103 protein-coding genes (2 of these 103 running past the window's edge) are annotated in these 115,343 nt (G+C 48.4%); 46 read left to right on the top strand and 57 right to left on the bottom strand.

Annotated features, from left to right (window positions below):
• Positions 1 to 820, bottom strand: partial view of an aromatic ring-hydroxylating oxygenase subunit alpha gene (locus AELLOGFF_RS03510; protein WP_159267370.1) — the 5' portion only. It extends 344 nt beyond the left edge of the window; 820 of the gene's 1,164 nt are visible here — the first part of the coding sequence; the start codon lies at positions 818 to 820; its stop codon lies off the left edge, out of view.
• Positions 821 to 1,208: 388 nt separating this feature from the next.
• Between AELLOGFF_RS03510 and AELLOGFF_RS03505 the strand changes: the two genes are divergently transcribed.
• The 3 genes from AELLOGFF_RS03505 to AELLOGFF_RS03495 are packed head-to-tail and all read left to right on the top strand — an operon-like array spanning position 1,209 to position 3,982.
• Entirely contained in the window at positions 1,209 to 2,012 is an 804-nt protein-coding gene (locus AELLOGFF_RS03505) for a red chlorophyll catabolite reductase (RefSeq protein ID WP_159267369.1), read from the top strand.
• A 2-nt stretch (positions 2,013 to 2,014) separates the two neighbouring features.
• Entirely contained in the window at positions 2,015 to 2,995 is a 981-nt protein-coding gene (locus AELLOGFF_RS03500; RefSeq protein WP_159267368.1) for a dienelactone hydrolase, read from the top strand.
• 18 nt (positions 2,996 to 3,013) lie between these two features.
• A complete protein-coding gene (locus tag AELLOGFF_RS03495) occupies positions 3,014 to 3,982 on the top strand; it encodes a hypothetical protein (protein WP_159267367.1) in 969 nt (322 codons plus the stop codon).
• 83 nt (positions 3,983 to 4,065) lie between these two features.
• Here AELLOGFF_RS03495 and AELLOGFF_RS03490 read toward each other — a convergent pair whose 3' ends face one another.
• From AELLOGFF_RS03490 to AELLOGFF_RS03480, 3 genes are read right to left on the bottom strand one after another with little or no spacing between them, the layout of a single operon-like run.
• Positions 4,066 to 4,656, bottom strand: coding sequence for a YajG family lipoprotein (locus AELLOGFF_RS03490; protein WP_159267366.1), 591 nt, complete (start codon positions 4,654 to 4,656; stop codon positions 4,066 to 4,068).
• Between the two features lie 3 nt (positions 4,657 to 4,659).
• Entirely contained in the window at positions 4,660 to 5,697 is a 1,038-nt protein-coding gene (locus AELLOGFF_RS03485; protein ID WP_200842594.1) for a DUF2333 family protein, read from the bottom strand.
• On the bottom strand, positions 5,690 to 6,130 hold the full coding sequence (locus AELLOGFF_RS03480) for a copper chaperone PCu(A)C (protein ID WP_235036453.1): 441 nt from the start codon (positions 6,128 to 6,130) through the stop codon (positions 5,690 to 5,692). The genes AELLOGFF_RS03485 and AELLOGFF_RS03480 overlap by 8 nt, the downstream gene beginning before the upstream one ends.
• A gap of 200 nt (positions 6,131 to 6,330) precedes the next feature.
• Here AELLOGFF_RS03480 and AELLOGFF_RS03475 point away from each other — a divergent pair, with 200 nt between their 5' ends.
• From AELLOGFF_RS03475 to coq7, 12 genes are all read left to right on the top strand, one after another.
• The gene (locus tag AELLOGFF_RS03475) at positions 6,331 to 8,025 is read left to right on the top strand and encodes a protein-disulfide reductase DsbD family protein (protein WP_159267363.1); all 1,695 of its coding nucleotides are present in this window, start codon (positions 6,331 to 6,333) and stop codon (positions 8,023 to 8,025) included.
• Between the two features lie 179 nt (positions 8,026 to 8,204).
• Positions 8,205 to 8,645 (top strand): type II 3-dehydroquinate dehydratase, encoded by a 441-nt coding sequence (aroQ, locus tag AELLOGFF_RS03470; protein WP_159267362.1) that lies wholly within the window; start codon positions 8,205 to 8,207, stop codon positions 8,643 to 8,645.
• 33 nt (positions 8,646 to 8,678) lie between these two features.
• Positions 8,679 to 9,140, top strand: coding sequence for an acetyl-CoA carboxylase biotin carboxyl carrier protein (gene accB / locus AELLOGFF_RS03465; protein ID WP_159267361.1), 462 nt, complete (start codon positions 8,679 to 8,681; stop codon positions 9,138 to 9,140).
• Between the two features lie 61 nt (positions 9,141 to 9,201).
• On the top strand, positions 9,202 to 10,542 hold the full coding sequence (gene accC, locus AELLOGFF_RS03460) for an acetyl-CoA carboxylase biotin carboxylase subunit (protein WP_159267360.1): 1,341 nt from the start codon (positions 9,202 to 9,204) through the stop codon (positions 10,540 to 10,542).
• A 116-nt stretch (positions 10,543 to 10,658) separates the two neighbouring features.
• Positions 10,659 to 11,546, top strand: coding sequence for a 50S ribosomal protein L11 methyltransferase (gene prmA / locus AELLOGFF_RS03455; protein WP_159267359.1), 888 nt, complete (start codon positions 10,659 to 10,661; stop codon positions 11,544 to 11,546).
• A 17-nt stretch (positions 11,547 to 11,563) separates the two neighbouring features.
• A complete protein-coding gene (locus tag AELLOGFF_RS03450; RefSeq protein ID WP_159267358.1) occupies positions 11,564 to 12,415 on the top strand; it encodes a DUF3426 domain-containing protein in 852 nt (283 codons plus the stop codon).
• Positions 12,416 to 12,531: 116 nt separating this feature from the next.
• On the top strand, positions 12,532 to 13,527 hold the full coding sequence (dusB, locus tag AELLOGFF_RS03445) for a tRNA dihydrouridine synthase DusB (protein WP_159267357.1): 996 nt from the start codon (positions 12,532 to 12,534) through the stop codon (positions 13,525 to 13,527).
• Positions 13,524 to 13,835, top strand: coding sequence for a DNA-binding transcriptional regulator Fis (fis, locus tag AELLOGFF_RS03440; protein WP_159267356.1), 312 nt, complete (start codon positions 13,524 to 13,526; stop codon positions 13,833 to 13,835). The genes dusB and fis overlap by 4 nt, the downstream gene beginning before the upstream one ends.
• 56 nt (positions 13,836 to 13,891) lie before the next feature.
• Positions 13,892 to 15,472 (top strand): bifunctional phosphoribosylaminoimidazolecarboxamide formyltransferase/IMP cyclohydrolase, encoded by a 1,581-nt coding sequence (gene purH / locus AELLOGFF_RS03435; RefSeq protein ID WP_159267355.1) that lies wholly within the window; start codon positions 13,892 to 13,894, stop codon positions 15,470 to 15,472.
• Between the two features lie 140 nt (positions 15,473 to 15,612).
• Positions 15,613 to 16,890: a phosphoribosylamine--glycine ligase gene (purD, locus tag AELLOGFF_RS03430; protein ID WP_159269265.1), complete on the top strand. Its 1,278-nt coding sequence runs from the start codon at positions 15,613 to 15,615 to the stop codon at positions 16,888 to 16,890.
• Entirely contained in the window at positions 16,841 to 19,639 is a 2,799-nt protein-coding gene (locus tag AELLOGFF_RS03425; RefSeq protein ID WP_159267354.1) for a hybrid sensor histidine kinase/response regulator, read from the top strand. Before purD ends, AELLOGFF_RS03425 begins: the two co-directional genes overlap by 50 nt.
• A gap of 40 nt (positions 19,640 to 19,679) precedes the next feature.
• A complete protein-coding gene (gene coq7, locus AELLOGFF_RS03420; RefSeq protein WP_159267353.1) occupies positions 19,680 to 20,321 on the top strand; it encodes a 2-polyprenyl-3-methyl-6-methoxy-1,4-benzoquinone monooxygenase in 642 nt (213 codons plus the stop codon).
• 24 nt (positions 20,322 to 20,345) lie between these two features.
• On the opposite strand, the gene AELLOGFF_RS03415 is transcribed toward coq7, so the two are convergent.
• Positions 20,346 to 20,762 carry a VOC family protein gene (locus AELLOGFF_RS03415; RefSeq protein WP_159267352.1) on the bottom strand — a complete coding sequence of 139 codons (417 nt, stop codon included), beginning with the start codon at positions 20,760 to 20,762 and terminating at the stop codon, positions 20,346 to 20,348.
• Positions 20,752 to 21,174 (bottom strand): OsmC family protein, encoded by a 423-nt coding sequence (locus AELLOGFF_RS03410; protein WP_159269264.1) that lies wholly within the window; start codon positions 21,172 to 21,174, stop codon positions 20,752 to 20,754. The genes AELLOGFF_RS03415 and AELLOGFF_RS03410 overlap by 11 nt, the downstream gene beginning before the upstream one ends.
• Positions 21,175 to 21,349: 175 nt before the next feature.
• Here AELLOGFF_RS03410 and crp point away from each other — a divergent pair, with 175 nt between their 5' ends.
• On the top strand, positions 21,350 to 21,988 hold the full coding sequence (gene crp, locus AELLOGFF_RS03405; RefSeq protein WP_159267351.1) for a cAMP-activated global transcriptional regulator CRP: 639 nt from the start codon (positions 21,350 to 21,352) through the stop codon (positions 21,986 to 21,988).
• A gap of 304 nt (positions 21,989 to 22,292) precedes the next feature.
• Here crp and AELLOGFF_RS03400 read toward each other — a convergent pair whose 3' ends face one another.
• The 9 genes from AELLOGFF_RS03400 to AELLOGFF_RS03360 are packed head-to-tail and all read right to left on the bottom strand — an operon-like array spanning position 22,293 to position 30,465.
• A complete protein-coding gene (locus AELLOGFF_RS03400; protein ID WP_159267350.1) occupies positions 22,293 to 22,997 on the bottom strand; it encodes a hypothetical protein in 705 nt (234 codons plus the stop codon).
• The gene (locus tag AELLOGFF_RS03395; protein WP_159267349.1) at positions 22,994 to 23,788 is read right to left on the bottom strand and encodes an FTR1 family protein; all 795 of its coding nucleotides are present in this window, start codon (positions 23,786 to 23,788) and stop codon (positions 22,994 to 22,996) included. Before AELLOGFF_RS03395 ends, AELLOGFF_RS03400 begins: the two co-directional genes overlap by 4 nt.
• A gap of 3 nt (positions 23,789 to 23,791) precedes the next feature.
• Positions 23,792 to 24,115 (bottom strand): cupredoxin domain-containing protein, encoded by a 324-nt coding sequence (locus AELLOGFF_RS03390; RefSeq protein ID WP_159267348.1) that lies wholly within the window; start codon positions 24,113 to 24,115, stop codon positions 23,792 to 23,794.
• Complete coding sequence (locus AELLOGFF_RS03385) at positions 24,112 to 25,452, bottom strand: ATP-binding protein (protein ID WP_159267347.1); 1,341 nt, start codon at positions 25,450 to 25,452, stop codon at positions 24,112 to 24,114. Before AELLOGFF_RS03385 ends, AELLOGFF_RS03390 begins: the two co-directional genes overlap by 4 nt.
• Positions 25,449 to 26,111, bottom strand: coding sequence for a response regulator transcription factor (locus tag AELLOGFF_RS03380; RefSeq protein ID WP_159267346.1), 663 nt, complete (start codon positions 26,109 to 26,111; stop codon positions 25,449 to 25,451). Before AELLOGFF_RS03380 ends, AELLOGFF_RS03385 begins: the two co-directional genes overlap by 4 nt.
• 3 nt (positions 26,112 to 26,114) lie before the next feature.
• Complete coding sequence (locus AELLOGFF_RS03375; RefSeq protein WP_159267345.1) at positions 26,115 to 26,756, bottom strand: tetratricopeptide repeat protein; 642 nt, start codon at positions 26,754 to 26,756, stop codon at positions 26,115 to 26,117.
• A gap of 13 nt (positions 26,757 to 26,769) precedes the next feature.
• On the bottom strand, positions 26,770 to 27,567 hold the full coding sequence (locus AELLOGFF_RS03370; RefSeq protein WP_159267344.1) for an SDR family oxidoreductase: 798 nt from the start codon (positions 27,565 to 27,567) through the stop codon (positions 26,770 to 26,772).
• Positions 27,568 to 27,577: 10 nt separating this feature from the next.
• Positions 27,578 to 29,773, bottom strand: coding sequence for an AMP-binding protein (locus AELLOGFF_RS03365; RefSeq protein WP_159267343.1), 2,196 nt, complete (start codon positions 29,771 to 29,773; stop codon positions 27,578 to 27,580).
• Positions 29,770 to 30,465, bottom strand: a complete 696-nt coding sequence (locus tag AELLOGFF_RS03360; RefSeq protein WP_159267342.1) for a thermostable hemolysin — start codon at positions 30,463 to 30,465, stop codon at positions 29,770 to 29,772. The genes AELLOGFF_RS03365 and AELLOGFF_RS03360 overlap by 4 nt, the downstream gene beginning before the upstream one ends.
• Before the next feature lie 196 nt (positions 30,466 to 30,661).
• Between AELLOGFF_RS03360 and AELLOGFF_RS03355 the strand changes: the two genes are divergently transcribed.
• The 5 genes from AELLOGFF_RS03355 (at position 30,662) to AELLOGFF_RS03335 (ending at position 35,619) form a co-directional block, all read left to right on the top strand.
• Complete coding sequence (locus AELLOGFF_RS03355) at positions 30,662 to 31,138, top strand: TlpA family protein disulfide reductase (RefSeq protein WP_159267341.1); 477 nt, start codon at positions 30,662 to 30,664, stop codon at positions 31,136 to 31,138.
• 95 nt (positions 31,139 to 31,233) lie between these two features.
• Entirely contained in the window at positions 31,234 to 31,449 is a 216-nt protein-coding gene (locus AELLOGFF_RS03350; RefSeq protein WP_159267340.1) for a DUF4266 domain-containing protein, read from the top strand.
• A 25-nt stretch (positions 31,450 to 31,474) separates the two neighbouring features.
• A complete protein-coding gene (locus AELLOGFF_RS03345; protein ID WP_159267339.1) occupies positions 31,475 to 32,782 on the top strand; it encodes a DUF3570 domain-containing protein in 1,308 nt (435 codons plus the stop codon).
• Between the two features lie 105 nt (positions 32,783 to 32,887).
• Positions 32,888 to 34,687 (top strand): protein-disulfide reductase DsbD family protein, encoded by a 1,800-nt coding sequence (locus tag AELLOGFF_RS03340; protein WP_159267338.1) that lies wholly within the window; start codon positions 32,888 to 32,890, stop codon positions 34,685 to 34,687.
• Positions 34,688 to 34,734: 47 nt separating this feature from the next.
• Entirely contained in the window at positions 34,735 to 35,619 is an 885-nt protein-coding gene (locus AELLOGFF_RS03335) for an FAD:protein FMN transferase (protein WP_159267337.1), read from the top strand.
• 252 nt (positions 35,620 to 35,871) lie between these two features.
• Here the strand turns inward: AELLOGFF_RS03335 and trpC are convergent, their stop codons facing one another.
• From trpC to plsB, 5 genes are all read right to left on the bottom strand, one after another.
• On the bottom strand, positions 35,872 to 36,678 hold the full coding sequence (gene trpC / locus AELLOGFF_RS03330; RefSeq protein WP_159267336.1) for an indole-3-glycerol phosphate synthase TrpC: 807 nt from the start codon (positions 36,676 to 36,678) through the stop codon (positions 35,872 to 35,874).
• The gene (trpD, locus tag AELLOGFF_RS03325) at positions 36,678 to 37,730 is read right to left on the bottom strand and encodes an anthranilate phosphoribosyltransferase (protein ID WP_159269263.1); all 1,053 of its coding nucleotides are present in this window, start codon (positions 37,728 to 37,730) and stop codon (positions 36,678 to 36,680) included. Before trpD ends, trpC begins: the two co-directional genes overlap by 1 nt.
• 5 nt (positions 37,731 to 37,735) lie before the next feature.
• Positions 37,736 to 38,320: an aminodeoxychorismate/anthranilate synthase component II gene (locus AELLOGFF_RS03320; RefSeq protein ID WP_159267335.1), complete on the bottom strand. Its 585-nt coding sequence runs from the start codon at positions 38,318 to 38,320 to the stop codon at positions 37,736 to 37,738.
• On the bottom strand, positions 38,320 to 39,840 hold the full coding sequence (gene trpE / locus AELLOGFF_RS03315; protein WP_159267334.1) for an anthranilate synthase component I: 1,521 nt from the start codon (positions 39,838 to 39,840) through the stop codon (positions 38,320 to 38,322). The genes AELLOGFF_RS03320 and trpE overlap by 1 nt, the downstream gene beginning before the upstream one ends.
• A 215-nt stretch (positions 39,841 to 40,055) precedes the next feature.
• Complete coding sequence (gene plsB / locus AELLOGFF_RS03310; RefSeq protein WP_159267333.1) at positions 40,056 to 42,527, bottom strand: glycerol-3-phosphate 1-O-acyltransferase PlsB; 2,472 nt, start codon at positions 42,525 to 42,527, stop codon at positions 40,056 to 40,058.
• Positions 42,528 to 42,800: 273 nt separating this feature from the next.
• Here plsB and AELLOGFF_RS03305 point away from each other — a divergent pair, with 273 nt between their 5' ends.
• From AELLOGFF_RS03305 to AELLOGFF_RS03295, 3 genes are read left to right on the top strand one after another with little or no spacing between them, the layout of a single operon-like run.
• On the top strand, positions 42,801 to 44,300 hold the full coding sequence (locus AELLOGFF_RS03305; RefSeq protein ID WP_159267332.1) for a protein adenylyltransferase SelO: 1,500 nt from the start codon (positions 42,801 to 42,803) through the stop codon (positions 44,298 to 44,300).
• Between the two features lie 52 nt (positions 44,301 to 44,352).
• A complete protein-coding gene (locus tag AELLOGFF_RS03300; RefSeq protein WP_159267331.1) occupies positions 44,353 to 44,781 on the top strand; it encodes a DUF3010 family protein in 429 nt (142 codons plus the stop codon).
• Between the two features lie 18 nt (positions 44,782 to 44,799).
• Positions 44,800 to 45,276 (top strand): NADAR family protein, encoded by a 477-nt coding sequence (locus tag AELLOGFF_RS03295; RefSeq protein WP_159267330.1) that lies wholly within the window; start codon positions 44,800 to 44,802, stop codon positions 45,274 to 45,276.
• Positions 45,277 to 45,368: 92 nt separating this feature from the next.
• Here the strand turns inward: AELLOGFF_RS03295 and AELLOGFF_RS03290 are convergent, their stop codons facing one another.
• Positions 45,369 to 46,640 (bottom strand): O-acetylhomoserine aminocarboxypropyltransferase/cysteine synthase family protein, encoded by a 1,272-nt coding sequence (locus tag AELLOGFF_RS03290; RefSeq protein ID WP_159267329.1) that lies wholly within the window; start codon positions 46,638 to 46,640, stop codon positions 45,369 to 45,371.
• A gap of 263 nt (positions 46,641 to 46,903) precedes the next feature.
• On the opposite strand from AELLOGFF_RS03290, the gene AELLOGFF_RS03285 reads away from it, so the two are divergent.
• Positions 46,904 to 47,335 (top strand): PACE efflux transporter, encoded by a 432-nt coding sequence (locus AELLOGFF_RS03285; RefSeq protein WP_159267328.1) that lies wholly within the window; start codon positions 46,904 to 46,906, stop codon positions 47,333 to 47,335.
• Between the two features lie 5 nt (positions 47,336 to 47,340).
• Positions 47,341 to 47,835: a M48 family metallopeptidase gene (locus AELLOGFF_RS03280; protein WP_159267327.1), complete on the top strand. Its 495-nt coding sequence runs from the start codon at positions 47,341 to 47,343 to the stop codon at positions 47,833 to 47,835.
• 15 nt (positions 47,836 to 47,850) lie between these two features.
• Here the strand turns inward: AELLOGFF_RS03280 and AELLOGFF_RS03275 are convergent, their stop codons facing one another.
• The 13 genes from AELLOGFF_RS03275 to AELLOGFF_RS03215 all read right to left on the bottom strand — a co-directional run bounded on the left by AELLOGFF_RS03275 (position 47,851) and on the right by AELLOGFF_RS03215 (position 61,455).
• Entirely contained in the window at positions 47,851 to 49,053 is a 1,203-nt protein-coding gene (locus AELLOGFF_RS03275) for an acetyl-CoA C-acyltransferase (RefSeq protein WP_159267326.1), read from the bottom strand.
• A 40-nt stretch (positions 49,054 to 49,093) separates the two neighbouring features.
• The gene (locus tag AELLOGFF_RS03270) at positions 49,094 to 49,882 is read right to left on the bottom strand and encodes an SDR family oxidoreductase (protein WP_200842593.1); all 789 of its coding nucleotides are present in this window, start codon (positions 49,880 to 49,882) and stop codon (positions 49,094 to 49,096) included.
• A 57-nt stretch (positions 49,883 to 49,939) separates the two neighbouring features.
• Positions 49,940 to 51,127, bottom strand: a complete 1,188-nt coding sequence (locus AELLOGFF_RS03265; protein ID WP_159267325.1) for an acyl-CoA dehydrogenase family protein — start codon at positions 51,125 to 51,127, stop codon at positions 49,940 to 49,942.
• 19 nt (positions 51,128 to 51,146) lie between these two features.
• Positions 51,147 to 52,310 (bottom strand): acyl-CoA dehydrogenase family protein, encoded by a 1,164-nt coding sequence (locus AELLOGFF_RS03260; RefSeq protein ID WP_159267324.1) that lies wholly within the window; start codon positions 52,308 to 52,310, stop codon positions 51,147 to 51,149.
• 80 nt (positions 52,311 to 52,390) lie between these two features.
• The gene (locus AELLOGFF_RS03255; RefSeq protein WP_159267323.1) at positions 52,391 to 52,930 is read right to left on the bottom strand and encodes a YfaZ family outer membrane protein; all 540 of its coding nucleotides are present in this window, start codon (positions 52,928 to 52,930) and stop codon (positions 52,391 to 52,393) included.
• Positions 52,931 to 52,968: 38 nt separating this feature from the next.
• Positions 52,969 to 53,853, bottom strand: a complete 885-nt coding sequence (locus tag AELLOGFF_RS03250) for an SDR family oxidoreductase (protein ID WP_159267322.1) — start codon at positions 53,851 to 53,853, stop codon at positions 52,969 to 52,971.
• A 35-nt stretch (positions 53,854 to 53,888) separates the two neighbouring features.
• Positions 53,889 to 55,037 (bottom strand): acetyl-CoA C-acetyltransferase, encoded by a 1,149-nt coding sequence (locus AELLOGFF_RS03245; protein ID WP_159267321.1) that lies wholly within the window; start codon positions 55,035 to 55,037, stop codon positions 53,889 to 53,891.
• A 41-nt stretch (positions 55,038 to 55,078) separates the two neighbouring features.
• Positions 55,079 to 56,134 carry an acyl-CoA dehydrogenase family protein gene (locus tag AELLOGFF_RS03240; protein WP_159267320.1) on the bottom strand — a complete coding sequence of 352 codons (1,056 nt, stop codon included), beginning with the start codon at positions 56,132 to 56,134 and terminating at the stop codon, positions 55,079 to 55,081.
• Positions 56,135 to 56,715: 581 nt separating this feature from the next.
• The gene (locus tag AELLOGFF_RS03235) at positions 56,716 to 57,888 is read right to left on the bottom strand and encodes an acyl-CoA dehydrogenase (protein ID WP_159267319.1); all 1,173 of its coding nucleotides are present in this window, start codon (positions 57,886 to 57,888) and stop codon (positions 56,716 to 56,718) included.
• A gap of 23 nt (positions 57,889 to 57,911) precedes the next feature.
• Positions 57,912 to 58,664: an enoyl-CoA hydratase family protein gene (locus tag AELLOGFF_RS03230; protein WP_159267318.1), complete on the bottom strand. Its 753-nt coding sequence runs from the start codon at positions 58,662 to 58,664 to the stop codon at positions 57,912 to 57,914.
• Positions 58,661 to 59,740, bottom strand: a complete 1,080-nt coding sequence (locus AELLOGFF_RS03225; protein ID WP_159267317.1) for an NAD(P)H-dependent flavin oxidoreductase — start codon at positions 59,738 to 59,740, stop codon at positions 58,661 to 58,663. Before AELLOGFF_RS03225 ends, AELLOGFF_RS03230 begins: the two co-directional genes overlap by 4 nt.
• A gap of 12 nt (positions 59,741 to 59,752) precedes the next feature.
• Positions 59,753 to 60,556 carry a CoA-transferase subunit beta gene (locus tag AELLOGFF_RS03220; RefSeq protein ID WP_159267316.1) on the bottom strand — a complete coding sequence of 268 codons (804 nt, stop codon included), beginning with the start codon at positions 60,554 to 60,556 and terminating at the stop codon, positions 59,753 to 59,755.
• A gap of 23 nt (positions 60,557 to 60,579) precedes the next feature.
• Positions 60,580 to 61,455 carry a CoA transferase subunit A gene (locus AELLOGFF_RS03215; RefSeq protein WP_159267315.1) on the bottom strand — a complete coding sequence of 292 codons (876 nt, stop codon included), beginning with the start codon at positions 61,453 to 61,455 and terminating at the stop codon, positions 60,580 to 60,582.
• 356 nt (positions 61,456 to 61,811) lie between these two features.
• Between AELLOGFF_RS03215 and AELLOGFF_RS03210 the strand changes: the two genes are divergently transcribed.
• A complete protein-coding gene (locus AELLOGFF_RS03210) occupies positions 61,812 to 62,156 on the top strand; it encodes a hypothetical protein (protein ID WP_159267314.1) in 345 nt (114 codons plus the stop codon).
• On the opposite strand, the gene AELLOGFF_RS03205 is transcribed toward AELLOGFF_RS03210, so the two are convergent.
• The 3 genes from AELLOGFF_RS03205 to AELLOGFF_RS03195 all read right to left on the bottom strand — a co-directional run bounded on the left by AELLOGFF_RS03205 (position 62,157) and on the right by AELLOGFF_RS03195 (position 63,797).
• On the bottom strand, positions 62,157 to 62,330 hold the full coding sequence (locus AELLOGFF_RS03205; RefSeq protein ID WP_159267313.1) for a hypothetical protein: 174 nt from the start codon (positions 62,328 to 62,330) through the stop codon (positions 62,157 to 62,159).
• 61 nt (positions 62,331 to 62,391) lie between these two features.
• Positions 62,392 to 62,982 (bottom strand): hypothetical protein, encoded by a 591-nt coding sequence (locus AELLOGFF_RS03200; protein WP_159267312.1) that lies wholly within the window; start codon positions 62,980 to 62,982, stop codon positions 62,392 to 62,394.
• 299 nt (positions 62,983 to 63,281) lie between these two features.
• The gene (locus AELLOGFF_RS03195) at positions 63,282 to 63,797 is read right to left on the bottom strand and encodes an RDD family protein (RefSeq protein WP_159267311.1); all 516 of its coding nucleotides are present in this window, start codon (positions 63,795 to 63,797) and stop codon (positions 63,282 to 63,284) included.
• Between the two features lie 159 nt (positions 63,798 to 63,956).
• Between AELLOGFF_RS03195 and AELLOGFF_RS03190 the strand changes: the two genes are divergently transcribed.
• Positions 63,957 to 65,171, top strand: a complete 1,215-nt coding sequence (locus AELLOGFF_RS03190) for a hypothetical protein (protein ID WP_159267310.1) — start codon at positions 63,957 to 63,959, stop codon at positions 65,169 to 65,171.
• 23 nt (positions 65,172 to 65,194) lie between these two features.
• Here AELLOGFF_RS03190 and AELLOGFF_RS03185 read toward each other — a convergent pair whose 3' ends face one another.
• The 4 genes from AELLOGFF_RS03185 to AELLOGFF_RS03170 all read right to left on the bottom strand — a co-directional run bounded on the left by AELLOGFF_RS03185 (position 65,195) and on the right by AELLOGFF_RS03170 (position 68,823).
• Positions 65,195 to 65,665, bottom strand: a complete 471-nt coding sequence (locus tag AELLOGFF_RS03185; RefSeq protein ID WP_159267309.1) for an Lrp/AsnC family transcriptional regulator — start codon at positions 65,663 to 65,665, stop codon at positions 65,195 to 65,197.
• A 39-nt stretch (positions 65,666 to 65,704) separates the two neighbouring features.
• Positions 65,705 to 66,208 (bottom strand): Lrp/AsnC family transcriptional regulator, encoded by a 504-nt coding sequence (locus tag AELLOGFF_RS03180; RefSeq protein ID WP_159267308.1) that lies wholly within the window; start codon positions 66,206 to 66,208, stop codon positions 65,705 to 65,707.
• A 31-nt stretch (positions 66,209 to 66,239) separates the two neighbouring features.
• Entirely contained in the window at positions 66,240 to 67,850 is a 1,611-nt protein-coding gene (locus AELLOGFF_RS03175) for a FadD3 family acyl-CoA ligase (protein ID WP_159267307.1), read from the bottom strand.
• Between the two features lie 115 nt (positions 67,851 to 67,965).
• Complete coding sequence (locus tag AELLOGFF_RS03170; protein ID WP_235035511.1) at positions 67,966 to 68,823, bottom strand: methylated-DNA--[protein]-cysteine S-methyltransferase; 858 nt, start codon at positions 68,821 to 68,823, stop codon at positions 67,966 to 67,968.
• Between the two features lie 214 nt (positions 68,824 to 69,037).
• Between AELLOGFF_RS03170 and AELLOGFF_RS03165 the strand changes: the two genes are divergently transcribed.
• Positions 69,038 to 71,419 carry an AsmA family protein gene (locus AELLOGFF_RS03165; RefSeq protein ID WP_159267306.1) on the top strand — a complete coding sequence of 794 codons (2,382 nt, stop codon included), beginning with the start codon at positions 69,038 to 69,040 and terminating at the stop codon, positions 71,417 to 71,419.
• Positions 71,420 to 71,489: 70 nt separating this feature from the next.
• Here AELLOGFF_RS03165 and AELLOGFF_RS03160 read toward each other — a convergent pair whose 3' ends face one another.
• Entirely contained in the window at positions 71,490 to 72,326 is an 837-nt protein-coding gene (locus tag AELLOGFF_RS03160; protein WP_235035514.1) for an MBL fold metallo-hydrolase, read from the bottom strand.
• 207 nt (positions 72,327 to 72,533) lie between these two features.
• Here AELLOGFF_RS03160 and AELLOGFF_RS03155 point away from each other — a divergent pair, with 207 nt between their 5' ends.
• Positions 72,534 to 73,880 carry a sterol desaturase family protein gene (locus AELLOGFF_RS03155; protein WP_159267305.1) on the top strand — a complete coding sequence of 449 codons (1,347 nt, stop codon included), beginning with the start codon at positions 72,534 to 72,536 and terminating at the stop codon, positions 73,878 to 73,880.
• Here the strand turns inward: AELLOGFF_RS03155 and AELLOGFF_RS03150 are convergent.
• Both AELLOGFF_RS03150 and fabV read right to left on the bottom strand, forming a co-directional pair.
• Positions 73,816 to 75,165 (bottom strand): MATE family efflux transporter, encoded by a 1,350-nt coding sequence (locus tag AELLOGFF_RS03150; protein WP_159267304.1) that lies wholly within the window; start codon positions 75,163 to 75,165, stop codon positions 73,816 to 73,818. The two genes, AELLOGFF_RS03155 and AELLOGFF_RS03150, sit on opposite strands and share 65 nt — an antisense overlap.
• A 228-nt stretch (positions 75,166 to 75,393) precedes the next feature.
• On the bottom strand, positions 75,394 to 76,584 hold the full coding sequence (gene fabV, locus AELLOGFF_RS03145) for an enoyl-ACP reductase FabV (protein ID WP_159267303.1): 1,191 nt from the start codon (positions 76,582 to 76,584) through the stop codon (positions 75,394 to 75,396).
• Positions 76,585 to 76,942: 358 nt separating this feature from the next.
• Here fabV and AELLOGFF_RS03140 point away from each other — a divergent pair, with 358 nt between their 5' ends.
• Both AELLOGFF_RS03140 and AELLOGFF_RS03135 read left to right on the top strand, forming a co-directional pair.
• A complete protein-coding gene (locus AELLOGFF_RS03140; RefSeq protein ID WP_200842592.1) occupies positions 76,943 to 78,427 on the top strand; it encodes an FAD-dependent oxidoreductase in 1,485 nt (494 codons plus the stop codon).
• Between the two features lie 240 nt (positions 78,428 to 78,667).
• The gene (locus AELLOGFF_RS03135) at positions 78,668 to 80,503 is read left to right on the top strand and encodes a CHASE domain-containing protein (protein WP_159267302.1); all 1,836 of its coding nucleotides are present in this window, start codon (positions 78,668 to 78,670) and stop codon (positions 80,501 to 80,503) included.
• Positions 80,504 to 80,536: 33 nt separating this feature from the next.
• Here the strand turns inward: AELLOGFF_RS03135 and AELLOGFF_RS03130 are convergent, their stop codons facing one another.
• Positions 80,537 to 81,310 (bottom strand): 3-hydroxybutyrate dehydrogenase, encoded by a 774-nt coding sequence (locus tag AELLOGFF_RS03130; RefSeq protein WP_159267301.1) that lies wholly within the window; start codon positions 81,308 to 81,310, stop codon positions 80,537 to 80,539.
• Positions 81,311 to 81,332: 22 nt separating this feature from the next.
• The gene (locus AELLOGFF_RS03125) at positions 81,333 to 81,977 is read right to left on the bottom strand and encodes a TetR/AcrR family transcriptional regulator (RefSeq protein ID WP_159267300.1); all 645 of its coding nucleotides are present in this window, start codon (positions 81,975 to 81,977) and stop codon (positions 81,333 to 81,335) included.
• Positions 81,978 to 82,136: 159 nt separating this feature from the next.
• On the opposite strand from AELLOGFF_RS03125, the gene AELLOGFF_RS03120 reads away from it, so the two are divergent.
• From AELLOGFF_RS03120 to AELLOGFF_RS03110, 3 genes are all read left to right on the top strand, one after another.
• Positions 82,137 to 83,570, top strand: coding sequence for a sodium:solute symporter family transporter (locus tag AELLOGFF_RS03120; RefSeq protein WP_159267299.1), 1,434 nt, complete (start codon positions 82,137 to 82,139; stop codon positions 83,568 to 83,570).
• 151 nt (positions 83,571 to 83,721) lie between these two features.
• A complete protein-coding gene (locus AELLOGFF_RS03115) occupies positions 83,722 to 86,028 on the top strand; it encodes a TonB-dependent receptor (protein WP_159267298.1) in 2,307 nt (768 codons plus the stop codon).
• A gap of 121 nt (positions 86,029 to 86,149) precedes the next feature.
• A complete protein-coding gene (locus tag AELLOGFF_RS03110; RefSeq protein WP_159267297.1) occupies positions 86,150 to 87,016 on the top strand; it encodes an alpha/beta fold hydrolase in 867 nt (288 codons plus the stop codon).
• Positions 87,017 to 87,045: 29 nt separating this feature from the next.
• Here AELLOGFF_RS03110 and AELLOGFF_RS03105 read toward each other — a convergent pair whose 3' ends face one another.
• The gene (locus tag AELLOGFF_RS03105) at positions 87,046 to 87,972 is read right to left on the bottom strand and encodes a LysR family transcriptional regulator (RefSeq protein WP_159267296.1); all 927 of its coding nucleotides are present in this window, start codon (positions 87,970 to 87,972) and stop codon (positions 87,046 to 87,048) included.
• A gap of 155 nt (positions 87,973 to 88,127) precedes the next feature.
• Here AELLOGFF_RS03105 and AELLOGFF_RS03100 point away from each other — a divergent pair, with 155 nt between their 5' ends.
• Positions 88,128 to 89,285, top strand: a complete 1,158-nt coding sequence (locus tag AELLOGFF_RS03100) for an iron-containing alcohol dehydrogenase (protein ID WP_159267295.1) — start codon at positions 88,128 to 88,130, stop codon at positions 89,283 to 89,285.
• Between the two features lie 123 nt (positions 89,286 to 89,408).
• Here AELLOGFF_RS03100 and AELLOGFF_RS03095 read toward each other — a convergent pair whose 3' ends face one another.
• Positions 89,409 to 91,901 (bottom strand): esterase-like activity of phytase family protein, encoded by a 2,493-nt coding sequence (locus AELLOGFF_RS03095; RefSeq protein ID WP_159267294.1) that lies wholly within the window; start codon positions 91,899 to 91,901, stop codon positions 89,409 to 89,411.
• A gap of 180 nt (positions 91,902 to 92,081) precedes the next feature.
• Entirely contained in the window at positions 92,082 to 93,794 is a 1,713-nt protein-coding gene (locus tag AELLOGFF_RS03090; protein ID WP_159267293.1) for an FAD-binding protein, read from the bottom strand.
• A gap of 207 nt (positions 93,795 to 94,001) precedes the next feature.
• On the opposite strand from AELLOGFF_RS03090, the gene AELLOGFF_RS03085 reads away from it, so the two are divergent.
• A complete protein-coding gene (locus tag AELLOGFF_RS03085) occupies positions 94,002 to 94,712 on the top strand; it encodes a DNA-3-methyladenine glycosylase I (RefSeq protein ID WP_159267292.1) in 711 nt (236 codons plus the stop codon).
• Between the two features lie 33 nt (positions 94,713 to 94,745).
• On the opposite strand, the gene AELLOGFF_RS03080 is transcribed toward AELLOGFF_RS03085, so the two are convergent.
• The 6 genes from AELLOGFF_RS03080 to AELLOGFF_RS03055 form a co-directional block, all read right to left on the bottom strand.
• Entirely contained in the window at positions 94,746 to 96,599 is a 1,854-nt protein-coding gene (locus AELLOGFF_RS03080; RefSeq protein ID WP_159267291.1) for a DmsC/YnfH family molybdoenzyme membrane anchor subunit, read from the bottom strand.
• Positions 96,600 to 96,701: 102 nt separating this feature from the next.
• Complete coding sequence (locus tag AELLOGFF_RS03075; protein ID WP_159267290.1) at positions 96,702 to 98,885, bottom strand: molybdopterin oxidoreductase family protein; 2,184 nt, start codon at positions 98,883 to 98,885, stop codon at positions 96,702 to 96,704.
• Between the two features lie 286 nt (positions 98,886 to 99,171).
• Positions 99,172 to 100,287, bottom strand: coding sequence for an OmpA family protein (locus AELLOGFF_RS03070; RefSeq protein ID WP_159267289.1), 1,116 nt, complete (start codon positions 100,285 to 100,287; stop codon positions 99,172 to 99,174).
• 259 nt (positions 100,288 to 100,546) lie between these two features.
• Complete coding sequence (gene hda / locus AELLOGFF_RS03065; RefSeq protein ID WP_159267288.1) at positions 100,547 to 101,242, bottom strand: DnaA regulatory inactivator Hda; 696 nt, start codon at positions 101,240 to 101,242, stop codon at positions 100,547 to 100,549.
• The gene (locus tag AELLOGFF_RS03060) at positions 101,242 to 102,330 is read right to left on the bottom strand and encodes an AI-2E family transporter (RefSeq protein ID WP_159267287.1); all 1,089 of its coding nucleotides are present in this window, start codon (positions 102,328 to 102,330) and stop codon (positions 101,242 to 101,244) included. Before AELLOGFF_RS03060 ends, hda begins: the two co-directional genes overlap by 1 nt.
• On the bottom strand, positions 102,327 to 103,400 hold the full coding sequence (locus AELLOGFF_RS03055) for a DUF2066 domain-containing protein (protein WP_159267286.1): 1,074 nt from the start codon (positions 103,398 to 103,400) through the stop codon (positions 102,327 to 102,329). The genes AELLOGFF_RS03060 and AELLOGFF_RS03055 overlap by 4 nt, the downstream gene beginning before the upstream one ends.
• Positions 103,401 to 103,552: 152 nt before the next feature.
• On the opposite strand from AELLOGFF_RS03055, the gene purM reads away from it, so the two are divergent.
• The 3 genes from purM to AELLOGFF_RS03040 are packed head-to-tail and all read left to right on the top strand — an operon-like array spanning position 103,553 to position 106,020.
• Positions 103,553 to 104,602 carry a phosphoribosylformylglycinamidine cyclo-ligase gene (gene purM, locus AELLOGFF_RS03050; protein WP_159267285.1) on the top strand — a complete coding sequence of 350 codons (1,050 nt, stop codon included), beginning with the start codon at positions 103,553 to 103,555 and terminating at the stop codon, positions 104,600 to 104,602.
• Positions 104,603 to 104,606: 4 nt separating this feature from the next.
• Positions 104,607 to 105,257, top strand: coding sequence for a phosphoribosylglycinamide formyltransferase (purN, locus tag AELLOGFF_RS03045; protein ID WP_159267284.1), 651 nt, complete (start codon positions 104,607 to 104,609; stop codon positions 105,255 to 105,257).
• Entirely contained in the window at positions 105,211 to 106,020 is an 810-nt protein-coding gene (locus AELLOGFF_RS03040) for a DUF3108 domain-containing protein (protein ID WP_159267283.1), read from the top strand. The genes purN and AELLOGFF_RS03040 overlap by 47 nt, the downstream gene beginning before the upstream one ends.
• Positions 106,021 to 106,034: 14 nt before the next feature.
• Here AELLOGFF_RS03040 and dcd read toward each other — a convergent pair whose 3' ends face one another.
• Both dcd and apbC read right to left on the bottom strand, forming a co-directional pair.
• Complete coding sequence (gene dcd / locus AELLOGFF_RS03035) at positions 106,035 to 106,601, bottom strand: dCTP deaminase (protein ID WP_159267282.1); 567 nt, start codon at positions 106,599 to 106,601, stop codon at positions 106,035 to 106,037.
• 54 nt (positions 106,602 to 106,655) lie between these two features.
• Positions 106,656 to 107,753 carry an iron-sulfur cluster carrier protein ApbC gene (gene apbC / locus AELLOGFF_RS03030; protein WP_159267281.1) on the bottom strand — a complete coding sequence of 366 codons (1,098 nt, stop codon included), beginning with the start codon at positions 107,751 to 107,753 and terminating at the stop codon, positions 106,656 to 106,658.
• 182 nt (positions 107,754 to 107,935) lie between these two features.
• Here apbC and metG point away from each other — a divergent pair, with 182 nt between their 5' ends.
• The 6 genes from metG to rsxG form a co-directional block, all read left to right on the top strand.
• Positions 107,936 to 109,960, top strand: coding sequence for a methionine--tRNA ligase (gene metG, locus AELLOGFF_RS03025; RefSeq protein ID WP_159267280.1), 2,025 nt, complete (start codon positions 107,936 to 107,938; stop codon positions 109,958 to 109,960).
• A gap of 171 nt (positions 109,961 to 110,131) precedes the next feature.
• Positions 110,132 to 110,710, top strand: a complete 579-nt coding sequence (gene rsxA, locus AELLOGFF_RS03020; RefSeq protein WP_159267279.1) for an electron transport complex subunit RsxA — start codon at positions 110,132 to 110,134, stop codon at positions 110,708 to 110,710.
• 9 nt (positions 110,711 to 110,719) lie between these two features.
• Positions 110,720 to 111,328, top strand: a complete 609-nt coding sequence (gene rsxB / locus AELLOGFF_RS03015; RefSeq protein WP_159267278.1) for an electron transport complex subunit RsxB — start codon at positions 110,720 to 110,722, stop codon at positions 111,326 to 111,328.
• On the top strand, positions 111,325 to 113,709 hold the full coding sequence (gene rsxC / locus AELLOGFF_RS03010; protein ID WP_159267277.1) for an electron transport complex subunit RsxC: 2,385 nt from the start codon (positions 111,325 to 111,327) through the stop codon (positions 113,707 to 113,709). The genes rsxB and rsxC overlap by 4 nt, the downstream gene beginning before the upstream one ends.
• A 28-nt stretch (positions 113,710 to 113,737) precedes the next feature.
• Positions 113,738 to 114,787, top strand: a complete 1,050-nt coding sequence (rsxD, locus tag AELLOGFF_RS03005; protein WP_159267276.1) for an electron transport complex subunit RsxD — start codon at positions 113,738 to 113,740, stop codon at positions 114,785 to 114,787.
• Positions 114,784 to 115,343, top strand: the 5' portion of a protein-coding gene (gene rsxG, locus AELLOGFF_RS03000) for an electron transport complex subunit RsxG (RefSeq protein ID WP_159267275.1). The gene runs 91 nt beyond the window's last position; the window shows 560 of its 651 coding nt (coding positions 1-560); the start codon lies at positions 114,784 to 114,786; the stop codon falls past the right edge of the window. Before rsxD ends, rsxG begins: the two co-directional genes overlap by 4 nt.

Genomic DNA, 115,343 nt, shown 5'->3' with positions numbered 1-115,343 from the left:
CAAATAAGGGGTGTTTAACAAAGCTTCGTAGCTGTACCGCAAAGGTGCGAGTGGTGTGGTCGTCAATCGGCGTGTTGGCATCAAACATGATTAACGACATTTTTGCATTTAAGTTAATTTGAATCCGCACTACCATCCCCGCCAAATACCAACTGGGAATAGTTTCGGTTGGCTGGCGATCACTACGAATTAATTTGCGCCAGTTTAAAAATCCGCCTTTTAGCTCTGGGGGATATTGCTCATTCCACGATCTAGCCCAGTGGTCGTGATATTCCACATTTTTAATATGATTTTCTTGCGCAGTTTCTTCGTAGCCAAACATGGGGTGCACAAAGGAGGCATGGGCTATGTCAATGCCATTCTCTACCACCCGTGCCGCTTCTGCTTTCCAGTCCCAGTTGTCATGGAGTGCTCGCCAGTTGGCGGTGTCGTCATACTCTGGAAACTCAGGAATGGGGATTCGCTCTTCTTCTGGTGCGTCACCCAAAAACACCCAAATCATGCCGTAGCGTTCTTCGGTGGGGTAGGCATCTACCCGCGCCCGGTCTGGGATTTTAAAATCTCGGCCTTCAGAGGGAATAAATTCAACTTTGCCATCGCCATTAAACTGCCAGCCATGATATGGACAGGCCACGCAGTCGCGAATAGTTCGCCCCCCCGACAAAGAGCCACCACGATGCAAACAGACATCACTCAGGCAGCTCACCTTACCCGCTTGGTCACGAAACAAGACAAAATTTTGGCCCAGCAACTTCACTTTAACCGGCTTGTCTTTAACGGTTTCTGACCACTCGGCAACATACCAAAGATTAATAAGCACCGTGCATCCCCCTGTTGGAGCGTAAATTAAACATTAAACCCATATAGCATCTGGCGATTATCTGCGAACGACTAGCTGCAATAACCAACGCTAAGCAAAAGCAATTAAACATAATAGTATATCAATATATCTTATATGCCAAGATCAACAAGGCAACATGCACAATAAATATATCGCGATCCCAAGGTTTTTATCATAACTTGATGCAGTGTATGGCTATTCATATTTCAGCCAGAATGACGACATCAATACAAAGGCGCTTGCCAGTGCCCTCAACATTTTGTAAACTCAATTGTACTAAACATATATCTTTATAGCTTTTGTGGCATTTGATCTGCGCGCGCCTAGCCTGCCGCAATCAAGTACACGGTAATTAAGGAACAGGCAAATGTCCCAAATCACCAAATCTATTGATGAGCTCGTCGCCGAAAATGCCGGCGTAGACAGACAGGAAACCTTTGAAAAACTGTGGGCCATTAATACCGAGCTTTTCGAAAAAGTTCGTTCACGCTTAGAACTCACGCTAGACCCATGTTCAGAAGGTTTGATGCCTTACACCGGTAAAGATGGCGCTGAAGGCTATTTAAGCGCGTGGTCTGGCCCAAAAGTAGATTGGCTTATTTTTTCGTGGACGGGCAACCCCAAAGCCAGTTTTACCAATATGCACTTAACCATTAACTTGGCTGGCAATATTGATGTACCTCACTTTGGTTACGCGCTGGGCACCACACCGGATTTATTCTTTTATCAAGATTATATGCCCCGTAAAGATTTATGGACTCACCCCGAATACGCCGATAAATACTGGGACGGCGCCAGCAACGACGCCTATGTTGCTATGGAGCGCGACGAGAACTTCCGTCACTTCATTAGCCGTGACATGTATACCCGCGTTGCCCAATCGCCTTGCAGCCTTGTTTATGGCGCCGACGTTTCTGACGACAATATTGAAGCGCTACGCAAAGTATCCCATGAGCAACTGGATCGCTGGTTAGATTGGGTAGACCAAGCCAGCCCAACAACCCCAGACGAAGCCAAAACCCTCGCCGCCCGGGATTTACAGATTCGCAAAACCATTACCCAGCGTGACCCCGCCAATATTGTGGTTGAAAACCTCTTTGGCAAAGAACTGGCCGATAGACTGGTAGGCAGCCTATGGGGTGAAAACCGTCAGCTACCGAGACCGGAGTAAGCATGTCGGTCCGCGCGCTCTACGAAGCTGCTAAAGTCGACAGCGCCACCGCGCCCTACGACACCATCCATATGAAAGTCTATTATCCCGCGAATTTAGACGGGTCAATGGATCAGATTAATATGGGGCTTGTACCACCACGGGACGACGACAAACCGTGGCCGGTGGTCATTTTTATGCCCGGCACCAATGTTCCTGTTGAAAGCTACGCATGGCTAGCCAAAGCATTAGCCGAGCAAGGTATTGTGACGGTGCTGTACAGCTGGATAAAAGAGGATATGCCGGGGTTTATCTGTCTGAGCCCAGGCATTGAGTTGGCCAATTTGCGCCCCGACACCTACGGCACGGCACCAACGGCCAGTGCGCTTCCTGCTATTTATCAAGCCTTAACCCGTATAAATACCAGCGGTGTGTTGGCGCAGCGCTTGGACTTAACCAGCTTGGTTATTGGCGGTCATTCAGCTGGGGGCAGTGTTGCCTTATTAAACAACAACCCAAATTGGTTTCCGTGGTTAAAAGGTTGTTTCACCTACGCCGCCCACGCCGCCGCATCCACACAACTGGGTTTTGCTGATGACAGCATGCTGACTCTTAACCCCAATCTGCCTTATTTATTAATGGCTGGCAGCCGCGACGGTGTTATTGCCGCCAGTAGCTTTCGCTATGGTGACGCCGAAACTAGCAGCAGTACAGGCCGCATAGCGCGTACCTTTACCGACTCCATTGACCGCCACCAAGGCGATACCCACTTTATAACACTTGCCGGTGCCAACCATTTTTCTGTGGTACACCCAAGTGATAGCGCGACCGGCAGGCAGTTTCTTGACTGGGACAGCGAGGGCTCCGACGACGACATTCGCCACTGCATTGCCAGCCTCACCACCCAGTTTATTTTAGGCGAATTATTGGGCGACCCCGCCGCCCGCCGCGCTTTTTCTAACACCATGACTAATCCACTCATTGCAGCACACGACTGCAAATAAAAGTATCGAGGACATCCAATGAGCGAGAAACAACCCAGCGAATGGCAACAAAGTATTACCGGCGAATGGCATGGTTTTCCCGCCGTGTTTGCGCCAGACGGCACCCATGTTGGGGTCAATAAGGTAAAGCGCGCCAGCGTCTTTGAAGACGGCAGAACCACCTATTGGATGAAAACCGATTTTGATGCCGTTGGTCAGCTCGCCAATCGCTTTGAATGTGGTGAGTTTGAATTTGGCGTTATTGATTCTGACCAAGACCGAATTTACACCGGCCCCGATTTTGTGGGCTCAGGTCGCCCTTTTGGTCCTTTGGTAGACTCTAAATACTTTTCACCCGGCTGGAATACTGACCTGCGTACCATCAACCACGTTATTGCTGATCGCGGTATTCAGGTGTATTCGTCGCAATTATTTGAAGCCGACACCCTCGTTGCGGTCTTTAATGGCCTTTACGTACAAACGCTTGACCATGACACCAATCCAGACACCCAAAAATCAGTGGCTGAATTTTTAGAGAAAGAAAAAGTCATTGGCAAAAAGCCCTTTGTTCTGCCGCAAAAACACAGCGGAACATGGACCGGCGCGATGGACGTATACAATGCGGAGCAAGAAAAGGTCGGCGTCAATCAAGTCACCATCAAGTACACGCCACTCACCTTATTGCGGGCGCGCATGGATGTAACCATTGAAGGCGTGATCAACCGTCAATTTTCTTATGAGCGCAGCCGCTACGAAAATCACCACCAGTATCACGGCCCCGATGTATTCGGCAATGGTATTGCCTATGGTCGCTATTTATACAGCACCCAACACTTTTACGGCGAGGCTGCAAAATTTTGGAGCCGCGATGTGCTAATTGATGACGCCTTCAATCTATGTTCTATGTGGCAGTTTTATACCTCACAAAAAGAACAGTACACCACCTTTGGTGTGCTCGATTGGACGCCCAGCGATATGGTCTTACAAGCGCAGTACGTAGAACGCTAAGCAAGGCAGGGCTTTTACCAAGCCATAAAAAAGCCGAGCGCCAATAAATGGGCTCGGCTTTTTTGATTAAGCAGAAATACCGCTTATTTATTTTGTAAAAATGCCACCAGCTTTGAATCAGCAAAAATACTGTTTAGCACTTCTGCCACCAGCTCGTTTACTAAATCGCTGTTTTCTGCATCGCTTGGCGCGTTAAAAAACTTTTGATTGCGCTTTACTCGGTAACGACCATTGTAATGTTCATTGCCACGCACCGCTTCTACCTCAACGGTGGCCTGCATATCCATGTCGTGGCCAACACCGCCCTCTTTGGGATGATTGTATACCAGCGAGGTAAAGATAACGTGTAAATCAGTGGTGCTGGGATTTAAGCTATCAACATCAAAGCCCATCGCCGCCATGTGAGCAGACAGTGCTTTTTCCAAGGGCTGGGACAAACCTTCATTGGCCAAGGTAATAACGGCAGTGTCACGGTAAGCGCCACCACGGCTGCCCAGCACTTTGTTTGTCCGCTGATCACTCACCCTCACATGCACAGGGCTTTTGTTGTCGCTCATTTTGAGCGGCTCAGGAAAGATCGGCGCGACCCTAATGGCCTGCGGGCTCTGAGCACACGCCGCCAAACACATCACCGCCAACAGAACACAGGTTTTCATCACGCTTGAGTAACTCATCATTTATCCTTGGGACAACAAATCTCGTAAATCAGTAATCGCCGCATTGGCGCGGGTTATATATGACGCCATCACCAATGAATGATTTGCCAATAAACCAAAGCCGCTGCCGTTCAACACCATTGGGCTATACATTGTTTGCTGGGTTCCTTCTAACTCGCGAATTATTTGCCGCAAGCTGACCGCCGCATTTTTATTGGCGAGCACATCGGCAAAATCAACTTCTATTGCCCGTAAAAAGCACACCAAGGCCCACGCTGTGCCGCGTGATTCATAAAACACATTATCAATTTGTAGCCACGGTGTTTTTACTTTTTGCTCACTCACCGTTGGCGTTGACTGGCGCGCCGAAGGATCATTGGCCAAATCGGTGTTTAAGCGCGGACGACCCACACTGGCACTCAAGCGCTGAGATAAACTCCCTAAGCGAGATTCCACCCCAGCCAGCCAATAACGCAAATTATCTGCTCGCGCATAGAATTGCGCCTGCGGGTCATCGACATTACTCAGCCTTTGACGATAGGCCTTTAGGTATTTAATTCCCTGACGGTACTCCGACTCACTGGCTGGCACCGCCCAGCTATTGTTAGAAAAATTAAACCGTGGTTCCGATTTCGCTAAATCAGCATCTTCTTGCGACTGAGATTGCGAGCGACTAAAACTTTCCCGCATAGCGCGGCTTAAATCTCTGACCTGGATTAATACCCCGTATTCCCACGACGGCATATCATCCATAAAAATACCTGGCGGCGTAATATCATTACTCAAAAACCCACCTGGTTTGTCCAGTAGCAGCTCACTAACATCAATTAATGCCGACGTTGTTGCCGTGCCGACCACCGCGACCTTGGCATCTTTTTGTAAGAAGCGTGTTTCTGGCATCTCTGGGGTGAAGCTCCAATACACGCCCAACACCATGACTAGCAAGAGGTAGAGCGGCACCACGATGGCGGCCACTCGCCACACCACACCACTGCCCATCCAGTCCTGAACCGCTTCTTTAGCTGTAATAAATATGTCTGTTATTTTTTGTTTAATCATGGTGCATACCTTTATGTGCATTTGGCGCGGCGGTTTCGTTTAAGACACTGATGACAGGTGCGTTCACTACGACTTCTTTGCCATCGCTGGTTTTAAGACTAAATCGCACTTGCTCACCCTCGCGAATGGGACGGGTCAAATTGATTAACATTAAATGATAGCCACCCGGCGCAAAGACCAAACTTGCGCCAGCTTCAAGGCGAACGGAGTCCTGTTCTTGCATGGATACCATACCGTTGCCATGCACATGTTTATGAATTTCTACCACCTCGGCTGCATCGCTGCTGCCCGCGGTTACCTGCACGGTTTTATCACTGGTATTCAGCAAAGTAAAAAACGCGGCGGTGTTACGCTGAGTAGGCGGCAGCCCACGGACACGCGCATCGCTTATCTCTAGCGCATGAGCAAGTAGCGGCGTCAACGCAAGAAACATCAGCGCCAACTTCCTAACTGTGACCAAAATATCCCCCAAAGGCATCTTGTGCCCAAAAAATCTCTCTGCACCAACAACTCTAATTTTGTTGCCATCTGCACCGAACGTATTAGTGAGGTTATACTCCAACATCCAGCTTTAATGGATATCAGACTCCCTAATTAACGTATCATACCGCCACAGCACTAGTGATTGTATTTATGAAGCAGTTTTTATTATTGGTTTTATTTGTTCTTGGCGGCACCGCTCACGCGGCAAGTGACTTTTTTGCGCCACCGGCCACCAGCAGCTTTGGCAATGACACCCCCCAGTTTTTACCTGTTGAAGAAGCCTACCAGTCTATTCTGCAATGGCATGATGACAGAATGACACTGACGTGGAACGCCGCTGAGGCGTATTATTTATATAAAGAGCGCTTTGCGCTTAAAGCCAGTGTTAACGGTAAGCCACAACCCATCAGCACCCAATTTGAAACCGGCAAATTAAAACAAGATCCCTTCTTTGGGGAAACCGAGGTGTATTACCACGGCACCACAATCACCCTGAGCGACCTACCTGACATCCCGTTCACCTTGAGCGTCACCTCGCAAGGTTGCGCTGACGCCGGCCTTTGCTATCCACCGCAAACCCAGCACTACCGAATTGATCCCTTGCAGCACACTGTTAATGAAATCAGTGCAACTGACTTTCTCAGTAGTAATAAGCCGGTCATCAACGCGAACGATGACCATCAGGCATTATGGTTGGTACTTATTTTTGCCGCCCTAGGCGGGGCCATCCTCAACTTAATGCCCTGTGTATTCCCCGTGCTTGGTTTAAAGGTTTTAAGCTTTACCAATGCCCACAACGGCAGCCCGCTTAAGCACGGACTTGTTTACAGCGTGGGTGTGGTCGCCAGCTTTATTGCCGTGGCCGGCTTACTCATTAGCCTGCAGCAAGCTGGGCAGGCCATTGGCTGGGGCTTCCAGTTGCAAACCCCGTGGTTTGTAACGCTGCTAGCTTGTCTATTTTTTGTACTGTCTCTTAACCTATTGGGCTTATTTGAAATTGGCGGCAGCTGGACGGATATCGGCGGTGGCCTCAGCCGCAAGAAAGGTTATACCGGCAGTTTTTTTACCGGCGTACTCGCCACTGTTGTCGCCAGTCCATGTACAGCGCCATTTATGGGCACAGCGGTTGGCTTTGCCGCCAGCCAGTCTCCACCGGTCGCGCTGCTGGTGTTCGGATTTATTGGTCTTGGCATGGCATTGCCGGTGTTGCTTCTTACCTTGTTTCCAGCAGGCTTACAGCGCCTACCAAAATCTGGCAGCTGGATGATCAGTCTCCGTCAATTTCTGGCCTTCCCTTTATTGGCAACGGCAATTTGGTTGGCGTGGGTGATTGGTCGTCAAACCGGCGCAAATGGCATGGCGCTGACTTTACTAGCGTGGTTATTTATCGGCTTTGGTCTCTGGCTACATAGCAAGGGAAATAAAGTAAGCGCTTGGCTGATTGTCGCTCTGACCTTTGTCTTGGCCATCGTTAAAATTAACCAGCTGCCCCTGGGCGGTGAAACCCCAAGCGGTCATTTTGATAGAAGTGAAATACAGACTCTGCGAGCTAGCGGTAAAAATGTGTTCTTGGATGTTACTGCTGACTGGTGTATTACCTGTGCCGCCAATGAGGCCTTGGTACTCAACACTAGCGCTATTCGCGATGCCTTCACGCAACATAATGTGCAGTATGTCATTGCCGATTGGACCAATTATGATCCCGCTATTACTCAGCTACTGACAGATTATAAGCGCAATGGGATCCCACTCTACATTTACTACCCCGCCGACTTAAATGCACCGGAGATCATGCTGCCACAAATTCTTAGCAAGGATGTGGTGATCGAAATACTAAACAGATGAATTCAGCCGCTAGCAGTGTTAGCACCGAAAACAATGGCCGCAGCAAAACGCCAGCGATCTTCTGCAAACTTGCAGACAACAGACGCTATCTTAAAAAATTCACACGATGCGTTGGACTCTAAAATGCAAATAAGGCACAATCTCATTATTCTCTGAATCGCACATTAAAGCAGTTAAATATGGCATCCATACTCGTACTTCACGGCCCAAATCTGAATTTATTAGGCACCCGTGAGCCCGGCGTTTACGGGAGTACGACGCTGGCAGATATTGACGCCCAATTACACGCCACTGCTAATAAACACGGCCATCACCTGCAGTCATTACAGAGCAATGCCGAGTACGAATTAATTGAGCGCATTCATCTTGCTCGACCAGAGCAAATTGATTTTATTATTTTCAATCCTGCGGCATTCACCCATACCAGCGTTGCCCTGCGCGATGCGCTATTAGCTGTCGATATTCCTTTTATCGAAGTGCACCTTTCCAATGTGCATGCTCGGGAGTCTTTTCGTCACCATTCTTATTTTTCGGACATTGCTCGCGGTGTTATTTGCGGTTTGGGCGCTCTTGGCTACCAATTTGCATTACAAGCGGCCATGGACCAACTGAATCAATAACATTTTTACATCAACCTATTTGAGAGAGCACATATGGATATTAGAAAAGTAAAAAAATTAATCGAACTGCTCGAAGAGTCAAACATCGACGAACTAGAAATTAAAGAAGGCGAAGAGTCTGTACGCATCAGCCGCAATAGTGCGGCTAAAGGCATGGCCGTACCACAGTATGTTGGCCAGCCCATGATGCAAGCACCGGCAGCTGCACCCGCAGCCCCAGCCCCTGCGGCGGCTGAAGCACCTAAAGCAGCTGAGCCAAATGGCCATGTTATTAAATCGCCCATGGTTGGCACCTTCTATCGCTCACCATCACCGTCATCACCCGCCTTTGTTGAAGTGGGTCAGCACGTTAAAGTTGGTGACGTTATTTGCATCGTTGAGGCGATGAAAATGATGAACCAGATTGAAGCCGACAAGGCCGGTGTCATCGAGGCCATTCTTGTAGATGACGCGGAGCCGGTAGAATTTGATCAATCCTTGATCACTATTGTGTAAGGCTGGCTAAGCCGGAACGAACAATTGTCCGATCAACGAATCCAAAAGGGATTGATTCCAAATGCTTAAAAAAGTTGTCATTGCCAACCGCGGCGAGATTGCATTACGTATTCTACGTGCCTGCAAAGAACTTGGCATAAAGACCGTTGCAGTCCACTCCATTGCGGATCGCGAACTCATGCACGTTCGCCTAGCCGATGAGTCTGTCTGCATTGGTGCCGCACCGTCTCCTGCGAGCTATCTAAATATTCCAGCAATTATCAGTGCTGCTGAAGTCACTGATGCCGTTGCCATTCACCCCGGCTACGGTTTCTTGGCTGAAAATGCTGACTTTGCTGAACAAGTTGAGAAAAGTGGCTTTGTTTTCATTGGCCCTACTCCCGACCTAATTCGCATGATGGGTGACAAAGTGTCGGCCATCAAAGCAATGAAAAAAGCAGGTGTGCCCACTGTTCCCGGCTCTGATGGTCCCATCACCGAGGACAACGACCACACCCTGGCAGTCGCCAAGCGTATTGGCTACCCCGTTATTATCAAAGCTGCCGCCGGTGGTGGTGGTCGCGGCATGCGTGTTGTTCACAGTGAAGCCGCTCTGCTCAATGCAGTCTACGTCACCCAGTCTGAGGCCAAGGCCGCATTCGGCGACGATACGGTTTATATTGAAAAGTTTCTTGAAAACCCGCGCCATGTTGAAATTCAGGTATTGGCAGATGGCCAAGGTAGCGCGATCCATCTTGGCGATCGCGATTGCTCACTGCAACGCCGCCACCAAAAAGTGCTAGAAGAGGCGCCAGCCCCCGGCATTCCTGATGACATTCGCAATCAAGTCGCTAAATCTTGTGTCGATGCCTGCATAGCCATTAATTACCGTGGTGCGGGCACTTTCGAGTTTCTCTACGAAAACGGTCAGTTCTTCTTTATTGAAATGAACACCCGCATTCAGGTAGAGCACCCCGTCAGCGAGATGGTCACTGGCGTTGACCTGATCAAACAGCAGTTACTTATTGCCGGCGGCGAGAAACTGTCCATCACCCAAGACGATATCGTCATTAAAGGCCACGCCTTTGAGTGCCGGATCAATGCTGAAGACCCTAAAACCTTTATGCCCTGCCCTGGGCTTATCAAGCATTACCACCCACCCGGTGGTTTAGGTATTCGAGTTGATTCACATTTATACAGTGGCTATTCGGTTCCGCCGCACTACGATTCAATGATTGCCAAAATCATTACCTGGGGTGACAGCCGCGAAATCGCCTTGAGCCGTATGCGCAATGCACTCGATGAGTTAGTGGTAGAAGGTATTCGCACCAATACTGACTTGCACCGCGACCTAGTTCGCGATGCAGCCTTTAAAGAAGGTGGTGTCAGCATTCATTATTTAGAGAAAAAACTTAAGCTCTAAGCAACTTAAGTCTGTAATATAAAAAGGGGCCTATTTACGGATAGGCCCCTTTTTATTTCAATATGATATCGACACCGCTTTGCTTCAATATTCAATCTTAACGACAAGAGCATGCCATGACTTGGTTACAACTTCGACTCGACGCTGACCCCGCCACCGCCTCCGACCTAGAAGATGCACTGCTAGAGATTGGCGCCGCAGCAGTCACCATGGAAGACAATGCCGACCAACCCGTATATGAACCCGGCGTGGGCGAAACACCGGTTTGGCAGCACACTCGAGTTACTGGATTATTTACCGCCGACACCGACATGACCGCCACACTGGCGGAATTACAAGCACATTACCAGCAAGACCTTCCGCCCCTACGCATAGAGATTTTAGAAGATCGCGACTGGGTAAGAGAGTGGATGGACAGCTACCACCCCATTCAATGTGGCGACCGCCTATGGATATGCCCAAGCTGGCGTGAGCCCATAGACCCCGACGCGGTTAATTTACTGCTCGATCCCGGTCTCGCCTTTGGCACCGGCACCCACCCGACCACCTGGCTTTGCATGCAGTGGTTAGATCAACAGGATTTAAGTGGCCTCACTGTTATAGATTACGGCTGTGGCTCGGGCATTTTGGGCATTGCCGCCTTGCTTCTTGGCGCAGAAAAAGTAATCGCCGTAGACAACGACCCTCAAGCCCTACTCGCCACCCGCGATAATGCCCGCCGCAATAATATCAGCGACAATCGCATTGACTGCCTGCTACCCGAGCAGATTCCCGATGGCTTACACGGTGATATGGTGGTGGCGAACATCTTAGCCGGCCCCTTAATCTCATTAGCATCGACGCTTGCCGCAACATTGAACGACGATGCTCCCATCTGCTTATCGGGTATATTACATTCTCAGGCAGAAGAGCTCATGAGCTGCTACGAACAGTGGTTCTCATCGCTAGACCTGACCAAAAAAGAGGAATGGGTTAGGATATCTGGCCATAAGCGCAACCGTTAACTCAGTAAGATCAGGTCATGCACATAGACACCCCCGAACCAAAAAGCATCCAATGCCCGCACTGCAACACGCGGTTTAGAGTTAAAGCAGAGCAGCTACTCATCGCCGACGGCTTGGTGAGGTGCAGTGTGTGCATGAATATTTTTAGCGGCGTAGATAAAGACGACGACATTTCTCCCGCTTTGCTGACCGATATCGTCGATGATTCCCCTGACAAAGCCACTCAAGAGAGCGACGCAGAAGCACTGCCCCCGGCGGAGCTAGACTTGGATGCTGACAGTAGCGATGAGGATAGCCCCTTGAGCGGCCAGCCCCCTGAAATTGATTTGCTTGCCGGCTTGAGTACCGTTAATCACGATTTTGAACACCACATTCCCTCTCGACGTCGCATTGAGTGGATCTGGTTAGCGGCAAACACGGTGGTCTTATGCTTGCTCATCGCCCAAATTGGCCTTTGGCAAAAGTCAGCACTTTACGCTAGCTCCATGGGAGAGCAACTTAAAGCACTCTGCCATCTTCACCCACTATTCTGTGAAGACACACCGAGCAAGCGAGGTTCATCGGTAACGGATGTTATCAGCACCAAATTAGTGGTTCGCAAACACCCCTCAAGTACTAACGCCCTGATGGTAGATACCATTTTGTTAAACCGAGGTCCAAGCAGCACCACCTTCCCCAGACTTCAGCTGCGCTTTAGCGACATCAATAATCAAACCGTCGCCAGCCGCTCCTTTAAGCCGGAAGAATATCTTGCCGGCGAACTTGCAAGCGATGCCCTCCTCGCCAGCCAGCAACCCGTACACATTGCCCTAGAAATCGTCGACCCCGGCCCAGCGGCAACCAGCTACCAGTTAACACTAACGCCGTAAAGACCATTTTTTTACACTCAAAACTGGTTATTTTCTGAGCGCAAGACTTCCGATGAAGTCCTTGAACGAGTATCATAGCTGCCCTGTTTTCCCACGGTGAACTCCCTTCACAGGGCATGGCGATGATCCAAATTGGTCCTCACAAGCTTCCTGCCCGTGCTGTATTGGCGCCAATGGCAGGTATTACCGACCTACCTTTTCGCCGCTTATGCCGCGAGTTTGGTGCAGGCTTAGCCGTGTCAGAAATGCTCGCCAGTGACGCGAGCTTATGGGATACCCGCAAGAGTCATTTGCGTTTAGCACATGACGACAGCACGCCTCGCGCCATCCAGATAGCCGGGGCTGATCCAGCAATGATGGCCGATGCCGCGCGGCGCTGTGCAGATATGGGTACCGACATAATCGACATCAATATGGGTTGCCCAGCAAAGAAAGTATGTAAAAAAGCGGCCGGTTCGGCGCTATTAAAAGAACCAAATTTAGTGAAAGACATAGTGAGTTCAGTTGTCGCCGCAGTCGATATACCGGTGACACTAAAAATTCGCACCGGCTGGTCTCGGGACCAACGCAACGGTATAGACATTGCCAAGCTCGCCCAAGATTGCGGCATTAGCTCTTTAGCAGTGCATGGCCGAACCCGCGAATGCCGTTACTTAGGCAACGCTGAATACGACACGATTGCGGCTATAAAGCAGGCGATAACTATTCCGGTATTTGCCAATGGCGATATTTGCACGGCGCAACAGGCAAAGCAGGTATTGGATTACACCGGTGCCGACGGTGTCATGATTGGCCGAGGAGCACAGGGCAAGCCATGGCTGTTCCGTGACATCAACACGTTTTTAGCCACTGGCAAGTTAGCGGCACCCGTAACAACAACAGAAATTAAGCACGTACTGCTGAGTCATCTCAGCGCTCTTTACCAGTTTTATGGTGAGGTACATGGACTGCGTATCGCACGCAAACACTGCGCATGGTATTTGCAGGAGCTCGACCCCACCACTGGTTTTCGCGGGATATTTAACCGCCTTGAGTCAGCCAGTGCACAACAAGATGCTGTACATCGCTACTTTGAGCAGCACGACCAAAACCAACAGGACGCAGCAGCATGAATTTAACCAATATAGAAACCAACGCAGTCGCCGAAGCCACCTCCACCGCTACGACGGCAGCCAACGATGACATCAGTAAAGCCAAAACCTTACGTGACAGCGTTGCCATTGCCATCAATAATTACCTCGCCACTCTTGACGGTCAAGACGTGTGTGATGTCTACAATATGGTGCTATCAGAAGTAGAAGCGCCATTGCTTGAAGAGGTCATGCGCTACACTCGCAACAATCAAACTCGCGCATCGCAGATGCTGGGCTTAAACCGCGGTACATTGCGGAAAAAACTGAAACAATACGATTTATTATAATTGCCCATTACAGCCAATTTCCGTTCGACATTTCAACTCAAGGTAACCCACTAGGCATGACTACAGATAACCAGGCCCGCCCCGTTAAACGCGCCCTCATTAGTGTTTCTGACAAATCCGGCATTGTCGATTTTGCTCGAGAACTTTCCAAAATGGGTATCGAACTGCTCTCAACTGGCGGAACCTATGCCCTGCTAAACCAAAATGATATTGCGGTTACAGAGGTGTCGGATTACACCGGTTTCCCTGAGATGATGGACGGCCGCGTCAAAACTCTCCACCCTAAAGTCCACGGTGGTATCTTAGGGCGCCGCGGTATCGATAACGACGTAATGAGTGAACACGGCATTGACGCCATCGACATGGTTATCGTTAATTTATACCCCTTTGAAGCCACCGTTTCCAAACCGGGCTGCACCCTAGAAGATGCCATAGAGAACATTGATATTGGCGGCCCAACAATGGTCAGAGCGGCGGCAAAGAACCACCGCGATGTGGCCATTGTGGTGAATGCTGTCGACTACCAAACCGTGCTTGATGAGCTTATTGCCAATGATGGTCAGACCTTACACGCCACCCGATTTGATCTGGCCATTAAAGCCTATGAGCACACTGCAGCTTATGACGGCATGATCGCAAACTACTTTGGTCGCCTTGTACCCGGTGGCACTGAGAAATTTCCACGCACCTTTAATAGTCAGTTTAAAAAAGCGCAAGATATGCGCTACGGTGAAAACCCGCATCAAGACTCAGCCTTTTACGTTGAAGCTCACCCAAGTGAAGCCTCGGTGGCAACAGCTAGCCAGATACAAGGTAAGGCGCTGTCGTATAACAATATCGCCGATACCGATGCCGCCCTAGAGTGCGTAAAATCCTTTGAAAAACCCGCCTGCGTTATTGTTAAACACGCCAACCCCTGCGGCGTTGCCGTGTCATTAAACGGGATTGGTGAAGCTTATGACCTAGCCTTTGCCACCGACCCTGAATCTGCCTTCGGCGGTATTATTGCCTTCAACCGTGAGTTAGACGCAGACACCGCAAAAGCTATTTGTGAGCGTCAATTTGTTGAAGTCATCATTGCCCCTAGCGTCAGTGAAGAAGCGGCTGCTATCGTGGCAGAAAAGAAAAACTTGCGCCTCTTAGCCTGCGGTCAGTGGGGAGCGAGCAATGCCGCATTTGACTACAAACGCGTCAATGGTGGCCTACTAGTACAAGATCGTGACCTAGGTATGATCAGCGCAAGTGACCTTAAGATAGTCACCAAGCGCCAACCTGAAGAAAGCGAGATTCACGATATGATCTTTGCTTGGAAGGTTGCCAAATTCGTGAAATCGAATGCCATCGTCTACGCCAAAAACCGTCAGACCATTGGTGTCGGCGCAGGCCAAATGAGCCGGGTCAATTCAGCACGTATCGCTGCGATCAAAGCAGAACATGCCGGTTTAACTGTGAAAGGTGCGGTAATGGCATCAGACGCTTTCTTCCCCTTCCGTGACGGCTTAGACAATGCTGCGGCCAATGGTATCAGCTGTGTCATCCAGCCTGGCGGTTCAATTCGCGACGACGAAGTGATTGCCGCAGCCGACGAGCATGGCATTGCCATGGCCTTCACGGGTATGCGTCACTTCCGCCACTAAGCGCGAAAAATACTGGATGGGGAACCGGAGAGCTTCCCCCCGCCATTAGACTAAATGACAAATAAAGGAGTATGGACGCTGGTATCAGCGGTAAGCCCCAGACTGGTGTCTTACGCTTCACGCCAAATGTTCACCCAAGCATGAATGTACTGATTATTGGAAACGGTGGCCGCGAACATGCACTGGCATGGAAGGCTGCACAATCACCTCAAGTCGAAACCGTTTTTGTCGCACCAGGCAATGCCGGCACCGCGTTAGATCAAGGTATTGAAAACATTGCCATTGCCATTAATGATTTCGCGGGCTTAGCTGACTTTGCTGCGAGCAATAACGTTGGCCTGACTATTGTTGGCCCTGAAGCCCCCCTCGTCGATGGCGTGGTAGATTACTTTAACGAGCGCGACCTACCCTGTTTTGGCCCCACTAAAGGCGCGGCGCAATTAGAAGGCTCCAAGGCCTTCACTAAGGATTTTCTCGCTCGCCATAATATCCCAACAGGCAGCTACCAAAACTTTACCGAGCTTGAGCCTGCTCTGGCCTACCTGCGTGAGCAAGGTGCTCCCATTGTAGTAAAAGCCGACGGGCTAGCTGCCGGCAAAGGCGTTATTGTTGCAGAAACCTTGGAACAGGCAGAAGACGCTGTACGTGATATGTTATCTGGCAACGCCTTTGGCGATGCGGGATGCCGTGTCGTCATCGAAGAGTTTCTCGATGGTGAAGAAGCTAGCTTTATTGTGATGGTGGATGGCGACAATATTCTTCCGATGGCTACCAGCCAAGATCATAAACGCGTAGGTGACGGCGACAGCGGCCCCAATACCGGCGGTATGGGCGCATATTCTCCCGCGCCAGTTGTGACCCCTGCCATTCACCAACGAATTATGAACGACGTCATTATCCCCACGGTTAAGGGCATGGCCAGTGAAGGCAATCGTTACACTGGTTTTCTCTATGCAGGCTTAATGATCAACAAACAAGGTGAGCCAAAAGTTATTGAATATAACTGTCGTTTCGGTGATCCTGAAACCCAGCCCATCATGCTACGCCTACAGTCTGACCTGGTAGCGCTTTGCTTGGCCGCCCTTGAAGAAAAACTCGACAGCACAACGGCCAACTGGGACCCGCGTCCAGCGGTTGGTGTTGTACTGGCAGCTGGCGGTTACCCTGCTGCGTACAATAAAGGGGATGAGATCAGCGGCATTCCTAGCGAAAATGACAATAGCAAAGTTTTTCATGCTGGCACTCAGCTTGAAAATGCTACTCTAGTCACCAACGGCGGCCGCGTGCTCTGCGCTACCGCAATGGGCGACACGGTTGGGGCTGCACAACAACTTGCCTATTCAATTGCCAAGCAGATAAAGTGGAAAGATGCCTTCTACCGAACCGACATTGCTTACCGCGCCATTGCACGAGAGTAATCGCTTGCTAAAACAGCTGCTGTGTACGGTATTACTCCTATTTTCGGTTGCCGTACACTCAGCACCGGCCTTAACGGTTAATCCAAGTCAAACCAAAATCTCCCTCGATAATTTTAGCGACATTATCGAAGACGCTGATAAGCTCTATCGTATCGACGATATACTCAGCCCTGAACTAAAAAGGCAATTCAGACCTACCGAAAACGGCGATTTCAAACTTAACAAAAACATTGGTAGATACTGGTTTCGTTTTACGCTCAACAATCCCCGTAATAAGGAATGCCACCAATTACTCGAAATCATTCCGGCCGACCTAAAAAAAGCGCAGCTTTACAAGGAATCTGGCGAAGCCATTCCCATCATGCGCACCGAGTCATTAATTCGTAACGAAACACTTTTTTCTATCCCCATTAAAGCCAATAGTGCCAACACCTACTATCTCGCCATTGAGTACCCTTATGAACGCCAGTTAGAACTCACACTACACAACTACACCAGCTTTTTAGGCGAAATCAGCAAGCGTGAATTTATTAATGCCGTGGTTTTTGGTGTGCTCAGCCTACTCATCCTATTTAATTTAATCAGCGCATATCTGCATAAAGAAGCTTTATTTCTCACCACTGCCGCTTTTTCACTACTCGTCATTTTCGGTCAACTTTTTGCTTGGGGCTACATCGGCCCCCCGCAAGGCTTGTTACCACCTTGGCAAGGTTATAATTTACATCTCACTGTTTTAGCAATTGGTATAGTTGACCTACTCTACGCACTCCAACTGCCAATCTACCCTATCAACAAGCCTGGCCGTGCAGCTAAGTTGCTTCGCGCTTTCATTACCATTGATATTCTGGGCGTGATGATAAGCACCCTCACTAGCGATGATGTTGCCGTCATCATCATGAATATACTGACTCCCCTCAATTCTCTTGTATTGTTATTCACTGCCTTAAACTGCTTTTTTCAAACCTACAGCCGGCTCATATTTTATTACGTCGTCATCCGTACTATCACCGCGCTCGGTTTAATCCTGACGCTACTAAGCTACAACTTAAACTTCATCTCGACTAGCGCCACCAACCTTATTCTCATCTATCTTGGTACCGCAGTTTCTATCTTTCACACTGTCCTGTTAATTAGTAGACATTACCTACGGAATAAAAAACAAAATTTAGAGGAGCAACGTATAGCTATCCTCGGGGCAATCAATCGCGCCAAGACCGATATTCTGGCGCGGATAACCCATGATATTAGAACCCCTATGAGTGCCATGCTTGGTATTTCTGAACTATTGCAAGAAACCCCTTTAACCGCGAATCAGCAAGACCACCTCCGCACCTTACAGCGCTCTGGCCACGAACTGTTGCAGTTATTACAGGAGGCCAGCCAAGCAACCCGCATCAATGAAAGCGATATCGAGCTCAATAATGAGTTGCTTAACGTGCTGGAAATCATCGACGAAACTGTCTCTGGTTTCCGTAATATCGCTGCGGAACAATCACTCGAACTTATTTGCGATATTGATAATAACGTGAGTGAAAAGCTCATCGGCGACCCTTCGCGTATACGTCAATTACTGTCGCATATTATGAATAACGCCTTGGAACACTATGAGTCAGGCTATATTTTACTCAAGGTATTTACCTCAAACATCAATGAGGGACTACTTAACTTTGAGCTAAGTCATCGCGGCAGGCCGTTTAGCGCACTAGAAAAACTCGCCATCAATGGCTCACTATCTGAAGAAGAGGGCATTGTGAATGCCCGCCTTGCTATTGCCTCGCAGCTCATATCTCTAATGAACGGCAGTGCTACGGTGAAAACGTCGGCAAATGGCTTACATACCCTACATGTAACACTGCAACTTGGCGTGCCAAATAACTACGACAATAGCACCTTGCGGCTTCGTACCGGCTTACTTAGCAACAAGCGTTTGCTAGTCATAGACAGTAACAAAATATTCTGTAAAGTCGTTAGCAAACAAGGCAGTAATTGGGGAATGCAGGTTTTTATCGCCAATAGCAATAACGCCGCCATTGCCATTACCCGCAACCAAGCTCTGATCAATGAGCCCATAGATATCATTCTCGTAGACCACACTTTGCCAGGCGGGGGACTTAAATTAGCTCAACGTATTCATGATGAAACAGAAACGGCATCGCCAGCCCCGATTGGCTTGTTGCTTGCCCATGCAAATATTACATTTGATCAAGTAGAGCTGCGAAATGCAGGTATTCGCCGGGTATTGAGTAAACCACTTACTGGCGTCGCACTTCGCAGCGCCCTATTGGCCGAGTGCCATTTTGACGCCAACGCCGTTAACCTTCTCCCCAACCAATACCGGACCGACTCCCTCAAATTAGGCTCATTGCAGTGTCTTATTGCAGAAGACAATCCCACCAATGCACAAGTCTTAACTCGCATGCTTAAAAGTCTGGGGATCACGGTTCACCATGTTGAGAACGGCCAGCAGGCGGTGAACACCTTTACCCGACAACACTTTGATGTGGTCATAATGGATATCGAAATGCCGATCATGGATGGCGCAGAGGCTACCCGACAAATCCGCTTATTTGAAAAAGAAGAAGACCGAGAGCGCACCCCAATTATTGGGCTAACGGCAAATGCATTAGATGAACAACGCGACAGCTATCTTCGCGCCGGCATGGATTTACACTTGGTCAAACCCATTCGCCTATGGGAACTGGCAGAGGCCATTAAACGCTGGACTGGCTACCAACAAAACAAGTCTTAACTGATCGAATTCGTTATAATGCCAGCGGGAGGACGACACCATGACACGTGAATATAACTTGCTTGATCGCGCCTTAATGGGAGCGGATCGAAGCTTAAAAACACTCGTAAAGGGTAGCAGCACGGCCCAACGTCATAACCCTGCCCAAGATATTAATACCGTGCTGAGTGCTGGCGATCAACGCCGTCACGCCGCAGGTCTAATGCGAATAAATCATACTGGCGAGGTGTGCGCCCAAGCTCTGTATCAAGGCCAGGCCTTAACAGCAAAAAATGCAGACGTTAAAGCGGCAATGGAGCATTCCGCAAACGAAGAAATTGACCACCTTGCATGGTGTGAGCAACGCCTTAATGAACTAGGCAGCCACACCAGTCATCTAAACCCGCTGTTCTATGCTGCTTCTTTTGCGATTGGTGCCGCCGCCGGTGCCATCAGCGACAAAATCAGCCTTGGCTTTGTGGCGGCAACAGAAGATCAGGTCTGCCAACACCTGAGGGAACATTTGCACACCCTGCCCGGCGACGATGAGAAATCCCGCGCGATTCTTCAACAAATGCTCAAAGACGAAGCGGAACACGCCAGTAAAGCGATAGACGCCGGTGGCCAAGTATTTCCAGAACCGGTCAAAAAAGCCATGAGCTTAATGGCCAAAGTAATGACCGGCAGTACCTACTACGTCTAAGTGAAAGACTAAGCTGTTAAGTAGCTATTTACTGCGACTAATCGGTGGATGAAAAATCATTTGTACAAGATTGCCATCAGGGTCGAGACAGTAAAAACTGCGCGCGCCATCACGGTGTGTACGGGGCTCTGATTTTATGGTTACCTCATTGGCCAATAAAAAAGCATGCCAAGCGTCAACATCATCAGGGGTATCTAAAATAAAACCTATATGGTCTAAACGCTGCCCAGCTATCGGCCTTGGCGGTCCCTGATAACGATGCAGTGCAAGGTTATCATTGCCGGAGCACAGGTAAATATTGTCGGCATCGGGTTGCCACTCAACCGCCATGCCCAGTAATTCCGTGTAGAAATGCAGCGTTGCATCAAATGCTTCTACAAACAAAGCTATATGCCGCATTCCACTATGCGGATTTGGACGAACTAAGGTATCAGACACCATCAACAATCTCATGGCTGTGGCTAACTTCAACGCCAGCGGCTTCCATCATTATGGATGCTGAACAATACTTCTCCGCTGACAACTCAACAGCACGTTTCACATGCGCCTCTTTGAGGTTTTTACCGCTCACCAAAAAGTGTAAATGAATTTTAGTAAACACCGCTGGCACCGCGTCAGCGCGCTCTGCTTCTAACTCACAACGGCAATCTATCACTTCCTGACGCGACTTCTTAAGCATACTCATCACATCAAATGACGCGCAGCCTCCCATCCCAACAAGTAACATCTCCATGGGGCGAACCCCCATATTACGGCCGCCATGATCTTCTGGCCCATCCATGACAACCGAGTGCCCACTTCCCGATTCACCGAGAAACATCGCACCATCTACCCACTTTACCGTCGCTTTCATTCCACCCTCATAGCGATTCTGAAAAATTGCGCTAAGCTTACCACAGGGTTCAGATTCAAGCTCGCCAAGGCAAGCAAAGCAGGTCATACTTAGGCCTGCATTGTGCTGATTACGTATATGCAATACGCCCCTAACTCATAAAATGGATTTTCTGCTTTCCCGAGAGACCCAAACAGTGCTGAATTCTTTAAAGCCCGAAATTGCTGATATCGATAACTTTCTTAGCCACTGTCACCGACGGCGCTACCCCAGTAAAAGCACACTCATCTACGCCGGTGATGCCAGTGACGCCCTGTATTACATTATCGAAGGCTCTGTCACGGTAATCATCGAAGATGACGAAGGCAGAGAAATGATTGTTGCCTATTTAAATAAGGGTGATTTCTTTGGCGAAATGGGTGTATTTGATGAAGACATACCGCCAACCCGCAGCGCCTTAGTGAAAAGTCGCACAGAGTGTGAAATTGCCGAGATCAGCTACGCCAAATTTCGTGAACTCAATAAAGAATACCCCGACATTCTGCTGGCATTAGGCAAGCAAATGGCAAAACGGCTGCGCTTAACCACCCGTAAAGTGGGCGATTTAGCATTTTTAGACGTGACCGGTCGCGTAGCCCGTACCTTACTCGATTTATGCAAACAACCCGATGCAATGACCCACCCAGACGGCATGCAAATCAAGATTACCCGCCAAGAAATTGGTCGAATCGTCGGCTGCTCACGGGAAATGGTAGGTCGTGTACTAAAGACACTTGAAGAACAGGGCTTAGTACAGGTAAAAGGTAAAACCATGGTGGTATACGGAACACGCTAACCGCGTCCCGATAACGGAAACCTGAACCTTATCTGCAACGAAGTTAAAGTCTGCCGATTCTCCCAAAACATCGGCTTATCTTTGAACGATAAATGGCCTTTGAGCTCGACCCATAATGGGCAAGTGAGCAGCCAGAAGTGGTCTACCGAACTTTAAGTGAAAACACCCGGTTAGCACCAAAGCGGACATTCGACCATAACATCGCATATTATCAACGGGACTGGTTTGTGTGCTTCAGAGCTTAGGGCATGAAGCAATATGCAAAAGCATGAACTTAATAAAAAAATATACGTTCGTGCTGCGGTCAATAGAATTCATACTCCAGTAAGAGCTTTATGCTGAGATCGGGGCTGTCACTTCCTAGCCCAAATATTGCACCAGCCTCCCATCGCAGCTGATTCTGCAAACCTAAGCGTTGCATGCCCGTGAGCAGCGGACCAATTCCGCGAGCGTCTTGGCCAGAGTAGAATTCCAGCGCGGGCTCTAAAGCCGATGAGTAGCGGTAACGACTTTGAAGGCTTAACGCCGTTTCGATTTCATTATTTAGGCCACCACTCCTCTCATAGATCAGCGATACATTGGCCGTGTTGACCCATTTACCGAGCTCCCTAACGATGATTAAAGTACTCGACACTTCCCAGATACTGTCAACTCGCTCTCGTTCGAGTTCAAATAATATGCCGTAGTCGTTGTCGAATTCGCCTTGCTCTGTCAATTGCCACTTTGCTTCTAATTCATAGGCTGTGAGTTGCAAGCCACTATTTTCATCTTCGCTTCCAATTAAGTAAATTTCGCCCGCCCATCGGTCGTTCAGAGCGCGACCAACACCTAATCTGTGCACAATTTGCCCGTCGAGACCGTCAACATTGTCGTGTACCGCTATCGCGCGGTACTCAATTTCAGTTTCCAGTAGTTGAACATAGGGGTCGTAAACTTTGTCAACGACTAAGCCGTCTGAGAGACAGAAAAGCGGTTGTGTTAGTAATATAAGGCATAACCGGTATCTCACTCGCTTTGCCCCCGCTGTTGCCAGTACCGATTTGTTAAATATAACAATACCGTCATGATACTCAGGCTGCTTATGTAAATGGCAAGTTGTAGTGGCGTCGGTCGTGTTTCGTAACCAACGAGGGCGTAGAGTACTTGGCCTAGTATTGAACTTTCAGATAGTACTGCGGAACTGTCCCAGACTGGATGTTGAGCGGGCAGCCAATCTGCTTGAATCAAAAGTTGTGATGACTGCAAGCACATTCCAGCACCTACCAACGTCAGCAGGCTACAACCAATCCAAAGTACACGCTGCGGTTTGAAGCTGAGCAGGATAAAATAAAACAAAACGCTGATAGAAAGTCCAATACCTGCACCTATCAAAGAGCCGACAATTAAGCCTTGATTCACGCCGGGTGTATGGCTGAAACCTGAGAGATAAACAAAGATTTCAGAGCCTTCTCGAATCGTTAATAAGACGACAATATATCCCATAACTGCAGATTGTCTTGATGTCATGGTGGCAGCAGTGAGAGAGCAACGAACGAACAAGTGACATAGCCAAATCAGGCAAACATAAATGCTCAATTGCATCATTGCATTGACAACCTCTTGACCAACACCGTCCAATGTATTGGATACGGTTCGCATGCTTAAGCCGTAACCTACGGCGCCGACCAAACCCATCCCTGCCGCCCAATATAACCAACGAAACTTAATGGATAACGTCCGTGAAAGCGCAAGCAAAATACTGAGCAATAGTGCGGCTTCTAATACTTCGCGGAGAATGATGATGACACTGGTCAATAGCATGATTTACTCCGCGATGATGATACCTTGAGCCATTTTGGGATTAAACTCTCCAAAAAATGGGTAGCTTCCAGGTGGGAGCGGTCCGATAAAAATCACCGCGGTTTGTCCGCCCATAATGACTTTCTCACGGTTTAGTTCATAACTCTCAAATTCTTCCGGTGATGAATCAAGATTATGTACTAGCAGTTTAATTTTGGTATTTGCAGGTATGGTGAGTTCAGAAGGGTGAAACAGGTGCTCTCTTATGTCTATATCATACACGGGTTTCCCCGCGAACACGGAGGACGCTAGGCATAAGAAAAATAGGGGCGTCAGTCGGTTATTCATCTCGTATTGCCCCCTTTATCACACACGATACTATTAGGAAAATGTATGCTAACCACAAGACCGTGCCCTCGAGTAGAGTTACTGAGGTCGAGCCTCGCTTGATGAATTTGAGCAATATGCCCTACTATTGACAGTCCAAGCCCACATCCGGTCGCACCGGAAGCGTGACGATCGCCCCCTACGCGGTAAAACCGCTCTAGAACGCGCTCACGCTCTGCTTCGGCTATACCTGGACCATTGTCGCTTACAGTCAGAATAGGGCCATCGATACTGTCTCGAACATCCACGGCTATCTTCCCACCTTCGGGCGTGTACTTATTGGCGTTGCTTAAAAGGTTTTGAATGAGGAGCTGCAATGCAAAATGGTCTCCTAGTAGCAATGTGGAATCACCGTCTAGAGAGATATCTTGCCCTCTCGCCTCGAAAAACAGAAAGGATTCTGCGATGCAATCACGTGCCAGACTGAATATGTCGATCACTTCAAACTTCGCGGGATAGTGTTCGGGTGTTGTTCGATATAAGGCGAGAATTTGCTCGACGAGGTGCGCCATTCTTTTTTGGTCACCTTCTAGTTGAATTAATGCTGGTTGGTCTTCCGCCGATAGTGATTGTTTAAAATTGTGGATATGAAGTTGTAATGCGCTTAATGGCGTACGCAGTTCATGGGCTGCGTCTGAAGAAAAACGTCGTTCACGCTCTAACGAGGCCTCAAGCCGAGACAGCAACGAATTAGTTGACTGTAACACGGGCTGTAGTTCGCGTGGCGGATTGATCAGATCAAGATGACTGAGATCATCTTCTCGCTTGATGGCCAGGTCGCGCGCTAAAAGTTGCAAACTCTTCAAACCATGACCAATGATCAACCACACCAAAATGCCCGCTAAAGGGATGCTGAGAAGGATTGGCACCACTGATTCCAAGATTATACTATCGGCAAGGTGATATCGTTGATCGAGCCGCTCACCCACGAGAACCCAGCGACCATCGGTACTATGGTGTACTAGCGTTCGCCAACGGTAGCCATTGAAGTTGTGCTCAGAAAAGCCCGTTTTCAATGGCGCAAACTGTGTCGTTGGCGTACTGCTTGATTGCCATAACAGTTTTAAATTTGAATCAAAAATTTGGAATGCAGTTTGACCCGTATAGGGCGTTATTTTAGTAAGGTAGGTATCTCTTGGGATCGCTTCTATTAAGCTGGCCGTATCGGCTAGTTTTCGATCGAATAATTTTTCGGCCTCCAGCATGCTTGACTGGTAACCATGCAGTGCCGCGAGAAAGTTCACCAGCATAATGGTGGACAGTACGGCAACCAACAAAAATATTCGAATAGATTTCAAGGGTTGGTCCTTAGTGTGTAACCCACGCCGCGAATGTTTTTGATTAATTCTTGAGAGAGTTTTTTCCGCAAATTGTGAATGTGTACATCAATAGTGTTGCTGCTAACTGCTTCGCCCCAACTGTAAAGTTTTTCTTCGAGTTGTTCGCGGCTAAATACCTGTCCAGGCCGCTCCGCTAATGCACGTAGCAGTGAAAACTCGCGACGTGACAAGGCAGTAGTGACCCCACGATACTGAATTTCATGGTTGGCAAGATTGAGTGAGAGCTCGCCAACTGTGATTTCGCTACTCAATGCTGGTGCATTGCGGCGGCCAAGTACCCGCAGTCGAGCCATGAGCTCATCAACGGCAAATGGCTTGGTCATATAATCGTCGGCGCCTGCATCGAGCCCTGCAATTTTTTCGTCGATCGCATCCCGCGCTGTGAGTATCAATATCGGCGTGTCGTGCTTGTTCTGACGTAGTGATTTAAGAACCTCGATACCCGAAATATCAGGTAGCCCCAAATCAAGTATGAGAAGGTCTGGGGGAATCGCTCGAAATAGGCTGAGCCCCTCGATCCCTTTAGAGGTATGGTCCACAGCATAGCCACCGCGCTTTAACGCGGTAATCATCCCGTTGGCTAATGATTGGTCATCTTCTATCAAGAGTAGTCGCACGATTTACTGTATTTTCTCTTTAGTTTTTTTCAACAAAGTCTGTATTTCTGCGCGGCGGCCTTCATCAGCGAGTGTCCGCCCTAAGCGTGGTGCCGCTTGCAGCGCTTGCTCCAAATAGCTGAGAGCGGACGTATACTGCCCTGACTGGTAGAGAAAGTCGGCGTAAAAGTAGTTAGCATCTATATCGGTAGGTGCGATATCCAGCCCTCTGAGCAAATATTCTTTTGCCTTTTTATCATTCCCGAAACTGATAGGCCAACCAGGGACTTGGTAGTACAAGGAGCCTAACGAGGTATAGGCAGCTCCGTTAAGCACCTTGCTATCAATTGCTATCGCGCGCTCCAAGTCCCGCTTCGCCTCTTTGACCAATGACAACGCCCCCAGCCCGCCCTGGGCTCCAGCGCTTGACGACTTGATAATCCCGCGCCATGTCCGCAACTCTGCGTTGTTGGGATATACCGATATCAATTCATCAACTTCTTTGATCAATACCTCGAAGGCCTCTTCCCGCTCATTGCTAGGAAGCTGATAACTAATTTGCGCCCAGCGCAATTGTAGCGCTTGCACTGACGAGTCAGTAGCGAGAGCGATAAGTGACTGCGTAGTAAATAGAGTATAGATCAATAATAAGTAAATGTGCTTCAAGATGAGCCCCCTCCTAAGCTTCAGGTCGACTGTATTTCTGAATTGTGCGCAATTGTTTACGCAGCGTAACGTCCACTAACGCTGGGATTAATGCGTTGATTCTGACAAAGAAGCGTTCGGGCCAGCCCAAGTATCGATTCCGACCATCACGTGCTTTTAATAACGCGTGACAAGCCGCGGCGACGATCTCTGGTGGGTCCATCGCGTTCCCTAGCTCGGCATTAAGTGCCTTGACAGATGCGGAGTTCATAGGGGTATCGACTGCGCGGGGAGCTAGATAGTGCACTGTAATTAATTGCTCCGCCAATTCGCGACGCAGTGCCTCGGTAAAACCACGCAGCGCGAACTTACTGGCGCTATAGCCACTAAAGCCAGGGTAGCCAATGCTGCCAAAAGTTGAGCCAATGTTAATAATTGTAGCATTGGAGCTCCTACTGAGTAGCGGCAACAGATCGCGAACAATAAGTACTGGGGCCAGTACGTTGGTGTTAAGCATATCGGCCATCGCTTGGTCGCTAATATTTTCCAGTAAACCAAAATGCGATACTCCAGCGTTGTTAATCAACACATCGACTTTGCTGCAGTCTTGCTTGCACTGTGTAACAAGCCGTTTTCGGTCTGCCGCCTGGAGCAGATCGGCGACAACCGTGGTGTGGCGAGCGCTCCCGTCGAGCATGTCGCGCAAGTCGTTAAGGGGTTGTGGATTACGGCCAACCAATATCAAGCGGTGTCCAGCTGCGGACATCATTTTAGCGACCGCGCTACCTATTCCACCACTAGCGCCAGTTAATACAATAGTGAGTGCTGTCATAGCGTTCTCCTTAAGCCGCAATGTGAATGTCGCTGGCTTCGCCCAATTCTCGAAAAATATTGCCGTAAAGTTTGTAGATCACTTGTGCACAATGCGTTATCGCGCGTTGATCTTCGATTTTTTCGATTTTGTTCATCAAGCCTTTATAAAAATTGACGTGCTCTATATCGAGTGCGCCATGTGAGCGCAGATAGCTAAACGCTTGAGTTGGGAGCCCCAGCGATTCCTGAATGGCTTCGGCCGCTTTGTCAGCTATGGCGATGCTTGTGCCCTCCAATACCAGCACCATGCCAAAAAAGCCGACCGGGTTACCGCGTGCAATAGTGTCGTAGACATAGGCAATCATGAGCTCTGTGCTCTGGCTCGGTTGACCGTAGCGAACAGTGTCGGGATCGATTCCACAGGCTCCAATATCGTTGAGAATCCACTCCTGATGCCCCGTTTCTTCCTCAATGTATTCAGCAATGGCGACGCGGAGCCACTCCTGCTCGGCAGTCAAACGACTTCCGCAAGCCATCAGTAGTGGCACTGTGTGCTTGACGTGGTGATACGCCTGGCTAAGAAAGGCAACATAATCCTCACGGGATAGCGCTCCTTGTGTGCCGCGTTGGATGAACTCAATGTCGTACAGCGCTCGCCGCTCAAACTCTGTTTGTGTTAATAGCGATGGGTAGAAATTTTCATCGTGGGAACTCATGTGCTGCATCATATTTTCTCCTGCTGCGTTTGGGTTAGGGAGCTTTATTACTGGCTTGGAATAGAGTGATTCGATCAGTGATTGGTAGCGTGTGTTTATGACATCACGTCGCGGACGCCCGTTAGCGGTAAGCTCGTCCTCTGTGACACTTAGGGGGCGCGGTAGACGCGCCCAGCCCTGTATGCAGGCATAGTCAGGTAGCTGTGAATTGGCTGCATCTATCCAGTTTTGCAGCACATTGCCTGGGATATCGATGTTTGCCCATATCAGCGCAACACAATAAGGGCGGTCTTCACCTACAACAACACACTGCTGAACCACTGGCGAGGCGAGCAGTTCGCTTTCAGGCCATTCAGGTTCAATATTGCGACCAAAGCTGCTGATCAGCAGATTCTTAGACCGGCCGGAAATAGTAAGAAATCCGTCGTTGATTTCACCCAAGTCACCGGTATAAACACTACTACCAACCGAGCTAGGGCTACCTATATAGCCGAGGAAGCGACTACCCGATACACAGGCTTCACCGTGTTCAAACGACAGTTCACAATGAGGCAGTGGCTGCCCAGCAGTGCCGGGTCGATCAGCACCCGGCCTGTTAAGTGAAATCACCGAGCCACATTCGGATAGGCCGTATCCTTCATAGACAGGCAAGCCTATTTCCCGTGCACGGTGAATTAATGCGGGGGCAACACGGGCGCCACCCACGGCGACAAACCGCAGCGACGACGGTGGTGTCCAACCGCAGTGTTCGTTGTGCGCTAGCAGTGCTTTTAACACTTGCGGAAGTAAAATAAGGCTTTGCGGGTTACTCCGGCTCAGGGTCTTGGTAAAGACATCGATATCGAGGCTAGAGCTTCCGGTAAAGCCCAGTTGTTTGAGCGGGGGTAACACCAAAGTGCCTCCACGAAGCAAGGCACTATAGGCGCCAGCAACGTTTTCAAGCAAAGCGGGCAGCGGTAATGCACAAAGATGACGCTGTAAGTTGATTCCGTCCAAGACATCAACCAGTGCGCCGGCTGTGTTGTCCATCGTCGACTGAGCAAGACAAACACCTTTGGGGTAGCCGGTAGAGCCAGATGTAAAGGTTATTTTGGTTGTGCCAAGGTGCAGAAATTTTCCTAATGATGGCGGCAGTATATGTATATACCAACCCCAGGATGTTGACGTGGGATATGAATCCCCTAAAAAGGTATTGAGTTGATCACACAGTACGGCACCGGCGCCAGTTGTATTGAGGGCGTGAGCAATTTGTTCAACCGTAAAAAAGTCAGGTAGCGGAATCAAAGTAATACCCGCTATCTGGCAAGCAAGGTCAACTACCAGCCAATCCGGTGAGTTGTCTGCGTAAAGACCCATCACGGGTATTCCTAGATGACTCAATTCATTGGCTAGTTGGGTGACCCGAGAATTAAGTGTGGCGTAAGTATAGGACTTATCGGAGGATACGAGCGCGAACTGCTCTGGCCGCTGCGTGGCGAAATGAGCAAGAGCTTGGGTAATCTTGCTCACAATGCATCTCCAAGCGCTTTGGCTATTAGCGGTTTACAGAGTTGCAGCAGTTCACTGGTCAAAGGGTGTTCGTCTAGCATTATGCGCGCCAGTGGAGCGTTGATTGCAGTAACCGCTGGTTTAGCGTCGTAGTAACTTCCCCAGTTTTTTAGATCATGGCCAAGGCGATGACCATCCGCGTGGCAAAGAACTATTTGCTCTAGACCTAATCGGTTTAGGAGCTTGCTGACCTCCGGCGTGGCAGTGAATATGGTCCACTGACAACCGCGCTGAACCATCAATTCTGTCAGTGCGATAAATAGTAGCTGGCTACTACCGCGCCAAGTCGATACCAAGTTGCCAATTTCAGTGATACTGCTCCGTGCCAACCTGTACCCCAGTATTTTTGAAAGCTGCTGATCAGCCGTTGTATCGAGATAGCGCTCCAAAAAAAGACTTTCGAATTGCGCACTGCGAAAACCAACGGCCGCACTGATATCGTTGTTGCATTGCAGTGTTAGTAACTCTGGCATGAATTGCTTAACGCGAGCGCCGTAGCGAGCATCAAATTTGTCAGCGATATAGCGCTCTACCTCCGGACGATTAGTATCGTCTCGACTTGTTAGTGAGAACTTTGGCGCTGAAGGCAACGGCAGGCGGCGTAGCTTTAGGGCTGGGTTTGATGATACTGATAAATTTCGTGCGCTGAACATACATCGTCCTCAATAGGGTTTCGATGCTTGAACTTTATTCAGTGATAATTAAGGCATTCTTAAGGCTTGCACTCCATGTGGAAATTACCTATGAGCTCTCTGTTTTGCAGTATTTAAGATACTTGCGTGTTCCTTAATTTTTTCTTAAGTATTGCTTGCTACCTTGGCGGATAAATATCTCTATAGGTGGGTTGAAATGACAGCAGTGCGTAGCTATGGCAGCATTTTGGCTTGCCTTCTCATGGTTTCTACACTTTCTTGCTCCGTTTTAGCCGGCGGCGATAAACCCTCACAAAACCAAGCATTTAATCTTAAAGAATTTCGCGGGAAATTGGTTTATCTGGATTTTTGGGCGTCTTGGTGCGGTCCTTGTCGTGCCTCATTTCCGTTTATGAATGCACTAGTCTCAAAGTACGGTGATAGTTTGCAGGTCGTAACGGTTAACCTTGATGAGGATCGTGATGATGCCAATGCGTTTATCGCGGAGTTCCCTCCAAACTTTCCAGTATTTTATGACCCTGATGGAAATTTAGCTTTGAAATACAGAGTAGCCGCTATGCCGAATTCTTTTCTGTTTGATCGCAACGGCAATCTGATCTTTACGCATTTAGGGTTTACTAAAAACTCCCCCATTGAACTTGAAGTGGAGATCGCCAAGGCTCTCGCACTATAGCTGAGGCGTGTTCACTGTCTTTGTGTTGTGAAAGACAGTACTGAACAGACAAATTTGATCCAATATTTTCTTGAATAAATCGACGAGGCACTGCCATGAAAAAAATGATTTTGTCGCTTATGGCGTGTAGCACGCTTGCTGCGTGTAGCAATATGGGTATTCAACCTTGGGAGCGTCAAACGCTAGCAAAACCAGAGATGGCGCTGGATGCTTCGCCGTTGCGGGCAGCGCTCGACGATCATATTTACTTCAGCAAGGAAGCGTCTAGCGGCGGGCGTGGCTTTGGTGGTGGCGGCTGTGGTTGTAACTAATCGCTCTGGAATTTAAGGATACGTAATGAAATCTAACACCAAAAAGAATATTCGCCTTTCGTTAGCCGCAGCTAGTTGTGCGCTGATTGGTTCACAGGGAGCTTTTGCCGAAGACAAGCTCGATGTTGGTGAGTGGGATGTGGGCGCGGCGCTCCTGTTTTACAGTGAAACAGATCGTGTGTCGGCCACTGAGCCTGTCATTACTGCACGAAAGCAGATCGATACCGATGAAACCCTTAATCTGAAACTCACCGTTGATACCTTAACCGGCGCTTCTGGTAGCGGTGCTGTAGCAACTGATTTGCCACAGACTTTCACTACACCTTCAGGCAACAGTAACTATGCCATCAGCCCCGGTGATACTCCGCTGGATGAGACCTTTAAAGATACCCGCATTGCTTTAAATGTAGCTTGGGAGCGTCCGATTGCGAAAGACCTCACGATGGTTTTAGGCGGCAATGTATCTACTGAGTACGACTATAAGTCGTTCGCGGTAAATTCGTCGCTGGCAAAAGATATGAACCGCGGAAATACCACGTGGAGTGCCGGTCTTTCTTTGGGTTTTGATACTGTTGATCCAGTGGGAGGCAAACCTATCGCCTTTGGTGTGATGCAGGAAGCTGGCGGTGTCCAACTACGTGATGGCAGCTCCGACAGTAAAATGTTGGTTGATGTTATGTTCGGTGTGACGCAGGTGATTGATGAAAACAGCTTATTTCAGGTGAATTACGTATTGAGCCAATCGAGCGGTTATCTCACGGACCCTTACAAAATTATCAGCGTAATAGACCCTGTAACAGGTCGACCTATGTTCCAGAATGTGGCCCAGCCAACGCTGCCCACCGTTGTTTATGAAAATCGTCCCGACAGCCGCTTGAAGCACAGTATTTTTGGACAGTACAAGCGGTACATCGGTGGCGATGTTCTCGACACCTCTTATCGCTTGATGGTTGATGACTGGGGGATCACTTCGCACACAATTGATTTACGTTACCGTTGGGCCTTTGCTGGGACTCAATATGTGGAGCCGCATGTGCGCTTTTATCAACAGAGCGCTGCTGATTTCTACACGCCATTTTTTGTGGACGGCCAGCAGCCTACCGCCGGTAATGAATCTGTGGAGGCTTCTGCAGATTACCGTTTGGGCGAATTTAACGGCTATACCGTTGGCCTCCAGTATGGCCAGGATAACCCTGAAAATGGCTGGAGTGTTGCGCTGGAGTATTACCTGCAAACTGGTGATGAGCCTTCTGACACATTTGGTGAATTAACTCGTCAAGAGCTCTATCCGGATATTGAGGCCGTCATGGTCCGCTTTATGTACGATTTTTAGGCGCGAATTTGAGTGTTAATTTTTGCGGTCAATGCTTGGGTGCGCTCGGTTGAGTTTGCACCCTTTTTTTTTCGAGGAGCGCTCCGCGCGGGGTGGTCAAAAATTATGAGTCACATTATAGGTAAATGGCTACTTGTGCTAGGCGTTCTGCTCGCGCCAGTAGGCTGGGCGGTCGCGTCAGAAAATATCGCTATTGAGGTAGCACTCGAAAGTGAATTCTTACCGGTCGAACAAGCTTATCAGTTGACTCCACGCATATCAGGGAATGAGTTGTTGCTGGAGTGGCAAATAGCAGACGGCTACTACTTGTATAGCCATCGCTTCAAATTGAGCCAGCATGGAGGAGAAGGCGATCAGAAAGTAGCATTTGATTTACCTTCGGGAAAAGTAAAGCACGACGAATATTTTGGTGACGTGGAGGTCTTTTACAATCAGGTGAGTCTGCGTACAGCACTTGTCGACTCACAGGTCTTCGACATTAAAGTGAGTTCTCAAGGATGCGCTGACGCGGGTTTGTGTTATCCACCCTATCATCAGTTATTCAGGGTTAACCCCTTAGACGCCACCGTGTTGCGTATTGATCCTTCAGCGAACGCAGACGTCAAAGACGCAGATGCATCGCTCGTCGACAGCAATCTACAGTCGCAGAGCTCTGCCACCGGTACTCAGGAAATCGAGCAACCTCAAACATCGTTGTGGCTAATGGCGACCATGGCCTTTCTTGGTGGTCTGATACTCAATTTGATGCCCTGCGTGTTCCCTGTGCTAGCGCTTAAAGCGATAAGCTTATTGGAAAGTACGGACACCTCGCCCACCCAAAGACGACTGCATGGCCTGGTGTATACCGCGGGTGTCGTTGCAAGTTTTATGGCGGTGGCAGGCTTGCTTATGATAATGAGGGCGTCAGGACAAGAATTGGGTTGGGGTTATCAACTACAATCTCCTTGGTTTGTTGGTGCCTTGGTCTATCTGTTTTTTCTGGTGGGGCTGAGCTTTTCCGGGTTTGTAGAACTCGGCGCGGGGTTCGCAGGGGTTGGTCAGAACTTGGTCGATAAAGGTGGCTTGTCCGGTTCGTTTTTTACCGGTGTTCTGGCTGTGGTTGTGGCAAGCCCTTGTACAGCGCCGTTTATGGGTGCATCGTTGGGGTTTGCTTTCACTCAGCCCGTACCAGTAGCGCTGACGGTATTCCTTGCGCTGGGCTTGGGTATGGCGGCGCCGTTTTTGTTGATATCGGTGGTGCCAGGAATAGGTAGATTACTGCCTAGGCCAGGCAACTGGATGGTCACACTTAAGGAAGTTTTGGCCTTCCCAATGTACCTCACGGGCATTTGGTTGTTATGGGTACTAGGTCGCCAGGCTGGCATTAATGGTGCGATGTTGGTTCTTGTGGGTTGTTTGCTCATTGCGATGGCATTGTATTTCTGGAGTGAGTCTCGGTGGCGGCGTGTAATTGCGGTAGTTACAGGGCTGGCTGCTGGCGCCATTCTTAGCTCCAGTCTGCTTATACCCAACGTCGTTGATTCTGCTAAGGAAGCAAATAGTGCATCCTCCCTAGCGAACAGCGAGAATACATCGGCATATAGTGTCGAAGGATTCTCTGCCTTATTAGATGATGGAGGGCCGGTATTTTTGGATGTGACCGCCGACTGGTGTATTACCTGTAAGGTTAATGAGCGCCTTGTGTTACATACCGAAGCCGTCAGCGCGGTGATGGCGGAGAAGCACATTCGTTACGTCAAAGCAGATTGGACCCGTCGTGACGCGCAAATAAGCCGTTTGCTCGCCCGTTACAATCGCGCCGGTGTTCCTCTCTACGTATTTTTTCCTGGTAAGGGCGAGCGTGAAGAGGTGTTGCCTCAAATACTTAGCACTGAAAAAATACTGGGGACTTTTAATCGTCTATAAGCTAGCCGATACTCAATGATCTACTAAGCATTTGTATAGCCAAAGCGATGAATCGAGAATTACGTTTAAACAATAGTGCGCAAGGCTTTGTCGGCCAGTTTGAGGCTATGGCAAGTCCATGTGAAGTGCTCATCGATAGTCACGACGAAGCGCTGGCGCAACGGATTGTAAAAACTATTTCTGCCGAAGCGTGGCGCATTGAGCAAAAGTTTAGCCGTTACCGTGAAGACAATATTGTTTATCAAATAAATAATGCTGCGGGCGCTCCCGTTGTGGTCGATGCAGAAACTGCGCACTTAATCGATTTTGCCGACCATGCTTATCAGATCAGCGCTGGGCTTTTTGATCTCTCCTCGGGTGTTCTCAGGCGTATCTGGAAATTTGATGGCAGCGCCAACGTTCCCAATGCGACATCTGCTAGGGCAATGCTCGGTATTGTGGGTTGGGACAAGGTCGAGTGGGTATCGCCGCAATTGCGAATGGCGCCGGATATGGAGATAGACTTTGGTGGTATTGGCAAAGAATATTCAGTTGATCGCGCTGCTGCGCTAGTCGCCGAGTACACCAACATACCCGTATTGATTAATTTTGGTGGAGACCTCTTCGCAAATGCTCCACCGAGCTATCAAGCACATTGGCTTGTAGGCGTTGAGAATATTGGAGGATTAAAATCTGCACTTATTCAGTTGCGGCGCGGAGGTTTAGCGACAAGCGGTGATGCGCGGCGCTTTCTGTTGCGTGACGGTACACGCTACTCCCATGTACTGAACCCATTAACAGCGTGGCCGGTAATGGATGCACCGCACTCCGTTACTGTTGCGGCCAACAGCTGTGTTGAGTCGGGTCTGCTGGCAACTCTGGCGATGTTGAATGGCCGCGACGCAGAAGAATTCCTCGATGCCCAAGATGTCCTGTATTGGTTGCAGCGTTAATACTGTAGAGAATTCACTTTCAGAATGGCCGCATACGCGAAACTGTGCATTGATACTCGTCTAAACCGAATGACAGCTAAAAGGTGATAACCGTACTTCTTACAAAGCTGTTGACTGCCAGTTAATTTACCTTAGCAGTCGCTCCAAGCGCACGACAGATCTTTTCCGTAAGCTGACCAAGACTGACATCTTATAGGTGAATCGACAGGTCGGAGTTAGGCATTCGTCAGCGGCCAACACTCAATCTGCTCCTCAGCCAAACAACTCGGCCAGTTTCTCTCCTGGCTCATCAGCCCGCATAAATGCCTCTCCCACCAAGAACGCATTTACACCATGCTCACGCATTGAGGCAACATCTTCTGCAGTATGAATACCGCTTTCAGTCACCACAATATGATCCTCACTAATTGCCCCGAGCAGCTCAAAGGTGTTTTGCAGAGAGGTTTCAAAATTATGTAAATTGCGGTTGTTAATACCAATTAAGCGATTACCTAAGGGTAGCGTGCGCGCCAATTCATCCGCGTTATGTACTTCAATCAACACGTCCATGCCCAAGTTTTGCGCCAACTGATTTAAACTTATCATCGTAGCGTCGTCTAAGGCTGCAGCAATCAACAAGATGCAATCAGCGCCTATCGCTCTTGCTTCATAGACTTGGTAAGGGTCAATAATAAAATCTTTGCGAATCACTGGCAGTGAACATGCCGCCCGCGCCTGTTGTAAAAACGCTTCCGAGCCTTGAAAAAAATCGGCGTCAGTCAATACCGACAAACACGCCGCACCGCCTTTTTCATAGCTTGCGGCGATATCTGCAGGTATGAAATTCTCTCGAATTACGCCTTTGGAGGGCGAAGCCTTTTTAACTTCGGCAATGACCGCTGATTTTCCCGCACCCAGCTTGTCCGCTAGCGATTTTACAAAACCACGCGGGGCAGATTCCAAGGCAATTTTCTGCTGCAAATCAGCAATAGATACTTGCTCAGTGCGCTCAGCTATCTCTTCGCGTTTGCGATCTAAAATTTTCTTTAAAACGGTAGGCGTACCACTCTCCTGCGCCATTATTCAGCCCCTTGTGACGATGTTAAGCCCTGACTAAACGTAGCAAGTTCACCCATTTTTTCTAATGCCTGGCCACCGTGAATAGTATCTTCTGCCAAAGCCACACCGTGTTTTAAGCTACTTACAACACCCGCAACATATAGGGCGGCACCGGCATTAAGGGCAATCATATCTGCCGCTTTATTACCGGCATCGGTTTCACGCTTACCAAGTGCATCACGAATCAGCGCCAACGACGCCTCGCTGTCAGCCACATCTAAGCCCACCAAACTCTGGCTTTTTATCCCAACATCTTCTGGAGTTAATAGGTATTCTTGAATATCACCGTCTTTCAACTCGGCCACTTCCGTGGCGGTAGCTAAACTTATTTCGTCTAAACCATCTTTGGCGTGAACCACCATCACATGCTCGGCGCCTAAACGCTTTAATACCTCAGCCAGTGGGCGACAAAGCTCAGAACTGAACACTCCCAAGACCAAGCGCGTCACGCCGGCGGGGTTAGTCAGCGGCCCCAAAATATTAAAAATCGTGCGCTGAGCAATATCTCGGCGCACGCCAATCGCGTGTTTCATCGCACTGTGATGATTAACCGCAAACATAAACCCAACACCGACTTCACGAATGCAGCGCTCGACTTGCTGGGGGTTTAGATCTAACTGAATACCCGCGCTCTCAAGTAAATCTGCACTGCCGCTTTTAGAAGATACGGAGCGATTACCATGCTTGGCAACGTGCGCCCCTGCGGCCGCAATGACAAATGTGCTCGCCGATGAAACATTAAACAGATTAGCGCCATCACCACCGGTTCCAACGATATCAACCACATTGTCTAAGCCAGAAATATCTACCGGCGCCGCCAGCTCACGCATGACCTGTGCCGCGCCTTCAATTTCATCAAGGCTTTCACTTTTCATGCGCAGCGCTATTAAGAAGGCCGCAATCTGAGCATCACTACACTGCCCCGTCATGATGTCACGCATCACTGACGCCATCTCAACGGTACTCAAACTAATATGACGCACCACTAAACCCAGTGCGTCTTTAATGTTCATTTCACTCATGAGCGACGCTCCAAAAAGTTCTTAAACAGTTCATGGCCCTGCTCAGACAAGATTGATTCTGGATGAAATTGCACGCCCTCAACATCGAGGGTTTTATGCCGAACACCCATAATTTCGTCCACCTCACCCTCTGGAGTTTGGGTCCACGAGGTGACTTCCAAGCACTCTGGCAGGCTGGCTTTTTCAATCACCAACGAGTGATAACGCGTGGCTACTACTGGATTGTTTAGGCCGGTGAATACCCCAGTATTGTGGTGATACATCGGTGAGGTTTTACCGTGCATGACTTCTCTTGCCCGCACGATATTGCCGCCAAAAGCCTGGCCTATACTTTGATGCCCCAAGCACACACCGAGAATAGGAATTTCACCTGCAAATGCTTTGATGGCCGCCAGTGAAATACCTGCCTCATTGGGCGTACAAGGGCCGGGAGAAATAACTAAATGACTGGGTGCCATTGCTCGTATTTCATCAATACTCACTTCATCATTGCGCAGTACCTTAACGTCTGCGCCCAGCTCGGCAAAATATTGCACGACGTTGTAGGTGAAGGAGTCGTAATTATCGATCATTAATAACATTATGACGCCTCCCCATTGCTATTCACTTCTAGGGTATCCACATCACCCGCCGCACTCTGCACCATCGACGCCGCCGCAAACACCGCCCGCGCCTTGTTCATGGTTTCTTTCCACTCTAAACGTGGCTGCGAATCTGCCACTATGCCGGCACCAGCCTGAATATGTAATTGATCATCTTTGATAACCGCAGTGCGAATGGCTATTGCGGTATCCATATTGCCATTCCAACTCAAATAACCCACTGCGCCACCGTAAACACCGCGCTTAACCGATTCCAACTCATCAATAATTTCCATGGCTCGCACCTTGGGCGCGCCACTCAAGGTTCCCGCAGGCAGGGTTGCTCTAAGAACATCCATGGCGCGGATATCATCGCGAACTTGGGCGCGCACATTAGAGACAATATGCATGACGTGGGAGTAACGCTCTACCACCATCTTATCGCTTAATTCCACGGTACCCGTCTTGGCAACACGCCCCGCATCATTGCGCCCCAAATCAATAAGCATCAAGTGCTCAGCAATTTCCTTGGGGTCTGCCAACAGCTCTTTTTCTAGCGCGAGATCCTCTGCCTCCGTGTGACCACGGCGACGCGTACCCGCAATCGGGCGTACGGTTACTTCACCATCTTCTAAGCGCGCCAAGATTTCGGGTGACGAGCCGACAATATGAAAATCGTCAAGATTGAGATAGTACATATACGGCGAGGGATTAAGATGCCGCAACGCACGATAAAAATTGAGAGGCGAGGCCGTAAACGGAATGCTTAAACGCTGAGACAGCACCACTTGCATGGTGTCACCCGCCAATACGTACTCCCTTACTTTTTCTACCGCTTCTTTAAAATTGTCTTCACCAAAACTAGAGACAAAATCCGTTTCCTTAACACCATCTGCACTTAAATTCAGGGTCGGCAACATCGGTGATAAGCCGCGCAGCATCTGCTCGTAGGAATCCAGTTTTTCCTGCGCTTTGCTATACCCCGCCGCGTCAGCAGGGTCGGCATGCGTAATGATTTTTACAATACCCGACAAGTTGTCGAATACCAGCAACTCCTCTGACACCATCAAGAGAATGTCTGGCGTACCCAATGCATCTGGTGGTGTGGTCGGAACCAGTTTAGGCTCAATATAGCGCACACAATCATAGGCAAAGTAGCCCACAAGCCCGCCGTAAAAAGCGGGGAGTTCATCGATATCAGGTACTTGATATCTTTCTTGAAAGGTTTCGACAAAGGCTAGCGGGTCTTCACATTCGTGAGACTCAACAAGTTTACCGTCTTGAGAGATAGTAATCTGCTGCCCCGTAGCTCGCAGCACCGTGCGCGCACCTAAGCCAATAATGGAGTAACGGCCCCACTTTTCACCGCCCTGTACAGACTCAAAGAGGAAGCTATAAGGCTCTGCGGCGAGTTTTAAATATGCGCTGAGGGGAGTATCGAGGTCGGCCAGCACGTCGCGGTATACAGGTATACGGTTATAACGTTGCTGCGCCAGTTCATTGTATCGCTGGGCTTGCATGATAAATCCTTAAAAATGGTTTCGGCTTGGTAATCTGCTAGTTGCAGTGTTGCTTATTGCAAGAGCTACCATCGCCATCGACGGCAATCACACAGCAGTGTTATGCGGGCGTTATGCACCATTTTTCTAGACTCATCACACGTAATTAAAATGTCAAAACATTGTAACCGAGCAAGCACCGTGGGGAAACCTCAAAAATCCCCATAGTTTAGCAACTAATCGTCTTCATTCATCACGGGCTTGCGTATCAGCTGCTGCATACTCTGCTGAACATCTGGCCCTAGCAGCGCTACCCAGCGTTGTGATAAAGCCTCTAGGCGCTTATCCACCTGCAAGAATTCACCTTCATCTCGCTCTTCAACTAATAACAAGCCCTGCTGAATCAGGGTGTCAATGTAGCTACGAAACAGGTTCTTATCAAAGTATTCCGGTGCTTCTCGGCCACTCAAAATAGCCAAGCGCTGAGCCATTTCAATGGTGTTTTTCTCAATATCTTTGCGCAGTGCCGCCACGTCGGAAATATCCTGCACCAACAGCAAACTGGTAATGGTGTAGCGCTCAAAGGTCTCTCTAAGAATACGCCCCAAGCCGGTTAAGACCGCATAATCGGCGGTTCCCACATTGGCGCGACTAAGACTGCCGTCATCATTTCGAGACAATAAATCGAGGGCCACCAAGTTATTAATTTGCTCTTTTACCGCCGCCGCACAATCTTCTATTTTAATGCGCAAAAACAATTCGTTTTTAACAAAGGGGTAAAGTAGCACGCAGCCTTCTATTAAATCGGCCTCATTAACACGCTGGCTGTGGCGGAAAAAACGGGCAATTAAACTCGGTAGTGCCAGCACATGCATCACCGAATTTCGATAATACGTTAGCATCACAGCCTCTTTACCGGTAGCGGTGATAATTGCCCCCCAGGGATGATCTATTCTAGACAAGCCGGCAGTGCGCGCCGCTTGCTCAAAAATCTCTTTGGCACTGCCTTCCGGCAAGGTAATATCAGGGCTATAGGGCAGGCGTCGCAATATCGCAATAAAGTGGTCAATTTGCAGCAATAACTCATCTTCAGCCATTGCCCGCTGTGGGCTAGATAATAAAATCATCGCGACCAGACCAATCGGATTCACCACCGCCGCCGCGTTGATACGCTCCATATTTTCCAATGCAATATAGTCGATAACCGCTGGTACAAAAGAGTGGTCACCAGCCTGACTGCGTTTACGCCAATCGGGTTCGATATGACTAAAGCACTCATCCAACCGCAAAGGCTGACCAAAGGCGACGTGGGGGCTGCCATAAGACGATTTAAAAATTTTCCGCGCTTTTAACAAACCACCCGCAGATTCGCTCTTTTTCGTTGCCCCGCGCAATTCTTTTACATAAGACGCGCTTTCTACCAATTTGTCATAACAAACATAAATCGGCACCAACGCCACATTGCGGCCGGGTTGCTGAATAAAACTCTCCACCGTCATTTTCAGCATGCCCTTTTTCGGTGGCAATAAACGTCCTGTGCGACTTCGACCGCCCTCAGGAAAAAATTCCACCGGGTAACCTCGCCCCAACAAAACATCAAGATAAGACTTGAATATGGCTGAATACAATTTTTGGCCACCAAAGCTACGTCGAATATAAAACGCCCCGCCACGCCGCAACAAACCACCCACCGGCCAGAAGTTTAAATTCACCCCAGCGGCAATATGTGGTGGCACCAAGCCCTGCATATATAGCGTGTAAGAGATTAACAAGTAATCAAAGTGGCTTCGGTGAGACGGCATATAAATTAATTGCTGACTATTTGCCGTTTCCCGCAGGCGCGCTACATGGTGAATATTCAAGCCAGAAAAAATCTTGCGGAATGCCCAGGTTAAAATAAGCTCTAATGCCCGAATCATGCGGCCGTCAAAATTAGCGGCAACTTCCTCGGCCATTTTTCGGGCCTGCTTATTAACCGCCTCAGGTTTAGTCTTAGCGTCATTTTTCTCTTCAGCAATAGCGTCTCTAACCACTTGGCGCCGCAATACCACATCGACGATTTGCTGACGCGACAACAAGCTTGGGCCAAGGCTGGCCGCTTTGCGGCGAGAATAGTAAAACGACAACATCCGCGCCATGACGGCGGCCCCTGCAACAGGGTCCTGTTTACGGGCAACAAACGTGCTGAACTGCAAGGGCTGGGCAATATGAATAAGTACATTGCGACGCTGCGCCAAGATCACCATAAGCTTGCGAATGGCACCGGCTCGCTCACCATCGCCCAGTAATAATTTGAAAAAGGAGGTTTCACTGCCAGGGTCTCGGCCCCAAAAAACTGACACCGGCACAATTTGCAAAGGGTAGTCTCCCTCTGCTGCCTGAGCGACCAACGCCGCCATAGTGTTAGTGCCTCGGGAGCCACCGCGCTGACCGCTAAGCACCGGCAAATACAGGCAGGCAGCACGGTCGTGATCAGGTAGTTTTCCGGGTGTGGCGCGTAAAAGGGGAAGTTCATACGCCTTAAAAACACGCTCTAATAAAAATCGATCTGTCCAACTATGTTGGCGTAACACATAGCATACCGGCTTACCGTTTAACTCAGCGTGTAGTGACTCATCAAACTGCACCAATTTAGGCTTTATACCCGCAAGAAACGGTGCGGACAGCATCCGACACAACAAAAAAAATAAGCGCGTAAACCACGGCATAATGCATCAATCCTTATTAATCGGCGCTGCTCGCCAGTCTCAATACGAGAATAAACCGATATTCCCATCACCAACGAAGCCACTGCGCGCGATTTTACTTGGTCTGTCGCGCCACGTCGCGGTTTTCAGTTAGAAGGTTTACCCTACGGCCCAAATTAGCCAAGCGCCTGCGCTGATAAAGTACTTACTCGCCACCAGAGGTCAGCGATTCATGTACAATCGTCCAAAGATAAATCTACCTTAAATGTCTTACCGTTTTATGCAGGCCAAGCCATGACTTTTGCAAAAAGCCCAACCTTCGACAACAGCTACGCTCGGCAATCCACCCAATTTTTCAGCCCTCAAGCACCAACTCCCGTACCCACACCTAACTTAATTAGGGCCAATACCGCCCTCGCAGAAGAGTTAGGGATTGATCCCCAATGGCTGATCTCGCCACAGGGGATTGCCACCATGGCGGGCAACCATATTCCTGACGGCGCAGAGCCCATTGCCACCGTATACGCCGGCCACCAGTTTGGCGGCTGGAATCCCCAACTTGGCGATGGCCGCGCGGTATTGCTCGGCGAATTAATCGCTAAAAACGGGATACGCTATGACTGGCAGCTCAAAGGCTCTGGTCGCACCCCATATTCCCGTGGCGGCGACGGCAAATCACCGCTAGGCCCCGTTCTTCGTGAGTATATTTTGTGTGAAGCCATGGCGGCACTCGATATACCCACCACCCGTGCCCTAGGGGCTGTCACCAGTGGCGAATTAGTCTTCCGAGACCAAGCACTGCCCGGCGCGGTCTTTAGTCGAGTTGCTCAAAGTCATATTCGTGTTGGCACCATGCAATATTTTGCCGCCAGGCAAGATAACGAGGCATTGCTAAACCTAAGCAATTACTTAATCGACCGTCATTTCAGTACTGCCAAGCAGGCAAATAACCCCATTGCAGCCATGCTGGATGAGATTATTCAGCGTCAAGCCACCCTTATTGCGCAATGGCAATCTGTAGGTTTTATTCACGGCGTAATGAACACCGACAATATGCTGCTCTGCGGAGAAACCGTTGACTACGGTCCCTGCGCCTTTATGGACAGCTACGACCCCGCCACAGTATTTAGCTCCATTGATCAAAATGGTCGCTATGCCTATGGCAACCAACCCGCCATCGGCCACTGGAATTTGGCCCAACTTGCTCAAGCATTATTGCCAATTCTTGATAACAGCCCCGATGCCAGCGAAGAAAGTGCTGTCGCTATCGCCCAAGAAGCCCTCAACAGTTTTCCCGAGCGTTTTCTGATCGCTTATCAAGACATCATCAAAAACAAACTCGGCTTTGCTGAATTCACAGAACCAGATGATGCGCTATATCAAGATTTGCTCTCAATCATGGAGCAAGAAAAAGCAGACTTTACCCTCTGCTTCCGTCGCTTAGCTGAACTCTCAGACGAAGCCAGCTGTATCAACAACAGCGTTCGCGAATTATTTGAATTTAGCGATGCATTTACGCCATGGTTGCAGCAATGGCGGCAGCGACTGATTGAAGACGAGCAAACGCCAGCCCAGCGTCAAGCAATTATGTTCAAGGCCAACCCTGTCTTTATTCCACGTAATCATCTTGTCCAAGAAGCAATTGCCGCCGCCGAACAAGACAACGACTTGAGTTTTTTTAATCAGCTCGTCGATGTACTGCAAACGCCGCACACCTTCACGCAAGACAAGCAACGCTACGCGATGCCTGCGGCTCCAAGCGAGCGAGTATTCCAAACCTTTTGCGGAACATAGAAATAGCACAGCAATAAACACCACATCAACACAAGTATATTAAGGACACACCATGAGAATTTGCGGCGTAGAACTGAGTAGCAACGATGCCGTTGTCTGCTTACTTAGCTTAGATGGCCAGCAATTTAATATTCCCGGTTGCCGAGCACGAAAAATTAGCTTGCCAAAGGATCACAGCCGCGAAGATTTACAACAATTTCAAACGGCGTTTAGTCAGCTCATGCAAGATTATAAAATTGATAAAGTCGCCATCAAAGGCCGCTTGCCCAAAGGCAAATTTGCCGGCGGTGCCGTGAGCTTCAAACTTGAAGCGACTATTCAGCTTATTGCCGATATCGATGTTGTTCTTATTACCTCAACACAGGCAAAAGCCACGCTGGCAGAACACCCTCTGCCAATTCCCTTTGCCGACACCGAACTCAAAGGGTTTCAAGAAGCCGCCTTTATCACCGCCTACGTAGCTCATAAAATGAGCGCATAGCGTTATTTGGAAAAGCCCATGTTTAGCAATAAAGATGATAACAAACCACTTTACCTCACTCGTGAAGACCCCAAGCATCCGCTGGCCGCTTACTCGAAACACGCGTTTGAATTGGATGGCTTTGAATGGCCTTCAGTGGAACACTATTACCAAGCAATGAAATTTGACGATGCCGACTATCGTGAGCAAATTCGCCAAGCCGCTCACCCGGCAGAAGCCGCAAAGCTTGGTAAAAGTAGAAAACACCAACGGCGCAAAGACTGGAAAAAACACAGCGTGACCTATATGACACGAGGCTGTTATATCAAGTGCCGTGCACATACCGATGTCGCTGAACTACTATTAAACTCTGGCGATGCTGAAATTAAAAATACCAGTCAGTACGATTACTTTTGGGGAAGCGGGCGCGATACCCGAGGTGATAACAACTTTGGCAAAATGCTTATGGGCGTGAGAAAGAAATTACGCGAAGAAACTCAAAATTCAAATAAGTAGTATTCACTGCCAGCGCGAATTACATAGTTTCATTACCCACCCGGTGCTCATTGATAACACCGAGTGGGTATTTTGCTTACTTTAAGCTAAGACTAGGCCTTATCTAAAGCCTGACTAACATCGGCAATAATATCGTCGATGTGCTCGATGCCCACTGAGATTCTAATCAAATCAGCGCTTACACCTGCAGACGCCAGCTCAGCCTCATTCAACTGTCGATGCGTGGTTGACGCTGGATGACAGGCCAAGGATTTAGCGTCACCAATATTCACCAAACGGAGAATCATTTCTAAGGAATCGATAAACCGTGTGCAGGCCTCAATACCACCCTCTACGCCAAAACTAATAATGCCAGAGGCGCGTGAATTCGTGATCTTTTGGCAGGTTTCATAATAAGGGCTGTCTGGCAAAGCCGCGTAATTTACCCACTTCACTTTTTCATGGTTCTGAAGGTAAGCCGCCAATTTCTCAGCATTTTCACAGTGGCGATCCATTCGCAAACCTAAAGTCTCAAGGCCCTGCAAAATTTGAAACGCATTAGTCGGCGATAGCGCCGCACCCATATTTCTCAGCGGCACAACACGACAGCGACCAATATACGCTGCAGGCCCTAGCGCTTCGGTATACACCACGCCATGATAGGAAGGATCTGGCTCATTTAAAATTGGAAAACGCGCCTTATTTGCCACCCAGTCAAACTTGCCAGAATCGACAATCGCCCCGCCAACTGAAGTGCCGTGACCACCAATATATTTGGTCAGGGAATGAACAACAATATCAGCACCCAGCTCAAAGGGTCGGCACAAATAGGGAGTCGCTACGGTGTTATCAACAATTAGCGGCACACCATGTTTATGAGCAATATCTGCCAAGCGCGCTATATCCACCACATTGCCGGCAGGGTTGCCAATAGACTCACAAAATACCGCTTTGGTGTTTTCATCAATCGCCTGTTCAAAGCCGGCATAATCATCGTGCGAAATCATCCGCGCTTCCACGCCTTGGCGTGGTAAAGAGTGGGCAAAGAAATTATAGGTTCCACCATATAATTGGCTGGTACTGACGATATTGTCGCCAACCTCGCAAATACATTGAATAGCATAGGTAATGGCCGCCATGCCGGAGGCGACACATAAGGCACCAACACCGCCTTCCATTGCAGCAACTCGTTTTTCCAACACATCAGTGGTTGGGTTCATAATGCGCGTATAAATATTGCCCGGCACTTTTAGATCAAATAAATCAGCACCGTGCTGGGTATCATCAAAGGTGTAAGACGTGGTTTGGTAGATTGGAACCGCGGCAGCTTTGGTGGTTTCTTCCGACTTATACCCTTCGTGTAGGGCTATCGATTCAAGTTTCATTTTGATCCTTTATTCATTAATTCTGTTTTTATTAAGGCCTTAGCCATCTCATACCTATGTGCAACTTAGCCTATCTCCCCACCAGCTAGGAATCATCATGTACATGTTTAACACGTATAGACTCGCCTAAAGTTGGTAGGGCATTTTTCCGCTACACCCCTCCACTGTCAAGTCACACTCCAAATCCCAAGCGAGATCAAAATCAGTTACCATAGCGCCAGCCAATAACACCACCTACTTCAGCCGTCTAATAAGTGTATTCCATGAGCCCAAAAAACCGCCGAGTTTGCCAAGCCATTCTCTATGAGATTGGCGCTGTTGCCATCGTCACCCCTATTCTCACCTTTGCCTTTGACGCCAAGGTTTCATCAACCTTGCCTCTTTCAGTGCTCATGGCCACCATCGCCCTAATATGGAATTACCTCTTCAACGCAATTTTTGAACGCTGGGAAGCAAAACAAACCGCCAAAGGACGATCTTGGCGCAGACGCATCGCCCATGGCATAGGCTTCGAAGGCGGCTTAGTATTAGTGTTGGTTCCCCTCACCGCTTACTGGTTAAGTATCAGTTTGCTACATGCTTTTATCGCGGAAATCGGCTTACTGCTCACCTTTTTTGTCTACGCCATAGTGTTTACTTGGCTATTCGACAAAATTTTCGGCCTCCCTGTATCAGCACAAGAGGCGAATAAATAAAAACAATGGAATTAAAGTATCTTCAAGCTTATCCAATAGAGCTGCAAAACCAAGTCCGCTCACTCATTACAAGCCAGCGATTAGGTGCCTATCTAGCAAACCGCTATGGCGAGAAACATGCTATTCAAAGTGACAAAGCCCTCTACCAATATGTGAGCCGACTAAAACAAGCCAACCTTCGCAGTGCGCCTCAAATTGACAAAGTCCTGTTTGATAATCGCCTTGACCTTACTCATCGCGCCTTAGGATTACACACAGCGGTATCACGTGTGCAAGGGGGAAAATTAAAATCAAAAAAAGAGATTCGAATTGCCTCCTTATTCAAAGAGGCTGCACCCGAATTTTTGGAAATGATCGTCGTCCACGAACTCGCCCACTTAAAAGAACACGATCACAACAAAGCGTTTTATAAACTGTGTTGTTATATGTTACCGGACTATCACCAGCGGGAATTTGATTTACGAATCTACTTAACAGGGAAAGATTTAGGGCAGGTTTAAACCCACCCTATACGATTAAACGACTTCAAATAAAGCCGCGCCGCCCATACCACTGCCAATACACATGGTAACGACCACGTACTTCACGCCACGGCGTTTACCTTCTAATAGCGCATGACCAACCATACGCGCGCCGCTCATACCGAAGGGATGGCCGATGGCGATAGCGCCACCGTTCACATTGAGTTTGTCGTTGTCGATACCTAACTGATCTCGGCAGTATATTACCTGGCAAGCAAAGGCTTCGTTCAATTCCCATAAACCAATATCATCCACCTTCAAGCCAGCGCGCTTTAATAATTTGGGAACGGCAAACATAGGCCCGATACCCATTTCATCTGCTTTACATCCTGCCACTGCCATTCCGCGATATAGACCTAAGGGTGACAAGCCTTTTTGCTCAGCAAGCTTACGGTCCATCACCACACACGCTGAGGCGCCATCTGACAATTGCGAGGCATTACCCGCGGTAATAAAGCGACCTTGCTTTACCCACTGTCCGTCTTTGAAGACCGGCTCAAGTGACGACAAGCTTTCAAGGGTGGTTGAGGGGCGATTACACTCATCGCTATTCAGAATCACTTCTTTAAAACTGGTCTCTTTGGTTTCTTTATTAAACACCGACATATTGGCGGTGAACGGCACAATCTCGTCGGCAAACAAACCCGCTTGCTGCGCTGCCGCTACCCGCTGTTGGCTTTGTAGCGAGTAAATATCCTGCGCCTCGCGGCTAATACCGTAGCGATCAGCAACAATCTCAGCGGTTTCTAACATCGGGATATAAGCAGTAGGGTCAATATCCAATACTGTTTGAGAAACATTGCGGAAACTATTTTTGTGTTTAGTTTGCACTAGGGAAATCGATTCCAAGCCACCGGCAACAGCAATGTCTATTTCGTCGCACATAATCGACTTAGCGGCCCAGGCAATTGACATCAAACCCGAGGAACACTGACGCTCAATAGCCATACCCGGCACACTGTCAGGCAAACCACCCGCCACGGCACACAAACGCCCTAGGTTATAGGCTTGGGTGCCCTGCTGCGCGGCGGCCCCAAAAATAACATCGTCCACCGACGCCGGATCAATACCCGCACGCTCAACGGCGGCCCGAACCACATGACCACCCATCGCCGGTGCTTCAGTGTTATTTAAAGCGCCGCGAAAGGATTTACCCATCCCCGTACGAGCGGTTGAAACGATCACTGCTTCTTTCATGGTCTTTTCCTTTAAAAAGAATTTTTTATAAAAATAAATACTAGGCGCGCTGCGAGGAGCAACTCACTATCTCACCGGTCATATAGCTGGAATAGTCCGAGGCCAGGAACATCATGATATTAGCGACTTCCCATACTTCCGCACCGCGACCATAAGCCTCTTTCGCTTCGAGCTCAGCCAACAATTCAGCGGGGGCCGATTTTTTCAGCATGGCATGAACCGCCAATGACGGTGCCACCGCATTGATCCGCACACCAAAATCAGCGGCCTCTAGCGCCGCACAGCGCGTTAACGCCATAACACCGGCTTTGGCCGCGGCATAGTGAGACTGTTCTTTTTGCGCGCGCCAGCCCAATACCGAGGCGTTATTAACAATCACCCCATCACCACGCTCCTTCATTATTTTCATCATGTAGCGGGTCATGCGCATGGTGCCGTTGAGGGTAACGTCGATCACCTTATTCCACTCGGGATCCTCCATTTCAATTAAGGATTTAGTGGTACCCAACCCAGCGTTATTAATCAAAACATCAACGCCGCCAAGCAGTTCTTCAGCGGTATTAATTAAGGCCTGCACATCGTCCTCTACGGCGACATTACCGACCTTGCCAAAAACCTGCTCGCAGCCGGTTTCGGCTTTTAATTTTTCAACTGATGCTGCCAAACGACCTTCGTGAATATCGCTGATCACAATACCTCGGCAGCCTTCTTCTATGGCGCGCTGCGCCGCCGAAAAGCCAATTCCCGCGCCCGCGGCTGCCGTTATCAGTACCGACTTGCCTTTCAACAAGCCGTGACCAGCTACATATTCTGGAATCTTAATGCTCATATACTCTCCAAATTCTGCTCGTGTATATCACCTGCAAAAACTGCAATTAAATTCTTATTAAGGTCGTAATTCTTTGGGCATACCTAAGCCGCGTTCAGCAATAATATTGCGCTGAATTTGGTTAGTACCACCGTAAATGGTGTCTGAACGAGTGAATAAGAATAAGGACTGCAAGCGGCTCAACTCATAGGGCGCCTCTAATAATATATCTGCCTCCGCGCCCAAGACATCCATCGCCAACTCGCCTAAATCACGGTGCCAGCTCGCCCAGTAAAGCTTGTAAATTAAGGCTTCTTTTTGCAGACTGCCGTCACCACTGCCAGACAGCATACGCATGCTGTTGTAGCGCATAATTTTCAGTCCCGCGTGCGCCTCGGCAATACGTTGACGAATAAGCGGATCTTGGGCGGTGCCATTTTTCTTGGCCAGCGCCACGATTTCATTCAATTCATTTTGAAAGGCCATTTGCTGACCAAGGGTAGACACGCCGCGCTCGTAACCCAGCAGTCCCATGGCTACCTTCCAACCTTCACCGGGCAGGCCGACAATGTCAGTGGCATCACAGTGGGCGTCGTCAAAAAACACTTCATTAAACTCAGTGGTGCCGGTGATTTGTTCAATCGGCCGCACGGTAACGCCAGGCTGGTCCATTTTTATTAAGAAGAAACCTAGGCCTTTATGCGCCTTAGAGTCGGGGTCAGTGCGGGCGATGACAAAGCAGTATTCCGATTCATGCGCCAAGGAGGTCCAGACCTTTTGGCCATTGATCACCCACTTGCCGCTGGCCTCGTCAAATCGCGCTTTGGTTTTTACGTTTGCGAGATCAGAACCGGCGCTGGGTTCGGAATAGCCCTGACACCAAAACTCAGTGCCGGCCAAAATCCCAGGCAGGTATTTTTGTTTCTGCTCTTCGCTACCAAAAGCAATTAAGGTTGGCCCGGCAAGGCCTTCGCCAATGTGACCCATTCGGCCCGGCGCACCCGCGCGAGCGTATTCCTCAAAAAAGATAACTTGCTGCTCTATCGACAAACCCCGACCGCCATAATCTTTGGGCCAAGCAACACAGGTCCAGCCGCCCTCGGCCAATTTTCGCTCCCAGCGCTTACGTTCCTCTGGAAACATATGCTCGTCGCCAGGGCCACCGCGAAACCTAAGCTGGGCAAATTCACCCACCAAATTATCGGCGAGCCAAGCGGCAATGTCGGCACGAAAGGCTTCGTCTTCAACACTAAATTGTAATTTCATAATTGCCGTACTCTTATTTTTAACACGCGGTATCTAATAACAAGCCAGCTAAGCGCTCGCGGTGATAAGCGCTGCTACCCAAATAGTGCTCACTGGCTTTGGCCCGCTTAAAATACAAATGCACATCGTATTCCCAGGTAAAGCCCACACCGCCATGCATCTGCAGCGCTTCACCGGTATTTTTAAAATACGCTTCTGAACAATAGGATTTTGCAATACTCGCGGCCTCGCTTAACTCTTGAGCCAAGGGACCGTCATTGAGGGCGTCGTCAGCCACACAGGCAGCGTAATACACCGCAGAACGTGCGACTTCATTGCGCAGCATCATGTCAGCCGCCTTATGCTTAATGGCCTGAAATCCGGCAATCGGGCGACCAAACTGACTGCGACTCTGGGTGTAATCCACCGTCATATCCAAAATCTGCTGCATACCCCCAGCTTGTTCTGCGGCTAAGGCAATCGTCGCCAAGTCTACAATCTTAGCCAGTGGTTTAGCCCCAGCGCCAAGCTCTCCCAACACATTCTGCTGAGTCAAACGCAAGTCATTGAGTTGAATACTGGCTTGGCGGCGGCTTTGATCCATGGTCGGCATTCGCGTCGACTCGATACCGTCGCCATCAGCCCCACACACAAACAAGCTGAGACCGTTGTCACCACTACTGCCTTCTTCTCGAGCGGCAAGAATGAAATAGTCAGCGCTGTGGCCGTCTAGAGCATAGCGGTATTCGCCATTGAGGATGACGTCGTCGCCCTCAAGCCGATAGTGAGCAGTTACTGCGCGGCTATCCCAAACATTGCCGCCGCCGTTAAAGGCAAGCGTGGCGGTTTTGCCTTCAATAAGCTGGGGAAGATATTCAGATTTTTGACTGTCATTCGCAGCAACTAATAAGGCATTAGTCGCCATCGCCACGGTGGCGAGATAGGGCGAGCACAATAAGTAGCGGCCCATTTGCTCTAGCACCGCAACCAGTTCGACATAGCCCAAGCCCATGCCGCCGTATTCCTCGGGAATATGCAGGGCCTGCCAGTACATTTCTGAACAAATACGCTGCCAAAGCTCTGGAGAATAACCAAGCTCGCTGTCCATTGCAGATCGAATAGCAGCGCTGGTGGAGGCGCCTTTAAGAAAGGACGCCACCGTATCGCGGATCATTTCTTGTTCTTGTGTAAATGCGAAGTCCATACCGTCTCCAAAACCTGACGGCCATCTTCGCATTTACCAGACCAGCAACACCGCAGTGGGTGGTGCCGGTCACCAACGGCTTATAGACGCAGTTGTAAACGCAGGAAGACGCCATCTTCAAATTCAAATTCGCCGCCGTTCTCAGCGTCAAATTCCATATCACCGTAGCCAAGTTGAATCGCGGAGTTCTGAAAAATGGTGAACTCTGCGCTGACTGACCACTCTTTGTAACCGTCAATATCGCTGAAACCGGTTGCGTCTGGCGCGTAATACAAGCCACCGCGCAAGCGGACAATTTCATTTAATGGCAAGCTTAAATCGCCACCGAAGGCCACTGCGCCGCCGTCGATATCTGCATCATCACCCTCTAAGGCAATAGCCTTAGCACCAACACGTCCGCTCAAGGCGCCACGCTGGCCGTTGGCGTACAAACCTAGAGCCACCATATCGGCATCGTCTTCATGGTGTAGCCAATCTAATTGAGCGCTGCTTTCCGCACTCATATCGCCCGCTACCGATACACCAAAACTCTCGTCGCCAAAACGAAAGGCAACACCGCCGGCAAAGGCTGAACTACTCACAACGGCTAATAAACTGGCTGCAATTAAAGGGGCTTTCATGGTCGTGATTCTCCTAATGTAAACGTCTAAGGATAAAATCAGCTACCATACACTTTCTGAGCGGGAACTGCCTCTGTCAAAAGTGTTTTTACTACCCCGCCAACTTCCGTCGGCTCCCAACGCGCGCCCTTATCAACTTCTGGGCCTTTGCGCCAACCATCGGCCAGTGAAATTTTTCCGCCCTCGGCCTCAAACACACAGCCGCTGACATCGGCAGACTCAGCGCTACCCAGCCAAACCAGCAGCGAGGACACATTCTCTGGCGCCCAAAAGTCAAAGCTGCCGTCATCGGGCTTGGCCATGCGCGTTGCCATGGACTCCACGGCGGTGGTCATATTGGTTCGCGCCGCAGGCGCCACCGCATTAGCGGTAATACCATAGCGCGCCAGCTCAGCAGCCTGATTCAAGGTTAAGGCCGCAATGCCGGCTTTGGCCGCCGCATAGTTGGACTGGCCGACAGAGCCTTGCAGGCCCGCACCCGAGGTGGTGTTAATGATGCGCGCGTCCACCGGCTTACCCTCTTTGGATTTGCCGCGCCAGTAGTGCACTGCGTGTGAGGTAATGCAGAAATGGCCTTTTAAATGCACCGCCATAATGGTGTCCCATTCGGCTTCGGTCATAGAGGCAAACATCCGGTCGCGATTCACACCCGCGTTATTTAAGACAATATGCAGATCGCCAAAGGTATCAATGGCCTGCTTTACTGCATGTAAACTGTCGTCATAGTTCGTAATATCAGAAGTATTCACCACCGCTTTGCCACCTGCCGCGGTAATCTCGTCCACAACGGCTTGCGCAGCAGCTTGGTTAATATCGTTGACCACCACCGAGGCGCCTTCCGCGGCAAATACCTTGGCGTGCGCGGCACCTAGGCCGCCACCAGCACCGGTAATAATCACCACTCTGTTATCACAAATACCCATTCAGCTACTCCCCACTATTATTTTTTTAGAAACAATTACAGTCGCTCAAGAATCGTTACGTTTGCCTGACCACCACCTTCGCACATGGTTTGCAGGCCGTAGCGGCCGCCAGTACGTTCAAGCTCATGGAGCAAGGTCGTCATTAATTTAGTGCCGGTGGCACCCAGCGGATGACCCAGCGCGATGGCACCGCCATTCACATTAGTTTTGGCGTGGTCATAACCAGTTTCATGCAGCCACGCCATGACTACTGAGGCGAATGCTTCATTGATCTCTACAAGATCAATGTCTTGCATGGACATACCAGACTTTTTCAAGGCGTATTCCGTTGCTGAGATCGGCGCGGTTAACATCCAAACTGGATCATCGGCGCGCACGCTCATGTGGTGGATTCTTGCTCGCGGCGTTAAGCTATAGCGTTTTAATGCCGCCTCACTCACAACTAACACTGCACTTGAGGCGTCACAGGTTTGGCTCGACACCGCAGCAGTTACTTTTTCGCATCCAAAAAGAAAATCTAACTCTGCCATTTTTTCTAAACTAGAGTTGCGCGGCGTTTCATCCATTGTTACATCGCCATAGGGAATGATTTCCTTATCGAAGCGACCCTCGGCAATCGCCTTCAAGGCGCGCTGGTGCGACTCATAAGAAAATAATTCCAAGTCTTTACGAGATAAATTCCATTTCTCGGCAATCATCTGGGCGGAATTAAATTGTGTTGGTGGCTCGACACCATAGCGCTCAACCCAGCCTTTAGAACCAGAGAAGGGATCAGTAAAACCAAGGGACCCGGCTAGGGTCATGGCAGAAGAAATCGGAATTTGGGTCATGGTCTGGACGCCGCCAGCGACCACGACATCCATACAACCGGACATAATTGCCTGAGCCGCAAAATGCACCGACTGCTGTGAAGAACCGCACTGCCGATCTATGGTGGTGCCCGGCACTTCTTGCGACAACCCTGCCGCCAGCCAAGCGCTGCGCGCGATATCCCCAGCCAATGGGCCCACCGTGTCAACACAGCCAAAGATGACATCATCGTATTCACGGTCCGGTATCCCGTTGCGCTCAACAATCGCCTTGAGAACATGTGCGCCTAAATCCGCGCCATGTACCTGGGACAAACCACCCTTGCGACGCCCGGTCGGGCTGCGAACTGCGTCTACGATATATGCTTCTGCCATGACTCTGTCTCTTGTTTCCTAAAATGTATACTCAGCGATCATTACGCTGCGAACGTGTTCCCCGCGCCCAATAAAGCACTGCCGGAGAACACATACTCCGCAAGGCGCTGCTTGTGAAAACCAGCGGTGCCGTAACTATTATTCAAGGCCCAGGCGCGCTTCATAAAAATATGTAAATCCACTTCCCAGGTGTAACCCATGGCGCCGTGAACCTGAATACTGTTTTTAGCCGCCAGATCAGCCACCTCACAGGCCACCACTTTGGCATGGCTGACATTGTGGGAGGCACTAGGCAAACCATTCGCCAAGGCGTACGCCGCGCGATACACCGGCGTTTTCGCGTATTCAAGTTTGTAGGCAATATTTGCCATGTGGTGTTTTACCGCCTGAAAACTGCCAATCGCCACGCCAAACTGCTTGCGCTCAGAGGTGTACTGAACTGAAATATCAATCATCCGCTGCGCCACACCCAAGGCCTGTGCCGCCACGGCGAGGGCACCGCGATTCAAAGCAAATTCAATTAATGTTTGCGCTTCTTGGCCTTCGGCAAGTTTCAGCGCCGCGCTGACATCAAACTCAACGGCAAATAATTTGCGACCGAGATCGACAGATTCGTTGTGACGTAAATCTGCCTTACTCGGATCAACGACGTACACAGATCCCGCCTTTTCAAGAATCAATAGGCTGGCAATATGGGCATCTTCCACCAATCCATTTATTGCCAAACCGACCGCGACCTTGGCCTCGCCCGCCGCAATTTTAGGAAGCCACTGCTCAGCAAATGCCGTGTTGCCACAATTCAATATTGTTGGCACCGCCACCAAGGCGCTATGCACCAAGGGTTCAGAAAGAGCGACGTAACCAGCCTCTTGCGCTAACAGAACAAAATCCAGTTCGTTCATGCCAAGACCGCCAAACTCTTCCGGCACGGTGATTCCTGTTAAGCCCATGTCAACAAACTGCTGCCACAGCGCATCACTGCGCCCTGACTCTGCTTTCCAACCAGCACGAATGGTTTCAGGCGTAACTTCATTAATCAGAAAGTCCCGCACCGAGTCCTGAAATAACAACTGGTCTTCGCTAAATGTAAAATCCATTCACTCACCTTTTGGGCCTTTATATATTTGGCCGTTATTTATGTCGCACTAACAAAACCAGTGGCATATGGATCCCCGATTTCTCGGGGATGACGGCTGATGGAACACAGTGGCTCTCCACCTTCGTCAGTCGCGCTACAGTCCCGCCCCATTCCCGTCATACCCCACATCACTCCTGTGATACCTCGCGTAGTTCCCGCTAAAACCCAACGTCATTCCCGCGTAGGCGGGAATCCATTTACATCCAAAGCCTCCGCACGTAGATCCAGGTCTTCACAGGGATGACGACTGATGGAGCCCTGCTAATCTCCACTTTCGTCATACCCGGCTTGATCGGGTATCCATGTGAGCGCAGCGAATGCCCTTCCATTATTCAAAATACATTCCTATATATAATCTGCTTTACATAGCCCCCCATTTTCACGGGGATGACTCACTGCTAGTAAACCTTTATTAATACCACCGTTTTGGAAATGAAGATTTTCGCTGCAGAGCAAGGCGAAATCGCGCGCAAGGCGGGAGCGTATAGTTAATACGTGACCAACTGAGCACGACTTCAACGCAGCACTGCGGCGAAAAGATCATTTCCTGGGCATACCAAGTAAGCGTTCTGCAATGATGTTTCTTTGTATCTCATTGGTGCCGGCGTATATCAGCCCCGACTGCGCAAATAGCCAGCCGTCTAACCAGCTGCCTACACCGCTTGCATCTGGCGCGTGGGGTAGAAGTTCGGCGCGCGCGCCTAGTATTTTTAATCCCAGTCCGTGCATTTGTTGGTCTAACTCGGACCAAAATATTTTATTGGTCGACGCTTCTGCGCCTATTTTTCCGCCCTGCATTAAGCGGCAAGCAGTTTGGTAGGTGGTTAAGGCGTAGGCTTCGGCATCCATATACGCGCGCAATACAGCGTCGCGTACCGCGGGGTCTTGATCTGCGCTCTCTTGATTTTCTTTGTATAAATTAACTAGGCGCTTGGCTGTTTCTTGAAAACGTGCTGGTGAACGCAGCATTAAACCGCGCTCAAAGCCGGCGGTGGCCATGGCCACGTTCCAGCCCTCACCTTCGCCACCCAGTCGGCAATCAACGGGCACTTTCACGTTATCAAAAAAGATTTCAGCAAAGCCCGGTAAGCCATCGAGCTGAGGGATTGGCCGCACGGTTATACCTTCGGATTCCAGCGGCACCAAGATAAACGTAAGGCCTTTATGACGTTCAGAGGCGGGATCGGTACGAAACATACCAAAACACCAGTCGGCCCAAACCGCCCGTGTCGACCAGGTCTTTTGACCGTTGATAATGTAATGACTGCCGTCGTCACTCAGTGTTGCCATGGAGCGTATCGCTGCCATGTCTGAGCCGGCATTGGGCTCTGACCAACCTTGGCACCAGATATCTTTACCGGTTGCCATGCCGTTTAAAAAACGCTTTTTTTGCTCGTCACTACCGTATTCCATTAAGGTCGGGCCGAGTAAGAAAATACCGTTTTGGTTTACCCGCAGTGGCGCTCGCGCGGCGTAATACTCTTCTTCAAAAATAAGCCACTGCAGCAAATTAGCGCCGCGCCCACCCATTTCTTCCGGCCAGGTAATCATTCCCCAGCGCCCTTCGTAAAGTTTGGCTTCCCACTCCCGGTGTTGCTGAAAGCCAATCTCAGTATCAAAACTTTGCAGGGGCTCGGCAGGCACATTTGCGGCTAACCAGCTGCGCACTTCGGCACGGAACGCGGTTTGTTGTTCGGTGTACTCTAGCTGCATGATCGAATCCGAATTTCTATTTTTTAAAATTTAGCGTCGCGTTTTTCAACAAAGGCATCTTTCGCTTCTTGCGAATCGGGATCGGCATAGGCCTCTTGGGTGAAGCCTTGCTCCCAGCGGTATTTGTCTTCTAGATTGCCGTCTTCAATACCGTTCAGGGCTTCTTTAGCAAGCTGCACCATACGCGGCGACTTAGCGGCAATTTTGCGGGCGATATCACGGGCGGTATCGAGAAGCTGATCACGCGGCACCACTTTTTCGATTGCGCCAAGACGGTAAGCTTCTTGGGCGTCAATTGGCTCACCGGTAAAATACATATAGCGAACCTTTTGCACAGGGAACATGCGCTGCAGGTGAGCACCGCCACCCATGGCGCCGCGATCAACTTCTGGTACCGCAAAGGTCGCGCACTCAGATGCCACCAACACGTCCGCTGCGCCGCTGATACCAATACCGCCGCCAAGCACAAAGCCGTGCACCGCCACCACAACCGGCTTAGGGTTGCGGTGAATCGCTTTAAATGTATCGTAATTACCCTTGTTCACTCGGGTGATCATCGCGCTATTGGCAGCCAATTCTTTAATATCAACACCCGCGCAAAAGCCACGGCCCTCGGCCGCAATAATAATGGCGCGCACCTCGGGGTTTTCGCCCAGCGCGGTCAATTCGGCGGCTATCGCCAACCAGCCTGCGCTATTAAAGGCATTAACCGGCGGGTGATTAAAAATCAGTTCAGCAATACCGCTCTCAATGCGGCTAGTAAATGGCAGACTCATGGATTTGTCCCCTGCGTACACAGACGCTGCAATTGGGCCTCGGCTTCTGCCACTAGGCCGCTAATCAATTCTTCACAACTTAATAAACTGTCGATCACCCCGGCGACTTGACCAGAGGGTAATACGCCGTCATCGGGACGGCCATCGACCATCGCTTTTTGAATTATCATTGGTGCATTGGCCGACATAATGGCCTGAGCGGGAGTCAGCTCGCCGTCCTTGCTCATGGCCAAGGCTGACTTCAACAAACCCAAAATACTGGCGCCGGTGAACTTGCGAAACGCCAAGCCATTGCGCAGAGCGATGACTAATTTCTTTAGACCGCCAGCACGCTCCAGCTCAGTTAAAAAGCGATTTAAAATCATGCGCTGTTGAATACCATCTAACGCTTGGGAAACTATAATGTCAGCAGGATTTTTACAGGCTAAATAGCGCTGTTTGGTCGCCTCTGGCACCGGACTTTCTTTGGTCAGCAAAAACCGGGTACCCATGGCTATGCCATCTGCGCCAAACGCCATGGCGGCAACAAGACCACGGCCGTCTTTAAAACCGCCCGCCCCCAATACCGGCACTTGCGCGCCGACCGCGTCCACCACTTGGGGCAACAACAAAGTGGTCGGCACCGAGCCGGTATGACCGCCGCCCTCACCGCCCTGAACCGTGACCGCATCTGCGCCCATTTCCACAGCCTTAACTGCGTGCTTGGGCAAGCCAATGGTCGGCATACACACCACGCCGGCGTCTTTTAATTTGGCAACCATGTCTTTGCCTGGCGAGCGCGAATAGCTCACCGCTTTAACCTTATGCTTAATCACCAGATCAACAATCTCAGCGGCATTAGGCTGATACATATGAAAGTTGACGCCAAAATTGGCCTCGGTCATCGACTTTACTTTAAGAATATCGGCTTCCATTTGCGCGGGTGGAATCGTCGCCCCCGCCAAAAACCCGAAGCCACCGGCATTACTCGTACCCGCCACCAAGTGCGGATCGGCCACCCAGCCCATCGCGGTTTGAATTACCGGATAGCGGCAGCCTAAAAGGTGGGTAATGCGTGTTTCTAAAAGATTCGACATAGCTTACAGCCCTTAGCCGCGCACACCCGGTGGATTATCTTTTATCTGCTTGCTACGCAGATTGTGTGGGTCCAGCTGCCGAATAATGGCCAGCTGTTCTTCCGTCGGCGCAGCAGTGGTCGCAATGCTGTCTGGCACATGCACCTCAAAGCCGGTGTTCTCCAACACTTCTTCCACAGCGACGCCTGGATGCAAGCTCACTATCTGCATTTGGCGATTTGGGCCGTTAAAATCAAACACGCCCAGATTGGTGTACACGCAGCGCAAATCTACTTCATCAAAGCTGTAACCCTTTGGCAGACGCTCAGGGTTATAACCAATGGTACAAACCACGTCGCACTCGCCAGAAATAAACACCCGCGGGCCATGCGCTGGCACCATATAACTATTAGCGTGACAAATAGAGTTGCCAGGGAAGCCCCGCACACCCAGCATTTGTACCTTGGGTTTGTTGTAGTCACCGCCCATGGCTGAAATATTCGCCTGACCAAAGCGGTCAATTTGCGTTGGCCCGCCAGTCAGGTGACGGCGGCCACTCCAGACATTGTCAAAGATACGACTGAAGCCCATCCAGTTTTCATTCATTTGCACAAAATCAGCTGGACGTTTGCCCACGGGATTTGGCGTCGACAAGATCCACGCTTCAGAATCGGTCATCATAATGCCGGGATTAGTGGTCAGCATGGCCAAGCTCGCGGCCAAGCGCTGTAAAACCCCAATACCGGTGACCAATACTTCACCGTCGTGTTCATACGCAGCCGCATTCGCGCAAATCATTAATTCTGCCAAACTGTAATCGCTTGCAGGTGTGCTCATCTCATCTCTCTCCTGTTAGCCGATTAATAAACGGGCTGCGGCAACTGACGAATCGCATCCAGGCCACCCACTTTGGCTTGGTACTCATCTTCACTGCTGTCTTTTATGTATTTATCGAAGTAAGCCGCAAAGCCGCCCTCTTTAGCAGAGGCGTTGTATTCCTGAAAATGGGGAATATCAAAACCGTAATTGGGGCTGCACGACGAAGGATGTGCGCCGCCGGGCACCAAGGCCACGCCGGTGGTGAAGTTGCGCTCCCAAAATACCGAACGCGCCTCGGCGGGTTCAGCAAACGCCGACGCGTCGACTATTTCTTCACAGCTGACATAGGTTTTGTCCGCCGCGCGTACAAACCAGTCGTCCATGTGATGATCTGGGGCCTTAATTTGGCAAACCCCGCGCTCATCGGCGCGATCAACATGCACCAAGGCCGCATCGAGTTTCAGTGCCGGCATGGCCACCCACTCTTTTTCGTCATAGGGGCTGTCAATCACCTTAATATCAGGGTTGAACTTAATCACGTCGGTGCCCAGACCAATTTTGGTGGGAATAAACGGGCAGCCCCAAGCCGCGGCGCGTAAGCCCAGCAGCATCATGCCTTCGTCTATTTCCATTACCTCTAAAGACCCGCTCTGGCGCGCCGCGCGGAAATACGGCTCTAGCGGAATAAAGTCTAAAGACACAAAGGCAAACACCAGTTTGCGCACCTTACCGGCCGCGCACAGCATGCCAACATCGGCCCCGCCATAAGCGACGATAGTCAAATCCTTTAGATCGGAATTAAGAATCGCACGAATCAAAGCCATCGGCTTGCGACGCGGACCCCAGCCACCGATACCAATGGTCATACCGTCGCGGAGTTGGCCAACAATCTCCTGCAAACTCATCTGTTTATTCACGAGCGCTCCTTGGGCTTTCACAACAAAGCGATGAACTGGCTATGGAAAAAGACCGCGTATAAAACGCGGTCACCAGCACATCGAAATTACGATATACGTAAATATATCATCACAATATAACGCAAAACATTAATTATTATCGTATTCCGCTGCGTACTAAGCCGTTTGGACTAGGCTCCCAACCCTAAAGTTAGCCACAAGGTAAAAACCTAGCCGGCACAGTCATTTCGGCCTGAGGAGTAACAGCCTATGCAGGTTTGAATCAATGGGGTCAGCGTCTTGGATCGAGGCTTTATTAATTATTATGGTAGCTAGCTGCTAGATTTGTTTTCGCCTTGCTGGGCGACTGACTTTTTTTGCCTACCCAAAAAGAAAGTCAGCAAAGAAAAAAGGCACCCTCATCACCGTCGATGGCAAACAACGCCATCGATACCCTCCACGCTTCACAAGTAAGGGCGCGGGAAAAACTCGCCTTCGGCTCAAACAGTTTCCAGCTCAACCCCTTACTTACTGCAGTGCTCGGCGACGCTGAAGGGAATTTGCTGCCAACTTGTAGTTTTGGGATTAAAACGTTGTATGAAATAAAGCTAATGAGGTCAGAAATCACGAGCGGCAGAGTCTTTAATCACGCTAAAACATATACATCTATCGCTCTTTTACTAGGAAGCCAAGCACAGTCCAGTATCTGGTACGACGACTAGTTACTTCGGATTTTTATCCTTGCTCATGTTCGGAAAGGTCACCACGTTATTAGGTATATCACCAAATTCGTCATCATCGGCAATACTCATTGTACGATATTGGAGCTTCTCCGCCTCAGCCACAAGTTCAGCAAATGCACGCTCTTCTCGTGTTTGAAATTTTATGATGGTCACTTTAAAACCTCGAAAATCTCTCTAAAACCTGATTACTTATTAATCAATACCTCTGCCCTCATTAACTTCTTCTTTTCTGCAACCAATCTCCCGTAATCTCAAATGAGCCCTCAAAATGATGTGGTCCTTCCCATCCATTTAACATAATTTTTTTAAAGCGTGCTTCGTATACACCTACCAACCAAAGATAGTTATTCCAGACCTTTTTAGTGAGTAAATTTGGATCTTTAGTTTGCGCCCAATTTAACCCACAAGGATACCTAGCCCAAGATTCAAGACCATCTTCAAAGTATTTAAGCGTGTTATAACTTTGAGATTTATAAGGCAAATAAGTTGATTCTTTGGCAAGTTTTGTAAGCTTATGTGTTTGAAGTTTCTTTGAAAGAAATCCATTTTTCACGTAGCTTGGATGTTCATAAATTAAGAAGCCTTTCAAGAGATTCTCCAATGCAAATCCTGCTAGCAGTATCACGGTTCGATTGGAGGTACCCCATGAAAATGAGCTTCCACTTATTCTGTCATGCCGTATAATTTTAGATGTGCACTCCTCTTTTAAGAGCTCTGCCTGCTCGTGAAGTTCGCTAGCCACCAAAAACCATGAATGTGGATTGGCTTGTGATTCAAACTCAATACTTTGTTCAAGTGAATACATTTCGTATTACCTAACATTAAAAAATATGAAAATTCCAGTTTTCTCAGTGAAACTGATTCACCATAGCTAGAAAAAATTAATTTAAAAAGGAAAAATCAAGTACTAGTACACAGTCGCATCACAACATGACGAGCATGCGAAGCTGTAATTTTGGTGGAGGTCATCTGCACTGCCGCATATCCCCATGTTTCTGTTTTAAAATCCATTCTCCAAAGCGCTGTCGACTATATGAGCACAGCGCTTTTATATGCGAACGTATAGCTTGGTCACTTTAATACATACGCATTCTTTAAGCTATTTCACCCACCAAAGTGCACTGGCTCTTTATCTTTGGTGCTGATCACAACGGTATTCGCCAGTTTGTCATGCCAGCCTTGTTTGCGGCGATCTAGCCCTACCCAGATAAAGCCGAGCATAAATACCATTGCCGACAAGTAGTAGGCAATGTAACGAATTAACCACTGGGCGACGCTGGGTTTTTCGCCGGTTTTAGCGTTGACAATGCGGAGTTTTAGCACCATTTTCCCGGGGGTTGCGGATTTATATATCCAAAACACCAGTACCGCGATGGCGGGTAAGATGTAGTTGAGCAACAGGTTGATATTGCCGGGAACTTGCAGGGTTTCAAATGACATGGTGGACATGTGCATGCCGTTGCCCTCGACACTGGTCCACTGGGCATCACCAAAGCTCAGGGCAATGATGGGGATCAGGATCAAGCCAAATAGAAAAGTATCGATGATAGACGCCAGTACCCTGATCCAAAATCCGGCGTATTCAACTGGCTGTACGGTGCTCTGCGTGGTGCTTTCCATGATGACTCCATGATGGTTTTATATACTATTGGCCAATACACTGCTTTAAAGTGTTCGTCACGCTAAAGACAACGGCCTTGCACTGCAAGTTTCACAAGCCAAACGCAGTACGACCAAAGTAAGCTTAGGCAATAAGCCCATACAATAGGGAACGTTATAATGGCATTAACTGCGCTACAAGCCTACGACATTGAAAAAGCACTGACCAAGGGTCAGAAAATAGAGGCGATTAAGCTGTATCGCGAAGCGACCAGCTGCGATTTAAGTCACGCCAAGGCCGAGGTCGAAAAAATACTTGTCACCCTCAAAAAGCAAAAGCCTTGGTATTTTAATGATGACTTACCACAAGACACAGGGGTTTTACCTAACTCAAAACCCAAAACATTCGGTTTTAACAAATCGTTTCTGGCGATGTTTTTTTTGGTAGATACCTTAATCTTTGCAGGGATCATTTATTATTTTGTTCTTCGAGATAGCCCTGCGTCATCGCCGCGACAAAAAGTGCAAACCACACAAGTCGCGCAACCAACTCAAAATACAGCAAGCACTCAAGGTAGGCCCAAATCTATTTCACTGCCCCGTGATATTAAGCCCAGTATAAATACCGACATCTTGGCTGCCGGTGACAGTTTTGACAGCCTTTACCAAACCAAGCTGAGCAAAACATCGTATATTCGCCGCAAAAGCTCCTCTAAAAGCAGTAGTTACGACAGCAGCGGTATTGAACGCAAAATTAAAACGGCGCGCAGCAATCTTGCCCAAAGTCGTATCGCTGACGCTGGCATTACACCAAATCGTATCCAATTCAGCGAACATCAAGCCAACTTAGATGGCGTAATCGACAAAGGCGAATGGGACGACGCCACAGCCTTGGTCGTCGATGAGGCATCACAAACAGTGCTCTACTTTAAAACCGACGGACAGTGGCTTTTTATTGCCTGTGACGCTCCTCAAGAAAAAAGCGCTAAGGGCTACGACCAGCTGCGGGTCTATTTTCATGCTGGATTAACGCCGAATTTAGTGAATGAACGCATTCACATTGGCCGCAGCAGCGGCGTCACCAGCATTAGGCAAACGACGTTCCGCTGGCAAGGCAAGCCGCCACAAAATAATGAAGAACGCTGGAAAAAATACGCGATTAACGATTGGGGGCTATACCGACACGCCTACGGCACGTCGTCTATGCGTAGCGGTCATCGCCAATATGAGGCGGCAATTTTATTGGCCGAGGCTGGCCTGCACCGCGACGCGCCCTTCACGCTTTACGCAGAAATTGAAACCGATCCCTTAAAAAATGCCGAGGGCAAGTTTGTTGAACGCCAGTATTTAGGGGCATTAGGCGACGAGAATAATCCGCTGTGGATGGTCTTTTAAATACGATGCTTAAAGCTTAGGGCTTAAGCATCAACAATACGACTCATTCGGTAATCATGTTTTACAAAATTCACGCCCAGTGAACACTCAGTACGACGCACACCGCTCAAACCAGTAATTTTACTGTGTAAAAACCGCGCTAATTCCGCATTATCCTGCACTAGGGTGATGGCCAATATGTCAAAACGGCCCAGCATTTTGCCCACAAAGCCAATTTCTGGCACCTCGGCTAGCTGCTTGGCAACGTCGTCGCATTGAGCGCTGCGCTCTACTTCAACCCAAATATACGCCAGCGTGGGATTGCGCAGGCGAGCAATATTGGTCATGGCGGTAATACGCACCTGACCTTCATTTTCCATACGCTTGATTCGGCTGCGCACGGTGCCTTCGGTAATACCTAAATCGGCGGCAATTTTGCGATTACTGATGCGGGCGTCTTTGGCCAAGCCATCTAAAATATTGCGGTCTTGCTCATCTAATAGTTTTTTTGCCACTGGGCATTTTCCTTCTCTCGGTTTCTTGAAAACACTGCCTTATACGGCATGCCCAAATGGCACCCAATTGGATTGATTTTTTAACACGTCTAAGGCGATAGAAGGCTCTAATTTTCTTACCCCCGGCACCTCGCCAAGGCGCAGCAGTAATTCAGATAAATGCTCTTGATCACGGGCCACGGCGAGGGTTTCAATATCTAGGGTGCCAATCACCTGGCATACCGAGAATACCTCGTCGAATTGAGCTAAGTCTTCAGCCACCACATCGGCAGCCCTGCCCTCTACCTGAATACCCACTGCCAACATCATGGTATAACCCACGGCCTCATAATCTGTCACGGCAACCACGCGCAGGCTGTCGCCCTCTTCAAGCCGTTTCACTCGCGATCGCACCGTCGCTTCAGTGAGGTTTAATTCATTGGCCAAGGTTTTATAGGGCATACGACCGTCGCGACGTAAATGCGCCACAATGCGATGATCTACTTCATCCATATGCTGGGAGGGTGCGGGACGTAAATGGTCACCGTCACTAAATACTGTCATCTCTTGCTCCGGCTTTTTATATGCCTAGGAATTAACTGTTTAAGCGGTCTGCCGCGATTGTCTTAAGCTCGGTTTTTACGACTTTGCCAGACGCGTTTAAAGGTAGAGCGTCAACAAACTCGACGTAATAAGGCACTTTATATGAGGCAAGCTGACTACCACAAAATGTTCTTACGCTATCAACGTCTAACTTGCTATCTGGCTTACGCACAACAAAGGCCATGCCCACCTCGCCCTGTGGTACTTTGGGCACCCCAATCACCGCGACTTGTGCCACCCCCGATAAACCGTAAAGGACTTTTTCAACTTCGGCGGGATACACATTTTCGCCATTCATAATGTACATATCTTTTAAGCGATCAGTGATGCGCAAATATCCTTGCGCATCCATCACGCCGATGTCACCCGTTTTTAACCAGCCATCGGCGGTAATAGCGTCTGCGGTGGCTTCGGGCATATCAAAATAAGCTTGCATGACATTGTAACCCCGCACCCAAACTTCGCCTTCGCAGCCACGTTCAACTTCGATGCCGGTGTTGGGGTCGGCGCATTTTACGTCTACGCCATCGATAGCACGACCAGAGGTAGAGGCAATAATTTCTGCATCGTCATCAGGCCGACATATTGTCACCACGCCGGTAGATTCAGTAAGGCCATAGGCGGTCACAACCGTTTCAAAACCAAGTTCACTGCGCATATCGCGCACCAACTGTACCGGCACCGATGCGGCACCGGTCACACCTAAACGCAAACTGGACAAGTCATAATTATGGCGGCTGTCATCAGCCAACAACATCTCATACAAAGACGGCGCACCCGGCAGCATGGTGACTTTGTCGCGCTGAATGGCCTCCATCACTGATTGCTTGTCGAATTTCGCCATAGGCAGAATAGTGGCGCCACAAATAATGGCCGCCAGCCAACCCGCTTTGTAACCAAATGAGTGGAAAAAAGGATTAATGATTAAATAATTGTCGTCGCTGCGCAGCCCCACCGTCGCGCTCCAAGTTTGAAATACCCGTATATTTTGCTCGTGACTGCATAACACGCCCTTGGCTTTGCCCGTCGTACCTGAGGTAAACAACATATCGGCACTATCATGGGGGTTTACTGCCCGCTCGATGGCAATGAACTGAGCATTGTCAGTTTGCTCAGCCAGCGCAAGAAAATCCGCCCAGCTTATTTCCTCTTTAATAGCGCTTGGCTCGGATGATGCCGGTAACAAAATACAGTGATTCACAGATGTCAGCTTATCAACCAATTTTGGCGCTGCACGCCTAAACTCAGCGGTGGTCACTAACACAGTGACGCCCGCTCTATGCAAAATATCCGCTGCTTCGCTTTCTTGTAATCGGGTATTTAAGGGAACCAGTATGGCACCCACCGATTGCAACCCTGCCGCCGCGACGATCCACTCGGCGCTATTTGGCGCCCAGATAGCAACACGATCACCGTGACGTACACCAATGGCATAAAATGCCTTGGCGGCCTGCCGTCGGGCATCATTTAATTCGGTATACGAGATATTTCCAGTCTGCTCACCAATTGCGGCCTTATCGCCAAATTGCTGGGCAGCCCAACCAAACAAACGCGGTAACGTGAGGGGCATATCAGGAAATGAAGTGGCTGGTTCCAATAACATATCAAGCAAGTTCCTAGGGACAACTGGCATTAGTAACGCCAAGTTTAGAAGCTCACCTTCAGCACAACAAGTGAAATGCGTATTTTTTTGTGTATTTAATTACGCGTAATCAAGATTAAGTGCGATAACCATCCCCACTCTCCCACAAAAGCATCGCCTGCTTTCGCCTCGCCCCCCAACGATACTGACTAAACTCACCCGTACCTCGTATGACGCGATGGCAGGGAATCAAGTACGCGATATTATTACGCGCAATGGCAGAGGCGACTGCCCGCGTTGACGAGGGTGAACCCATCGCCCCAGCCAGCTGTTGATACGAGCAAACCTCGCCTACCGGAATAGCCAATAAGGCCTCCCAGACCTTCATTTGAAATTCGCTGCCCTTGAGCAGCACGGTGATTTCTTGACGCTCTTTATCTGGTTTTGGCGCAAACATAGCTTGATACCACTGCGCCGCTTTTTCGTTATCCCTGACTAACTCTGCTGCTGACCATTCGCTCGCCAGCTCGGTAAGTAAGCCTGCCTCATCTTCTGCAGTATCAAAGAAAGCTAATTTACACACGCCACGCTTATTTACAGCAATGAAACAGCCACCAAAAGCGGATGGGCAACACCCATAATAGATCTGCAAGCCCTCACCCCTATTGCGATATTCGCCGGGGGTAACTCGCTCAGTCTTAATCATTAAATCGTGCAGTCGGCCGCTACCGCTCAGACCACACGCAAGTGCGCTGTCCATCACTGTACTCGTTCGCAACAAGCGTTTCGCACTTTGTTTAGTGAGAAACTGCAAAAACTGTTTTGGCGACACCCCGGCCCATTCAGTAAATATGCGCTGCAAATGGCTTTCACTCACCCCAACATGGGCAGCTAACGCCGACAAACTGGGCTGGGCTTGCTGATGCTCACTCAAAAAAGCAATAGCACTAGCGACTCGCTGATAATTATGTTGTTGTTCTATTGTCGAGTTCATAAACCTTCAAACTAATGTAGTGGTTTGGCTAGAGTAGTGGCTTGGCTAGAATTGTGCCGTTCGTTCTTCTTCAATACCACCCGATTCTTGCTCACAAGCGCTGGGCGGAGTAAGTTTAAACACACAGTCACATTAACGTGAATTTTCCGTCGCATAGCTACCTTTAACATTGCATTTGCAGTAAAGAAATACCACTCAATTATTGGAGAAGACAATGGGCCGCGCCTTAAAATACGCCATCATTACTATTGTCAGCGTTGTTCTTGTTGCCGTACTCGCTGCGGCATCACTGGCATTTTGGATAGACCCCAATATTTTTAAAGATGACATTGAGGCACTTGCCGCCGAGCAAGGACTTACGCTGAAACTCGAGGGCGACCTAGCATGGCAAGTCTGGCCCAATATTCAAATAGTCATTAACGGCGCCAGTGTCGCACCCAAAGACGACGCTGAGATTATGCGCTTTGAACAAGCCCAATTATCAGTCGCATTAATGCCGTTACTGAACAAGGATATTATTGTTCAGGGTATTAGTCTGGTGGGCGTTAAGGCCTCACTCAGCGTCGACGAGAACGGAAAAGGAAACTGGACAAGTATTGGCAAGCAAGACAGCAACACACCAGAAACACCAACGCCGGCTGACACCGGCAGCCAACCCCTGCAGCTAGCCATTGCCAAATTAGCCCTAAGCAACAGCCAAATTATTTACTCAAACAAGCAAACTGGACAGCACATCGAACTAGACGGTTTGTCGCTTAGCGGCTCAGATATTCAACTTAATAGCCAGGCCTTTCCCCTAGAGCTAGAAAGCGACATACGGTTTACTGACTCACAGCAATCCGTCGAGGCGAGTATTCACCTCAACAGTCTCATTACCGTCAATAGCGATTTCAACGATATTGTTATTGATGACAGCACGCTAAACCTAAGCCTTGAGCAAAAAAATGAACTCGCCACGCTATCGGTAAATAGCGAATTAAACGTGGGCGCCGAACTAAAACTGGGCGACACCGTCGTATGGCGCCTACCAAAGCTGAGCTTGATTGACACCGACATTCGCTATGCAGGTAGCGATGGAAGTGACATTGAGATTAGCGCTTTGAGTCTGAATGGCAGTGTCATTCCTGGTGGCGAAGTCAGCACCATCACCTTAAGTACCGGCATCCGTTATAGCGCCACCACACAAGCTCCCATCGACACCCAGCTTAAGCTAAACAGTGGTTTACGCATTGATGAGGATTTAAATGCCGTTAACGTCAGCGATCTAAAACTAACAGCCCAAGTGGGCAATGAAACAATGACCCTAAACGGCGGCGCCAATGCCACCTTGAGTCCGCTTGGCTACCAAACCACATTAACGCTGCTGCCAAGCAATCTTAAAAAAGTGGCGAATACCCTTGGTGTAGAATTACCTGCTATGGCCGAGCCCAACGCCCTGAGTAAAGTAGGTGCTGAGGTCACGATTAGTGGCGATGACAAGCGCATCAACGTCTCCAAGCTGCGAACAACACTAGATAGCAGCATCATTAGCGGTAATGCAAGTGTCGGCTTAGGAGATAGCCAAGCAATCAAACTGGCGTTGAACATCGACAACATCAATCTTGATCACTACCTGCCCCCTGTAGAAGAAAGCAAACAAGAGACTACAACTAAACAAGCTGAAACTCCTTCACCAGCGGGAGACACAGAAGTCCCAATACCTAGAGAACTTTTAAACAGTTTAGATGTAGATGCCAAAGTACAAATTGGCGCGCTAACCGCAAATCAGCTTCCCTTTACAGACCTATTACTGCAACTGAATACTAAAAATGGTGTTAGCTCAATCAGCCCTCTCAGCGGCTCGGTGTACGACAGCCCGTTTACCCTTGATGCCCAGCTCGACAGCAGACCAACAGAAGCGCGGATGTTAATGAAGGGCAGCAGCAAACAACTCCCCCTTGGAAAAGTACTCAAAGACGCGGCGGCAATTGAGCAGCTATCAGGGATTAGCGATGTTAGTTTTAATTTAAACACGAGCGGCAATACCGTGGCCGGCTTAAAAAAACAACTCAATGGCAATATAGAGCTAAGCGCACAGGAGCTTCGCCTTAGTAATATGAATATTGAAAAAGCCTTTTGTCAGTTGGTAGCTAAGTTTCAGCAGGAAACCTTTGACGCGACAGACTGGCCGATGTTTAGTGATTTAAAAGACACCACAACAAAAATCACTATTAAAGATGGCGTCGCCAAAATTGAAACATTAAGCTCCGGCGTTACCAAGCTCGTATTAAGCGGCAACGGTAAGATCAATTTGAATGACGACAGTTTTGACGTGGTTATAAGCACACGCCTTGCTCAGGCTGATCAAAATGAGATGGCCTGTAAAATCAACAACGAAAAACTACTCAACCGCGACATCCCCATTCGTTGCAAAGCCGCTTTCGACAGCGTTGGCGCAACGAGTTGTCTGCCAGATTTTCGGGTGATTGAAGATATTGCCAAAGAAAAAGCGAAAGAGAAAATCAACGAAAAGGCAAAAGAACTCATTGATAAAAAAATGGGGGGTGAAAACGGCGAGGCAGCCAAACAGCTATTCAATCAATTTTTTAATAAATAATTCTGCCTTAACACAACGTAGCTGGGCGGCCTCGCGCCGCCCATATCTGCAAGCTAAAACAGTACGAACCTTAAGAGATCAACTCCCACTGACCATTGTCTTGCTTTGCAGAGGACTCTTTCTCTAACTTTAGTAAATGCGCCCACAGCGATAACTTGGCAATGGGGTGAATAGCCTCATCAACATCTTGATAGGCCACCCGCACAAGTGCATCAAGGTCGCCGCGCTGAACGTCTTTAAGCGCGGCCCACACCTTATCTTCTCTAGATTGCCGATGGGCAATTAAGCCCTCCACCTCCTCAACCGGTGTCTCAATTAAGGTGCCGTGGCCGGGAGCGAGAAACTTCAGAGGATAATTTAATAATAAGCGTAATGACGCAATGTAGTCAGCCATATCCCCTGCCGGCGGAATAATGACCACAGTGGACCCCTGCATTATATGATCACCGGTAAACATCGTGCCGCTGGGCTCATGAAAAAAACAGAAGTGATTGCCAACATGACCCGGTGTATGGATGGCACGTAACACGCCACCGTCAACATCAAAACAGTCGTCGTGGCTCAGTCCGTGAGTTGGTGCAAAGCTAGTATCTTGATGCCCATCATCCGCTATTTCAGCTCCGATTACAGGCACCTTGAAACGCGCCTGTAAGGCCGCTGCCCCCGGAGAGTGATCTGGATGTGTGTGAGTGGTTACTATGCGCTCAATCACACCACCCAATTGCGCCACCCCCGCTTCTATAGCCTCAATATGTACAGGAATAGCCGGCCCAGGGTCGAGTACGGTAATCCGTTTATTACCCAATAAATAAGTATTTGTGCCCGGTCCCGTCATCACACTGGGATTAGGGGCAACAATACGATGCACCCCCGCCAAGAGGGTATCTAAAACTCCAGCGACCAACATAACGTCATTCTCATTAATAAAATGTTGCCAGAGTAAAAGCGCAGACTCAGGGAAGCAAGTAGCTAGGCAGAAAACCCTTGGCTTGCGGCAGTTCGCATAACGGGAAAGAAGCCCTCCACTATTACTCAAAAATACTGTATTGTGACATCAATGTAATCCATAACCATTTTATTAGTGCAGGGAAACACTAAAAACGCGGACAAGGCGATGAAGAAACTTTTACATTTTCTCTTTCACTCTGAAGTGCCCGATATTAACGAGCGCTACCGAAAGGTCACCAGTGCTTTTGTAGTGATATTCATCATTGGTTATAGCATAGGTTTTTTACAGCTATTACATCTTGGCCCCTATCTAGGCCCAGGTCTTGGCGACAACGTCAGCTTTCAACCGCTAATAACTAGTTTACAGGCTCTGCATTCACAAAACCCTTCGCTGTGGTATGCCCTAATAGCACTATTATGCGTCACCGTTAGCTTTCGCCTGCTGGTCATGCTGGCGGGGTATTTTCTATTTGAACGTGAAGAAGGCAGCGCCTATCCAATAAAATGGATTATCGTTTTTTTCCTGTGCAATTTATTTAGCACCCTTACCATCCCCTTATTGTTGTTTGCCTTGGCGACACTATTCTGGGTATCCGGCTTAGATTTCAATCTTGGCTGGCAGTGGATTGACCACAATGTACGACTTGCCAACCAGCTAGTAGTGAACCACGTACCTACCCTGATTAACGCACCGGCGCCAATTGCCGTGTTGATGATTGCCATTATCAGTGGTTTTTTTCATTATTGGTTTCACCGTCTAGGCCACACCCAGCGTATATTATGGCTTCTGTTTCATCGCCCTCACCATATGACACCGGCGCTAATGCAGTCGACAACCATGGCCGTGTTCACCGCACTGCCGTTATTTTTCTTTATTATTCTGCCTTACAATTTGATATTTGGTGCCTGTACCAAGCTGTTTAGCAGTGAGCCACTTTACACCGAGGTCATTATTTTCAATTGCCTGATTTTGATACCGGAAATTTTCGGTCATCACACGGCACTCTATCAAATAGCCTCTCGCAACCAGCTCATTCGCCTAGCTAGCTTTATCTCGGGCGGCGGCGTATATCACTATATGCACCACTCCTCAGAACCAGAGCACTGTGGGCGTAGCGGCGCGGTGAACCTCGTTAACATCGGCGGCGGGCCTCTGTTTATTTGGGATATAGTCTTTGGCACCTACTGCCCGCTTAGCGCAAAAACACCACGAGCTGGTCTAAGCGGCCAACCCGAATTACATATGAACCCAATAAGGCTAACACTGGCCGGCCTTGCCCAAATTTGTAATGAACTTTATCGCAATCCGAGCTGGCGAGAAAAATGGCGTATTGTTATTGGCTCATCGTCCTATACGCCAACACTCAGTACTGATTTTGCCATTAAATCTAATAAAATTCGGCAGGAACAAGCCACCCCTAACCCTGCCACGATTAAAAACTTTACGTTTAGTGCACCGGCTGACGCAATCGCCAGCGTAGCCGCCAAGCCAGTAACAGGGCCGCAGAGCTGAGGCCGGCAAATAAACCCAACCAAAACCCGCTGGGGCCCATTGCGGTGACCAGTGAATTCGTCGTTGCCAGCACATACCCCAAGGGCAAACCCACTCCCCAGTAGGCAAATAGCGTCAGCAGCATAGGAACAGTTGTGTCTTCAAATCCGCGCAGACAACCGTTGGCAGTGACCTGTATTGCATCAGATATTTGATACAAAGCCGCAAACAGCAACAAATAACTCGCTAATGCGATGACTTCGACATTGTCGGTGTAAATCAACGGAATCCAATGACGCCCCGTAACAAGCAAAGTCACCATTAAAACGCCAATGACGAGGGTCATTTTAAAGGCAACCGCAATCGCTGTACGCAACCCTGGCTCATCTTTTCTACCCCGGGCGTGACCGACACGAGCTGTCGCGGCTAGCGCAAAACTCAACGGCAACATAAACACCAAAGAGGTAAAATTAAGGGCAAGTTGGTGGCCAGCCACGATCTCTGCGCCAGATTGACTAATCAATAATGCGATGATGCAAAACACACTGACTTCAAAGAAAATGGTTAAGCCAACAGGCAATCCAAGCCTAACTAAATAGAACGTTGTTTTCGGCTCCCAATGCCATGGCCGCAGAGATAAGCGTGCCTGGCGATACGCACGATGACGATGCACATAAAGCAACATGAGTATCGCCATAATCCACATCACAATGGCCGTTGCCCAGCCACAGCCAACCCCACCCATCGCGGGAATACCGAGTTTTCCGTAAATTAGGACGTAGTTAATTGGAATATTGGCCAGTAAGCCGACAACGCTAATGATCAAAACTGGTCGGGTGTGGCTCATGGCTTCAGTATAACTGCGCAGTGCCAGCACAATCGCAATAGCCGGCATACCCCAACTCAGGCCAAACAAGTAATCGACAACCATCGGTCGCATGGTGGGATCGACATCCATCCAAGCGAGCAGTGGCGCAGTATTGCAGAGCACCACAACAGACAAAGAGCCAACGACCAAGGCAACCATTATCACTTGGTGCATCAGAGGATTTATGCGTTCTAACTGATTGCCACCCACATGCCGCGCTAATACCGAGGTGGCACTCATTAACATGCCGGTCATAAACAGAAACACCGGCACCCAGATACTGGCACCGACGGCCACTGCGGCTAAGTCTAGCGCCGACACCCTGCCTGCCATCACTGTGTCTACAAAGCCATTGGCAGACTGCGCCAATTGGCCACCAAATATTGGCAGCGCTAACTGAAGCTGGTGTCGCAGTTCCTGACGGGGTGTAACAGACATGAAATTACCGATGTAAAAAACCGCCACACTCTAGCTTAGCCCAGCCCATGTCGCAAATATTTAGCGATAGCCACGGTTCCCCACAAGCCCTGAAAGATCTCGCCACTGCCTGCACGTCACTATCAAGCGAAGGTCTAATCAGCTAGAAAATCACCATTGAGGAGTAATAAAAAAAGGAAGCAACTGCTTCCTTTTTAAAACCGAACAGACCGCTAAGCCAAAATAGACTTAGGCCATATTCTTAATTTCAACAACAGGGTTAACGTCTGCCTCGTAGTCAACACCGTCAATTTCAAAACCGAACAAGCGCAGAAACTCGCGTTTATAGCCCGCAAAATCGGTGCTTGCCAGTAGGTTTTCAGTGGTGACATCATCCCACATTTGCGCAACCGCAGCCTGAATTTCTGGCCGCATTTCTAAACCATCGGCGCGTAAACGACCTTCCTCATCTTTAATTGGCTCATCACCATAAAGACTATTTTTAAACAAGCCGTACACCTGTTCTATACAACCTTCATGACTGCCATCTGCCTTCATGGCTTTAAATAACAAAGCCAAATACAGCGGCATGACGGGAATCGCAGAGCTTGCCTGTGTTACCACCGCCTTTAACACCGACACACGTGCATCGCCGCCGGTAGCCGCTAGCTTCTCACGAATACTAATTACTCGCTTATCTAAATCTTTTTTGGCCGCACCAATGGTACCGTGCCAGTAAATATCCCAAGTGAGTTTGTCACCAAGGTAAGTATAGGCTGTCGTCTTAGCGCCATCTGCCAATACCCCAGCACTATCAAGGGCGTCAATCCACATCTGCCAATCTTCACCCCCCATGACCGCAACCGTGTTGTTAATCTCTTCGTCGCTGGCCGCCGTTAAGGTGAAATTTTCAATGGTCTCTTTATCAGTATTCACACCGCGCTGGGTTACGTCTTTACCGATGGGCTTTAACGTTGAATTAAACACTTCACCGGTCTTAGGATGTTGACGACGAGGCGAGGCCAGGCTGTAAACAACCAAGTCTACCTGTCCTAAATCGGCTTTAATTTCTGCAATGGTTTTTTCTTTAATCGCATCTGAGAAGGCGTCACCATTGATGCTTTTTGCGTAAATCCCTTCCGCGTCTGCAAACTTGTGGAACGCAGCCGAGTTATACCAACCCGCTGTGCCAGGCTTTTTCTCGCTACCTTCTTTTTCAAAGAAAATACCTAGTGTTGATGCACCGGCACCAAAGGCAGCACTAATCCGAGAGGCCAAGCCATATCCCGTAGAGGCGCCAATCACCAGCACTCTCTTGGGGCCATTGGGGATAGCACCCTGCGCTTTGACGTAGTCAATTTGCTGGCTGACGTTGGCCTCACAGCCCACTGGATGAGTTGTAACACACATAAATCCGCGCACACGAGGCTTGATGATCATAGGGAATTCCTGCTCCGAATAAATTAAGAGTATTTTTTGCGTGGCGGGCATTATAACCAGCCTTGCCTGCCGGCACTAATATTCAGCGTCAACATTGTAAACACGATAGGCTATCGCTGTGTTTGTTTATTCCGCCGATGTTACAGCATGCTCGGAGCAAATTTCATTCCTTATACAACATAATCCGTTTAACGGATGCTGTGAGGTTTTTAATTCAAATAAAATCTACCGAAATAAGATCAAAATCAGCCGCCTAACCCCTCCCACGCCCTTGGTGAGACTTCGCCCAAAGGCGATATAGCGCCTGCGACAATAAGCAGCCACATCAGAAAGAAACATATAACAAATAGGATTTATCATGGCTACCGACAAAACCGCCGCAACCAAGCCCCGTAACAGCAAAGACATTACACATTGGGACATCGAAACCGACGTTGCCATTATTGGCTTTGGGGGCGCAGGAGCCTCTGCCGCAATTGAGGCTGCTGATGCTGGCAGTAAAGTCTGTATTTTTGAATTGGCAAGTGCCAGCGGCGGCTCTACCGCCCTCTCTAGTGCTGAAATCTATATGGGTGGCAATGGTGGCACACCGGTACAACAGGCCTGTGGCTATCACGATGATACCCAAAATATGGTCAACTACTTAAAAGCCTGCTTTGGAAATCAGGCTGATGATGAAAAAATTGGTCACTACTGCGAAAACAGTGTGGGCCACTATCACTGGCTCACTGGCTTAGGGGTTCCTTTCAAATTAAGCGAACTCAAGGAACGCGCCATCATGGCGCTTACCGACGATTGCCTGCTCTTTACTGGCAACGAAAAGGCGCACCCATTTACTGAGCACGCTAGCCCCGTTCCCCGTGGCCACAATCTGCAAGTAGAAGGTGATAACGGCGGCCCCTTGCTAATGAAAATACTGACCGAGGCGGTTGAGCAGCGAGGCGTAGATATTCACTACGACAGTCGCGCCTTAAGTTTAATCGTAAACGATAACGGTGAAGTAGAAGGGGTAATTGTTAGAATTGATCAGCAGGAAAAATGCATTCGAGCACGCAAAGGTGTGATTTTATGTGCTGGTGGATTCTGCATGAACGAAGAGATGCTAAAGAAATATGCTCCCACGTTTGACTGCGGCCTTATCCCCATTGGCAATTCTGGCGACACGGGCAGTGGCATTCTGATGGGTATGGGTGTGGGTGCCGGAACCACCAATATGCACGAATGCTTTGTCAGCCTGCCCTACTATCCTCCGTCATCGCTGACCTATGGCATTTTGATTAACGATAAAGCTCAGCGCTTCATAAACGAAGACTGCTATCACGGCCGTGTGGGCTATAACGCACTTATTGCGCAACGAAACTCATCCCGCATTTACTTTATTACCGACCTTGAGGGCTACGGTGATTACGAGAAAATGAGCTACCTAGGCGCTACAGTGGCAGGCACAGGTGACACCATTGCCGAACTTGAGCAAGAACTAGCCCTACCCGAATCGAGCTTACAGCACACCCTCGAAACGTATAACCGCCATGCCGCCAGCGGCGAAGACCCTTATTTTCATAAAAGCGAGGCTTGGTTACGCCCGCTCACCCCACCCTTTGTTGCACTAGATTGCACATTGGGGCGGGGCACCTTCTACCCCTTCTTCACCCTAGGTGGCTTAGACACCACGGTAGATGGCCAAGTACTTACCCCAGAGCGCAATATCATCAAAGGATTATTTGCTGCCGGCCGCACTACCGCGGGTATTCCGCGCACAGCCTCAGGCTATGCCAGTGGCATGTCGGTAGGTGACGTAACCTATTTTGGTCGGCTTGCAGGAAAAAGTGCGGCAGGCAACTAAGCCGAAATACCCTCAATTTTATTTAAGCGGGCTAGCTCAAGAAGAAAGTTCTAGCCCGCCTCAATAGGTACAACTATCAATAGCCTCCTCTACTAAAAGCAGCAACAATACGCTTGCTATGCTGCAGATTGCTCTGCCACACAGCGACCGCCAGATGCCAATTTAAAGCTGAGGTCTACACCTTTTACTACTGGCTACTTTATCCATTAATAAAAATGCCACAACGTGGTCTTTAGGTAAATGAGCAGCTCAGACGAACAGACAATTTCTACATTAGTTGAGCAAAACCAAATATCCAGAGTGGGTAATCTACACTGGGTACATTGGACTATTGTCGCCCTATCCTTGTTAATGACGATCGCGGTCTGGCAATATTCAAAACTACAAATTCAAGAAAAAAACGAAAACCGCTTTCACCGTGAAGCTGATCAAGTCATAACCTTAATCAAAGAGCGACTTCAAAAATACGAAGACGCCCTGTGGTCAGGTGTAGCGTCTATTCACTCTCACGATGACACCATGACGTCTTCGCAGTGGAATGCCTTTGCCACGACCTTACGTTTGCCGGAAAAGTATCGGGGAATAAATGGCATTGGCGTTATCTTCAATGTCTCTGACAACGCACTTCCAAGCTATTTACTCGATCAACGTCAACAACGTCCTGATTACCAAGTTCACCCCGTACATCAGAATAACTACCGTTTGCCAATCACGTATATTGAGCCGGTAGCCGGCAATGCCAATGCTGTTGGCCTGGATGTCGCACATGAACAAAACCGTTTACAGGCTGCTCTTAAAGCGCGAGATAGTGGCTTGGCACAAATTACCGGCCCCATTTATTTAGTACAGTCTAAAGAGCGCACACCCGGTTTTTTATTTTACGCTCCATTTTACAAACCTGACGCCAGCAATAAGCGTAGCAACGAAATACAAGGCGCCAATTTAAGCCTAAGCGAACGCAAAGCGTCATTCGCAGGTATGGTTTACGCGCCCTTTATCGTTAACAACCTCATGCTCGGCACGCTTGAACAAGCCCGCCGTCATGTTGGAATAACAATTGTGGACGATGATTTCACTCTCTATGACGAAAACCATAGTGACGATCAAAGCTTCGACAGCAAGCCTCTATTTATCCAAACCTTTCCCATTGAGGTCTACGGAAGACTTTGGAATGTCACAATTAGAAGCGCCCTAGATTTCAGAAGCGAAGCACGAAACTCACAACCCACCTTTATTCTTCTAGGTGGCATATTCATTGATGCCATCTTATTGCTGCTATTTATCACTTTAAGTAATGCAAATCGCAAAGCTACCCTACTAGCCAATCAAATGGCAGAGGGGTATAGGTCGAAATCTCTAGAGCTACAACGCAATATTGAAAGACTGGAAGAAAGTAACAAAGAACTTGAGCAATTCGCCTTTGCCGCCTCCCACGACTTGCAGGAACCTCTACGCACACTGACAAGCTTTTCAGAATTATTGCAGTCTGAACTCGACAACAAAACAACGAATCCTCAGGTGCAAGCTTCAGTCCAATACATTAACGAAGCAGCGGAGCGAATGCGCAAGCTCGTTCTCGGTCTAATGTCATATAGCAGAATTGGTCGCACACCTGAATTAACATCAGTCGATAGCGAACAATTGATAGATGACGTTTTAACTGATTTAAGTGCAAGTATCAGTCAATGCAATGCAAAAATTAGCAGAGCCCACTTACCCACAATTACAGCTTATTCAACAGAGTTACATATCTTATTTCAAAACTTAATTAGCAATGCCATTAAGTTTACAAAATCCGATATCCCCCCCGCCATTTCAATCACGTGTGAAGACAATAATGATCACTGGCTTTTTTCAGTAAGTGACGAAGGCATCGGTATCGACCCACAGCAATTCAAACACATATTCCTTATTTTCAAACGCCTTCACGCCCAACACGATTATCCAGGCAGCGGTATAGGGCTAGCTAAATGTAAGAAAGTGGTGATGTTACACGGTGGAAAAATCTGGTTAGAATCTGCAGAAAATAAGGGCAGTCGATTTTTCTTTACTATCCCTAAAATAATAAACCCTTAGTCCTTTATACACACCAAACTCAATGATTTCAGCTTATTTTATGGTCCAACCACCATCAATAACCAGCTCCTGCCCGGTCATATTTCGCGCCGCGTCGCTCACTAAATAATTCACGGCAGCGCTTAGCTCATCCATGTCAATAAAGCTCTTTTTAGGCATTGGCTCCAACATGATCTTATTAATAACGTCTTCTTCTGAAATACCATGCACCTTGGCCTGACTGGCAATCTGCTGCTCCACCAGCGGTGTCTTCACATAAGACGGGCACAGGGTATTGATGGTAATATTTTGATCCGACGTTTCTAGCGCCACCACTTTAGAAAAGCCTAGCAAACCATGCTTGGCGGCTACATAAGCACTTTTATGGGGGGATGCGATAAGAGAATGAATGGAGCCAACATTAATAATTCGACCAAAGTTTTGTTGGCGCATTAAAGGCAGCAATGCTCGACAAAGCATAGCCGGCCCAATCAGCAATATCTCGGTGATTAACTTCCAGCGATCAACGGGAAAATCTTCCAGCCTAGCAACATGTTGAATACCCGCATTGTTGATCAGAATATCTAAATAACCACCATGTTCGACTAGCTGTTCAACGACATAATTTATATCGCTTTCACTGGTCACATCAAGCTTTATTGCATGCGCATTGAAACCTTTGGCGATGGACACACTTGCTGCGCTTTCTGCGTCTTGTAAGCTGATGTCGCTATACCAAACAGTAAAACCTTGTCGACACAAATCATTACCTATAGCCAATCCTATACCACTAGCCGCTCCCGTTACTAACGCCGTTTTACTTCTCATTTCTTCGTCCTATTTATTATTACTATTTTTCACACACGGCTCTAAATCCTGCCGCCATAAAGGGAATCATCCGCTGATAAGCTGTTTCGAAATCAGAAGAATGACATTTTCCGCCAGACAACCTATCTATACGCCCGGTCTGCGCTAAGGTTAATGCGAGCGCACCAGACACATAGTGATAACACCAATGTAAATCTTCTTCTTTAGATTTTGGAAAAATAACTTTAAGCGCTTTGATAAACTCCGCCACATGCTTATCAAAGTTATTTTCCATTAATGTTTTGCTCCAAACTGGCGATGTCATGACATAAGCCAGCAATGCCATATAATTTTTCCAGCCAGGATCACCGCTTTCTTGCGCAAATTTTAAGGGCAGTAAAAACGCTTCTATAATCTGCTCCAATGTTTGTGGCTCACCGCTGGCTGCTTGCAAACTGCTACGTAGCACTTCTCTGCGAGTATTACCCAACAACTCCGCACGCCGATTAAAAACCGCGTAAAAAACATCCAGTTTTTTACCAAAATGGTAACTGGCTAGCGCTACATCCACATTGGCACCACTTGAAATCTGGCGCATTGTCACGCCATCAAAGCCATGCATGGCAAACAACTCTTCTGCCACATCAAGAATTCGCTCACTTTTAAGGCCATTATCTTTTTTACTCATCAAACTTCTATCCTTACGCCCAGCAATGCCGTTATCACAGCAATCCCTATCAAAATCACGCTTGGGTAATCCTCTGCCGATTGATCATCGACCCTTGTCTTTTCAACAAGCGTTGAATATAGTGGCTTACCAATAATTAAAATACAAGGCGAATAGTACATGACATCGGCAGAAATATTTAAATATGTGCTCAGCGGCACATATGTGGTCCTTGTTTACGGACTGTCATGGATAGGGATGCGTAGAACCAAGGACATGGGCGGCTTTGCGATTGGCAATAAAGATATGAGCCCCTACTTAATTGGTATTACACTCGCCGCTTCCATTGCCTCCACGGCTACCTTTGTTATTAACCCAGGCTTTGTTTATGCTCACGGCCTCTCAGCTTATGTCCACTACGGTGTTGCGGGGTCGGCGGGTATTCTTACTGCTTTTTTAGTGTTATCTCGCGGTTTTTTGCGCCTCGGGGAAGAAAATAAATCACTGACTATCCCGCAGTGGATTTACCATCGCTACCATCATCGCGGCTTTAGTTTGTTTTTTGCTTTTATCAACCTGTTATCTATCAGTTTTGTCGTTTTAATTTTGGTTGGCTGCAGTTTACTAATGACAGGGATTTTTCCAATAGAGCAAAAAACCGCATTGGTTGGTATCTTATTATTTGTTTTTTCCTACGTACTAATGGGCGGCACCTACGCACACGCTTACACCAATACCTTACAAGGTATTATGATGTTATTGGTAACGCTACTGCTATTCGTGCAAGGTTTTAAGTATTTTGATGGCAACATCATTCAATCTTTAAAGTCGATCAGCCCTGGTTATGGTGCTGTTTTCAATTCAGAAAGTAATCTTTACTACGATTTTTTCTCGGTGTTTGGCGGGGGGTTTATTGTCACCTTTGCTCTAATGCTACAGCCACACATATTAACCAAGGTTTTATATTTACGCAGTGAAGCGGATATTGGTAAATTCATTGGCACAACGGTTGTTGTCGGTACGCTCTTTACACTGATTTTAATGGTTGGTTTTTACGCCCGCCTTGCCGGGTTAGATATTCCTATTCAAGACACTGTGGTCAGAGAATACTTACTCCACGAATTCAGCGGCAGTGCCCTTGGCCAGCTAACTCTCACCTTTATTTTTATTACCTTACTTGCCGCCGGCATGAGCACATTGGATGGCATCCTCGTGTCACTATCAGCCATGGTCGTCAATGACATTGTAACGCCCCTAAGCAAGCATCAAAGTAATGGCCTGGCGTGGTCCAGATGGGTATTAATTGCTGTTGGACTGATTGGCTTAGCGCTCGCATGGAACCCACCACCGTTAATCGGAATATTTGCACAAAAAGGCGTCTATGGTTTGGCCGCCGCCTCACTAGTGCCTATGCTGTTTGGCGTAATTATTCCTAAACCTTTGCCATTACTACTGGTTGCCAGCGCCTCTGTCTTAGCACTTTTAATGCATTTTTATCTCAATTTATTTGCGGGAGTTGCCAATCCAGCCGTATCCGCCAGCTACGCCATTATTGCCTCTTGCGCATACACGCTGCTAGGAATGGCATGGATCAACTTTCGTACAGCACGTTAACAACAACGATGATATTAAATAATTTAAGCTAACTTTTATTGACATTTCAACAATCGTTGAATAACCTCAGCATTAACTTCAACGGATGTTGAATTTGGCTTTACAAGCTAGCACTTATATAAACTACTAATAAACTTAACCAAGGTGCCCCATGATAAATATAACAAGCAACAAGAAACGCCTGGCCATGTTAGTCGCAATAGGTAGCGCCTCTGCACTTAACCACAACACTGCTTGGTCACAGCAAGATATCTCTGTAGTCCTTGAGGAAGTTTTGGTAACTGCGCAAAAACGCGAACAGAATCTCCAAGAAGTTCCTGTCTCTATTACCTCATTCAATGCCACGGAGCTCGAAACTAAAGGTATTACTACAATTACTGAACTGGAAAAAAGTGTTCCTAACACCCAGTTCCGCGCTAGTCGAGCAACCAACTCCACACTTACTGCTTACATTCGTGGGGTTGGCCAACAAGACCCATTGTGGGGATTTGAACCCGGCGTCGGGGTATATGTGGATGACGTTTACTACGCCCGTCCTCAGGCTGCTGTTATGGATGTATTTGATGTTGAACGCATTGAAGTTTTACGCGGCCCCCAAGGTACGCTGTACGGAAAAAATACCGTTGGTGGCGCAATCAAATACATTACTCGCAAAATGACCGGAGACGCTGAAGCGAAAATTACTGCAGCAACGGGAGCATACGGGCAACGAGATGTCAGTATTTCTGGTCAACTTCCCGTTATCGATAATGAACTATATCTCGGTGGTGCCATAGCCAAAATGACGCGTGACGGCTACGGTGATGTTGATACCGGCTATGATATTAATACCGGCACCTACAGTAGTAGTGAAGAAAATTATAATAAAGACGTATTGGTAGCGAGAGTTAGCGCAGAATATACACCGAACGATCAGTTATTCATTCGCCTTTCTGGGGATCGTACTGATGACAACTCTAATCAGCCTTGCGGTTCACAATCTAACCAAAGCTTACTCACCCATCCTTCGACGGGCCAAGCATTCACCACCTCAAGCAGCCCTTACGATGGCGCTTGCGGTACCAGCCATGTTTCCAATGTTGAGAACAGCGGCTTCTCATTAACAGCACAGTATGATTTGAGTGAAACGACTACCGTAAAATATGTGTTTGCCAAACGCGAAGGTGAAACTCAACAATTTATTGATTTTGATGGCACCCCACTCGACGCTTTCGATGTCCCAGCCAAGTATTCCGACGATCAAAAGTCGCATGAATTACAATTTAACTACACTGTAGATCGCCTAGCTATCGTAGCTGGCTTATATTATTTTACGGGTAACTCAGCTGGCGCTTTTGATGTCGTGTTAAACGGCTTGGGCGGCACGCCATACATGGATGGTGAGCATTATGATTTGGCCATTGGCGGTGATGTCGATACCGAAAGCACGTCCGCTTACATAAATGCCAGTATTGACCTTACTGCCAACCTGACCCTTACTACTGGTTTGCGCCTCACTAAAGACGACAAAAACTCCAATATTCAACGTTACGCCTATAACACAACTAACTCTTTCCCTTACACACAAAACCAAGGCTCCGGCTTCACCTATGGCGACCCTAACGACGATACCTTACTCTCAATCGCCACCGATATTAGCGACAAAGAAGCCGACAAAGACTGGAGCGAATTAAGCCCGTCAATCAAGCTCGACTGGCAAATGAATGACAATGTCATGCTCTACGTTAGCTACGCAGAAGGTTTTAAATCTGGCGGGTTTGATATGCGGGGCAATGCCTCAACCAATCCCGACGTTGCTAAAGGCTATGATCCTGAAACCGTTGATACTATCGAGGCGGGTATCAAATCACAGCTATGGGATGACCGGCTTCGTTTAAACTTTACAGTTTTCGATATGGATTACACCGATATGCAGCTAACCGTGCAAACAGCACAACCAGCACCGGTCTTTTTCTCCTCAGATGTCGTTAACGCCGGTACTGCAGAAATTCAAGGCGCTGAATTAGAAGCCTTACTCCAAGTGACTAGCGGAATCAGTACCTCGGTGGCCATTGGTCACATGAACGCTGAACTGACCGAAGTCATCTCGGCTGGAGTCGATGTTTCTGACAGCTGGGAAATGCTCAACGCCCCAGATTGGACTGGCCAGCTCGGTGTGAATTTTGAGCGCGATTTAGGGAATGCCGGCAGCATTATGGTAAATACCGCGGCATCTTATCGTGACGCTTCCAGAAACTTTAACAACGTTTTATGTAGCTGTGATCAAGATAAGGCTTATACCTTATTGGATGCCAGCGCTAACTGGTACTCCGCCGATGAACATTGGACCGTTAGCGTTTACTTAAAGAATATTACCGACAAAGAATATAAGACTGGCGGTTACAATTTAGGGTCGGGGGAACTGGCTTTCTACGGGGCGCCTCGAACTTGGACGGCGAGCGTAGCGTATGCATTTTAAGCGAAATTAGTTTCTTAATATTATCAATATAAAAGTGAGCCTTGACCGATAAAGGCAAGGCTCATAGAAACTCATACGTTGAGTTCACACCGATCCGCAACCCTTTATAGAGCCTTCGCCAATGCAAAACTATAGCGATTACTGGTATCAAAGCAGCGATGGTTTACGCCTTTATGCCCGGCAATATGGCAACACAACAGCTGAGCAGACCATCATCTGTATACCCGGCTTGACACGTAACTCCTCGGACTTTACTGCTTTGTGTGAACATTTAGCCCCCCGCTACCGTATTTTGGCAGTGGACTTACGCGGAAGAGGCCAATCTGATTACGACACCAATCCTGAAAACTACCATCCTGGGTGTTACGCAAATGATATTTTGAGCTTGATGGGCAGTTTGGCATTACCCTCAGCGATCTTTATTGGCACCTCTTTAGGTGGGATTGTGTCTATGGTACTGGCCGCGACAGCCCCTGAACGCATCCAAGCAATTGTAATGAATGACATTGGCCCCGAACCCGACAAAGCAGGCCTAGACCGTATTAAGCGCTACGTTGGCAACAAAAGCACTGTCAAAAACTGGTCAGAAGCCGTTGAAAAAACGAAATCTATTCAGGCTCAAGAGTACCCTAACTTCAGCGATGAAGACTGGCTTATTTTTAGTAAAAATCTTTACCGAGAAAACGCCCTAGGACAACCTGAACTGGCTTATGATTTTGCTATTAGCCATTTGTTAAACCAGCAAAACGACGACACCACTTCCGACCTATGGCCTTTATTTACGGCAATGCAGAATATACCTTTGTTATTATTTCGTGGCGAATTATCAGATATTCTCAACCAACAATGTGTCAGAAAAATGCAAACCCTCAAACCTGATATGCAATTTGTAGAAATCCCCCACTGTGGACACGCCCCACTTCTCAGCGAAACAGAAGCATTAAACGCGATTGATAATTTCTTAATCTACAACATTACTTCCACCTAGCAATATTAAATTACCCAAGGCTAATTATTTTATGACGAGGGAAGAATATTCGATGTATGACGGTCGAACTTCTCAAAATAATCTTTCAGAAAATCAATTAATACACGCAACTTTTTAGAGTTAGCACTACCTGGCGGAAAGACGCCGTATACATCGATATTCTTGAGTTGGTAATCATCAAGTACGGTTTCTAAGAGCCCAGCCTCTAGCTTGGGCCGGGCATCATAAACAGGAATTCTGCCGATACCATGTCCATCTAGAATAAAGGCCGTGCGGGCAGCGGCATTGTTCGTACTAATATCTCCCGTCACCGTGACATTATATTCACGGCTACCTTTACTTAATTTAATAGGGCCTGAAGTCAGTTTATAAATAACCCAATGGTGTTGTTCCAACTCTGCTGGTGTTGTTGGCCGGCCGTACTTAGCAAAATAATCCGGTGAACCACATAGGCAGGTTGGCAGCATGGATAACTTTGTTGCCTGTAACCCTGAGTCGGGTAAAGGCGCCCCCCGTATCGCTAAGTCGATGCCCTCTTGAATGATGTTAATAACCTCATCGCTCAACATAACATCTAACTCAATTTTAGGATAAAGCCGACGAAATTCACTCAAGGCTGGTACAACCATTTGTAAACCAACATTTACAGGGCAGCTTATTTTTAATAAGCCCTGGGGCTCTCTCTTTAGATTTTCTATTTGCAAATTAGCTGTTGCAGCCTGCTCAGCAATAATACGGCAGGATTGGTAATAGGCCATGCCCTCTTCGGTTAATGCGATAGCACGCGTAGAGCGTTTTAACAGCGTCACATTTAGCTGGGTCTCAAGTTTCTTTAGATGGTAGCTAACAGAGGCACGAGATAAACCTATCTGCTTGGCGGCTGCGCTTAAATTGCCCTGCTCAACGACTTGAGAGAACACAACCATGCTTTTAAGTTGTTCAAATGATAGGTTCATAGCTTATTGTTTCAATTTTTTGAACAGTGTAGTCAGAATACTCTTCATTGTTAAGAGATTTTGAGAGCGATACACTTTAGCCAGCTATAATGATCAAACCCAACACGCGGTGCTATTTGTTAAATTGTCACCCTCACTTGAACGTGGATACCTCAATGTTAAATTTTAGTTTTCAAAACACGACCAAAATTCTGTTTGGTGAAGGCCAAATTAAAGCTATCAGCAAGGCCATTCCAGCTGACGCAAGAATATTAGTGACTTATGGTGGTGGCTCCATAAAAAAAAATGGTGTTTACGACCAACTTACCGCGGCTTTAAGCGAACATACTTGGTTTGAATTTTCTGGCATTGAACCCAACCCAAGTTATGAGCAATTAATGAAAGCGCTTGCCTCCATACAGGAGCATGATATTGATTATCTACTCGCTGTTGGTGGCGGTTCTGTAGTCGACGGCACAAAATTTATTGCCGCGGCAGCCTTGTTTGAAGGTGACGATCCATGGGACTTTGTGGCTGCAGGCAAGCCAATCAAACGCGCGCTGCCCCTAGGCTGCATCCTGACTTTACCCGCCACCGGCTCTGAATCAAACACCGGTGCAGTAGTGACTCGCGACGGTAATAAATTACCCTTCAGCAGCCCGCTGGTAAGGCCTTTATTTGCCGTATTAGATCCCGCCGTCACCCTATCGCTGTCAGACCGTCAGATTAGCAACGGTGTTGTCGACGCCTTTGCTCATACCATGGAGCAATATCTGACTTATAACGTAAATGGCAAAGTACAAGACCGTTTTGCAGAGGGTTTATTACTCACCCTTATCGAAGAAGGCCCTAAAGCACTCAATGAAAAAACTAAAAATGATATTTCGGTGCGCGGCAACATCATGTGGGCTGCCACCATGGCTCTAAATGGCCTTATTGGTGCCGGTGTTCCACAAGATTGGTCGACCCATATGATTGCCCATGAACTCACCGGCAGCCATGGTATTGATCATGCTCGAACCCTGTCTATTGTCTTACCCGCGGTTATGAAGGTATGTGCCGAAGCGAAACGCGACAAAATTTTGCAATACGCAGAACGGGTATGGAATGTTACCGAAGGCGACGAGACGACTCGCATTCAAAAAGCGATAGAATTAACTGAGCAATTTTTTGAAAAAATGCAGGTGCCGACCCGCTTATCGCATGTCGATTTAGCCAAAACCGACATTGACCATCTCATCGAAAAGCTAACCCAGCATGGCATGGTTAAACTAGGCGAGCACAGAAACATCACGCCGGATGTAAGCCGTAAAATTCTAAGCACTGCGCTTTAATGACTTAGGCATAAAACGCTGACCAATAAAAAAGGGCCTCCAAAATGGAAGCCCTTTTTTTGCTAACGACAGATTAAAGTATCGCTACCTCAATCTGCGCTAGCTCAACCTTGGCAAGTTCTATTACAGAATATTACCTAGGTTAAGCAACTGTGTTTCACCGTTGCTATCTTCTACACCATCATTGTCGTTAACCATAAGTACATCACCATTTTTCAATAATGCAGTACCTTCGATCTTTTCAGTTACCATACCACCGGTAGCGATCATGTCTGGCAATACATCGCGAACCAATGATTTAGCCACCGTTGTACCATCTGCCAAGCCTGTCGTATCAAACTTATACAAACGCTTGAGTGCAGCATCTGGTCCACCTTGGTTATCACGTTCAATAACTAGGAACTCGCCATTACCGATAGAAGTAATTTCTGACAAGCCTACCCAGCCACCATTCTGTGACTCAGGCGCATCCAAGGTGTAGAACAGGAATGACCAAGCTTCAGTAGCGATGTCATAAATACCAATGCGTACATTAGCTTCACCTTCCCAAGCACGCTGGAAAGCAACATATAGCTTACCTTGGTATTCAGTCACACCTTCAAAGCCGTTATTGCGCTGAAGTGCGTTCACTGCATCTGGTAGTGTTACTACTTTAGTCACAACACCACTAGCATCTGTTTCAACCAACATGTTCAGACTCTCAACCGAGTCATCAACCTCATGACCGGCCCCTTCAGACGCTACCCAGAAGCTTCCATCTGCTAGTTTCACAACACCTTCAGGATCGATATTAACCGTATTGTCATCATTGATCGCTTCAGCCGGTAATAGACCGCTAGGATCGGTAATACGGGTCTCATGGGTAATCACCGCAGGTGTAGCGCTAACGTCCAAAGTGAAGATACGGTTCTTTTGATAATAGCTATCATCTACCGCATAAATAAGGTTGCTATTCATTGGATCCGCTGACAAACCAGACAGCGCACTCCATGAAATTGGCGAACCATCTAAGCGATCATTAGAGACGATCGTTGGGTAGCTCGCAGATGCTGAACCGTATTGATAGATATTTAATGACGAGCGCATTACGTCGTCACGGCTATCTTCTTCACTTGCCACAACCAACAAGTTGCGCGAAGGAATAGCTAAGGCACCTTCTGGACCCACTGCCGCAGGCAATACTTGCTTAAATACAGGCTTGGTGAAATCGGCAACATCATAGACAAAGACAACGCTAGAACGCTCTGAATTGACAAACAAATAGCGCTCACTTCCGTATACACCGTATTCAGCATTTTCTGGCTCATTACCTTTATTCTCAGAACGAGATTCTGGGTAATGACCAAAGCGAGCTGTCATGTGGTCTAAGCTGCTACCTGCTTCATATACAACGTCACCCGCTGTGTTAAACACGCTGAAACCGCGGCTACCGCCGTCTAAATCACCTTCGTTGGCAGTTACAAAATACTCAGTAGACAACCACGTTACACCATCAGGCTCACGTAAAACGCCAGCTAGTGTTTCATTTTGAGTAATGGTGTCATCTTCAGTTGCGTCAACGCCTTCTAGATCTACCGCGCCCGCAGTAAAGTGATTGACGATGCTTCCGTCACTCAAGTCTAGCAATACGAGATGATTATTTTCCTGCATGGAAATTAGTGCAATATTGTCGCTATTAATATCGACATATTCTGGCTCTGGATCGTTGGCATACAAATCAGCCAAGCCAGTCATTGCTACCGTTTGCGTTGTCCAATCTGCTGGCGCACCGCTTAGCGTTACGATTACAACATTACCCGCTGGAAGCTGTGGTGGAGCACCGTCACCTAGGTCTTCGTCACGCTCATTTTCAATAACTACAACCGCGTAACTACCGTCTGGGCTCACCGCGACTGAATCTGGTTGGCCACCAACGTCAATGCTATGTACATTGCTACGACTAGCAATGTCGATCACATCTAGGCTGCCAGAAACATTGATATAGTCGGCAGAAGTATTAACACCTACCAGTGCAAAATCGCCTTTAATGGCGACAGAAGTAGGTTCACCAGCCAAGTCGAGAGTACCAATGACAGACGGTTTTGATGGATCCGTAATGTCTGCAAAGCCAACACGGTTCGATGGGCTGTCAGTATAAATTAACGTCATTCCATCTGTGCTTGCCGCAACAATTTCTGCTGCTGTGGTATCGTCAGAATCGCAATTCGCATCATCTTGTAAACAAACAGGTAATGCAGCAATACGGTTAAAGTTTTTCGCTTCATTTATTACTGTAGGCGCACAAACGTAAGATGTATCCGTTACTTCGCTGTCTGATAAACTGTCATCAGCATCAGTATCAATACCTGATTCGACTTTTACACCACCGCTGAAACATTGCTCATCACCAGCCAATAACGACGTTTGACGAATCAAGCTATTTAAGCCGTTGCTGCCATCTGCACCGTTAGCACCATCTGCACCGTTAGCACCATCAGTGCCATTGCTACCGTCAGCACCAGCTACGCCATTGCTGCCATCAGTACCATTACGGCCATCATCACCGCCACACGCGGCTAAAAATAACGGCGTCGCCAATGCGATACCCCATGCCAAAGCTGTCCTTTTAAATTCCATCCTTCCTCCAATAATCACACGCGAATTTATAGTCGAGTGATCATAGCGATGGATTACGACAATATACTGACAGTTATATGTCAGTTAAATGGATTTTATATGACAGCCGCAGAATGTTTATCCGCGAAGAAAATAATTGAGACAACTGCTTTGATGTAGATGCATCAAAGCAGTTGAATACTAGTCTTGGTAACCACTAATGTGTTTAGCAGCTTGATAGGCAAAGGTCATCGCCGGCCCAAGTGTAGAACCCGGCCCAGGGTAAGTAGGTAGTACTGCCGCGCTGCAATTACCAATCGCATAAAGCCCTGTGATCGGGGAGCCATCCTCTTTCAACACCTGTGCATGAGTATTCGTCGCTAGGCCTCCCTGGGTTCCAAAATCACCCGCCTCTAAACGCATTGCATAAAAAGGTGCTTCATCAATGGCGCCTAAACAAGGGTTGGGCTCAAAGCGGGGGTCACCATAGTATCTATCGTATGCTGAGTCCCCACGTTGAAAATCCTCATCCTTGCCTGTCTTGGCGTAGGCGTTCATTTTACTAACGGTCTGCTCAAGATTATTTGCATCAATGCCGAGCTGGTCTGCTAGCTCGCGCACTGTTGCTGCCTTGCCAACTAACTTTGTCTCAAACCAAGATTTAGGAATAGTCCAATCGGGCTTTAAGGATGCTGTCATTAGCGGACCAACAATATAATCTCGGCGAAAACGGGCATCAAATATTTGATACATCGGTGAACACGGTGACGCTTCACTATGTTGCTTATAAAGATCTTTTTGAAAAGCCATATAATTTTGTGACTCATTGGCGAAACGCTCGCCACGTAAATTCACAATACAGGACCCTGGATAAGATTTTTCCATAACACTTAAGCGCGGCGCCGGCTCCCCTGGTACTGATACCGTAGTACACCACCAGGCACCATCCATAAGCCTTGTTGCGGCTCCCAATGCCAAACCCTGCTGTATAGCATCACCGGTATTACTCTCTACCCCACCGCTCCAATCTGTACTCGTTGGTGCCGGTAAATATTGCTCGCGCATTGCTTGATTACGCTCAAAACCTCCCGCTGCGAGGATGACTCCTTTTCGGGCCTGTACACGTAATTTTTTACCGTCACGTCTTACAACAGCCCCAACCACGCAGCCGTTTTCTTCAATCAATTCCTCCATGGGTGAGCTTGCCCATATCGGCATTTCACGTTTTTTAAGTGAATACCACAAGCGCGCCACGCCCGCCGCACCGGTACAAATTTGACGGCTTAAACCATTGCCTCGTATCCACCACGTTAAATCAAACAGCCATTGTGCAAGTAACTTCATGGTGAGTTTTATCCAGCCTGGCCCCTGCAGCACCAATAAAGCAGCCTCTACTTGAGTAAAATATATTTTGCTGAACATTCGCATCATGTGATGACTAGGGCGTAGGCGTTTAATATCCTGGCCCAATAACGACGAATCAAAACGCTGAGGCTCCATTGATCGATGGCCCGTACGTGATCCTTCAACATTGGTGTAATAATCGGGATAATGCTCTAATGTTTCATAACGTACATCGCTGCGTTCATGGAGAAAATCAATCATTTTCGGCCCATTACGCAAATAAGCATCAACCATTTCTTCGGGCACCGCGCCTTCTGGGGTTGTACTTAATAGATATTGTTTAGCATCTTCAAAACTATCCTGCGCACCAGCAGCCTTTGCATAGCGATTACAGGGTATCCAAACCCCACCACCCGAGGTGGCACTCGTACCGCCAATTTGTGCAGCTTTTTCAATGACAAGAACGTCTTCCACCCCCATCTCGTAACAACTTAAAGCCGCCGTTAAGGCGCCATTGCCGCTACCCACCACAAGAACATCGACACTATGATCCCAATTTTTTTCTATCATTATTATTCCCACAACCTCAAAGGTCGCAAACATTAACTCTCGACCATTAGCCAATATTGGTATTTAAAAGCTACAAACCGATATTGAGCAAACTATCATAAACGCCACATCACGTAATCCCTATCATCCGTCTGTATTAGCTAGGTAGAATACCCAGATATAACTAGCCCTAGATACTCCCATTTTAACTAGCTTATGAGTTAAACAATGACACCAGCTGACAAGAATTCTTCGCTTTCCCCATCGCTATACCAGCGTTTTTTAGAACGCGCCATAATCCAACATGGCTCTATGGATGCGATCGAAGAAAAATTACCCACACCTGCCAGTAATAAAGCCCTTACTGCTATTAGCGACGATCGATATTTAGCTGAAATGGCAGCCTGCGTGTTTCGTGCTGGCTTCGTTTGGCGAATCATTACGTTGAAATGGGAAGGCTTTGAAACCGTGTTTAATCACTTTCTCCCCATTTGGGTGGCATCGCGTTCGCCGGAAGAAATTGAGAACATGGCCAGCGACACACGCATTGTTCGCAATCTTACCAAAGTAAAATCGGTGCAAGAAAATGCTCTATTTATTTTAGATATACAGCGTGAATTTGGGTCTTTTGGCAAGTTTTTAGCAAGTTGGCCTGAAAATGATATTGTCGGTTTGTGGGCCTATTTAAAAAAACATGGCAACCGTTTGGGAGGAAACTCTGGTCAGTATTTTTTACGTTTTTCAGGTAAAGATACGTTTATATTAAGTCGAGATGTATGCACGGCATTACGGGCCGAGGGCATTGTTAATAAACCCCAAATTACCAGCCAGCGCGACCTGAAAGCCGTGCAAACAGCTTTTAATCAAATGCGAGAAGAAAGTGGCCGCTCATTATCAGAATTAAGCATGATATTAGCGCTTTCTATTGGCCCTGCTTAAGGAGTAAGCAAGGCCGGCGGCCTCTATCCCACCCTAATGAGCGTGGGCGACCACCCCAACTTGAGGCATATTCGCTAAGCCAATTTCACGTGCATGCTCTTCAAAGTCTTTATTCTTCCAAAAGAAAGCACCCGGCATCGTAGTTGGAATAACCAAAACATAGAACAGAGCTCGGCCTATTAAAGCAGTCACCAAAACTGATAAGCAAATTAACAATGAAGCGCCAAGACTCAGCATACTTGGTCCAGCGATCAACAAGGCAGTTGCTGCGCCAATATTTACCGCAATCAGAATATTTCGCAAGGTATAGCTTTTACCAAATAAAGTGCATTGAATATAGTGTGATACACCGCCTTCATTATTTGCTGTGTTCATCGCCATGCCATGGCCCAACAAACCCACACCTTCTAATACACCACCAAGCACAACCCCACCTAGCACGATAGAAAACAGCTCTGCAGAACTTGCCTCTGCACCTAGTAGCATAAGCGTTGGAATACCCACCAGGGCAATTAACACACTGCCCAAGGAAAATGCGGTGCCTAAAAATGAGGTCGCTGTTTGCCAATGATTCCAAAATGGTCGTGCTGGAATACGGTAACAACGGTACATATAATATAAGCCCACCGAACCGGCCATAAGTGCCAAATAGCCACTGACGGTAGCAACACCATCAAAACGCCCCCATTCCCCAGCAAAAGTAATAAATACCTCGTTAGCAGGTAGCATCGCTAATAAGTGTAAGCCTGCAAATACCATATACAACAACATACCGAGGCCTTCACGGCAAACTGGAGAGTGACGAAGATTGTTGAATCCGCGATAAAAGCGCCAAGGTTTTCCCAAGTGTGTTGCCGACATCAGCATTCCCAAGCCGGCAAGCCCCACCGTTACCAACATCAGTGGCAGATACATCACCGAGTCACGAACTGCTAATAAGCTCTCTACACCGAGCTGTGCCCCTAAGAACGCAATCAAGAATGCGCCCAAGGAGGTCTGACTAACTAATGTAAAAATCACCAAGGGATTCTCGCGCGAGCTTAATTTCGTGAAGCTCCACTTTTTCTCTACCCCTTTTTTCTGATCAACTACGGGACGATATTGACCATCTTCACTTTTATGGTATTTAACAGCCATGCCGTCAGTACGAGTCACTTCGTCAGGCATGTTTTTTATTTGCTGAAACCGAATATTTGGATGTGTAATTTCAGGATCAGGAAACCCCGGAATACTGGTCTTACCCTGCTCTCGGTTTTCTGGTAGATCATCCACAACGCCAAAGTTCAAGGCATTACCTAAACACGCAGAGACACAGGCAGGTTTAAGATTCACTTCGAGACGATCAACACACATATTACATTTAGAAACTTGACCCTTAATGGGGTCTAACTGTGGTGCGTTGTAGGGACAGACCCAAGTGCAGTAACCACAGCCAAAACAGGTTTCTGGATCCTGTAAAACCGCACCATATTCAACATGCTTGGTGTAAGCTCGTGTGGGGCAGCCTTTAAGACAGACAGGGTCATCACAATGATTGCACGCCATAGAGATATTCATGCGCTTAAAATCTGGGTAGGTACCACCCTCAACATACCCCACTGAACGAAAACTTATGTGCGCAGGGTTATCATTCTTTTCACTACATGCCGCCTCACAGGCATGGCAGCCAATGCAATTATCAGCCGTAAAATGAAATGCATGCTGCTTATTTCGATTGGGGTTTGCCCCAACACCTGGCTCTTCATTAATAAACATTTCACGATCAGAGGAATGCGCTCCCCCAGTCCGCGCAATTAGATCTATCGGTGCTTCATAGTAGTTTACCTCGGGTGCGGTCGACTCCTTAAGAAAGGCATAACTTGGTTCATCGTCTCTTACTTTCCACATATTTACCGCCCTTGATCGGGTGACAAGGCAAACAGTTTTGCCACCGGTTCATTCGAATATATTCAGTTAAGGCGCTGCCGACCCTGGCAGCGATATAAAGGCTCAGAACGCGCGGCGCTCCACATTAAGCCGAGCCGCCTCTTGTTGATCAATCTGTTCAATTCGCACCGCACACTGCTTAAATGCAGGCTGGCGCGAATATGGATCTAACAAGCCCAGCGATAAGCGATTCACACAATCGTGATAGTGCATTGGAATAAACACCATATTGTGAGGTACGCGCTGGGTGAGCTGCACCATGACCACGGCATCACCCCGCTTGGAGACTAATCGCACATAGCTTTGATGTTTAACACCTTGTTCACGCGCTGAATCTGGGTTCATCTCCATATACGGCGTGGGGCTAAACTTATTTAAATTGCCAATTTTTCCTGTTTTTGTCCGGGTATGAAAATGCTCAACAACACGGCCACTATTTAACCAAAACGGATAACTCTTATTAGGCACTTCGTTATCTTCGATATAATCCATAGCCAGCAAATTAGCTTTGCCGTTGGGCGTTGGATATACGCCATCACTGTATAATCGAGGATTACCAGTCTCTTCGCCCTCTCTCATGGGCCACTGGATACCACGTTGCGCCTCAATTAAATCGTGACTCATGCCTGATATATCTAAATTACGTTTATCACCTTTGGAAAGGGATTTCATTTCATCAAAAATGTCTGACGAGGTTTCTGGGAAACTCATTGCACGGCCACGCTCAAACCGTTTTGCAAGCTCGCTAAATACCCAGTGATCTGGTTTAGCCTGCCCTGGTGGTTCAACAAATTTGCGTACCAAATTCACTCTGCGCTCGGTATTGGTTTGTACGCCTTCTTTCTCCCCCCAAAGTGCGCCCGGTAAGTAAACGTGGGCAAAATTGACCGTTTCGCAATCTTTATAACCGTCTTGCACAACCATGAATTCCAGCTTTTCTAATGCTTTCTTTATGCGTGGCTGATTAGGCATAGACGTTAATGGGTTTGTTGCCACGATCCAAAGTGCCTTGATCTCTCCAGACTCAATGGCAGGGAAAATATCGGTTTGCTGTAATCCACGCTTAGCAGGGAAAAACGCCTCATCCACACCCCAAAACTTAGCTACCTCATCCCTGTGCTCTTGCTTTTCAAGCATCCGGTAGCCGGGCAAACCAGAACATGAAGACCACTCTCGTGTTCCCATGGCGTTGCACTGTCCGGTGATTGACAGGCTGGTGCCACCGGGTATGCCAATATTGCCGGTAATTAAATTTAAATTATTGATGCCACACACACCATCGGTGCCATGCGTACTTTGATTAATCCCCATTGTCCAAATACTCATTGCAGAGGGGGCTTTAGCATAGATTCGCGCTACATTCTTAATCATATCGGCATCGATACCACAAATACGTGACGCCGTAACGGGGTCGTATTTTGCCACTGTCGCCTTAAATTCATCAAAACCGTTACAGTGCGCCGCAATATATGATTCGTCCTGCAGCCCCTCAGCCAAAATGACATGAGCAAAAGCATTAAGAAGTACGAGATCAGTACCTGGCGTAATAGGAAGGTGTATGTCTGCAAATTGCGCAAACATGGTGACCCGTGGGTCAATGACAATTAGTGGAAACTTACGTTTTTCTAAGGCTTCTTTAAGTCGCCAGTAAATAATAGGGTGTTGTTCTGGCAAGTTTGAACCAAATGCCAAAAGACAGTGAGTACTTTCAAAATCGTCATAGCAACCCGGCGGGCCATCAGCCCCAAATGATCGCTTATAACCAGACACCGCCGACGCCATACACAGAGTCGTATTACCGTCATAATTATTGGTGCCTAGTACGCCACGCACCAACTTACCTAGCGTATAAAACTCTTCCGTAAGAAGCTGTCCAGTGGAAACAACCGCTACGCTATCGCGCCCATATTTTTCTTGGATACGCATGAATTCTGCGGCTGTTTTATCAAGCGCCACATCCCAGCTTGCAGGCTGAAAGCTATCGTAAATTTTATTGCGAACTAACGGCTCCGTGCCACGACCAGCGGTTCCACTTAACTCGTGCTCAAAAATACCCTTGATGCACAGTTTCCCCTGGTTAACAGGGGCATTCCCTTTACCTCTGCTTGCTACCGGCTTTCCCTCTGAATTTAAGCCAACTTCAATAGAGCAACCAGTAGAGCAATAGCCACACACAGCGTATTTCCAATCTACTACTTTTTTATCAACAATCGTAATTGGCTTACGTTTTTTACGGCCAAATATCATTTATTCCTCCCCTTTGCTGATCGCACCAATCTGGACCAAGCCCTCACCAGAAAGCCGTCAACAAGCGCACCATAATGGTGAAAAACCACTATTTATGACACCAATACGAGATAATCTACAAGAACCGTGCCACTAAGGAGTTAATGCCGAAAAGCTGCCGACAGTAAGCTAAAACGTAGGAGAAGAGGGAAGGCCAAGGCAATTAATGCAGGAAGAAAACAAGCATTCAATACAACAAAAAAGGGGCCATAAGGCCCCTTCACAGATTCACTATATGAATCAAACGTTACTCAACAACTTCAACCGGTACAACCGCAATAACACGACGGTTTGCAGCACGACCAGCTGATGTTTTGTTATCAGCAATTGGACGCTCTTCACCGTAGCCAACTGCGCTCAAACGATTTGCAGCGATACCATAATCGCGGATCAATGCATTACGAACGGCATCAGCACGACGCTGAGAAAGCTGCTTGTTATAAGCTGCAGCACCATTGCTATCCGCATGACCTTCAACCACTGTTGCTGTGCTGCCAAACTTATTCATAAAGTCAGCAACTTTTTTCAGCTCAGCAGCATAAGCCGCAGGAATCGCATCAGAGTTATTAGCAAAGTTAATTTCTAACTTGATGCTCTCAGTGTGCTTAAGCACAAATTTACAACCAAACTTGTCTACTTGACGACCCGCTGGTGTATTTGGGCATTTATCACGGAAGTTTGGTACGCCGTCTCCGTCTTTATCTAGCGCACAACCTTTCGCATCAACCGCAACACCTGCTGGTGTACCAGAGCATTGATCCACACCATCTTCAACACCATCAGCATCTGCATCACCAGTAACTGGCGCAGGAGCAGGCATAGGAGCTGGAGCAGCAGCACTACCACCAAAGGCATAGCTTATACCTACAGACACAATACCATCTGCTGTTTCGTTGTCGGTACCATAGATATAACGCGCATCAGTACGTACTGACCAAGCATCATCCAACGCATAACGAACACCACCACCGGCATTTAACTGGGTTTGTGCGTTATATGCTCCAGTAGCAGGATTGGCATCAACCAAGCCGATACCACCAGCCATGTATGGCGTTAATTTTGACTCTCCGCCAAAATAGCGCAGAACATCAAGGCTAGCACCAAGAACTTCTTGATCTAGATTGCTGTTGCCACGGTAATGCTCAGCATCGCTGTAAAAAGCACGGGCTTCGACGCCCCAGTCTTGATCAAGCTTGTATTCAGCACCAACGATACCAACTGCAGTAGGATCAAGGTCACGATCTCCATCGAAAACCATGTAACCAATTGCTGGGTTTAGATACCATTTTCCATCTTCAGCAGCAGATGCCAATGACGGACACATCGCTGCAGTAATTGCAGCACTTAATAGGACTTTACGCATAACTCTCCCCCTAATTTTTTTAAAACTTCCTTAACTATGCCGTGTGAGCACGTCATAACACCAGAATAACACGAGCACCACTGCTTGCACGTCTGATTTTGTGTAATTTTACCAAGCCAATCAGTAATTGCACTGAGCAATTAAAAAAAACGTTTTAGCAATGATTTCAGCGGCTAAGAGGGTGCAATCTCAAGTGAGTTCCCTCCTTCAGCCTAAAAATAGCTGTAATTACCCTTATTCACAATTATTTACGCTAAATTCACCAATCCATCGCCTGTTTTACAAACGGGATTGTCAGTTTTCGCTGTTCGACAAGACTCAGCCTATCCAACACATTTAACAAATCAAACAAACTCTTTGCGTCACGCTTACAACGAGTATAAATATACTCAGCCACGGCATCAGATATAATGATACCCCGTGTTTTTGCCTTATACTGCAACGCTGCCATTCGCTCAGGCTCACTTAACTCCGACAATCTATAACTACTTAAACTCTGCAAACGAGACTGTAAGTCCCGCAAATTAACGTCTAATTGCGAAACTGCTACCGAAGCTGAAATCAGCAAGCGCGCATCAGTACTTAACATTCTGTTGTAACAATTAAAAATAGCTCTTTCCCACTGCTCATGGCCAGCAATCAACTGAATATCATCAAGGCACAGCAAATCTAAATGCTCAGCCCCCTCCAACATCGCCTCTGGGTCAAAATCAACCAACTCTGCTAAGGGAATATAACGAGCATACCGACCAGCTTCCTCAGCAAGATGGCAACACGCCTGTAACAGGTGGCTTCGGCCACCCACACCATGCAAATAAACCCACTTATCTCCCACACCAATTGCCTGCTGCTGAAGCTGAGAAACTAGCAAACCATGATGTTCGGGTGTATAAAAATTACTAAAGGTCGCATCTGCATCAAGTTTTAAGGCCAATGGCAATTGAGGGCTAATCATTACTCAGGAGCTTCTGGTTTAGCCGCTTCACATTTATCCTCATAAAGCTCACTACGTTTATAATAGTCATGTAGATGATTAATCATTACTTTTATTACTGCAGCAACAGGCAATGCGAGTAATATCCCAACAAAGCCGAACAGCTGCCCACCAACTAGTATGGCAAAAATAACCACAACCGGGTGTAAACCAATTTTCTCACCCACCAACATTGGCGTTAATATCATTGACTCAAGCGCCTGACCAACGCCAAACACCGCCGCCACCCCAACTAATAGCCACACGCTGTCGAACTGGAAAAATGCGGCTAAACCAGCAGCAGAAATACCGACAATCACCCCCAAATACGGGACGATACTCGCCAATCCGGCAACCAAGCCTAAAACCAAGGCGAGATCGAGCCCAACAAACCAGAGCCCCACTGTATATATTAATGCAAGCGCCATCATTACCAGCAACTGCCCGCGCGCAAATGCTCCCAAGATTTCATCACATTGCCGTGCTATAACAACAGTTTGCGCCTCTACTGAACGCGGTAATAAATTGCGAATCGCCGCCATAAGCACATCCCAGTCCCGCAGCAAATAAAATGTGACCACAGGCACCAATGTCGCATTAGCCACCCAAGTTAATAACGCCAAACTGGAACCAGTGACCTTTTCCCATAAATAAAAAAGAATCCCTCCTGCACTTTCCCAGTGTTCACTCAGGGCATCCTTCGCGGCCTCCATTGGCTTAGATTGCTCTGGCAAATCAAGATATTGCCTCAAGGTGGGCAAACCTGTCTCTTGAATCCATGCCAGGCCATCATAAATTCGCTCAATTAATAATTGAATCTGTTCAATCAATAGAGGTACCGTTATTAATAGCGCCAGTACAGCAAATACCGTTAGCAGCACAAACACCGTAACAACAGCTGCAGTTCTACCCATCCCTCGCGCTTCTAGCCGATCGGCCAGCGGGTCGCCAATATAAGCTAGCACCGCTGCCAACAAAAACGGCATCAGTATTGGCGACAATAAATGTAGGACTAAAATAACAGCAATCGCTGCAAGTAGCCCCCATACGGGCTTGGATATAGAAATCACTGATTTCGCCCTGTCCACTTATAATAACCTCGCACCGACACAGGCAAGCTTTGGCTTACATTCGCACTCTCAAGTAAGCGCCCATCGAGGGTTAAAAATCGACGCACTTTTTCCATGTCATCATTGAGTACTAACTCTAAGATCAGCTCATCTTTATTTAACCAGACTGTGTTAGCGTGCTGGATAACCGCCAAACCCTCAAGGTAGGTCACTAAACTCGCATAGCTTGCAAAACTATTTACACCAGACACATGAATAGTCGTATTGGCACTACTCCCCGCTCCAGCTGAAACCGAATAGGTTGCCGCCTGCATATCCGCCAGGTAATCGATGGGCGCAGCCAAAACATCTGTCGCGGTTAGGCCCTCACTATCCAAGCGAAGCGACTCAGCCCCCTGCAACAACACCCAACTCCCAATCCACTGTCCTGTCGAAAATTGCGAAACCCTTCCCATCAAAATAAACGGCGTGGAATAGCGGCTAGAAGCCTGCTGTATATCATCGACGGACATTTCCCAAGCCTGCTTAACACTCAAGCTAGCAGAATCAGCCAAATCAAATAAAGGCATTTGGACGACAACACCCCGCCGCTGAGCCTCACTATGCAAAGCGGTTAAAAGCTCGGCATCTGCATCGGCACCCACAAACTTCCGTCCCTCGATAGTATCTGCCACTAGCCACACTAAAACCGCAGGACGATTTGCTGACCAAATTGGCAAACCGGCAGACTGCAATGTGGCGTTTACCTGCCGCGGCGAAAAGCTCAGCTTCAACATCAACTCATCTTCACCCTCATCATTTTTACTTCGCTGGTAGCGATACTGGGTCATAAATGGCTCTGGAGCGGCAAGAGCTTCAGCCACAACAGGGTTATCAGCAACTTGACGACGCCCAGAAACCCGCACAAAAACCTGCTCCAAGGCCAATCCGGCACCCTGTTTCAGTGCCGTACGAGACTGGGATTCAACCAGAAGCTGCTCATCATATAAATTACTAACAACCGCTGCCTGACCAGACAACGCCGTCAGAACAGCAAATACTGATGCCAGCGCCCGAATAATTTGCCTCACTTTATATACGTCCTTTTTTCATGCTGCGAGCAGCTATTGTAGCAAGCCACCATGTGCTCGTCGTGACTAGTGGCAAAAAGTCACCTTTTTGCTGCTGAATTAAACTCTCATTCAAGCTAGAATAGCGCCCTCTTAGAGGACAGCCAACAATTATGACTGACACCAGTAAGCCAAGCTTAAGTTACAAAGACGCCGGCGTAGACATCGATGCCGGTGACGCCCTAGTAGAACGCATCAAAGATGTGGCAAAACGCACACGTCGCGCCGAGGTCATGAGTGGCCTTGGTGGATTTGGTGCACTCTGCCAAATTCCCACTGGCTACAAAGAGCCTGTTTTAGTTTCTGGCACCGATGGTGTCGGCACCAAGCTAAAACTGGCGATGGAAGTCGGTATTCACGACACCATCGGCATCGACCTGGTCGCCATGTGCGTCAACGATCTACTCGTTACCGGTGCAGAGCCTTTATTTTTCCTCGATTACTATGCTACTGGCGCGTTAAATGTCGATATTGCCGCCAATGTGGTTAGCGGTATTGGCAATGGCTGTGAGCAAGCCGGCTGCGCCCTAGTCGGTGGCGAAACTGCTGAAATGCCAGGCATGTATGAAGGCGATGATTACGATCTGGCCGGATTCTGCGTGGGCGTGGTAGAAAAAGCCGATATCATCGATGGCAGCTCTGTCCGCATAGGTGACCAGCTTATCGGCGTCACCTCATCCGGCCCGCACTCCAACGGCTATTCATTGGTTCGCAAAATCATTGAACATAGCGGTGCCAAGCTCGACCAAGTTTTTGGCGACAGCACCTTGGGCGAAACATTGCTGGCACCCACAAAAATTTACATTAAACCAGTCTTGCGTGCGATTAAACAATATCGGGTCAATGCGCTTGCCCACATTACCGGTGGCGGCCTGTTAGAGAACATCCCACGAGTACTGCCCCGTAATACCAAAGCAGTAATCGACGGCAACAGCTGGGACCGCCCCGCCATATTCAACTGGCTACAAGAACAAGGCAATGTCGAAGCCCGAGAAATGTACCGCACATTTAATTGCGGCATTGGCATGGTACTGGCCGTCGCAGCCGATGACACTGAAGGCGTTATTGATATGCTTAACCAGCAGGGCGAAACCGCCATGTTGATTGGTAGTATTGAGGCTGCAGGGGAAGACGAACCAAAAGTCGTTATTGAAGGCCTATAAATTTATGCCCTGCAAGCTGGTAGTCCTTCTATCTGGTAGTGGCTCCAACTTGCAGGCATTTATTGATGCCTGCAATAACAAGACACTACCAAATACAATAATTAGCGCCGTTATCAGCAACAAAGCCGATGCCTTTGGTCTTGTCCGTGCCCAACAAGCCGGCATTCCAACTGCCTGTATTGACCACAAAAAATTTGCCAGCCGACACGAATTTGATACCGCCCTACAAAATCAAATCGACAGCTACAATGCTGACCTAATTATTCTTGCTGGATTTATGCGCATCCTCACTCCAGAGTTTGTCCGCCACTATTTAGGCAGATTAATAAACATCCACCCCTCACTCCTGCCAAAATACCCCGGCCTAAACACACACCAGCGAGCCCTTGACGCCGGTGACAGCGAAGCCGGAGCCACTGTTCACTTTGTTACCGAGGAGCTAGACGGCGGGCCCGCCATAATTCAGGCAAAAATACCGATATTTAATGGTGATGATACTGCAACCCTTTCAGCACGGGTCTTGTCCAAAGAACACACAATCTATCCCCTAGCCGCGCAATGGTTCGCGGAAGGACGTTTGAGTTTACAAAATTCAAAGGCGGTGCTTGATGACAAAGAACTACCCGAAAGTGGCGTATTATTTCAGCAAGATTAGCCTGTCTGCCTGTCTCATGCTTGCCCTCCACAGCCCAACGTTTGCTATTGATAACAGCATTAACACCAACTTAAACAACTCCGCAATTACGCCACCACCCAATCAACACGCAGAACAAACTGCCGCGATTCTCCCTTACAGTGCAGAATATAAAATCAGCAGCAATAGCTTAAGCACCAATGCAACCCGCACACTCAGCAAACAAGGTGACAATTGGCTGCTATCCCAACACGCCAAACTCTTGTTCATTAAAGTAAAAGAAGAAAGCCTTATAGAAAATTCCGCTGAGGGCATACGCCCACTGCACTACGAATACGAGAACAATATGAGCAGTAAGCAGGACCAGTTTATTAATTTTGACTGGTCAACCCATTCTGCCAGCGACAGTAAATATCGTAAGCCTTGGTCATCAGACATTAGTGACGACACCTTTGACCAGCTCAGCGGCCAACTTAAAATGAGGGAAGCGATTATTAACAACCGCCTCAAAGATGAAATGAGTCTGACGGTTGTTAATCGTGGTAAACACAAAACCTATACCGTAAAAGAATTGGGTGAAGAAACCATTAGCAGCGAAGCGGGGAAGCTGCGCACCGTGAAATTGCTACGCTCCCGCGCAGGCAGCAGCAGTGAAACCACTATTTGGTTAGCAAAAGACTGGAATTACATCATTGTAAAACTAGAACAACGAGAAGATGACGAGGTTTACAAACTAGATCTGATTAAAGCCACCCTCGACGGCAATACCGTCAAGGGTCTATAGCTACGCTAAACTGCTTAAGTTTTAGGCAGGGTGACACCGGTTTGCCCTTGGTACTTGCCACCACGATCTTTATAGCTCACATCGCATATTTCATCAGACTCAAAAAACAACATTTGTGCCACACCTTCATTAGCATAAATTTTTGCCGGCAAGGTCGTTGTATTCGAAAACTCTAATGTCACATGCCCCTCCCACTCAGGCTCTAAAGGCGTGACATTCACAATAATCCCACAGCGGGCGTAGGTAGATTTCCCCAAGCACATGGTAAGCACACTACGTGGAATGCGAAAATACTCAACGGTACGCGCTAGCGCAAAAGAGTTAGGCGGAATAATGCAATAATCTGCCGTAATATCAACAAAACTTCTTTCGTCAAAAGCCTTAGGATCTACCGTTGCCGAATACGTATTCGTAAACACCTTAAACTCATTCGAACACCTTACGTCGTAACCGTAACTGGAGGTGCCATAAGAAATAATTTTGGCGTCGTCGCGGGTACGAATCTGCCCTGGCTCAAAGGGCTCAATCATTCCCTCACTCTCAGCCATACGGCGAATCCACTTATCGGCCTTAATACTCATTCCATCCCCTTATGCGGCAACGTATAAAATTATGTTAAACAATCACAAAACCCACTAATCATTACTAATCGAGATATTCGGGAAAGTATTACTTTGTAAGCGCTGACGCCTAGCAAGCTCAACCGTCATACCTATCGCAACATCTCGATATAAGCTAGCCGCACTCCCGTTAGGATCAGCAGCTACAACCGGCTGACCACAATCCGCTTGTTCGCGAATCTGCAAAGACAGTGGTAGCGCACCCAACATTGGCACATTATATGTTGTCGCCATACGCTCGCCACCACCCTGGCCAAAGACATGTTCCTGATGACCACACTCACTGCAGATATGCACTGCCATGTTTTCTACAATACCCAACACCGGCACAGACACTTTGCGAAACATCTCTACGCCTTTTTTGGCATCTAAAAGCGCAATGTCTTGCGGCGTGGTCACCACGACTGCTCCCGACACAGGTACTTTCTGCGACAGTGTTAACTGGATATCCCCCGTACCCGGTGGCATATCGATAATAAGATAATCCAAGTCCTGCCAATATGTTTGGTTCAATAACTGCTGCAAAGCACCTGTCGCCATCGGACCGCGCCACACCATGGGTGTCTCTTCCGTGACCAAATACCCCATAGACATAGACTGCACACCGTGAGCCTCAACGGGCAATAAATAGTGTGTGCCATACTGTTTTGGACGCTGCCCCTGAGGGACACCCAGCATCATCTGAACACTGGGCCCATAGATATCCGCATCCAAGAGCCCCACGCGAGCACCTTCTGCCGCTAAGGCCAAGGCCAAGTTCACCGAGGTGGTTGATTTACCCACCCCGCCCTTACCTGATGCCACTGCAATAATATTGCGGACATTTTCCATGCTCTTAATATTTTGTTGTGCGGCAAAAGGTTTTATTTTCCAACTAAGCTGTACGTTAACTGATTCAACGCCTGCCATACTCTGCAGCACCTCAACGAGCGCATTCTCATACGCTTGCTGGGCACTTTTTGCGGGAAAACTTAGCTCAACCACAGCCGCAATACGGCCACCGTCAATATTTAAGGAAATAATATCTGCGAGCTCTACCAGCGGTGCAGACAGACCGGGCAGCACCACCGCCAGCAGTTGTTCACGAACTCTGGTTTCCAGCCCAAGCGACATATCCTTGTACCCTCATCATCAATAAATATTCAATTAGCCGGCGAGTATACGCGCCACACTCACATCGAACAACGCGTGACAGATGCGCCAGAGCGCCAAAAACGCTATAATCTCGCGCCTTTGAATCCAACCTGCCGCAGCGAAACAACCGCCGCAGCCAATACGCTCAAACAAGGAACATCATGTCGCGCAAGATTCTGGTCACCAGCGCCCTGCCCTATGCCAACGGGCCTCTACATCTTGGTCACTTACTTGAGTCCATCCAAACCGATATTTGGGTGCGTTATCAGAAGTTGCGTGGCAATGATTGCATCTATTTATGTGCAGATGACGCCCATGGCACAGCCATAATGCTAACGGCAGAAAAGCTAGGCATTACCCCAGAAGAGCAAATTGCCCGCGTAAAAGCCGAGCACGAACGCGACCTAGCTGGATTCCACATTCAGTTTGACAACTACCACTCCACCCATTCTCCGGAGTGCAAACATTATTCGGAAGAAATATACCGCCGCCTAGAAGCCAACGGCCACATTGAGCGCCGCGATGTTACTCAACTATTCGATCCTGAAAAAAACCTATTTCTAGCCGATCGCTATATCAAGGGCACATGCCCTAAGTGCAAGGCCGATGATCAATACGGCGACAACTGCGAGGTTTGTGGCGCCACTTACACCCCCGCAGAGTTGATAAATCCACGCTCAGCCATCTCCGGCGCCACACCAATAGAAAAAAGCTCCACACACTACTTTTTTAAACTTGGCGACTTTGAAAACCTACTCCGTAACTGGACCGGCAGCGGCTCGCTACAGCCCCAAATCGCCAACAAACTGCGTGAATGGCTAGATGCGGGCTTACAAAGTTGGGATATTTCTCGCGATGCACCGTACTTCGGGTTTGAAATCCCAGACGCACCGGGGAAATTCTTCTATGTATGGTTAGATGCCCCCATCGGTTATATGGCGAGCTGTGCAAACTGGTGTGAACGTAACGGCCGTGACTTTAATGAATACTGGGGCCGCGATTCAAAAACAGAGCTCTACCACTTTATCGGTAAAGACATCATCAACTTCCATGGCCTATTTTGGCCTGCGATGTTGGATTCAGCGGGCTTCCGTCAACCAACAGCCATTTATGCCCACGGTTTTTTAACCGTTAACGGCAAAAAAATGTCCAAATCTCGCGGCACCTTCATTAAGGCAGAAACGTACTTAAAACATCTGCCGGCAGAATACCTGCGCTATTACTTCGCCGCTAAGCTCTCAGGGGCTGTTGACGATATTGACCTTAATTTAGAGGATTTCGTTAATCGGGTGAACTCTGACCTAGTTGGCAAGCTGGTCAACATCGCCAGTCGCAGCGCTAAATTTGTCCACAAAGGTAATGATGGAAAACTCAGTGAATCACAGCACAACGCCGACTTATGGCAGCAAGTAACCGGCGCAAGCGCCACCATTGCAGCCTTTTATGAGCAAAGGGAATACAGCAAGGCCGTGCGCGAAATCATGGCCCTAGCCGATGCGACCAACGAATATTTTGATGCATGTGAACCTTGGAAACTCGCAAAATCTGACGATACTATTGCGATAGCCGCAGCGGTGTCGTCACAGTGTATTGATCTGTTCCGCGTGCTCATAACATACCTATCGCCAGTACTTCCCGAGCTAGCCAAGCAAGCCGAACATTTCTTAAACCACCCCATCACATGGCAGGGTGAATTTTTACCACTGCACAACCACGACATTAAGCCCTTCAAGGCAATGATGAGCCGAGTAGACGGTGACAAAGTTGCCGCTATGGTTGAAGAAAGTAGCGACAATACCCCCAAAGTTGCCGCAAAACCAAAAAAGGCGGCAAAAGACAAAAATTCGGGTATAGCCGACACAATAGCCTACCCCGACTTTGCTAAGATTGATCTTCGAGTCGCCGAAATCGTCGCCGCAGAAGCGGTAGAAGGTGCAGATAAATTATTAAAGCTCAGCCTCAGTTTGGGAGAGTTAGGAAACCGGCAAGTCTTTGCGGGCATTAAAACTGCGTATAATGCCGAGCAATTGGTAGGCAAACTTACCGTCATGGTCGCAAATCTCGAAGCGCGAAAAATGCGCTTCGGCTTATCTGAGGGCATGGTGCTTGCCGCCGGCCCCGGCGACCAAGAAATCTGGTTGCTCAGCCCTGATAGTGGCGCAAAAGCAGGGATGAAAATTCAGTAATTACTACTGGCCGCTTAGCCATAGCGGCCTGACAGCATTACCACTTTTTAAATTGAACGCTTGATCGAAATAAACTAAGATCGCCCGATAATGACGATCTGGCCCGCTTTACACCGTATTGCCAAGCCAGAATAGTGATCGCACTACAACACCAAGGTGAGGCTTAAAATTGTGTTAGCAGATTATTCGCTCTTGTTGATCAGTGCCATTTTGGTTAACAACTTCGTACTGGTGCAGTTCCTTGGCCTGTGCCCTTTCATGGGCGTGTCCAATAAGCTCGAAACTGCAATCGGCATGTCCAGTGCAACCACTTTTGTTCTCACGCTTGCTTCAATATGCAGCTGGCTAACCTACGAATGGTTGCTTATTCCACTAGGCTTGGAATATCTGCGCACTATCACTTTTATTCTAGTTATCGCCGTCGTCGTTCAATTTACGGAAATGGTTGTCCGTAAAACCAGCCCAATGCTGTACAAAGTATTGGGCGTGTTCTTGCCGCTCATCACCACCAACTGCGCCGTACTCGGTGTCGCCTTACTCAATATCAACAAAGATCACAGCTTTGTGGAATCAACCCTGTATGGTTTTGGTGCCGCTGCGGGCTTTTCCATGGTATTGGTTTTATTCGCCGCTATGCGCGAGCGAATCACCGCCGCCGATGTTCCCGAACCCTTTAAAGGCCCAGCCGTCGGTATGATTACCGCCGGTTTAATGTCACTTGCCTTTATGGGCTTTGCTGGGTTGGTATAGGCTAGAACAATGATCGAACTTATTGCGCAAAACCCATTTTTAGCCTCACTTTTGGCACTTGTAGGACTAGGCCTCGTATTTGGTGCCCTACTCGGCTTTGCTGCTGTGAAATTCAAAACTGAAGGCGACCCTATTGCCGACCAAATTGAGTCAATGTTGCCTCAAACCCAATGCGGTCAATGCGGTTACCCTGGTTGCCGTCCCTATGCCCAAGCAATTGCCGACGGTGACGACATCAACAAATGTCCACCAGGTGGCGAGGCGACCATTGCGGCCCTAGCTGACTTATTAGGGGTAGAAGCCAAGCCATTAGATGCTGCAGAAGAAGCCGTACCATCGGTCGCATTTATTCGCGAAGCGGAATGCATCGGCTGTACAAAATGTATTCAAGCCTGCCCTGTTGACGCCATACTCGGTTCCGCAAAACACATGCACACAGTCATTGCCAGTGAATGCACCGGATGTGATCTCTGCGTAGAACCCTGCCCGGTAGACTGTATTGATATGCGCCCCATTGAAACTAGCCTGCAAACCTGGCACTGGGACAAGCCCAGCTCACCCGAAGACCTTATTGCGTCAGACCGCAGCACCCACACACCAAGTGGAGCTGTAATATGAGACAGATATGGGATATTCACGGCGGCATTCATCCAGCAGAAAACAAAACCCAGTCGCTGCAAAATCCAATCGCAAATGCGGGTATTCCAGCCCAGCTTATTTTACCCCTCGCCCAGCACATTGGCGCACCTGCCAGCCCCATTGTAAAAGTGGGTGATCGCGTACTAAAAGGCCAGATGGTAGCCGAGGCCAAAGGTTTTGTGAGCGCACCGGTTCATGCACCAACATCAGGTGTTATTGCAGCAATAACATCCCATGTTATTCCACACCCCTCAGGAATGAGTGCGAACTGTATAATCATCGACACTGACGGCCAGGATGAATGGGCAGACCATCAAGGTATCGAAGATTACACCGCGCTAAGCAAGCTAGAATTGGTTGACCGAATTAGACAAGCTGGCATTGCCGGCATGGGCGGCGCAGGCTTTCCCTCAGCGGTAAAACTCAGTACCCGCGACGACAAACCAATCGAAACACTGATCCTCAATGGCACTGAATGCGAACCCTATATAACTGCTGACGATATTCTGATGCGTGAACGCGCTGCGGAGATTATCGCCGGCGCTCAAATTCTACGTCACATTATTAAGCCCAATAAAGAAACTATCATTGGCGTTGAAGACAACAAACCTGAGGGCATAACAGCGCTAAAAAAAGCCGCTGAAGGAACAGGCATAGATATTGTCGTGTTTCCGACCAAATATCCCTCAGGCGGCGAAAAGCAGCTTATTCAAATTTTAACCGGCAAAGAAGTACCCTCTGGCGGCCTCCCCTCAGATGTCGGTATTGTTTGTCAAAATATAGGCACAGCCACGGCAATTTACCGCGCTATTCAGTTTGGTGAGCCATTAATATCAAGAATAACCACAGTGACCGGCAATGCCTGTCAACAACCACAAAACTATGAGGTGTTACTAGGCACACCCGTCCAATATTTATTAGATAAAAGCGACTTCCAGAAAAACGACTGCATTCGTTTAATCATGGGTGGGCCAATGATGGGCTACACCCTGCAAGACACCGCCGTGCCTATTGTCAAAACTAGTAACTGTGTACTTGCACCAACAGTGGCCGAACTCCCGCCACCGCCACCAGCACAAGCCTGTATTCGCTGCGGCATGTGCGCTGAAGCTTGCCCGGTAAGCTTGCTGCCACAACAAATGTACTGGTTTTCTCGTGCTCAAGAGCATGAGAAATTAGAGGACCACCAACTATTTGACTGCATTGAATGCGGCGCCTGCTCCTATGTCTGCCCTAGCAACATCCCCTTGGTGCAATATTACCGAGCCTCAAAAGCTGAAATTCGACAAGCTCAGCAAGACAAAATCAAAGCTGAACGCTCAAAAGAACGTTTTGAGGCGCGCACCGCGAGACTAGAACAAGAAGCCGCCGAAAAAGAAGCTCGCCGCACAGCGCGAATGGAAGCCGCCAAAGCGAAAGCGGCGGCCGCCGCAAATACGCTTACGGATGCAAATAAATCAGATGTGATACAAGCAGCCATTGAGCGCAACAAAGCGAAAAAAGCCCAAACCGTCGACCCCGCCCAAGCCGCCATCGCACGCGCCCAAGCAAAACGAGACGGCAATGCCGAAGAAGAAACACCAGAACAAAAAACCGAACGCTTACAAAAATTATTAGCCAGCGCAGAGAAACGTTTAGCCGCAGCCAAAGAAAAACTCACATTAGCCCAAGAGCAGCAAAGTGATAACGCCGACGCTTTTGCAACCGCAGTGAGCAAAACAGAAGAAAAGCTCACCAACATTCAAAAAGAACTGGCAGAACACCAAGCCAGCCTAAATAAGCCGAAACAAGAAATAGCGACCGATTCCGCTGATCCAGCCCAAGCAGCAATTGCCCGCGCACTAGCAAAACGCGCCGGCAACAGTGCGGAAGAAAGTGATGCCGACAAAACAACTCGACTGCAAAACACGGTTGCCAGCATCACAAAACGCTTAGCCTCGGCCCAACAAAAATTGAGCATGGCGCAAGAACAAGGTGACGAAAATATTGCCGCCTTCACCACAGGGGTAGATAAAACCCAAGCCAAGCTGGATGCGGCTAAAAAGGAATTACGTGATCATCAAGATAAACTGGCCGCCCTTACACCAGAAGGCTCAGCACCCGAGGAATCCGCCCCAGAGGTCAACGACCCAGTTCAGGCAGCCATTGAGCGCGCCAAAGCCGCACGCGACGCTCAGGCAACAATGAGCGACACAGACAAACTGAAACAAAATATTACATCTTTGGAAAACCGAATTGCTCGCACCCAAGAAAAGCTCGATACCGCGCGCGCAAACAATGACGACAAGGCCGAGATACTCGCCGATTCACTAGCAAAGCTCGAAGAAAAATTAGACACCGCTCAGCAGCAGCTGAGTTAAACCCGACCAAACGAGTAGAAACAAGACTATGGGATTTTTAAAAGTCAGCTCACCTCACGCCCACGGCCCAATGAGCACCGCAAGGGTCATGCGCTTGGTGCTATTGGCTACCCTTCCCGGCCTATTTTCTCTAACTTGGTTTTTCGGTTTTGGAAGCATCATTAATGTGCTTTGGGCGAGTATCACGGCACTGACCTTTGAAGCCATCGCACTTAAACTTCGCAAGCGCCCTCTGGCATTTTACCTTAATGACTACAGCGCACTGGTAACGGCATTTTTATTAGGTATCGCCCTACCACCCGGCTCTCCGTTCTGGCTAATTATGATCGGTACGGGCTTTGCAATTTTAATCTGCAAACAACTCTATGGCGGTATGGGCTACAACCCATTTAACCCCGCCATGGCGGCCTACGTAATGTTGCTGATTTCATTCCCAGTCCAAATGACAACATGGCTAGCGCCACAAGGCAGCTTTGCCGGCAACCTTTTGGGGCCTATCGATGCCTTACGCTATTGTTTTGGCTTTGGCCGCGACACCATTGACGCCATCACAATGGCTACGCCCCTCGATGTGCTTAAACAAAATGATGCCTTACTGATAAAAGACTTATGGCAAGCGTCCCCGCAGTTTGGTCAGCTCTCTGGGATTGGCTGGGAATGGGTAAATATCGGTTTTTTACTGGGCGGCCTCTACTTACTCTATCGTCGTGTTTTTACTTGGCATGCTCCTGTAAGCATGTTGGCTTCACTGACCCTGATGTCCGCCCTATTTTACGACGGTGGCAGCTCAGCCTCCGGCGGCTCTCCGCTGTTCCATTTACTTAGTGGCGGCACAATGCTGGGAGCTTTCTTTATTGTGACCGATCCTGTTACATCTGCGGTCTCAAACCGAGGGCGCATTATTTACGGTGCCGTAATTGGCTTATTGGTTTACATCATTCGAGCTTGGGGAAACTACCCAGACGCCGTGGCATTTTCAGTCTTATTAATGAATTTTGCCGCCCCTTTTATTGATCATTACACTCAACCCAGAACCTATGGCCACAAGCTAAAAGACCGGCAGGGAGGGCAGTCATGAATATCCTCGGCCAATCCATCACCAAAAATGGTTTACTGCTCGGTCTTTTCGCCATAGTGACGACCGGTGTTATCGCTGGCACCTATCTCTCAACACGCGGCCTGATCCAAGACAATATTCGACACGCTGAAGAACGTGCTTTATTAGAAATATTCCCAAAGTCTGAGCATGATAACGCGATGCTAGACGACGCCATTACCGTCGATGATCACGACCTGCTAGGGCTGCGCGAAACTAAAAAACTCTACCGTGCAACCATGGAGGGTGAATTTGTCGGCGCGATTCTCCCCGCCACAGCCCGTGACGGCTACACCGGCGATATCGACATGATTGTGGGTATAAGACAAAACGGAACCATTTCTGGTGTGCGGGTACTTTCTCACCGAGAAACCCCAGGTTTAGGCGACCAAGTGGACTACAAAAAAAGCCAGTGGGTAGACGGCTTCGTGGGTAAAAGCTTAAATAACCCAAGCGACCCAAAATGGACTGTAAAAAAAGATCGCGGCATATTTGACCAATTTACCGGCGCGACCATAACCCCAAGAGCTGTCACACA

The organism is Zhongshania aliphaticivorans, assembly GCF_902705875.1.
GTDB classification, from domain to species: domain Bacteria; phylum Pseudomonadota; class Gammaproteobacteria; order Pseudomonadales; family Spongiibacteraceae; genus Spongiibacter; species Spongiibacter aliphaticivorans_A.
The sequence above is the reverse complement of the archived record's forward strand: the minus strand, read 5'-3'. Positions and strand labels throughout refer to the sequence as shown.

Excerpts from the sequence above, each read along its gene's own strand:
- prmA (WP_159267359.1), top strand. The coding sequence starts at position 10,659 with ATGACTTGGTTACAACTTCGACTCGACGCTGACCCCGCCACCGCCTCC.
- AELLOGFF_RS03235 (WP_159267319.1), bottom strand. The coding sequence starts at position 57,888 with ATGCAGCTAGAGTACACCGAACAACAAACCGCGTTCCGTGCCGAAGTG.
- AELLOGFF_RS03165 (WP_159267306.1), top strand. The coding sequence starts at position 69,038 with ATGGGCCGCGCCTTAAAATACGCCATCATTACTATTGTCAGCGTTGTT.
- AELLOGFF_RS03230 (WP_159267318.1), bottom strand. The coding sequence starts at position 58,664 with ATGAGTCTGCCATTTACTAGCCGCATTGAGAGCGGTATTGCTGAACTG.
- AELLOGFF_RS03240 (WP_159267320.1), bottom strand. The coding sequence starts at position 56,134 with ATGGATTTTACATTTAGCGAAGACCAGTTGTTATTTCAGGACTCGGTG.
- AELLOGFF_RS03175 (WP_159267307.1), bottom strand. The coding sequence starts at position 67,850 with ATGTTATTGGAACCAGCCACTTCATTTCCTGATATGCCCCTCACGTTA.
- purH (WP_159267355.1), top strand. The coding sequence starts at position 13,892 with ATGACTACAGATAACCAGGCCCGCCCCGTTAAACGCGCCCTCATTAGT.
- AELLOGFF_RS03115 (WP_159267298.1), top strand. The coding sequence starts at position 83,722 with ATGATAAATATAACAAGCAACAAGAAACGCCTGGCCATGTTAGTCGCA.
- AELLOGFF_RS03305 (WP_159267332.1), top strand. The coding sequence starts at position 42,801 with ATGACTTTTGCAAAAAGCCCAACCTTCGACAACAGCTACGCTCGGCAA.
- apbC (WP_159267281.1), bottom strand. The coding sequence starts at position 107,753 with ATGTCGCTTGGGCTGGAAACCAGAGTTCGTGAACAACTGCTGGCGGTG.
- AELLOGFF_RS03140 (WP_200842592.1), top strand. The coding sequence starts at position 76,943 with ATGGCTACCGACAAAACCGCCGCAACCAAGCCCCGTAACAGCAAAGAC.
- AELLOGFF_RS03270 (WP_200842593.1), bottom strand. The coding sequence starts at position 49,882 with ATGAGCATTAAGATTCCAGAATATGTAGCTGGTCACGGCTTGTTGAAA.
- AELLOGFF_RS03285 (WP_159267328.1), top strand. The coding sequence starts at position 46,904 with ATGAGCCCAAAAAACCGCCGAGTTTGCCAAGCCATTCTCTATGAGATT.
- AELLOGFF_RS03335 (WP_159267337.1), top strand. The coding sequence starts at position 34,735 with ATGAATCGAGAATTACGTTTAAACAATAGTGCGCAAGGCTTTGTCGGC.
- AELLOGFF_RS03415 (WP_159267352.1), bottom strand. The coding sequence starts at position 20,762 with ATGGTGTCTGATACCTTAGTTCGTCCAAATCCGCATAGTGGAATGCGG.
- rsxB (WP_159267278.1), top strand. The coding sequence starts at position 110,720 with ATGATCGAACTTATTGCGCAAAACCCATTTTTAGCCTCACTTTTGGCA.
- AELLOGFF_RS03355 (WP_159267341.1), top strand. The coding sequence starts at position 30,662 with ATGACAGCAGTGCGTAGCTATGGCAGCATTTTGGCTTGCCTTCTCATG.
- AELLOGFF_RS03220 (WP_159267316.1), bottom strand. The coding sequence starts at position 60,556 with ATGAGCACACCTGCAAGCGATTACAGTTTGGCAGAATTAATGATTTGC.
- AELLOGFF_RS03105 (WP_159267296.1), bottom strand. The coding sequence starts at position 87,972 with ATGAACCTATCATTTGAACAACTTAAAAGCATGGTTGTGTTCTCTCAA.
- plsB (WP_159267333.1), bottom strand. The coding sequence starts at position 42,527 with ATGCCGTGGTTTACGCGCTTATTTTTTTTGTTGTGTCGGATGCTGTCC.
- rsxD (WP_159267276.1), top strand. The coding sequence starts at position 113,738 with ATGGGATTTTTAAAAGTCAGCTCACCTCACGCCCACGGCCCAATGAGC.
- AELLOGFF_RS03180 (WP_159267308.1), bottom strand. The coding sequence starts at position 66,208 with ATGACAGTATTTAGTGACGGTGACCATTTACGTCCCGCACCCTCCCAG.
- AELLOGFF_RS03080 (WP_159267291.1), bottom strand. The coding sequence starts at position 96,599 with ATGTGGAAAGTAAGAGACGATGAACCAAGTTATGCCTTTCTTAAGGAG.
- AELLOGFF_RS03190 (WP_159267310.1), top strand. The coding sequence starts at position 63,957 with ATGGCATTAACTGCGCTACAAGCCTACGACATTGAAAAAGCACTGACC.
- AELLOGFF_RS03265 (WP_159267325.1), bottom strand. The coding sequence starts at position 51,127 with ATGAAATTACAATTTAGTGTTGAAGACGAAGCCTTTCGTGCCGACATT.
- AELLOGFF_RS03255 (WP_159267323.1), bottom strand. The coding sequence starts at position 52,930 with ATGAAAGCCCCTTTAATTGCAGCCAGTTTATTAGCCGTTGTGAGTAGT.
- trpE (WP_159267334.1), bottom strand. The coding sequence starts at position 39,840 with ATGCAAGCCCAGCGATACAATGAACTGGCGCAGCAACGTTATAACCGT.
- rsxC (WP_159267277.1), top strand. The coding sequence starts at position 111,325 with ATGAGACAGATATGGGATATTCACGGCGGCATTCATCCAGCAGAAAAC.
- AELLOGFF_RS03155 (WP_159267305.1), top strand. The coding sequence starts at position 72,534 with ATGAAGAAACTTTTACATTTTCTCTTTCACTCTGAAGTGCCCGATATT.
- AELLOGFF_RS03295 (WP_159267330.1), top strand. The coding sequence starts at position 44,800 with ATGTTTAGCAATAAAGATGATAACAAACCACTTTACCTCACTCGTGAA.
- AELLOGFF_RS03200 (WP_159267312.1), bottom strand. The coding sequence starts at position 62,982 with ATGTATTCACTTGAACAAAGTATTGAGTTTGAATCACAAGCCAATCCA.
- AELLOGFF_RS03505 (WP_159267369.1), top strand. The coding sequence starts at position 1,209 with ATGTCCCAAATCACCAAATCTATTGATGAGCTCGTCGCCGAAAATGCC.
- AELLOGFF_RS03100 (WP_159267295.1), top strand. The coding sequence starts at position 88,128 with ATGTTAAATTTTAGTTTTCAAAACACGACCAAAATTCTGTTTGGTGAA.
- AELLOGFF_RS03260 (WP_159267324.1), bottom strand. The coding sequence starts at position 52,310 with ATGGACTTCGCATTTACACAAGAACAAGAAATGATCCGCGATACGGTG.
- AELLOGFF_RS03150 (WP_159267304.1), bottom strand. The coding sequence starts at position 75,165 with ATGTCTGTTACACCCCGTCAGGAACTGCGACACCAGCTTCAGTTAGCG.
- AELLOGFF_RS03090 (WP_159267293.1), bottom strand. The coding sequence starts at position 93,794 with ATGATAGAAAAAAATTGGGATCATAGTGTCGATGTTCTTGTGGTGGGT.
- fabV (WP_159267303.1), bottom strand. The coding sequence starts at position 76,584 with ATGATCATCAAGCCTCGTGTGCGCGGATTTATGTGTGTTACAACTCAT.
- AELLOGFF_RS03130 (WP_159267301.1), bottom strand. The coding sequence starts at position 81,310 with ATGAGAAGTAAAACGGCGTTAGTAACGGGAGCGGCTAGTGGTATAGGA.
- AELLOGFF_RS03345 (WP_159267339.1), top strand. The coding sequence starts at position 31,475 with ATGAAATCTAACACCAAAAAGAATATTCGCCTTTCGTTAGCCGCAGCT.
- accC (WP_159267360.1), top strand. The coding sequence starts at position 9,202 with ATGCTTAAAAAAGTTGTCATTGCCAACCGCGGCGAGATTGCATTACGT.
- AELLOGFF_RS03085 (WP_159267292.1), top strand. The coding sequence starts at position 94,002 with ATGACACCAGCTGACAAGAATTCTTCGCTTTCCCCATCGCTATACCAG.
- fis (WP_159267356.1), top strand. The coding sequence starts at position 13,524 with ATGAATTTAACCAATATAGAAACCAACGCAGTCGCCGAAGCCACCTCC.
- AELLOGFF_RS03280 (WP_159267327.1), top strand. The coding sequence starts at position 47,341 with ATGGAATTAAAGTATCTTCAAGCTTATCCAATAGAGCTGCAAAACCAA.
- AELLOGFF_RS03250 (WP_159267322.1), bottom strand. The coding sequence starts at position 53,853 with ATGGGTATTTGTGATAACAGAGTGGTGATTATTACCGGTGCTGGTGGC.
- purD (WP_159269265.1), top strand. The coding sequence starts at position 15,613 with ATGAATGTACTGATTATTGGAAACGGTGGCCGCGAACATGCACTGGCA.
- AELLOGFF_RS03495 (WP_159267367.1), top strand. The coding sequence starts at position 3,014 with ATGAGCGAGAAACAACCCAGCGAATGGCAACAAAGTATTACCGGCGAA.
- AELLOGFF_RS03095 (WP_159267294.1), bottom strand. The coding sequence starts at position 91,901 with ATGGAATTTAAAAGGACAGCTTTGGCATGGGGTATCGCATTGGCGACG.
- AELLOGFF_RS03395 (WP_159267349.1), bottom strand. The coding sequence starts at position 23,788 with ATGCTATTGACCAGTGTCATCATCATTCTCCGCGAAGTATTAGAAGCC.
- dusB (WP_159267357.1), top strand. The coding sequence starts at position 12,532 with ATGGCGATGATCCAAATTGGTCCTCACAAGCTTCCTGCCCGTGCTGTA.
- AELLOGFF_RS03340 (WP_159267338.1), top strand. The coding sequence starts at position 32,888 with ATGAGTCACATTATAGGTAAATGGCTACTTGTGCTAGGCGTTCTGCTC.
- purM (WP_159267285.1), top strand. The coding sequence starts at position 103,553 with ATGACTGACACCAGTAAGCCAAGCTTAAGTTACAAAGACGCCGGCGTA.
- metG (WP_159267280.1), top strand. The coding sequence starts at position 107,936 with ATGTCGCGCAAGATTCTGGTCACCAGCGCCCTGCCCTATGCCAACGGG.
- AELLOGFF_RS03485 (WP_200842594.1), bottom strand. The coding sequence starts at position 5,697 with ATGATTAAACAAAAAATAACAGACATATTTATTACAGCTAAAGAAGCG.
- AELLOGFF_RS03410 (WP_159269264.1), bottom strand. The coding sequence starts at position 21,174 with ATGAAAGCGACGGTAAAGTGGGTAGATGGTGCGATGTTTCTCGGTGAA.
- AELLOGFF_RS03135 (WP_159267302.1), top strand. The coding sequence starts at position 78,668 with ATGAGCAGCTCAGACGAACAGACAATTTCTACATTAGTTGAGCAAAAC.
- AELLOGFF_RS03320 (WP_159267335.1), bottom strand. The coding sequence starts at position 38,320 with ATGTTATTAATGATCGATAATTACGACTCCTTCACCTACAACGTCGTG.
- AELLOGFF_RS03070 (WP_159267289.1), bottom strand. The coding sequence starts at position 100,287 with ATGCGTAAAGTCCTATTAAGTGCTGCAATTACTGCAGCGATGTGTCCG.
- AELLOGFF_RS03450 (WP_159267358.1), top strand. The coding sequence starts at position 11,564 with ATGCACATAGACACCCCCGAACCAAAAAGCATCCAATGCCCGCACTGC.
- AELLOGFF_RS03075 (WP_159267290.1), bottom strand. The coding sequence starts at position 98,885 with ATGATATTTGGCCGTAAAAAACGTAAGCCAATTACGATTGTTGATAAA.
- aroQ (WP_159267362.1), top strand. The coding sequence starts at position 8,205 with ATGGCATCCATACTCGTACTTCACGGCCCAAATCTGAATTTATTAGGC.
- AELLOGFF_RS03160 (WP_235035514.1), bottom strand. The coding sequence starts at position 72,326 with ATGTTGGTCGCTGGAGTTTTAGATACCCTCTTGGCGGGGGTGCATCGT.
- AELLOGFF_RS03490 (WP_159267366.1), bottom strand. The coding sequence starts at position 4,656 with ATGAGTTACTCAAGCGTGATGAAAACCTGTGTTCTGTTGGCGGTGATG.
- AELLOGFF_RS03475 (WP_159267363.1), top strand. The coding sequence starts at position 6,331 with ATGAAGCAGTTTTTATTATTGGTTTTATTTGTTCTTGGCGGCACCGCT.
- AELLOGFF_RS03245 (WP_159267321.1), bottom strand. The coding sequence starts at position 55,037 with ATGGCAGAAGCATATATCGTAGACGCAGTTCGCAGCCCGACCGGGCGT.
- AELLOGFF_RS03300 (WP_159267331.1), top strand. The coding sequence starts at position 44,353 with ATGAGAATTTGCGGCGTAGAACTGAGTAGCAACGATGCCGTTGTCTGC.
- hda (WP_159267288.1), bottom strand. The coding sequence starts at position 101,242 with ATGATTAGCCCTCAATTGCCATTGGCCTTAAAACTTGATGCAGATGCG.
- AELLOGFF_RS03195 (WP_159267311.1), bottom strand. The coding sequence starts at position 63,797 with ATGGAAAGCACCACGCAGAGCACCGTACAGCCAGTTGAATACGCCGGA.
- accB (WP_159267361.1), top strand. The coding sequence starts at position 8,679 with ATGGATATTAGAAAAGTAAAAAAATTAATCGAACTGCTCGAAGAGTCA.
- AELLOGFF_RS03225 (WP_159267317.1), bottom strand. The coding sequence starts at position 59,740 with ATGTCGAATCTTTTAGAAACACGCATTACCCACCTTTTAGGCTGCCGC.
- AELLOGFF_RS03425 (WP_159267354.1), top strand. The coding sequence starts at position 16,841 with ATGCCTTCTACCGAACCGACATTGCTTACCGCGCCATTGCACGAGAGT.
- AELLOGFF_RS03500 (WP_159267368.1), top strand. The coding sequence starts at position 2,015 with ATGTCGGTCCGCGCGCTCTACGAAGCTGCTAAAGTCGACAGCGCCACC.
- AELLOGFF_RS03110 (WP_159267297.1), top strand. The coding sequence starts at position 86,150 with ATGCAAAACTATAGCGATTACTGGTATCAAAGCAGCGATGGTTTACGC.
- AELLOGFF_RS03170 (WP_235035511.1), bottom strand. The coding sequence starts at position 68,823 with ATGAACTCGACAATAGAACAACAACATAATTATCAGCGAGTCGCTAGT.
- trpD (WP_159269263.1), bottom strand. The coding sequence starts at position 37,730 with ATGAACATTAAAGACGCACTGGGTTTAGTGGTGCGTCATATTAGTTTG.
- AELLOGFF_RS03125 (WP_159267300.1), bottom strand. The coding sequence starts at position 81,977 with ATGAGTAAAAAAGATAATGGCCTTAAAAGTGAGCGAATTCTTGATGTG.
- AELLOGFF_RS03480 (WP_235036453.1), bottom strand. The coding sequence starts at position 6,130 with ATGTTTCTTGCGTTGACGCCGCTACTTGCTCATGCGCTAGAGATAAGC.
- AELLOGFF_RS03390 (WP_159267348.1), bottom strand. The coding sequence starts at position 24,115 with ATGAATAACCGACTGACGCCCCTATTTTTCTTATGCCTAGCGTCCTCC.
- trpC (WP_159267336.1), bottom strand. The coding sequence starts at position 36,678 with ATGGCGCAGGAGAGTGGTACGCCTACCGTTTTAAAGAAAATTTTAGAT.
- AELLOGFF_RS03350 (WP_159267340.1), top strand. The coding sequence starts at position 31,234 with ATGAAAAAAATGATTTTGTCGCTTATGGCGTGTAGCACGCTTGCTGCG.
- coq7 (WP_159267353.1), top strand. The coding sequence starts at position 19,680 with ATGACACGTGAATATAACTTGCTTGATCGCGCCTTAATGGGAGCGGAT.
- AELLOGFF_RS03040 (WP_159267283.1), top strand. The coding sequence starts at position 105,211 with ATGACAAAGAACTACCCGAAAGTGGCGTATTATTTCAGCAAGATTAGC.
- purN (WP_159267284.1), top strand. The coding sequence starts at position 104,607 with ATGCCCTGCAAGCTGGTAGTCCTTCTATCTGGTAGTGGCTCCAACTTG.
- dcd (WP_159267282.1), bottom strand. The coding sequence starts at position 106,601 with ATGAGTATTAAGGCCGATAAGTGGATTCGCCGTATGGCTGAGAGTGAG.
- AELLOGFF_RS03120 (WP_159267299.1), top strand. The coding sequence starts at position 82,137 with ATGACATCGGCAGAAATATTTAAATATGTGCTCAGCGGCACATATGTG.
- AELLOGFF_RS03290 (WP_159267329.1), bottom strand. The coding sequence starts at position 46,640 with ATGAAACTTGAATCGATAGCCCTACACGAAGGGTATAAGTCGGAAGAA.
- AELLOGFF_RS03370 (WP_159267344.1), bottom strand. The coding sequence starts at position 27,567 with ATGACAGCACTCACTATTGTATTAACTGGCGCTAGTGGTGGAATAGGT.
- AELLOGFF_RS03275 (WP_159267326.1), bottom strand. The coding sequence starts at position 49,053 with ATGAAAGAAGCAGTGATCGTTTCAACCGCTCGTACGGGGATGGGTAAA.
- AELLOGFF_RS03360 (WP_159267342.1), bottom strand. The coding sequence starts at position 30,465 with ATGTTCAGCGCACGAAATTTATCAGTATCATCAAACCCAGCCCTAAAG.